This is a genomic window from Latilactobacillus sp. (assembly GCF_033176295.1).
Lineage (GTDB): Bacteria > Bacillota > Bacilli > Lactobacillales > Lactobacillaceae > Latilactobacillus > Latilactobacillus sakei.
Genome location: NZ_JAMQEX010000002.1, coordinates 1 through 115,343, shown reverse-complemented (window position 1 = coordinate 115,343; position 115,343 = coordinate 1). Strand labels below are relative to the sequence as shown.

Sequence of the window (115,343 nt, the reverse complement as noted above, 5' to 3'; positions counted from 1 at the left end):
TTTGCACCAAACTCGGTTATGCAGTTCTATCTACCGCTTAATGATCGGTTTAAACCAGGCCGTTACACGCTTGATTTAACAGTCCGTTCAGAAGGTCGTACCTGGCACTTCACACGTCACTTTACAATCAGCCGCCAAGCAGCGGCTAAGTGGAACCAACAAGATGTCAGCTTGACGCCTGAGACAGACTACTGGCCTTACATCTTGGCAGGTTTAACACTTATTCTACTGATTCTAGCTTACGTCTACTGGCGTTACCGAAAGAAACAAAAAGAAAATCAGGCGCTCAAAGACGAAATTGATCGCTTAAAATCTTAACCAAACAAAAAAAGAGTTACGCTTAAAGTAACTCTTTTTTTGTCGGTTTAAACCGTTAATTCAATTAAATTCTGTTCTGGATCTTGAACGACTGCCTCGTAATAACCATCACCTGTTACTCGTGGGCCATTTAGCAATGGTAAGCCTTGTGCTTGAAACTTAGTCACTAATTTGATCAACCGCAGTTTCACTGCCAACAGCCATCGCTAAGTGCGCAAATTGGCCCCTAGTTGCTAAGCCGGCTAGTTCACTATCTTGGTGCATAATTTCTAAACGCACACCATCTGCAAAAGTTAAAAAGTATGATTGGAATCCTTTTTTGTGATTCTCATACAACTCACCCGCAGTCGCTTGAAACATCGTTTGATAAAAAGCCTTCATTGCTTCTAAATCGTGAACCCATAAACCGACATGTTCAATATGCATTAAATTACTCCTCACTTATGTTTGATAATTCTATTATGACATTGATTTAAAACGGTTACAACGATAGTATAAAAAAAGGGCATCTCAGTAATGAGATGCCCTTTCTTAACATGCTTTTTTCGCCATATTTATAACGGGCTTTTCGAACCAGTCTTTTCCGGTTAACTACAAAACAGGCGTCACGGTGAAAACCACCGTAACGCCTGTTTTTAGGTTAATCCTCAAAGCCTAAACGGCTCGAACGCACCTATTATTTTTTGATATTGTAGAATGAGTTGATACCTTTGTATGAAGCTGTATCACCTAATTGTTCTTCAATACGCATTAATTGGTTGTACTTAGCTAAACGATCAGTACGGCTCATTGAACCTGTCTTGATTTGGCCAGCGTTTGTAGCAACAACTAAGTCAGCGATTGTTGTATCTTCAGTTTCACCTGAACGATGTGAAACAACAGCTGTGTAGCCAGCTTCTTTAGCCATTTCGATTGCTTCTAATGATTCTGTTAATGTACCGATTTGGTTAACTTTAACAAGAATTGAGTTAGCAGCGCCCATCTTGATACCTTTACGTAGGTAATCAGTGTTTGTTACGAAGAAGTCATCACCAACAAGTTGAACTTTTTCGCCAAGTTCTTTAGTGATTGATGCCCAGTCTTCCCAGTTGTTTTCATCGATAGGATCTTCGATTGAAATGATTGGGTATTTAGCAACTAAGCCTTCAAGGTATTTAACGAATTCAGGTGTTGTGAATTCTTCACCAGTTGACCAACGTAATTTGTATGTCTTATCTTCGTTGTTCCATAATTCTGATGAAGCAACATCGATAGCGATTGAGATATCTTCGCCAGCTTTGTAACCAGCTTTTTCGATAGCTTTGATCAAGTATTGTAAAGGTTCTTCGTTGTTTGCGAAGTCAGGTGCGAAACCACCTTCATCACCAACAGAAGTAACTTTACCGTCAGCTGATAAAAGACTCTTCAATGCTTGGAAAGTTTCTGAACCCATACGGATAGCTTCGCGTACAGATTTAGCACCAACAGGCATGATCATGAATTCTTGGAAATCAACTTTGTTATCTGAGTGAGCACCACCATTGATAACGTTCATCATTGGCGTTGGTAATACGTGAGCGTTAGGGCCGCCTAAGTATTCGTACAATGGTAAGCCTAATTCGTCAGCAGCAGCACGTGCAGCAGCCAATGAAACGCCTAAGATTGCGTTAGCGCCTAATTTACCTTTGTTTTCAGTACCGTCTAACTTGATCATTGCAGCATCGATACCGCGTTGGTCAGTTGTGTCGAAACCTACGATTTCTTTAGCAAGAGGGCCATTTACGTTTTCAACAGCCTTTAATACACCCTTGCCACCAAAACGTGATTTGTCGCCGTCACGTAATTCAACAGCTTCATGTTCACCAGTTGAAGCACCTGAAGGAACGATTGCGCGACCAAAGCCGCCATCTTCAGTATAAACTTCAACTTCGACAGTAGGATTACCACGTGAGTCTAAGACTTCGCGGCCTAAAATATCAGTAATAATTGACATGTAATTTTCTCCTTTTTTGGCTGATGATATTCATCAGCACTTTTTTGGATGTCAGGCAAAGCCCACATCTTATTTTAGCTAATTTTTAGTGATTCGTAAATACATACGAGCGAAAAATTAGTCGTTAAAGTGAACAAGATCTAAGAATGAAGCAGGTTCCATGCTTGCGCCACCAACTAAACCACCATCGATGTCTTCTTTGCCCATGATTTCTTTAACGTTTGCAGGTTTAACTGAACCACCATATTGGATACGAACTTTGTCAGCAACTGTTTGGTCGTATAACTTAGCAACTGTTTGACGAACAACAGCACAGATTTCTTGTGCTTGGTCAGCAGAAGCGGTTTTACCAGTACCGATTGCCCAGATTGGTTCGTAAGCAATAACCATTGAGCTAACTTGGTCAGCTGAAAGGCCTTTAAGACCTTCTGTTACTTGGTTTGAAACCCATTCTTCAGCTTTGCCAGCTTCACGAGTTTCTAATGATTCACCACAACAGAAGATAGGTGTCATGTTGTTTTTGAAGATTGCGTGTGCTTTTTTGTTGATATCTTCATCAGTTTCGTGGAAGTAATCACGACGTTCTGAATGACCGATGATGACGTAATCAACACCCATTTCATTCAAAGTTTTTGGTGAAGTTTCGCCAGTGAATGCACCAGCTTCTTCGAAGTAACAGTTTTCAGCAGCAACTTTTAAGTCTGTGCCTTTAGCTGCTTCTAATAAAGCAGGTAAGTCAACAGCAGGTGCACCGATAACTGATTCTGTTTGATCAAACTTAGGTAAGTTGGCTTTGATAGCATTAACGAACTCAGTTGTTTGAGTTGGGTTCATGTTCATTTTCCAGTTACCAGCAATGATTGGTTTACGCATGAGAAAATCTCCTCTTAATTTAAAATTATTTGTCTGAAATAGCAGCGATACCAGGTAATGTCTTACCTTCTAGGTATTCAAGTGATGCGCCACCACCAGTAGAAATATGTGTTAACTTGTCGCCAACGCCTAATTTCTTAACTGCGGCTGTTGAATCGCCACCACCGACGATTGTTGTAGCGCCTGATAAGTTACCTAAGAATTCGCCAATTGCCAATGTACCTTTAGCAAAGTTGTCCATTTCGAACACACCCATAGGGCCGTTCCAAACAACAGTCTTAGCATCTTTAAGAACATTTTCGAAGTCAGCGATTGCTTTAGGTCCGATATCTAATGCCATGTAGCCATCAGGAATGTTACCTTCAACAGTTTCTGTCTTAGCATCGTTTGAGAATGCGTCTGCAACAACGTTATCAACAGGCAATACTAATTTGTCGCCAGCTTTTTCGATTAATTCTTTAGCTAATTCGATCTTATCTTCTTCAACTAATGAGTTACCAATTGATAAACCTTTAGCAGCGTAGAAAGTATAAGTCATACCACCACCAACAATCACTTTGTCAGCTTTAGCTAATAAATGTTCGATAACACCGATCTTGTCAGAAACCTTTGCGCCACCTAAGATAGCAACAAATGGACGTTCTGGTGCGTCAACTGCTTCGCCCAAGAATTTGATTTCTTTTTCTAATAAGTAACCAGCAACTGCAGGTTTGTTATTAGCTTTCATAGCGGTTGCAATCCCAACGTTTGATGCGTGAGCACGGTGAGCTGTACCAAAAGCGTCGTTGACGAACATGTCGCCTAATGATGCCCAGTATTCGCCCAACTTAGGATCGTTTTTACTTTCGCGTTTGCCAAAGTCGTTGTCGATGTCTTGGAAACGAGTGTTTTCCATAACCAATACTTGACCATCAGTCATTGCATTGATTGCATCTTCTAATTCTTGACCTTCGTTTGAAGCAACGAAAGCAACGTCTTTGTTTAATAATTCGCCAAGACGTGCAGCAACTGGTTTCAATGTCAATTCTTTCTTGTCTTCGTCACTCTTGATACGGCCCAAGTGAGAAAGTAAGATAGCCTTGCCACCATTGTCGATGATGTATTGGATTGTTGGTAAAGCAGCTACGATACGGTTATCGTCACCGATAACGCCGCCTTTGATTGGTACATTAAAGTCAACACGTACTAAGACTTTTTTGCCTTTAATATCTTTTAAATCTGCAACTGTTTGTTTTGCCATGTGGACAAACCTCCTAGATTTTCATAAAAAAAGACGGAAGGAGTTTACCTCCTCCCGCCTTATAAAATGCTATTGCATTTCTAAAGTCACAAAAGTGAAATTAGATTAAGCTAGCAAATTTTTCTAATGTACGGATCATTTGAGCTGTAAAGCCTGATTCGTTGTCATACCAAGCAACAACTTTGACAACTTGGCCTGCGCCACCGCCAACGATTTGTGTTTGAGTAGGATCGAATACTGAACCGAATTCTGTACCGATGATATCTGATGAAACGATTTGGTCAGCATTGTAACCAAATGATTCGTTACCTTCAGTAACTTTCTTAACAGCAGCGTTGATTTCGTCAGCTGTAACTTCTTTGTCAAGAGTTGCAACTAATTCTGTCAATGAACCAGTGATAACTGGGACACGTTGTGCGTGGCCGTCAAGTTTACCCTTCAATGCAGGAACAACTAAGCCAAGAGCTTTAGCAGCACCAGTTGAATGAGGGATGATGTTAGCAGCAGCAGCACGTGCAGCACGTACGTTTCCACCACGATCAGGACCATCTTGTAATTTTTGTGTAGCTGTGTAAGCATGGATTGTTGTCATTGTACCAGCTTTGATACCGAAAGCGTCGTTAACTGCTTTAGCTAAAGGTGCTAAACAGTTTGTAGTACATGAAGCAGCTGAGATGATGTTGTCATCAGCTGTGATAGTGTCATCATTAACACCGTAAACAACTGTCTTAACAGCACCAGCAGGAGCTGAGATAAGAACTTTTTTAGCACCGGCATCAAGATGAGCTTGTGCTTTTTCTTCTGATGTGTAGAAACCAGTACTTTCAAGTACTAAGTCAACGCCATCATTCTTAACCCAAGGAATATTACGTGCATCTGATTCAGCATAAACTGGAATGTTCTTGCCATCGATAACGATGCTGTTTTCTGTAGCTGATACTTCGTGATCGAATTGACCATGAGCTGTATCATACTTTAATAAGTGTGCTAACATGTCTGGTGATGTTAAATCATTGATAGCAACAACTTCCAAAACGTCACTGCTTGTTGCGTAAATACGACGTAAAGCTAACCGACCAATACGTCCGAAACCATTAATCCCTACTTTTGTAGTCATAATAGAATTTCCTCCTTTAGGAAATGAAAATTTTTATTTTAAAGGGTTGCCCCTTGTAAAATCGAGTTTGCGGCACCCTCATCCGTGATTAACCACGTCTGTTGAGGTGCGAGGTGCATGTACGCTTCAATTGCTTGGGCCTTAGAAGTCCCACCTGCAACCGCGAGTACACACGGAATATTTAATAAGTCACGAATCTGTAATCCAATTCGCGGAATCTTGTACACCACTTCGCCTTGCGCGTTAAAGAAGTAACCGAAGGCCTCACCCACCGCATGCTTTTCTTTCAGCATTTTGATGGTTTCAATCGGCATATCCCGCCGTTCTGCCATCGTAATGGCTTCGCCAATACTATGCAACACGCCGCGACTGCGTTCAATCAGCTTTAACACTTCTTGAACACTTGGTTCTTCTAATAGTGGGGCATAAGTCTTCTCACTCACCTGTTCAGGAACGTATAATGCCCGATGTTTACCACCAGTTTGGCTGGCCATCTCGGCACAAACCGCATTCGCCTGAATATCAACACTCTCACCAATCCCACCTCTAGCCGGCACAAAGATTAAATTGCGCTTTTTAGAAAGATCAGTTGACAGTTCATGAGCTGCCTTAGCCATCGTCGTGCCACCCATTACCGCCACAACACTTTGGCCTTGTGGTAATAATAGCTGTAACGTACTATTGACTAATTTGCCCATTTCGGTGAGGACTTTTGGTTGTTCATCACTATTGCCAGATACAATTAAGCAATGCTCAATTCCAAGATAGCGACTCAACTCTCGTTCGGTCTGCCGTAATCCTAAGAATTGGTCCATTACTTGTTTCAACTGATCAAGAACTTCTTGTCCTTTGACAGTTAAAACCATACCTGATTTTGACGAATTAAGCAAACCTTGTGCCTTTAAAAAATCCGTCTCCGTCCGAATGACTCTTTCACTTAATTTGAGCTGCTCAGCAAGTGTGCGTCGCCCAACTGGTGCAAGCCAATCAATATGCTGTAGGACTTGGTAACGTTTCTTAACGACACCGACAAAATCAGGCGCAACCGCTTCTATTGCAGATAACTCATCGCGCATTGATCTCGCCTACTTTCCGGTGGGACATTAAATGTCCATCTGTGTCATCAATCGACCCATGTCTGGCAAAAAATAAAAGGCAACTTACTAAAACTAGTAACTTATCCTTTGAACAAGACCATTATATCAAGTGAGTAAAATACATGCAATGCTTTGCGCTTAATGAATACGTTTTCTTTCCGAATAATTTTAAAACGTTGATTTATCGCGATTTATTAAAATTTGGGCTTGAAATTTTTCTAGAAATCCGCTAAAATAATATATTGTACTGTTGAGTACATATATTAGGTTGCGCCGCTAGTGTAATGGATAGCACCCAAGATTCCGGTTCTTGAGATCCGGGTTCGACTCCCGGGTGGCGCATATAGACATATCATAATAAAAAGCCCCGTCGATTTGATCAAATCGACGGGGCTTTTTTGTTGTCTTATTTATCAAAGAAACTGTTTCCTACTTCAAAGAAAAGGTATTGGTTGTTAACTTTAACTTGGCCCAAAATGGCTTTTTGGGCTTTTGTTGCCCAGAAATATGAGTGACGTGGATGGCCATAGGCGTCATTTAAAGCAGGTAAGCTCGTGCCTGGATCTCTGACCACAACTTTTTTCATATCCACTTTTTGTTTCTTTTGTGCTGCTTGGCCGGTTTCTTTGAAGAATTCACTTTCCGTCAATAAACGGTAGCCATTTCCTTGTAACCAGCGCAATCCACTATTGTTCATCGCAATAAAGTTCATATAATCGGTTGTCAGTGCCCCTTTAACGTATTTATCTGGGTAGACACCCTCCCAACCGTCTTGGTTGTTGGCTTCGGCGGCAGCACTGCTGGCCGATGCTTTAAAATCTTTTTCATTAATGACCACTTCGTCACTAGCCGCTTTCGTTCGCTCAGAGGATGGTTGATAAAAAACGCCTGATTGCGTTGACCCTTTTTGGGCAACACTTTGGCTAGCATTGTTATTTCTGATAAACCAGGTTAACCCACCAGCGACGATCAACACTAAAACCACTCCCTGGATGATCAGCGTCTTCTTACGTTTAGCACGCGCTTTTGAAAAATCAGACTCCCATTGCGTCATAATTGGCCCCTTTTTGTACTTCGCCATCTTGTTCCCCCCCAAAAGTATCCCATTCGTAAACCCCTTTAACTTTATACTGACACTATACCAAAGTAATCGCTATTTTTAAATAGTTACTCACTTTTTATTATGTCTCATAGGGATTGAGTGGTAACTTGGCTTATAATAAATAATAAACCCTGAAGGAGTCCTTCTTTTGAATAAACGAATCAGTTCTTGTACAACCATTTTAGTGGGGAAAAAAGCCACGCTTGATGGTTCAACCCTTATCGCTAGAAACGAGGATGGCTACAATAAGCCTAATCCGCAAAAATTCCGCGTTATTCAACCAGCCGATCAACCCATTGATTACACCTCAGCCATTAATGGGCTCAAAATCAAATTACCTACAAATCCGTTACGTTACACTTCGACACCCGATGCCGATGATCAATATGGCATTTGGGCTGGTGCCGGCATTAATAGCGCCAACGTCGCGATGACCGCATGCGAAACAATTACCAACAATCCTCATATCTTAGCAATTGATCCGCTAACTGATGACGGAATTGGTGAAGCGGATTTCGTAACACTTGTTCTGCCTTATAGCCAATCAGCTCGCCAAGCCGTTTTACGGCTGGGTCAACTCCTTGAAACCTATGGGACTTATGAAACCAACGGCATTGCTTTTTCTGATCACGATGAAGTTTGGTACTTGGAAACGATTGGCGGACATCACTGGGCAGCAATTCGTATCCCAGATAACGCCTTTGTCGTTGCGCCTAATCGTCTCAACATTGCTGAATTCGATTTTACCTCACCAAATACGCTATTCTCAGAAGATCTACCAAGTCTAATTGTGCAATACCATCTCAATCCTGATGAAGACCAAGTAAACCTCCGCCACATCTTTGGTACAGCAACCATCAAGGATTCTCATTATAATAATCCCCGCGCTTATGCCATTTTAAAAGCATTTGGTGGTCTTGATGAGGGTGACTATGAAGATCAAGAACTGCCCTTCATGATGGTCCCCACTAAAAAACTAACGATTGAAGCCGTTAAATGGGCCCTCAGTTCTCATTTCGAGAACACGCCTTTTGATCCTTATGGCACAGGTTCAAAAGATGATCGTCAACGCTACCGGACAATCGGTTTAAATCGAAATGAAGAAACGCATATTCTGCAAATTCGCAACGATGTCCCCGAAGCGATTGCCGGGATTCATTGGTTAGCATTTGGCCCCAACACCTTTAACGGTTTAGTGCCATTTTATGCCAATACAAATACGACGCCGGCCGTTTATCGTGAGACACAAACCAGCTTTGATCCTAACAACATTTACTGGTTAAATCGTCTAACAGCCCTACTCGGAGATACTGACTTCAATCGTTATCAAGGACTTCGGGATGCTTTTGAAGCCCAAGCATTAATTGATTGTCGCAAGATTCAACTCAAAACGGACGCCGCAATTTTAGCTAATCCGGAAAATAGCACCGCGCAACTCACTGTCGCTAACCAAGCGCTCGCTGATACTTACTTCATGAACCTCAACCAACTCCTTGGAAAAATGGTAACCACCGGCGCCAACCATATGAAACTACGCTATTCATTAAATGATTAATAAAGAGGGGTTAAGTAGCGATTGTTACTCAACCCTTCTTTTGTTGTACAATAGTCCTTATAAACGTTTTTATTGAGGAGCCTCTATTTAATGCAATATTTTAAACAGTTATTTTCAAACACCTTTGCGTTTTTAAAACAAAGCCAAGCTTATTTCCGCAGTGTTTTATTGATGCATGGTTTTCTACTTTTAATTTGCCTGCCGCTTTTAAGTAAAGCCAGCTACTTCATTTTAGTGCATTACCAAATTCAATTTCTAGCATTGAGCAATCTGCCCGTGCTCATTCATCAGCACCCCTTGGTGCTGCTGGCGCTCGTCGGGATTGCGCTGCTGATTTTATTACTGGCCTTCTTCGAATTCACATTTCTACTATTAAGTGTGTATTTTATTCAGATTAAACGACCACTGGCCCTGCAAGCATTACTTAAGATGACAGTCGCCCAAATCACGCATCTGCGCATCGGTACCATTTTTTTCTTCCTATATTATTACATCTTAATTATCCCATTGGGCGGTTTGGGTTATCACTCCGATTTATTGACGAAATTTAAATTGCCGGCCTTTATTTTAGATTACATCGTCACCAATCGACGGCTGATTGCTGTTTTGGGGCTATTAATTTATTTGAGTTTGCTATATATTGGTTTGCGCCTCATCTTCACCCTCCCCAATATCATTCTTCAACAAATGTCATTAAAAAAGGCGTTACACACAAGCTGGCGCTTTACGCATCACCAATTAGTAACCCTAGTTGGTCGGTTGTTACTCATCGTTGGGGGCCTCGTGGGTTTTACAACCGTTAGTTTCTTCTTATTAATCCAGCTTCAGGCGTTCATTGAAACGCACACCAGCGTCGGCTTCCAGAGCGTCGTTATCCTCATGACATTTTTACAAGTGGTCGTCCTCATTAACCTGGTCCTCTCCACTGTCACCATCTTTTTCGTACTGGTTGATGCGCTACTATCCGATTCGCAATTCAATCAGCCTGCGATTAACTATTCTAGTCTTAAACTGAGCGTCCCCCTCAATGGCGGCTTATTATTGCTAGTGGCCATGGTTACTTTAATGGGTACCGGCTTTTACAATTGGAATTACCTTCGCGCTGTCTCAATTCAACAACCCATCAGTATCTCTCACCGCGGTGTCTCTCAAAAAAATGGTGTTCAAAATTCACTCACTGCACTCAACCAAACGCACCACTTAAAACCCAACTACGTGGAAATGGATGTCCAACTGACCAAAGATCATCAATTCGTTGTTTTTCATGACTTTCAGCTGGCCCCATTAACTGGTCAGTCCGGAACACCCCAATCAAAAACACTGGCGCAACTCACCGAAATGACCGTGCGTGAACATAAGCGCACCGCACCAATCGCGTCTTTTGATGACTATCTCGCACTCGCCAATCAACTACACCAAAAACTCTTAATTGAAATCAAGACGCCAACTACCGATAATCCGGGTTTGGTGCAAAAATTCCTAGCCAAATACCAAACTAGCATTGAAGCCCACGATCACATGGTGCAGTCCTTGAACTGGCAAGTGGTGGAAGATGTCAAAAAAGCGGCACCGCAAATACAAACCGGTTATATTCTCCCTTTTAATTTCATCGGACCACCCATTTCACGCGCCGATTTCTACGCGGTTGAAATGACGACAGTCAATCGGCACTTCATTCAAGCGGCGCATCAAGAAAAGAAAGCCGTCTTTGTTTGGACACCCAATGATCAACAGGCAGTCCAGCGAATGATGTATTTTGGTGCGGATGGCGTGATCACCGATAATCTCAAAGCAGTTGAACAAGCCCAAAATCAACACATAAAACCGCATTACGCCGATAAATTAGCCTTTTATGTGATGGGTATTGGGTAGCAAAAAACGACCAGCTAACTGGTCGTTTTTTTATATCCTATTTTTTAAATAATTGTTTTACCTGTAGATAAGCGAAAACAAGCAAGGTTAATAATAATAATAGCCCTAGGTAAACACCTAGAAAAATCATGCTAATACTTATCCAGCCTAATTCCATACTACCGCCTGCATAGAGTTCACGAAAAGCTGTCCACTTAAAAATAATTTTTGCAATGACCATTGTGCTTAAAAAGAAAAAGGCAGTTTTAAAAGCACGCCATAAATTAAGTTGCATCATGTACCTCCCTACTTCTTCTTAAACAGATCTTTCCCCAAATAACAAAAGAACGACAGTGCCATCGGATAAACCGCCTTGTATAAACCAGCAATACTTTGTTCATGGCCAATTGTGTCAAAAATAATATTAACGATAATCAGGACTTGCAACGTTATTAGAACACTAATCAGTTCCTGATTATCCCATCACTTTTCTTCTATTATACGCTATCATTTAGCAAAATAAAAAAGGTATCGCGGCAAAAATTCATTTCACCGCAACACCTTTTTGATAGTCTAATATTAATCCTCAGGAGATGCCCAACTTATGACACACGCACTTTACTTTTATTAGTGCATCAAGCGTTGTGCCTTTTGAGCGGCAACGTTCATGATGTTCCAAGGCCGGTCGAAACCAGGTTGGAAGAAGAAGTCAGCGTAAGCTAAATCGTCAACCGTCATCTTGCCTTGGATGGCTAAGGAAATGGCGTTGATATTAGCTGTGACGTCTGCTTTAGACATGATTTGTGCGCCTAAAATCCGACCCGTTTCGGGATCGAACGTTAATTTGAATTTAACTTCTGGATTTTCGTCAGCTGGAACGAAATGCGGACGATAAGTTTCCGTTACAACGACGGATTGAGTCTTGACGCCTGACTTATCAGCAGTTCCTTCTTTAATCCCCGTTGAAGCAAAGTGATAATCGAAGACACTTAAGGCTGATGAACCAGAAACAGCTGGTACGGGTTGGTCAGCTGTGACCAAGTTTTTAGCAGCGTAGCGACCTTGACGGCGGGCATTCGTTGCTAAAGCGATTGGGATTTCTTCACCAGTAGGTGCATATTTAACAACCGTTGCATCCCCCACCGCAAAGATATCAGGTTGACTCGTTTGTAGATATTCATTGATCTTAATCCGACCACTGCGGTCTAAATCAAGCACATCTTTCAACCAAGCTGTATTGGGACGAATACCAGCAGCTTCGATGACTAAATCGGCATCATATTCGGCTTGATCCGTCACAACCTTAGTAACTTTACCGTCAGCACCGCGGTATTCCTTAACAGATTGTCCGACTGCTGGATAAATATTATGAGCTTGCATTTCAGTTGTTAATTCATCTGTAAATTCTTGATCGAGGTATAAACTCAATAGACGTGGTAAGACATCAACAACTGTCACGTTTTTACCAGCTTTGGCAAAGACTTCAGCAGCTTCGATACCGATATAACCTGAGCCAATAACAACGACGTTTTTTACAGTTGGATCAACTGTTTTGGCCTTGAGCTTAATCGCCCAATCACGACCACGCATTGCATAAACGTTAGCTAAATCGCGACCAGCAACGGGGAGTTCAAATGGCACGGCCCCGACACTTAAGACGAGCTTATCGTAACTTTCTTCACGAGTTGTATTATTTTTTAAATCCTTAACCTGAACCGTATGTTGGTCAGCGTTAATGGCTGTAATAGCTTGTTGTAAACGAACATCGACACCTTTAGCACGCATGCCTTCTGGCGTTGCATAGCTAACATCGTCAACATTCTTGACTGTTCCTTCTAAATAGAGTTGCATCCCACAGGATAAGAACGATAGAAAATCGCCCTGTTCGTACCATTGGATTGTTGCATCCGGATAATCTAGTAAACTTTCTTGAACTGTTTCGAACCCACCATGGGATGAACCGACAACAATAATTTTCACGCTGATCACTCCTTATCTATTTCGTACAATCTAATTATAACGCAGATAATAATTATTACAAATGAATTCGGTTACGCCGCCATTCTTTTTATAGTGTTTACCGTTATTCACATGCTAAACTAACAGTACCAAAAACTTCGATTGGAGACTAAGTAATTGCTCAAACAAAAATTAAAGCGCAATATTCCAACATTGATCTACCTCGTAACCCTCTATGTCGCCTACCAAATTCTCACCACGATTATCACCGTTTTTACAGACCAAACGATTCTCAAAATGGCCAAGGAATCGCCTAGTGGCTTCATTGTTTTATTTGGGGGCTTTTACTTCTTATATATTATTCTTGCTGTTGGCGTTTTATACTCAGGCCACATTCTCTCTAAACAAGATGGTCATTATGAACTTTCATTATTAATCCTGAATATTCTATCGACTTTCACGACGCTCACCACGATTATCCTGAAATTTTCGGGCGCTCAAATGCCAGCGCCATTATTACCAATGACCTTCTTCATTATCCTTACCACAATTTCGTTGGCAACCACCTCGAAATTGTGGCAGATGCGAGCCAACCGATTAGCTAAAACAAATTAATCAAGGCATGCAGAATCATTGAACATTTCAAATCCTTCGTCCAGTAATAAGTGGCACCTAGAATCCAGCCCATCGCGCAATAAATCAACCAATTATAATTAATTGCTAATTCATGCATGCTGCCAAATATCAGCCCTGATACAATGATCTTCAAGAAACCATTAAACCTTGTTTTCTTCAGGAAAAAGAAATTAAAAAAGAGCCCTCTAAATAATAGCTCTTCAATTGTTGGTGCGATTAAGCCATTGCCGATTGTTGTTAAATAAGGCGCTGCTTGCATTCGCTGATCAATCACCACCTGATTTTGTGGTAACGCTAGTGGATTCCACTGTTGATCAAACCAGTTTAACAAGTAACTCGCTGCTAGCATAAGCAATATAATCCCAACCTTCTTAATCACTGGGACCGCTACTTCTGGCCCGTTAGCTTTTGACAAGCGACGATAAATAACCAGTAACAAGGCCAATAAAAGCCCCCACATGATTAAATCAAACACGATAAACCGCATTTCATGCTGGGCTAGATAATGATTGCTAACCCCTAATAATTCTTCAACATAGATCACACTGGTTAATAAAACTAAAAAAATGAAATAACAGACGCGCTTCATAGTAACCATTTCAAACCACCTAATTTTTTGATTTAAGATTAGTATCCCATAATCTGTTTCAACTGTTGGTCAATTCTAATGAACGTCAATAATTGCTCGATAAACGTCAAAAAAAGGTATCGCGAAAATTCGCGATACCTTTTTTGAATGAACTAACCAACAACACCCTTGCTTGTGTCTGCTGGTTTGAAGAGGTGTTCAATAATACCTGAAACCCGTGTTAAATCAACATTACCGCCTGAAACCATCGCAACAATGTTCTTATCTTCAAGCCACTTAGGATCAATCTTGCCACTTAATAAGGCAGCCGTTGGTAATGCACCAGCACCTTCTGTGACAATCTTAGTCCGTTGCATCAAGTCGGTCATTGCCATTGCGATTTCGTCTTCAGTGACTAAGATGAATTCGTCTACTAGGTTTTGAACAACTGGGTAAGTTAAGTCTCCTGGAATAGCCACATCGGTACCATCTGCTAATGTGAAGTCATCATGGTGACTTGTAATTTTGCCAGCATCGATTGAAGCCGCCATCCCGTGTACATTTTCAGATTGAACCCCAATAATGTGAATTGATGGGTTAAAAGATTTCAAAGCTGTTGCCACACCTGAAATTAAGCCGCCCCCACCAACAGGGATAATTACTGTGTCGACATTCCAAATTTCATCTAAGATTTCAAGCCCGATTGTGCCTTGGCCAGCCATGACTTCACGATCATCGTAAGGATGAACGATTGTCATGCCTTTTTCTTCTGCTAATTGTTCCATGTATAAACGTGCATCGTTAAACGTTGCACCGTGTAAGACAACGTTAGCACCGTAGCCAGCCGTTGCTTCTTGTTTAGCAATTGGGGCTTCTTCTGGCATAACAACTGTTGCATCAATTCCCAATAACTTAGCGGTTAATGCGACACCTTGTGCATGGTTACCAGCTGATGCTGTTACAATCCCACGTTGACGTTGTTCTTCAGTTAAATGATTAATTTTGTTATTGGCACCTCTAAATTTGAACGAGCCTGTTAATTGCATGTTTTCTAATTTCAGATAAACATTGCCCTTAGCGACATTCCGGCTTAAAAACATCGATTGAATTAATGGTGTTTCCCGGATGTAAGGTTTGATTGTTGCCCGCGCCTCTTCAATATCACGAATATCACAAATGTCAGCTGTCTTCAAAACTAAATTATTTGTTGCCATAATGGCCACCTCTTCCATATTGATTAATCCTGAACATGAATATTAGTGCCTTTTGTACTATCATTCACAATTTAAATGTAGTCCTCTTTGGCCCACTTGTCAAAGGGAATCCCGAGTTTATTAGAACGTTTTCATATGGTAATTAGCAGCTTCTCATTATTATCGACATTTAACGTCCAATCGCATTAAACTGCGAAAGACTGACTAATTGGAAGTCTTGCTCAACTTTTAAATTTAAAGATTGTTCAATTAGTTCAATCACCTTTGCTTGTCCCAAACTGCTTCGAATACTATAACCTTCACCATATAAACGAATTTGGTCGAACTGCCCTTGAAGCCGTTCAATGACTGATGCTGCTTCTAACGGCGTCTTCAACGCCAATAAATACCAACTGGTGGTGCCATCACCTGTTAAACTCATATGCTTAAAGAAATCAAAATACGTTTTATCAAACATTATCAAAACCTCCTTTTATATATAAAGCGCTATCAATAGTTGTATAATAGCATATGATAGCTATAAAACAAGGAGATGTCCCAATGAAAGAAGCCATTTTAGTCTATACAACCCTTCCCTTAATTATTGGGAGCAACTTTAGCAGTCACCACGAGCAGGAATTTGTGATGCACTTAAACACCGCGCTTGCCGCCAAACAATTGGATTGGCATGTTTCATTAGATGAAAGTTTTGGAGACAGCCAGGCCATTAAGGCCAAAAAGCCCGCCGCCTTAATTCTAAAAAATGGCTTACAGCACCAATTTGAGCGGCACGATTTTGATCAAAACCAAATCTACCAACTTGGCGCACTAGAACTATCAACACTCAGTACACGCTCAGTCGTCGCATTTTTAGCGAATCATTAAAGGGGTTGGGACAAAAGTTATTTTTGTCCCAACCCCTTATTAACTTTCAAATATTTATCGTTGTACCGTATTTTATAACGACATTAACTGGATCAGGGCCGGTGAAACCTTAAAGCCGTTAACCATCAAGAAATAATTGATTGCTTGTTGATAGTCATTGCGGCATTGACTATCCAAGTACCCGCTTTTAACAGCCGCTGCGCCCTTGTTTAAATGAGTCGCTAATTGGTAATCTGCCGCTACTTGCGGATCACTCAAGGCGACTTCAATTAACCGCAAAATGTTCAGCAATCCTTGATCACTCGCCAACTTTTTTCCTCCAATTCGACAAGCATCATCAGCCCTTCTTAGTGAGTAAGTTTTCAATAATTAACCACAAACCCAACACAATACAGAAGAAGTCAAACCACCATGAAATGGTGCTGATACTTGCATTAATAATCGACCAGCTTGAAAATAAAAGATAGAGCCCGAAATAAAAATCAATTGCTTTATAAAAAAAGTGATTAAATGTCATTCTAATTCCCCTTAAAAAATGCCGTTAGTAACCATATCGAATGTTAGAGAGTGCCGTTAGTGCTTTGACCTGTTCAGATTGCGCAGCCGATAAAGTCAAACCGTCTTCTTGAAGCGCATTGGCAATTGCCAAATTTAAGCGACTCAAGATCAAGGGCACACTTGCTTTTTTACTTTCAAGTTCTGCCTGATAAGTCGTTAAAACAGTTTGTAAAGCAGGTCCTTTCGAAGCATCTTGTAAGTCCGTTAATAATGCCTTAATTGTTATAATCGCCTGTTCACTACGTTCTGAACCACCTGAATACCATTTCATATTATCCAACTCCTATTCTTAATGCATACCGCCAAACATCATTGAAGAGGCAATTAAACCGTAACCTAAATTCAAATCGCGTAATCGTTTTTGATCTAATTTTTCTAATTTATGATGAATGTAACCATATAAATTGCGATTAGCACGCGGTAAGCTTATCGATACGATGTAATTTTCATGATAAGCATTGTAGATATCGACACAGACACTAAGTGAATCTGCACCTTCGATTAATTGTTTGGCACCTGCCAATAAGGCTGCCTTGTATTCATATTTTTGTGGTTGATTTAATAAATCTTCATTGTAAGCTGCATCGATTAAATCGAATAGTTCTTGATCATTAATTGCCAATATAACCAACTCCCTTATGACACTATTATGCTGCCAATTACCATTTTCGAGTAAAAAAAATATTAACGTTCAACTTTATCGGTTAAACGTTAATATTTGGTATTAGTATGTATTCTTATTACTATTTCGAAGGCGCAAAAACTAAGCTTTATCGCCTAAAAATAAGCCTGATACGATTAATGAAATCCCTATTATGACACCAACAATATCCAACCACCAAGAAACACTAAACATCGTTTCATTGAATACTGCAAAACTAGCTATTAAGGCCCAAATACCAATATAGAGATCTAATGATTTATAGAAATTCTTTTTTAAACGCATTATTAATTCACTCCTCCATTTAATTTATTATGCTAATGACGGTCCTTGAACTTAATATCAATAAACAAGGTCATCCCAATAATAAGCATTATATCCGCTAGTCTAAAACGATCTTCATTGCCGAAGATGATTAATAGACCAATCCCACCTATTATTAATAAAATTGAAATAATAATTAACACGTTACTTTTCTTAAGAAACACTATTTTTATATTCTCCTTTAACACGCTTAGTAAACTACTGCAATAAAAGCAAGTAAATTAATACCGATATGAACCACTATTGGGTACATTAGTTTGAATATCGTTAAATCATAAATAATTGCAAAAAAATAAGACCGCTATTGCTCAAATCCAATAACCAACCAATATCAGACTCTCCCCAGATACGAAAAAGTATAAATAACATGGTAGCACCTAGTATAGCGATATATCGGCATATCAAATTATTAAAGGATTGATATCGCTTCAATTCTACATATAAGTTATACTGAACTACTCGTTGAAAGATAATTTCTTCAGAAATTGGTCCTGCAATTACTACTAGTAGAAAAAAGCCAGAATAAGCCAACGTTATGACGAATAGTGTTCACTAAATCATTTTGATTTACTGTACTACCTAAATTTGGAATAATATTTTGATAAATAAATTGATAGAAAATATTAAGCATTATAAATATTGGTACTAATAAAATTGTTTTTTTCTCCAATTTAATATGCCCAGACCTAGTATCATTATTTCGATAGACCAAAAAAATAATTGAATTTTTCCTTGGTCATCTTATTTGTCACCCTTTTCTCGATGCAACTAAAACTAATCCCCCATGGCTTATTCTCTTAAGCGTGTCATACATTCCTTACCAGCTGGCTCGTTATCTACTAACATTATTTTATTGAGATTAACGTTAACAGTACGTTTGAATTTAAGCTAATATGCTACGCTATTTCTTACTAAATAAAAAGATTAATGTCCAAATTTATGAAGTGAACCCCAAAAAATTGGAGTAGTTTTGGGGGTTCACTTCATTATCGATTAGACGCTAATCTTTTTTATAATAGTATATTCACAGCTAACAATAAGGAGTCATATAATAGATGCGCATATATCCCACCTCTTAATGTATCATTCGATTTCCAAGCCATCGAAAATCCATACCTAGAAAATCCTACAATTAGACATATTGCAATATTGAACTTATAAATCTCTAAATGGATTAATGCAAAAATTAAACAGCCAATTAAATTAGCCAATAGCCAATTAAATTTATATTCTGTTAGCCAAGTGGCTATTGGTAAAACAATCCCAGCGACCCATAATTCTTCACCTATTATGTTTAAAAAGATAATTAGCAAGCTCACTAATTGCCACTTTACAGTAATTGACTTCAGGAATGGAATATTGCCATTCTGAGTGACCGCCACTTCTCCAAAAAACATCATTAACACAATACTTATTCCAAAGACAATTAGAAAACTTAATCCAACTGCTGATAATATTTTTCTCACAAACGGTCGTTTTAGCGGTTTTAATAAATCTTTTGTTGATTGATAACCAAATAATACAATCAGTGCACTATACGAAAATAAGATTAAAAATAAGCAAGATATATTAAAAAAAGAAATTTCTAGACTAATACGACTACTCAATAAATAACCTATTATTAATAATACAAACCCACCAACAGCCCTTCTCTGGCTAATCACTTCTAACGTATTCAATTATCTTACCTATGATTTCATTAATTTAGTGTCTTGGTTTGTAGCGACCTTTGCTCCCAATCGCTATTCCTATATCAACACCGGCACGAACTAACTTACCAAGACCATATGCTAGATTATTTCGTCCCCCAATAACTAGTCCTAATTTATCATCTTCAATACTGCTGAAACTATCCAATTTTTTATTCATAAGAATACTCCTTAATTTTATTTAATATCCAATAAATCCTTTACCAAAACTAACAATAGGATCTCCAAAATAATGCCAAAAGAAGCCACCCTTTTTCTTTTTACCACCTTGTACTCCAGCTAAAACATTATTATTCAATACTTTGTATTCACTTATTCTCTCCATTTTTACACCCTTAATAAAAAATTTATTTTATCATTAAAATTACCATAAGATGTCTTTACATCGGCCGATATCTTATTATCTTACAAAATAATTGTAACGTAATTTTTGAATCATCTTACAAAAAAATATTAACGTTCAACTTTATCTGTCAAACGTTAATATGCGCTACATCATTTGTTTTAATTTAGCTACTAGTTCTCGTGATTTACGAAACGAGACCTTTGCTTCACTGCCATCGATAAAACTTAAGCTACGCGTTTTACTGTCATAATTGGCAATATTAGATAGGTTAACTAAGTAACTTTTATCACACCGAAAGAGCATTGGATATTGGGCTTCCAGCGCATTTAAATTTCCTGGAAAGGTAACCTTTCTAGTAACGGCTAACAAATTAATATGCCCCGGATTTTCTTTTTCAGTATATAAATAAACAACTTCCTTTAATGGTAATGAGAAAAAGCGAGGACCGATTTTATAACTAAATAAATTTTCTCGGTGATACGCTGCTGCTTCATTTTGCTTCTCAGCCAACAACAGATCATCAATCAGTTGCCTTTTGATTTCAGCCATTGATTGGTCCTTGAGAATGTAATCTAAAGGCGCTATTTTTCGTTCTAACGTTAATAATGTCAGTTCCTCGTGGGTTGTAATGAAGACAATTTGCGCAAACGGCATCATCTGCCGAATCTTAGTTGCCACTTCTAAACCGGCTTGGCGGTTATCTTCAATTTCCATATCCAAAAAGAATAACCCTCGTTGTTGGTCCTTAATTGCTGCCAACAATGTCTCAGTGTCACTGGCAGCGCATTTTAAAGTCATTCCAAATTCGTTAATCATAATCGTATTCGCGATAATTTGCTGATAAATCGCTTGTTGCTGTAAATCATCCTCTAATAAATAAACAGGATACAAATTAAATTTCCTCCGTAATCATCAATGTCTGTCGTAACTTTCTATTTTCAATCTGTGTTTCTAAGAATAAATTGGTTTGTTTGGCAATCAAATCCTGCACATTAGCTAAACCAGTCCCCCGACCAGCGCCTTTCGTTGAATAGCCTAACTCTGAAAATGCTTGGATATCCTTAACTTGACTGGCCGTATTTTCAATCGTAATTTCGATTAAACCATCAGATTGTAAGAAAGCACAACTCACCAATTTATCGGTTTCTTGAACGGCTTGTTCAATCGCATTGTCTAATAAAATACCGATAATCCGAATAACCGTTAATGAATTAGCGGTTGCTAATTCGATTGGTTCGGTCATTTCGAATTTTAAAGTAACACCAGCCTGTTTGGCCGCCAAAAACTTTTGAATGACTAATCCTCGAATAGGATCATTTTTCAAGTAATCGAGTTGCGCAATGACTGCCCCTTGGATTTCACTTTGAGTTGGCCGTTGTGCTAATAATTCTTGATAATACGCCTTAAATTGTTGCTGATCGCCCTTTTCGGCAAAACTCTCCAACGACAACAAGATATTTTGATAATCGTGCTTAAATCGCCGTAATTCGGTGTACTGCTGTTCGATATTGACTAGGTAATCTTGAAGTTGTTGATTCCGCGCAATTTTATCTTCTGTTTCCTGTCGTATCGCATATGTTTTAATAGATAGCATAATCTGAGAGCCCATTAAAAATGTAAAAATAATAAAAACCAATACTATAACCACTTGCAAGGTAGCAGTTACGGATTGTATATTACTAATTATTAAGACTAATTCCATTGCTAAAAATAAAGTTAATAACATATAAAAAACTGGTTTTTCCAAAGATAACATTTTTATTTCGCTAGTAATTATTAAAATCTGTTTATTTTTCCAATGCTTTAATCCAGATAATGCTAATAGCAAAATAATTGATAAAACGATAGTGCTTACTACTAGTAGTTCAGAATACCTATCATCTGAATTCATCTTCATCATCAATAAAAATAACTGACAGATATACCCACTTAACATAAATAAAATAATTTCAATTAAAGTAGCTAGAAGAATGTAACTAGCATGGACCAAATCAATATATATACTTTTTTTCTTTAGTACTCCAAATAGGATGCACCCAATTATAAAAACAATGAGATATGCATCCTCTATTATTAGACCAACTATTCCCAAAAAAAATGCGATTACTAAATCACTAAACAAGTAGTAATACTTATACCGTTTCTCTAAATAATGATTTATATTCAATATGGAAAAAATCACAACAGAATTTTGTAACAAGCCCAAAATTAGATTGATTTTAATCACGTTACCGCGCCCTTTTAATGATGCTTAATCCATTTAGTAATTTTATTTAAATACTCTCGTGAACTAAATCCCAGACTACATTTTTGTATTCCGACACCACCGCTTATTTTTTGCAATTCTTTTTCTGAAAGTTTTTTAAATATCATCATACTTTCTCCTATTCTTTAGTCTAATCAAATTATACATAATTCACAAGCGGATCTTATTTTTTAATATTAACGTTAGTTTTTTTCGGATTAACGTTAAGAACTCTATTGAAGTTGACAAAATTTACTAAGAAGACTAGAACAGATGTTGATAATACTTTTTGTGGAGGCTTTTCATTATGACTAATCAAGAAATTGCTAAGGAAAACATTCATACACTTTACAACAGCCTAATGGCTCATCCAGATAAATCAAACGCGCTTCTCGACATTACCGATGTTTTGAGTCAGGTCTATCTCACACTTGAAACTACCAAGAATCCTGAAGCGTTAGTCAACCGCCTCGCAAATTATATTTATAGTGTTGGCTTTGGTAAAATTCATCTCAATAAATCTGAAGAACAATTATTAATCGACCTAGGTGCATATGGTCAAAGAGCCGGCTGGAATAGTGTTTATCGTGGCGACTATACCGCTAAAGCTGAATTTTTCAACTATTCCGATGCCCGTAAATACGCTAGAGTTTAAACTAAAAACGCGACTAAACAATGAATCACAAGATTCGTTATTTTAGTCGCGTTTCTTTTTTTATTTTTTCATTTGTCGGCGTTTAGCCAGTTTTTCATTCATTCGGCGCACATCAATCCAGTTACTAATTTGCAATCCTAGCCAAACGAGAGCGTAAATCAGTGTTACGAACAATACATGACGCACTGGATGGGCTATAAAAATGGGCCACAAGCCGTTATAAATGCCAGTTAAGCCAACCAGTAATAAAACACCACAATAATGGCTAAAGAGCGCCCATGCGAACGGTATTTTTTCGCTATCAAAAATCATTGATATAATCCCAATTAAGGCACTCATGACCCAATTACTTAGAATATTAGCACGCGTTATTGTAACCGTTGAATTGAGGCTCATGATGACCACTAAAAAAGTAAATGAACCAATCAATAACCCAATCCCCGCACTTTTTAAACTTTCTTTCAGCATCTTTTTCACATCCCTAATTGTTGTCGCAACTCTGGTAAGTATTTACGACTTACACTCATCTTCAACTGATTCGTTAAAAAGGCCGTCATACTACCAGAAAAAGCAGCCTCTAACGATTGGAGATGGTTCAAATTAATCGCGGCCCCTTTTGCAACTTGAATGAAATCTTGTTGGTTTAATTTGCTGAGTATCTTCTTCAAAACACCCCGAATTTGATAGGTCGCCTTAACCGTGTAGAGCGTCACATCATTACCGTAGACCTCTAGTGCGATAATCTCAGCAGTTGGCACTAACACGACCCGTTCATCAACTGTAATCGGATAAACATCAACCGATTGCTGGCGGGCTTCCAGCGCTTGAATCAATTCGATGACCGTCGGCGAAAGGTGGGCAGCTTGAACCGTCACTTGAATATCATCATCTGCCAAGTCTTTATTTTGTTCAAAATTAACCTTCAAATCACCCACCACCTTTTATCTGCTTATTATACCTTATTGATTGCTTTGCGACGACTGCTCTTAGCAAATACCAGTGTGAGCGCGCCAAAGACGACACTAAAGCCCGCTAAGATTAAGGCATTTGCTTGCCAACTGGTTAAATGCTGCAACTGAATGCCGATGCCTAACGTCTGTTCAAACTGATGACGTAATTGAGGCACCTGTTTGAAAGTCATTTTTAGTTGATCAGCCATCAATATTTGGCGATAGATAGCCGCATTATATGGAAACGGCGTGATTTTCATTAAATTTTGAGCGGCGACCGGAACAGCTCCAATTGGTAAGTAAACCCCTGCAAAAAAGCCGGCGGACGTCCCTAAAATGGTGCCGATTTTCCCTAAAGAATCCAGATTCGTGACAAACGATAAAATTAGTACGTTAAACGTCGTCCAGACAATGCTACTCAATAACATTATACCCATAACGGGGAAGATTGCTGCTAGCGACAACACAAATTGATCCGTGAGGTTAAAATAACCAACCATTGCTGCAAACATGACCAACTGCATCAAGATGCCAATGATCACGGCACTTACTAAGTAGCTGAACTGAATGCCGATGAAGGACATATCAGTTAATGCTAAATCGGCCAGTGTTCCCGATTCGCGATCGACAATCATCTGATTCAAGCCATTGGCAGTTGTGGTGACCGCTGTCACAGCTAACGTCCCACCGATTAACCAGGGATCAAGTAACTTCTGTGGAGCCGCTAATTGTGACCAACTGGCTAGCATATTATGCTTCAAAAAAACGAGGTACAATACAAACGCAATTAACGCGCCCAATAATGAAAAGAACACCCCACTTTTGTTACCGAAATAAAGCGCTAAGTGCCGTTTAACTAAAGCCATCATTGGCGAATCTCCTTTCCTGTTAGTACCATAAAAATATCATCCATATTACCCTGACGAAATTCAAAATGGGTAACCACCGACTGCACTTTTGTTAATAGTGTGATTGCCTGTTGATCATCAGGTAGCGCAATCTGTAATTGATGATTTGTTTGCAAGACACGCCATTCTGGTGCTAATTGGGCTAAGACAGCTTCGGGATAATCGGTTTCAATCATCAACTGACTTTGTGCATAGGTTGCTTGCAGTTGCTCAACCGTATCGGCCGCAATAATTTGACCATGATCGATAACATAGACAAAATCAGCTTCAGCTGCCTCTTCTAAATAATGCGTCGTCAAAATAATCGTTAAGCCCTGTTGCTGACGTAATTTGTTTAGCGTCTGCCAGATAACGGTTCTCGTCTGAATGTCCAAGCCAGTAGACGGTTCATCCAAAAAAAGTAGTTTAGGTTGATGAATCAATGCCCGAGCAATATCAACTCGCCGGCGCTGACCGCCCGATAGTGTCCCGTAAGTTTGCTTAAGAATCGACGTTAAACCAAAAGCGGTAATCAATTCACTTTCAGGTGTTAAAGTGACGCCTTGGTACATATCAGCACGACTTTTGAGATTTTGCCAAACCGTCAACTGATTATCCAAAACGCTTTTTTGGAAAACAACACCAATCTGCTTTTGATATTGGCGACTATCCGGCCTGAGACCTGCCATCTCAATTGTCCCGGCAGTCGGTGCAATCGTACCGGTTAATAAATTAATCGTGGTTGATTTACCCGCGCCATTGGGGCCTAAGAAAGCCACTAGCTGGCCGGTTTGAACCGTTAAATCAATCTGCTTAACGGCAGTTTTAGTGCCAAATTTTTTTGTAATCCCTGTTGCTGTCAGTAATGTCATCGCTACAGCCTCCTTATCAATTACCTCAGTTTACTGGCAAAGTGGCTGGCTTGTCCCCTACTTCTAGATAAGTGGTCTGAATACTGCGACAAGTTGTTCTTTTAAGCGCATCAAAAAAAGAAACGTCACTAGTGACGTTTCTTTACTTTATTAAGCCGCTTATTATGTTGTTTGGTTGCGCGTTTCTTATATTTCTTCTCCTGATTTTCCAGTAAACTGAAGCATAAGTATACGCCACCTAAGACCGTTAAAATGGCTAAGATTAACCCTACCTCATCGAAATCATTGGCCATATATTGTTCCTCATAGTGGTGCCGCTCATGATGCATATGATGGTAATAGCTATAAGGCACACCCAGTCTCTGGGCAATTGCGGTCAGCCCTTTTGAATAAGCTAGATTCAACATAATCATCACCGCAAAGCCACCACCAATTATTCCGATCCACATCACGACTTTGAGCCATACCGGCCATTTCCTTTTCTGAGTCATCTTAGTTACCCCACATAACGATTTTTATTTAGTATACCTGAAGCAATCTAGTAAAAAAAGGCGCCTGATTTGTTTATAAAATAGTAAAGTTCTGTCCACTCAATTGAAAGAATCGCTTGTACCATGTGATACTTAAATCACTATTGATATAAGGTAGGTTTTTATTCATGCACAAATTCATTATTGTTATTCACTAGCAGGCCTCGTGGGTACTTATAGCTTACTCGGTGCACTTCTCAGTTTATGGGAACCCCACTGGCAAGCGATTCTATTAATTGCCGCCCTCACGATTGGTATTGCAGCGCTTTGTTCAGTGGCGTATCACAAAGCCACCACCTCAATCGGTCAGAACGCTCTACTACTCGCGGGCCTCATTATGCTGATACTGACAATCATCGCCAGTCAACAAATTGGTTATAGTGCAATCATCATTGGCTTAGTGCTTTGCATTGTTGGCGTTAATTTGAAGAGTTGGTTACAGATGAACACTAGGGCTCATTAATTTAAAAAATAAAAAAGCGCCGCAACAATCAAATTTCTGCTTGTTGCGGCGCTTTTATATTTAACTTACATGACATCAATTTTAACGTCGATATTACCACGTGTTGCTTTAGAATATGGGCAAACTTCGTGGGCTTTTTCGAGGTAGCGCTTCGTATCTTCTGGTGAGAGGCCTTCAATATGACCAACAAGTTCAACCCCGATATAGAAATCTGCAGGACCATCATTATAAAGTGAGACTGTTGCTTTAACCGTCGTTTCAGCTTTAATCTGATCCTGACTTAAAACGAGTTCCAAGGCACTGTTAAAACATGAACTGTAGCCAGCGGCGAAAAGTTGTTCCGGGTTGGTACTCTTACCAGTTTTATCTGTCCCCGGCGCTTTAATCACATACTTCGTTGATTTTTCTGGGTCGTAAACGAACCCGTTTCGGCCACCTTCATTAATCATCGTTGTTTCATATTGCTTTGCCATTTAAAATACCCTCTTTCTGAATTGGATACCCTTACTTTAGCATAGCGCCACTTGAAACAATAATAATCTGTTTGGTGGCTTATTGCCCCTTAATATAGGCGGTCTTATAACTCCACTGGGTCCCAGCGGTATTATGGATAATCCCTTTGACCTTCGGATTTTGGAGATAACCCGTTTCGTTTTGGTATAACGGTGTCAAGCTTTGTGTGCGGTTCAAGACTTGTGCCGCCTCGACCATATCAGCCCAACGTTGACTTGGGTCATTGGCATCTTGATTCGTGGCTAAATCAACAGCTTTTTGGTAAGCCGCATTCTTGAAGCCACCAGTATTATTGGCCGCTCCTGGTAGCATGATTTCTAAGAATGAAATTGGATCTTTGAAATCGGCCCCCCAAGCGGATAATAAGATATCATAGTCGCCCTCGTGATCGCGACTGCTTGCAACTTGGCTAGGCACTGTTCTTAAGTTGAGCTGGAAGCCTGGTAAGATTTCTTCCAACTGTCCTTTTAAATACTGGCTGACATAAGATGTATTCGGATCATCACTATCAACTGTTAATGAGAGTGTCACCTTCTTCATCCCGGTGGCTTTTAGCGCCTTTTGCCAATATTCTTTGGCCAGTTTCGGTTCGTAATCGACCGTATGTGGCACGGCTTGTGATTTGGCAAAGTCGACCTTTTTAACGGGTGAGTTGGCTAAACCAGAGGCGACAAAGCCCGTGACCGGATTTGTTTTAAAGCCATAGAGGCGGTTGTTCATTGTCTTCCGATTAATCGCCAAGGATAGTGCCAGACGCGCATCTTGATTATTCAAAATATGCTTGACCGGTTGATTGTCACTGTTGAAATTATATTTTAAGAAGTAAGTTTGCGCATATGGATAACGCTTGAAATCGCGATTACGACTATAATTTTCAACTTGTTGATTATCGAGTTGGGTTAAATCCAAGCGCCCGTCTTGATAGAGATATAACGCCGTGCTGGTATTTTCCAACACCGTAAATTTAACCGCACTTAATTTCACTTTCTGATGATCCCAATAGCGCGGATTTTTCTTGAACTGCCATTCTTCACTGGTCCCAGACCAACCTTTAAGCGTAAATGGTCCCGAGTAAACCATGTATTTTGATTTTGTCGCGTATTTCTTGCCGTACTTTTCAATTACCTTTTGATCTTGTGGCGCAAATAATGGATAAGCCATCAAGGTCTTCATGTAGGCAACCGGTTTGGTTAACGTCACTTGTAGCGTGTGTTTATCTAAAGCCTTGACCCCTAATTGCTTCGGATCTAATTTGCCATCCGCAATCGCTGGGGCGTTTTTGATATTACTAAATAGGTTCGTGTAAGGCGATTTAGTCGTTGGTTTAATCGTCCGTTGCCAAGCATAAACAAAATCTTGCGCCCGAATTGGATCCCCATTACTAAATTGTGCTTTTCTAATTTTAAAAGTCCACGTTAACCCATCTTCTGAAACTTGGCTACGCTTTGCTAAGCCCGCTTCAATTTTACCTTTTTGGCCGAGTCGGTATAAACCTTCGTAAATATTACCAGTTTGACCGTAGCCCGTTGAAGTCGAGATATCGATCGTATCAAGCGGCGCCTGTGCGCCTAACTGTAAAACTTGTTTGGCCTGCACATTAGCAACATTGAGGATTAAGAACAGACTACATAATAGTGCAGCCCCCAATCCGATGATGAATGTTCGTCGCTTCTTTAACATCGTATCCCTCCTTCTTACAATTTATAAGTGAATTATACCGAACAGCACCCAGAAAGTTAATTAAAAAGACTCAAAAAAGAGACTTATCTGCGATTTTCAGGTAAGTCTCCGCTTGGAACCGTTTTATTGCATAATTTCAAATAATGGTTGGCGGAATTCAGGGCCATACATAACCGCGCCCACCGGTATTTCATAGTTCAGGGCCTCATTAATTTTAGTCGTCCAAGTTGGCCCAAAACCACCACAAAGTTCGATAAACTGAACCCCTTCTGCCTTCAATTGTAGGGCTAATTCAATCACCGAGCCATCCGTTTTAGCACTTGGATCAAAACCGACCGTAATCATTTCACAGGTCCCAGCCTGATTGCGATTAATAACGGTATTTTGTTCCGGGGAAAATGCGGGTGAAAAATAGAAAAATGCCCATTTATGCAGGTTTTCTAAACTCATATTAACGCCTCCTTTATGCTTGCAAGCATAGTCAATTAACGACTGCGATGCAATTTTAAAGTCTGACCATTATAACCAGCCATTATGGCGCGCAATTTGGATTGCTTCAATCCGATTGCTGGCGGCTAATTTGCTGAGAATCGTCGACATATAATTACGGACGGTCCCATCTGATAAGAAGAGTTGGCGCGCGACTTCTTTATTGCTCAAACCGTTGGCCACCGCCTGCAAAACATCGGTTTCCCGTTGTGAAAGTGGATTTTGCGGTTGATTGGTTAAGCCGACCACTAATTCTGGTGCGTAGACTGTTTTGCCCACCATCACCGAGTGAATCGCGACGATTAAATCATCACTAGGACCGTCTTTTAAGAGATAAGTGGCAACTTCAGCGCTAATCGCCTGTTTAAAATAACTGGTCTGGGCAAAGGTCGTCAAAATGATGACCTTAACCTGTGGCTGTTGTTCATGTAATTGTCGAGCGATTTCAAGTCCCGTTAACCCCGGCATCTCGATATCCAGTAAAGCGACATCCGGTTGTAAGGTTGCAATCTGTTCCAAGGCGATTTGGCCATTAGTGGCGGTTCCAATCATTGTTAGGTCATCTTCTAGCTCTAAAATACCAGCTAGTGCGGTATTTAAAAGTTGTTGATCTTCTGCTAAATAAAGTTTAATCATTTTTTGCCTCCGTAACGATTGGCATTGTCAGCGTTAACGTGGTTCCGTGGCGACCATCAACGGTCAGTTCACCCTGAATCACTTCCAAGCGTTCACGCATCCCTGCCATTCCATGACTTTTAAACTGGTCAGCCTTTTTCAAGCCTCGGCCGTTATCTTGAATCGTCATCTGAAAAGTCGTTGCCGATTGCGCAAACGTCACGTAACACTCCGTGGCGTGACTGTAACGAATAATATTAGTCACTGCTTCGTGCAAACATTGTGCTAATACTTGTTGGTTTGATTGTGGTAAACCTTCAATTTGATTTTCATCCTTGGTTAATAAGATGATGCCCGCTACGCTGAGATTACGTTCTTGATTAATCAATTCTTCGGCAATTGTCGTTTGCCGTAAGCCGGCCACAATGTCACGCACCATTTTTAAATTCTGGCGGTACGCTTGTTCAATCGCCAATAGTTGTTCAGGCACCGCATCCGGTTTTTTAGCCAATAATTTACGCGCATATCCCGCTTTTAAAGTAATCATCGAAAACGATTGTCCTAAGTTATCATGCAAATCACGAGCAATTCGCTGGCGCTCATTTTATTTAATGATTTCCGTCAATCGTTGATTGGTCTGCATTAACTGCCGATTTTTGCGATTATAACGTTGAATTGAACCGGCTGCAAATGGGGATAAAATGCAGAATAACCCATAGACGGCTAAGCCAACCCAATCATCACGCCCCATCTGACCACCATAATAATAGTAAAGAAAAAGCGTGGGTACCAAGATTGACAGCATATAGGCCCCGTAATAACCCCAGAAACTACGTCGGCGCATCGGAATCGAGCCAAACACCCAGGCCGTATAAATACTGAGATAGAGCGCTTGAACAATCACCGCAAGAATCGCACTCACCACCATTTGGAGCAACAACCAGAACGGTCGATAGGTAGTGGCGACATAACTATTGCGGTACGCGATCACAAAAATAAGCACCAACCCTATAATGACCTGTTGCCGCAATGTTTTAAACGGAAACGAATAGGCGATTGGGAAAAGTAAAAAGAGTAACCAAACATACGGGAAAAGACCGTATTGTTGGGGCATTGCAATGTAACGTTTAAAAAAAGACATTAATGACGTGCTCCCTTTTGATGATGATTTAAGTATACGACAAGCCCAACTAATATCACAGTCCAACCAAGCGTTACGCCATAATCTGCGAAGTGAACCGTCTTTTTTAAGACGATTGATTGCGCGATTTGATTAATTGGATAAACCGGTAAGTGCTGACCGATGACTTGTACCTGTTTAGGCATCAGCGCTAACGGCCACCAAAGACCACTTAAAATTGCCAGTGGAAATGCGAGTAAATTCGCTGCCAACTGAATTTGATTATCATCATTTAAAAACGAAATGCTAATGCCCAGCAAACAAAGTGGTAAACTTGCTAGCCACAACCATCCCGCTGTTAATAGCCATGTTGTCCATGCCAATTGGAGCTGATTGCTAAGTGCTGCGACCACAAAAATAACGATAATAGTTAAGCCGTTGATAACGCCTAGATTAAGCAACTTTGCCGTGTAATAGGTCGATTTGCTAGTTGGTGACAGATCAATCAACGCTAACAAGCCTTCCCTCATATCATTATAAAGCAGCGTCGATAACGTAAAAACATTGCTGAGAATTAAACTATACGTCGTCATGCTAACCATGTACTGTAGATTGAAACTTGCACTCACTAGACCTTGATTCATCACTTTTGTAAACAAGAGATAAAAACCAATTGGTATTAATAAAGAGAAAAAGGCAAATCTGGGATTTCTTAAATAGGCCCGCTTAAAATCCATTTTTGTTTGTGTCATCACTGTCTTCATCTATTATTCCCCCATTATTTCGCGATAGATATCGGCTAATGAACTCGCTTGAATTCGAATATCGTGGACCTTTGTGAGCAATAACGGTGCCAACTGTGCTAATACCTGATCACTATCACTAACTTGTAATGTCACTTTTGCGCCATCTTGACTGGCACTGGTAACCGCTGACCACTGTGTAAAACTATCCAGAGGTTCGGTCGTCGTAAAACTAACTTGCGCATCCTTGAATTGGCGTTGTAACGTGGCAAAGTCCCCATCATATTGAAATTGGCCCGCCTTAAGAATTAAAATCCGGGTCGCAATGTGCTCAATTTCCTCTAAATAATGGGACGTTAAAATAGTCGTCTTCCCTTGTTTTTTCAAACAATCAATCTGATACCAAAATTTCTGCCGACTACCAACATCCATGCCAACCGTCGGCTCATCTAAAAAGAGAAGTTGTGGATTGCCCGCCATAGCGAGGGCAAACGATAAACGTCGTAATTGACCACCTGACAACTGGGACACTAATTTTTGGGCGTGTTCCGTTAAGTCCGCAAGTGTTAACAACGTTTCAATCGGTAGCGGTGTTTGATAATAACTGCGCACTAATGCCAGTTCTTCGATCACTTTTAAACGTGCTAGCGGCACATCCCCTTGGGTCATGGCGCCGACTTGATTAAAGTGGTGTTTTTCATTTGGTTGTTCGCCCAAAATACGGATCTGACCTTGCGTCGGTGTTAATCGCCCCAACATTAGGTTAATTAACGTTGATTTGCCGGCCCCATTAGCACCGACCAAGCCGATAATTTCACCCGGTTGAACAGTTAAATCAAGTCCTGCTAAAACAACTTGGGAATCGAATTGCATTTTTAATTGTTGAATATCAATCATCTTAGTCACCTCGTTTGAATAAACTCAGTATAGCGAAGTCTCTCCCGCACGCTTAGACCCATTTGTCATGATTTTGATATGACAAATGTCACATCTTCGCAGCACCGTGTTAAAATGAATTTGTTTGGAGGTTTTAAGATGACAACCATACAACCAGCACCAATGGCTTTTTTCACCAATCGGCCCACAACTGAGATTGCTCGTGATTTACTGGGGACTCACCTGTTATACACGAGCCACCAAGGGACCCTCGGTGGCTTAATCGTTGAAACCGAAGCCTACATGGGTGCTCAAGATACTGCCGCACACGCTTATAACGGGCGACGCACGCCGTTTAGTGAACCCCTTTATCACGAACCGGGCACAATTTATATCTACCAATTACGCAGTTTCTTCCTATTTGATATCGTGACGCAAGCTGTGGATCAGCCCCAGGGCGTGTTGATCCGAGCTATTGAACCTACACATGGTTTGGCACAGATGCAGCGCAATCGACCGAACAAGCCTAGTGTTAACCTCACTAACGGCCCCGGCAAATTAATGGGCGCCTTAGGGATTCATGATAAACAACTAACTTTTAAAAATGTGGCTACCGCACCATTAACAATTGATCTCGCAAATCGGCGCCAACCACGTCACATTACAACGGCGCCACGCATCGGGGTTAACGCTAAAGCGGCCAGTGGCCAACTCCCTTACCGTTATTTTATTACCGGTAATCCCTATGTCAGCGGCACTTTGAAAAAAGATTGGGACCGTGAACAACACGGATGGCTTTAGGGTCCGGTTATTCAACCTTTTTACTTGATAGCCTTAATTTAATATTGTAAACGATTCTAAAAACGTTATAATTATTTGTGAATTAAATATTTAAATAAGAGGGTATTCTCATGAAAATTAAAGCAGCCGTTGTTGAACAACAAGGTGCACCATTTGTCATTAAAGATAATATCGAATTGGCCCCACTTCATCCAGACGATGTGCAAGTCCACATGGTCGCTAGCGGGATTTGTCATTCTGATGAAGCGCTGCGTAAAGGCGACGCAATTATTGGCTATCCAATCATACTTGGTCATGAAGGTTCCGGGATTGTTGAAAAAGTTGGCTCAAACGTCCAAAGTTTAAAAGTTGGCGATCATGTTGTCCTGTCATTTTATGCTTGTGGCATTTGTGAAAACTGTCTTAAAGGGATGCCAACCCAATGCTTAAACTATGCTGAAAATAACCTTTCTGGCGTACGTCCAGATGGTAGTTCACACTTTACTGAAAACGAACACCATGTTGCTGATATGTTTGATCAATCATCATTCACCACAACGACTGTCGTTCGTGAACGAAATGCCGTTAAAGTGCCTGATGATTTAGATTTACGTGAACTCGGACCGCTTGGTTGTGGCTACGTCACTGGTAGTGGTACTGTTTTAAATACTTTAAAACCAAAACTTGGTGATACAATCGCCGTCTTCGGCACAGGGGCCGTTGGTTTAGCCGCAATGATGGCTGGTAAAATTTCAGGCTGTACCAAAGTCATCGCAGTTGACATTATCGACGAACGCTTAGCACTCGCTAAAGAACTTGGCGCCACTGATACGATTAATAGTCGTCAAACAGACGATGTGGTGGCCGCTATTCAAGCACTCACTAACGGCCGTGGTGTGAACTTCTGTGTCGATACCACTGGGATTACACCAGTCATGGAAGACTCAATCAAAGCACTTTGCCAAGGTGGTGTTTCAGCAACGATCGCTGTTACCCCTAACCATATCGATCTCGATACTTGGAACGACTTGTGTGTTAACGATAAATCAGTTGTCGGAGTTAATATGGGCGATTCAATCCCCCAAATCGATATTCCACGTTTAATCGAATTCTACCGTCAAGGGATGTTCCCATTTGATAAAACTGAAAAATTCTATCGCTTCGAAGATATCAATCTTGCAAATGAAGCATCAATTAAGGGCGAAACAATCAAACCCGTCTTAATTATCGACCCAGATTACCAACTCTAATCCAAAATAAAAGCGAGATGCTTAGGCATCTCGCTTTTTTGAATTTTTATCTGCTTTCCGATGTGATCTTCGCCGGATTGCCTGCCGAAAATCTGATGATCGATAAGCCAACATCCCAGTATAAGCTAAACTACTACTTCCCGACAAGGCCCATAGAATCCACCAGTCAAAGGCGTAAATTCTTCTAAATGGTAATAATTCTTCTAGCGCACTGTGCAAAACTTCTTGGGAGAGCTCTGCTGTATCCATTTGGTGGTGCGCTAAAAAAATACTTAACAAAATTTGAATTCCCAAGATTAATCCCCAGCCTAATAGAAACGGCCAACCACCTCTAATGCTAACTTTCGTTTGGCCTTGAACATTTTCTAAAGACAGTTGCGCAAACCGACCTTGAAAAGTGCCAATCGCAATTCCCAATAAGATAATAACGGCAGCCAACAACAGATTCGTAGCGTTCAGCTTAAAAGTCGTGACAAACATCAATAACGCGTAGAGTGGTAGTAAAAGATAGCGGAAACGTCTTGGCCGTTCTGCTTTAAACTGGCTATAGCAAAAATAAAAAACAATTAAAATTCCAATCAATGACATTTTGTAACCTCTTCTAACAGAATAGGCTTCATTATAGATATCTTCGATTTAGAATACAATCTTTTTTAATCAGGAAGCATCCCTAATCTTGTGGCCCAAACCGCTTTGCTAACATGCGAACTAACGCATTATCTGGAATCTGATGATAGATTTCAACAAAGTCGCCCGACCGGTGTTTTTTATTTAAAATCGTTTGAATAATTTTTTTGCCAACCACTTCGGCAGAATGCACGAAAGGTCCCGTGACGTTATTGTTTAAGTCCGTCGACATAATACCTGGATGAACGGCGTAAATTAATATGTTTTGCGCTTGTTGTTCAAACGAAATCCCCAGCGAAGTCGTCATCACATTTTGAGCGCCCTTACTTGTTTTATAGGCGAGTGGGTTCCAAAGATGATTGGCGTTAGTTGGCACTGTAATGTTGACGATTGTGCCTTGATTTTGATGCAGCAATCCCGTTAATTGGTTAATCAGTAGATAGGTGCCAAAGAAGTTGACTTGCATCGTGGCTTTTAGATCCTCAAGCGGCGTTTCATAACCCACGTATTCCTTGCCGGGAATACCCGCATTGTTAATTAGTAATGATAGTTGTGTATGGTTTTGCTCAATTTCAACGGCAGCTGCTTTAATACTAACCTCGTCCATTAAATCGAGTTGCACAAGGCTCAGATTAGTTAGTCCTAATGATGTTAACTGACTAATTGCCTGGTTGCCACGCTCTAAATTGCGGACGCCTAAAATCACTTGCCAACCGTTTTGGCTTAAATTCTTGACCAATTCAAATCCTAATCCTTTATCTGAACCTGTTACTAATGCAGTTTTCATAATTGACTATCTCCTTTGATTTCTTTACAGTATAAACAATAGACCATACTCTAGTGCAAGAAAGAATTGAAAAAATATTATGACATACTCAATTAAACAAGTTTCTCAAATAACCGGCCTCTCAATCTATACGATTCGCTATTATGATAAACAAGGTCTATTACCTTTTGTCAAAAGAGATAGTAGCGGCTACCGAGCCTTTACCGATGCCGACATGTCTCTCATTCATACAATCTGTTGCTTAAAAAATACGCAGATGAAAATTGCTGACATCAAGCAATATATTGACTACTGCATGATTGGACCAGAATCAATTGAAGCCCGCAAGACACTTCTGCTGAATCATAGAGCCGCGGTCGTTAAAAAGCAACAAGCATTACTTGAAGGCTTGGACGAAATTGACCTTAAACTATCAGTTTACACAGATTCTAATGCTAAAGAAATTATCGGTACCATGTTTACCTATCTTAAAGAACAGTAAAAAAGCCGTGCATTAGCACGGCTTTTTTTGACTAATAATCTCTTTGATCAATCGATCGTAAGATAACTTCATTGATTCCCACGTTATCTGGTGTATCAATTGCATAAACCACGGCGTTAGCCACATCATTGGCACTTAAGCCAGTTTCTGATTCACTCTTGAGAACCGCTTCTCTTAATTTCGGATCACTAATTTTAGCGGCCAATTCAGTTTGCGCATGCCCTGGTGAAATCAGCGTTGATTTGATACCTTTACCAACTTCTTCAACTCGTAAGCCTTCCATAACAGCCCGCATCGCATATTTAGTGGCTGAATAAACAGACGAACCTTCACCTGTAAAATGGCCCGCAACCGAATCAGTTGTGATAATATGGCCACTCTTTTGTTGTTCCATGATTGGTAGTGCGTATTTAATACCGTATAAGGCACCCTTCAGATTAATATCAATCATTGCTTCCCACTCATCGACTTTACCGTCACGCAACATTGAAACAGGCATTAACCCGGCATTGTTAAACAACACATCGATGCGCCCAAATTTAGTGATTGTAAAATCAATCAAGGCTTTTACATCCGCTAACTGCGTCACATCTGTTTTTTGATAGATAATCTCCGTATCATATTTAGCAGTCAACGATGCAGCCAATGGTGCTAACATACTTTCACGACGGGCCGCTAAGACCAACTTGGCCCCCTTAGCTGCTAATAACGTAGCTGTTTCTTTACCAATCCCACTTGATGCGCCGGTAATCACGACGACTTTATTTTGAATTGTCATTTTTATCCCTCACTTTTAGTTGATAAGGTTAGTATAGGCGGCTTATCAGAATAAACAATTACGCACTTTCGACTAACTAAGGCACTTTAAAGTAAGTTTTGTAACATAGCTGGTACTTTTTTAACTTAATGTATTATTTAATTTTTGAATAATACATTTTTTGAATGTTTCCTATTCAAATTTGCAATTGTACTTCCAAAATTTTGCACCGTATACTTCAAGGTGCTTAGGAACTTAACACACAACTTGGAGGTAAGACAAATGACAGTCAAAATTACTGAAGAAATGATTTTTAGCCCCTCTTTTAACTATCTCGATAATGGTATCGAACACGGTGTCCTTAGCCCGTTTGAAACAAAAGAGGTGATTCTTAAAAAAGGACAACAAATTGCTGAAGGCTTCAAACCCCTTTCATGCGATATTAAAATGTTAAAAGACACGCCTGTTACATTGCGCGATGGCGTTACTATCTACGCTGATATTTATCTGCCCGTTACTGAAGAAAAAGTACCTACACTAATTGCCTGGAGTCCTTATGGTAAAAGTGCTGGTACTGCACCCCGTTACAAGAACTTGTTCAATATGTTAGGAATGGGCAATACTTGGAATTCAGGCCTCACTAAGTTTGAAGCGCCTGATCCTGCTTATTGGGTACAACATGGTTATGCCGTCTGTAATCCTGATATGCGAGGGATTGCCCACAGCGAAGGCAATACAACAATGCTTGGCTCACAAGAAGCCCAAGATGGTTACGATTTAATCGAATGGTTAGCGGCTCAATCATGGTCAAATGGCAAAACCGCGCTAACCGGGACGTCATACCTTGCTTTTTCACAATGGTACATTGCTGCTGAAATGCCACCACATCTAACTTGCATTAATCCCACTGAAGGCTTGTCTGATGGTTATCGTGATTTAGCCTTCATTGGTGGTATTCCTGACACCAACTTTATTGAACGACTCGCTGTGAATCACGTCAGTGCCAAGCACGCACAACGAGAAGATCTCGCTAAAGAAATGCAATCGGCGCCTTTAGCTGACGCACCAATTTGGCAAGATAAAGTGGCAGATCCAAGTCAAATTACCATCCCCCGCTTTTGTCATCGCTAGTTATTCAAACACACTTCACACGATGGGCACGTTCCGTTCATGGCGAACATTGGGCTCAAAAGAAAAATGGTTACGAATCCATGATCGCCAGGAATGGCCCTATTATTACGATCAAGAAAACACAGAAGAATTACGGCGCTTCTTTGACTTTTATTTACTGGGAAAAGACAATGATTGGTTAACAACTCCCAAAGTACGCTATAGCATTATTGATTTTAAAGGGACAAACCAAACTGACATTCCAGCAACAGCTTTCCCGCCTACCGAAAGCGTTACTACTAAATACTATCTAAACGGTCAATCTAGAACTTTACAACTAACACCCGAACAAAATGATTTACCAGTTAGTTATTTAGCTGGCGGCCTCCCTGGCAGAACATCATTCCAAATGACCTTCGATCAAGACACACAATTTGTTGGTTATCCTAAAGCAAAACTCTTCATGAGTGTTACGGATTACAATGATCTGGACGTCTTCGTTTGGATTCAAAAACTAGACCGTCGTGGCAACGTACTCAGTGAATTCGTCGTGCCTAATCATGGCGCGGCTTTGCAGGATTTCACACAAGAAGGCGCTTCGGCTTTACGGTATAAAGGTGCCTGGGGCCGATTACGAGCTTCCATGCGAAACCTTGATACTAAACTAACAACTCCTGAAATTCCCGCTTATACTTTTGACCAAGTCAATAAACTCACCGAAAACGAAATCGTTGCGTTAGATATCGTACTGAGTCCACTTGGTCTTGCCTACAAAGCTGGCGAGACTTTGAGAGTTGTTATCAGTTCAAAAGACGAATTAGGATCCGTTATGCCGGGTACACCTGGCTGTACGCCAGATAATCATGGTACACATACCGTCCATACCGGCGGTCAATATGCTTCCTATATCCAACTTCCCCTTCTTAACAAATAATAAAACTTGTTGATCCAATATGTTTGTAGTAACTTTATTACAGTTACTACAAACATATTTTTTTGAATCGAGGCCCCCATTGAAGATCTCTACATTACAATACTTTGTTGAAGTTGCCACCGAAAAAAGTTTTACGCGGGCGGCTAATAATTTATATATTTCCCAACCCACACTCAGCCGGCATATTCAAGAATTAGAGGCTGAGTTAGGTGTCACGCTCCTGATTCGACATAAGTATAGTGTTCAACTCTCCGATGCTGGTGAAAAATTTTTCACCGAAACAATCGACGTTCTCGAGAAATTGGATCATTTAACCCACCTTTTTGATGACCAAAAAGATGTCTCACAATCTTCGGTGGTTATTAGAATTGGCGTTTTACCCAATTTTAATCTGTCGCCTTTAGAGGAACGCTTAGCGACATTTAAAGCGACTCACCCAAATGTTAAAATTTTGCTAACTGATGATACCCCTATGAATTTAGCCGATGGCCTAAATAACGGCCGTTATGACTTAGTTTTTTGCTTAGCATCTTACTTCGCAGGAAATCAAAACATTGAAAAGCACTTTTTTATGGCCAATCATCTACAAATTGCGCTCCCCCAAAAACATCATCTGGCACAACAACCCTCGTTAAAATTCTCAGAACTTGAATCGGAAACGTTTATATTATTGGAACGCAAACAATCCCCAATTATCGTCGACTATGTCGTTAATCAGGGACTTATAAACGGCTTTAACTTACGTGCGGATTATTACGTCAACAACCTTGACGAAGGTTTGACCGCTGTTTCTGCTGGCAAAGGTTTGGCCTTTTTATATTCCGGTATGAATAACGGTAATTTGGCACAGCAATATCATATAAAAATCATTGATTTAGAAGATGTTAACCAGGATCAAAATATTGTAACAGTCACGCGCAAAACCAATCGAAATGCACTATTGGCGCAACTGACCGCATCACTTAAACTCGATAATTCTGGTGAGTCTTAAAGCTCATATTTTTCATGATCTGTGTAAGTCAAATCGACTGCTACACCGCTTTGCTTTAGAAAATCAATTCGGGCTTCACCCCAGTTGGCCATCACGCCTAGAATGGGCACTAATGATTGCCCATATTCAGAAATGGCATACTCGACATGTGGCGGTACTTCATTAAAAATGGTCCGCGTAATAATCCCATCGCGCTCTAGTTCTCGTAGTTGATCCGTCAGCACTTTTGATGAAATTCCTTGAACCGCTCTTTTTAAGTCAGCCGGTCTCTGGGGACCATCCACTAAATGACATAAAATTAATGGTTTCCATTTTGTGCCCATCACCGCTAAGGTCATCAGTACGCCATTTGTATAATGATTTTGTGGTTCGTTCATTAAAGCCACCTCAATTTGATTATGATTGGTCTATCATACCTTAACCGCAGTCAAAAGAAAATCGAACACAAAAAAGAAGGTCGCTATGACCTTCTTTTTTTAGCGGTACCATTCTGGTTTGTCACCATCCGTATTGGGTTTATTTAAGCCCAATGAATCACCAACTGCTTCAGTTGGGTTTTGAATCAAACGGACAACTTCTGCAGCGACGCTTTTTCTGGAAACTTCGGTACCCTTGAAAGTATCCGTGCGGTGTGTGATTTCATAATCGATTTCGTCCTTATCAGATAACCAAGCTGGGCGAATAATTGTAAAGGCTAACCCTGACGTTTCAATTACTTTGGCGGCGGCTGCGTATGTTGGCAAATAACCATCATCTAACATTTGATGGTTCCACTGACCGTATGCCCCGGGAACTTCGTCATAGATGCCGAGTGTTGAGATCCAAATTAAGCGTTTAACCCCCGCTGCTTTCATAGCAGATACAACGGCTTTAGCCTGTGCTTCAATATTAGCGCCCGCTAAATTTGCGTAGACGACTGTGACACCCTTCATTGCTTGGACTAAATCAGCTTGCTGGCTAGCATCGCCTTCAACCAACTGTTCGCGTTGTTGATCTTGGATTGTTAGTCGGTTCGCTTTTCTTAGAAATAACAATAATTGCGCATCCGTTTTAGCTAGCAATTGTGCTCGTGTCAATTGTGCAATCTTGCCATGCGCCCCTAATATTAATACCTTTTCCATTTAAAACGCCTCCTAAATTTATCACTATCTAAAGTGTAGCGACTGCTAACCTTTTTTACAAATAAAAGCACTTACAAAAAGATAGTCATATTTATCTAACAATCGCAATTAAATATTCATACTTTGTTCATATTTAATTGTTATTCTATTTATATCAGATGAACGCCTCCCAAGAATCATCTGATTAACCCGAATCGACATACCTCCCTATGTCGGTTTTCTCCCAGAACCATCCTAATAATAAGCAATCAATTGAAATTCCTCCCAAGAACTTCAATTGCAAGGTCGCTATCTCCCAATAGCTGGCCAACCAAAGATGCGAGGTAAAGGGCCGCTACTCAGCGACTTTTTACCTCGCATTTTTGCTTTCGCATAAAAGCCGTCAATTCGTCTTAATTTCATCTGTGAATCTTCATATTTCGTTCACATTCAATTGGTATTCTTTATACATCAGATAAATTCCTCCCAAGAATCATCTGACGAACATGTATTTCATTAGACATTCCTCCCTAAAGTAATCGTCTAATTCGCTCCACCAATGAGTTATAGTTTAATCGGTAGAACTGATCATCACTTGAAATTCCTCCCAAGAAAAATCAAGTTAGAGACACTAAATGATGATCAATGCGGGTTCAATCCCCGCTAGCTCGATTTTCCTTCCAAGAAAATGCAAAAAGGGTGATCATTATGGTCACCCTTTTTTTGTGGCGTTATTCAGATAACTTATTATTTATCACGTTTGATTGGTAATAAGCTCTTAAATAGTGCCACCATTGCGATTAAGAAGGCCCCAACCGCTGCCCAGACACCAGTCTTATTGGCGTCTGTTTGTGGTAAATCGCCAGCTTTACTGTTAGCATTTTGACTACCAGTTGTGTCACTAACACCCACATTTAACATATGATGGTTATTTTGACCACTATTCGATCCGTTATTCGTCAAATTATTGACGTTGTTTGAATTCCCTAGTTGCCCATTACCACCATTATTCGTTTGGCCACCATTACCGGCATTATTGTTGCCCGGATTATGACTACCGTTTGAATTACCATTCGTGGTCACCATTATGCGCAATAATCGTGACGATCAATCTTTGACCGGCTTTTAATTGCCCTGTTTTAACGATGAAATTGCCGTTGATATCAACCATACCGTATTTAACGGAACCATCAGGCATTGTCACGCTTGCTTCAAACGTTGTACCTTCAGGGAATGGCTTATTGATAGTGACTTTACCAGTCACTTGCGTATCGCCAGCTTTAACTGGATCAACACTTGGTTTGGCCACGACGTAGTTTTCTAGTGGGTTCGTCTCACCTGGATTACCGGTTTCAACGGTCACATTGACTTTATCGCTACCCTTTTCGTGATCGCCGTTATGTGCGATTATTTCGACCGTTAATTTGTCACCTGCTTTAACTGCGTCGATTGGTAATGTGAAGTTGCCGTTTGAATCAACTGTTACTTTCACTTGTTTACCGCTTGGCAATGTCACAACAGCTTCAAAAGTTGTCCCGTCTGGAATTGGCGTTACTAATTCGACTTTACCTGTCACTTTTGTGTCGCCAGCTTTAACTGGATCAACACTTGGGGTTGCCACGTCATAGGTTTCTAATGGGTCAGTGATTGGGGCTGCTTTAACAATCATTTCAGCGTTTGCACTGTTTTTCGTGAAAGTGCCATTTTTAGCAACAATTTTAACCAAGACTTTTTGATCAGCCGTTAGCGCCGTTGTATTAATTGTAAATTTGCCATCCGGTGCCACTGCGCCAGAATCAAGTCTCACAGCGCGTGTCCGACCGTTTGGTAAAACAATTACTGCTTCAAAGGTTGTGCCTTCTGGCCAATCTGGATCCAGTTGAACTTGTCCACTAACTTGTGTTTCACCCGCAACACCTTGCTTAATCGTCGGCGTTGCCACGTTGTAATCAACTAATGGATCTGTTTCTTCTTTTTCAGAGACAGTGACCGAAGCAGATTGACTTTCTTTCATATTCGCACCATTTGTTGCGACTACTTTAGCGGTATAGGTTTGACCCGCCACTAATGCATCGGTCGTTAATTCGAACTGACCACTACTATTGATGGTTGTCTCTTTCGTCGTTCCATCTGGTAATGTAATCATTGCTTTAAAACTAGTCCCATTTGGAATTGGTTGGACTAATGTAACTTGCCCCTTGATTGCCTTATCGCCCTCAACTGCCAGTTGCATCATCGGTGTTGCCACGTCGTAATTTTCAATCGGATTAGTTGGTAAACCTGCATCAACCGTCAAACTGACTGTCTGACTGTCTTTCTTGAAGTTCCCGTTAATCGCAGTTACTTTAGCTGATAGTATTTCACCGGCTGTCAACGGTTTTGTACCAACTGTAAATTCACCAGATGGCAAGATTGTCGCTGTCGTCGTTGTGCCATCTTGTAATGTCACGCTCGCTTCAAATGTTGTGCCTGCTGGTGCTGGTTGTTTCAACGTCACAGAGCCACTGACATGTGTTTCGCCCGCTTTAGCCGGATTCAATACTGGCATATTGACATCGTAATCAGCGAGTGGATTTTGTTCAACTGCCGGACCAACGTTGACCGTTACTAGCGCACTATCTTTAGTATAAATACTATTCTTAGCGGTTACCTTAACCGTTAGTTAATCACCCTCAGTTAAGTTGCCGGTCACGATTGTAAAGTGCCCGTTTTCATCAACTGTGGCTGTTTTTTGCGTGCCGTCAGCTAAGGTAACTGTTGCTTCAAAACTTGTGCCTTCTGGAATCGGTTCTGCAAGCACAACTTGACCAGTGACACTCGTTTGATCAGCCGTTACCGGGTCAACTGTTGGTGTCCCAACTTCGTAATCCGCAATGGGATCCGTTGGTAATTTTTGACTCACTTTTTGGTAAACGACACTACTATCCTTGGTAAATGTACCGTTAGTTGCGACCACCTTTACAGCAACCGTCTCATCGGCAACTAAGGCCTCCGTTGGTACGGTAAATTGACCATCTGCACCAATTGCAACGGATTTAGTGGTCCCGTCTGCAAGTGTCACAATCGCTTCAAAAGTCGTCCCATTTGGAATCGGAATCCCTAGGTTAACCTGGCCTTTAACTGCCGTATCGCCTTCAGTTAATAGTGCTACGACTGGTGCATTAACCGTATAGTTTTCAAGCGGATTCGTTTCGACTGCTGCATCAACGGTTAATTGAACTGGATTACTGTCTTTTTGATAGCCGCTATTATAGGCAGTGATATGAATTTCTAATATATCATCAGCCTTTAATTCACCCGTTGTGACCGTAAAAGTACCGTCAGCTGCTACTTCAGCAGTTTTAAGTGTTCTGTCTGGCAACATAACCGTCGCTTCAAAAGTCGTGCCTGCTGGTGCTGGGTTCGTTGTCAGATCAACCTTCCCAGTAACTGTCGTATCACCTGCAGAAGCAGCGTCTACAACGGGTTGAGCAACCGTATAATTAGCTAATGGATTCGTATCCGTTGCTTGGGTAACCGTTACGTCGACTGAAGCACTATCCTTGGTATAACCACTATTTTTAGCAGTGATTTTAACCGCTAGAACATCATCAGCCGCTAATTGACCAGTTTCAATTGTAAATTGACCATCGGGACTAACATTGGCGCGTTTGGTGCTACCATCCGCCATTGTCACAACAGCTTCAAAAGTGGTCCCAGCTGGTATATCGGTTAGCGTTACTTTCCCTGTTAATTGTGTATCATCAGTCGTCATCGGATTAACATCCGGTGTGGCCACCGTATAATTTTCAAGTGGATTGGTTGGTACAGCTTCGCTAACCAATAATGAGGCTGGTGCACTTTCTTTTTGATAGATCCCATTTTGTGCGATTACTTTCACGGATAAACTTTCACCCGCAACTAACGCCCGCGTTGGAATTTCAAAATCACCGTTAGCCTGTACATCAGCCGCAACAGTTGCCCCATCAGGTAATTGCACTTCAGCTTTGAACGTTGTACCGTCTGGAATTGGGACCTGTAAGTTTACATGCCCGCTCACCTTAGTTTGCCCATCGGTTGCTGAATCCAAGGTTGGGGTTGTCACTTGATAATTAACTAATGGATCAGTTGGTAGCGCGTCGGCCACTGTTGAGTTGACCGCGGCCCCTTCTTTGGTAAATTGACCATTAATGTCTGTAATATGTATGGCTAATTGACTACCCGCAACTAGCGGATCCTCTGTATTAACTGTAAAATCGCCGTTTGCTTGCACATCTGCCTTAACTTGACGACCACCAGGAAGTGTCACCGTTGCCTCAAAAGTGGTATTATCTGGAATTGGCGTCTTCAAGTCAACGTGACCCTTAACGCTCGTATCACCAGCAAAAGATTTTTCAACTGTTGGTGTTGCCACATCATAGTTTTCGATTGGATTCTCGATTGGTGCATCAGCAACCGTCACCGTTACATTCGCACTTGGTTTTGTGAACTGACCGTTTGTTGCCACGACTTTTACTGCCACATCTCCGGCGACTAATGGATCAGTATCGATACTAAATTTACCGGTCGTTGTGTCTACATCAGCACTGACTTCAGTGCCGTTCGCTAAAGTTGCGACGGCTTTAAACGTCGTACCAGCTGGGATTGGTTGATTTAATGTCACTTGGCCATCTAATTTCGTATCCCCAGCTGTTGCGGGATCAACTGTCGGGGTTGCCACATCATAGTTTTCGATTGGATTTTCAGTTGATGAATCGGCGACTGTGACCGTCACGTTGGCACTTGGTTTCGTGAACTGACCGTTTGTTGCCACGACTTTTACTGTCACATCGCCGACAATTAATGGATCGGTGCCGATACTAAATTTACCGGTCGTCGTATCCACGTCAGCGCTGACTTCTGTCCCATTCGCTAAAGTTGCGACGGCCTTAAAGGTTGTGCCAGCTGGAATGGGTTGTGCCAATGTCACTTGGCCGTCTAATGACGTATCGCCTGCTGTCGCAGGATCAACTGTCGGGGTTGCCATATCATAGTTTTCGATTGGATTTTCAGTTGATGAATCGGCGACTGTGACCGTCACGTTGGCACTTGGTTTCGTGAACTGACCGTTTGTTGCCACGACTTTTACTGTCACATCGCCGACAATTAATGGATCGGTGCCGATACTAAATTTACCGGTCGTCGTGTCCACATCACCACTGACTTCCGTTCCGTCCGCCAAGATTGCAACAGCCTTAAAGGTGGTGCCAGCTGGAATTGGTTGTTTTAATGTGCCTTGGCCGTCTAATTTCGTATCGCCCGCTGTCGCAGGATCAACTGTCGGGGTTGCCACATCATAGTTTTCGATTGGATTTTCAGTTGAAACATCACTAACCGTTGATTCAACCGCTGTACTTTCTTTTGTATATTGGCCGTTAGTTGCCACCACTTTTGTCGATAAAATTTGACCAGCTGTTAAAGCCCCCGTATCCACGACAAACGTTCCGTCAGCCTGCACTGCCGCAGTCTTAGTTGTGCCATCATCCAGGGTTACAACTGCTTCAAAAGTGGTGCCAGCTGGAATCGGTTCTTTTAAAATCACATTACCAGCGACTGTTGTTTGCCCCGCCACTGGTCGGGTTACCGTTGGCGTTGCCACATCATAATTTTCAATCGGGTTAGTCGCAGTCGTTGGGAAATTCAATGTTACTGCTTCCCCTTCTTGCTCAATCGCGGTCAAAATGTCTGCTGAAATTAAGGCATTATTAATGGCTGCTGCTTTCACCGTAGCAGTTGGCACACCCGGATCACTAACCGTCGTATGCAAGGTCCCACTAGCTGAGCCTAATAAATTACCACTCAAAGCACTATCTAAAATTGTTGACGTACCACCGGCAATCGCATCGATCACTTCAAAAAGTTCGGCGCTCGCTTTTTGAAGCGCTTTCACTAAAGTCTCAATTAGGATATTGTCCGAATGAACGGCTGCAATCGCATCCCGGAGACTATGGAATAAGGCTGCGTAAGCTTGGTGGACATAACGCCCAAATCCTTGCGTAAAGTCGACCGAAATTGTTTTGCCATCCGGGGAGACATTAGCAGTTACCGTTTCTTGATAACTACCTAAACTTTGAACTTGCTTCAAATCATCAAAGGCTGCAACTACTGCTGGAATTTTTAAAGCCTTATCCAATGCAGTAATCGCTAAGCCTAACGCATCAAATAACGGCTTAACACCTGGGATATCCCCGGGTGTAATTGGTAAAAGATCAGCTTGAATATCAACTGTACTACCACCAACAACCTTCCCCTGAAGTGAAGCGGGTAAAGCATAAACTAACACCTTTTTATCCGCAACACCGACTGTGGCGACACCTTGTCCTGTGTAGTTTAACGATAAATCAAAGTTCCCCTCTGCATTAGGGGTCATTTGTGTCCCCGTTGTCGAGGTTAAACTCGCATTTTGTAAAATCGAGACATCAGCTAAGCCGGCCCGTGGATTCACCTGGCTCGCTTGCGCCCGATTTTGATTAATGACAAAGACACTTGCCACCCCAACACCACTATTTAGTAATAATAACGTACCACTACAGACATACAATGTCCGCCTGAGCATTTTCTTACGACTAACCTTTTTCATATGGCAACACTCCTTTCGTATAATCTCAAATTAACATTCACAAAACACAAAAGGCAATTATGTGCTTATGGTAATTATTAGTTATAAAAAAATAACACAAAAAAGCCCCCATGACTAAATTAGCCACAGGCGCTTATTTTAATGCTAATATACGACCTCCAATTTAATAATCCTATTTTTCTGCTTGTTAATTATTTTACTGCTTTTAAGAGTTGGCCAATCCGTGTTTTAAACGCGTTCAAAAAGCGAGGGGTATCGACTTGAACGCAGACAGCCGTTCTCGTTTTCGGATCGTCCAAGCGAGCATTGTCGCCGATTGTCCGACCGCGCGAAGGCCCTTCGACCTCTGTTTTCAGATTCAATGGGAAGGTTGTCACGAGACTGGGATCAATTGCTACCGCAACTGCTAATGGATCATGTAAGGCACAACCATGTAAATGAGGTGATGTTACTTCATACGCCTTAATATAATAATCAACCATATCAGCATAGGCTTTGGCCGCATCCGTTGCAAGTTCCCGCCATTCCTGGGTATCCGTCTTAGTGAAGAGTGTTCTGAGTGTCACATCTAAGCCGACCATCGTGACTGGTAACCCACTCTTGAAAAGTAAATCAGCTGCTTCTGGATCTTGACTAATATTAGCTTCCGCATATGGCGAAACATTCCCACAAACTGTGAGCGCGCCACCCATGATGACAATTTGTCCCACTTTTTGAAGCGTTGGTAAATCCTTTTGAATTGCTAATGCTAAATTCGTCATTGGTCCAGTCGCGACAATGCTGAGATCAGCCCCATACTGTTGACAAGCAGCTAGTATAAAATCAACGGCTGATTGACTAGCGGCATCCGCATGCGGTTGTGTTAAATGTATTTCGCCGACCCCATCTTGCCCGTGGATTTCCGCACTAATTGGTAACACACTAAAGTCGTTAGTCGTCGTAGAATGACCAGCCCCTAAATAAACAGGGATTTCTGGATGGCCCAATAAATGTAAGATTTGTTGACTATTGACGACACTTCTTTCCGTCAAAACATTGCCATATTCTGAGGTAATGCCAATTAATTCAACTTCTGGTGAACCCAATGCATAGGCAACCGCCAAAGCATCATCAATCCCAGTATCTAAATCTAAAATCATTTTGTGTGTCATTTTACAACTCCTCCTAAACTTTGTGAACGCTTTTTTGGTACTAACTTTAGTGTACCGCATTGCGCGAACAACGTAAATTCTAAACTGTAATCCAACCGATTATTCTTAAATTTGTTTAAATTTAACTAAATCACACTAAAATTCGGAGGTATTTTGATTCTTTTACCGTATTATTTGTTAAGCTGAACTTTACTATCAATTGGGAGGCAATTCATTGGCAACAATCACGTCTAAAATACGGATCGGACTAGTTTTCAGTGGCCTGTTAGTGCTACTGACCGGCTGTGGCCTACATCAAAGCAGTCAAGCACCCGCTCGCACCTGGGAAACTAACCAAGAAGAACAACAACGGCAAAGTCGCTTCATTAAAAAAATCGGTCAAAATGCTAAATTGGTCTATCAAAAAAAGCATCAGGTTTTACCTAGTATTATTATCGCGCAAGCCATTATCGAATCTGACTGGGGGCGCAGCGATTTAGCAACCAAGGCCAATAACCTCTTTGGTGTTAAGGGCCAATATGCGGGCCAGCAAATCCTAATGAACACCGATGAATACGAGAATAATCAACGGACAACCATTAAAGATTACTTCAAAGTTTACCCTTCTCTTGAAATCGCGATTCAAGATCACAGTGATTTTCTGAGTGTTGGCACTTACGCGACACTCACCAACCTCACTAATTATACGGAACAAGCCGACCTCTTACAAAAAGCTGGTTATGCCACTGATCCTAACTACGCAACTAAAATTAAAAAGGCAATCCAAGACTATGACTTGGCGGAATATGATGCTTAAATTAGAAAACGCCTGATATCGGTTAATTGATATCAGGCGTTTTCTAATAGAATTGACGAAGGCCACCTATTTCTAGGTGGCCTTCTAATTAATTTCGCATATTAAATTCTGACATAATGTCGGGGCGCCAGTCACTAATTGGCGCCGCTCGCTAGTACTAAATCGCTAACGGTTAAGGCATGTTCATATGCCGGTTTTATTTTTGGGTTAATGCAATTATGTCTCAATTCTTGTGTTTCTAAATATTTTCTCGTTTAAACAGCGTAAGCCGCCTCTTTACACTACTTGTAACTCCAGGGTTACTCCAGTTGATTAAAGTCTTCAAACAATACTTGATACTACAGTGATACGTGCTGATTAACTAATAAACAGTATATCATATTTGGCATGGGATTGCACCCTACATAATTAATCAGTATTTAGGGCTTACCATTTGACCATAGTTGACCTTTGCTGTAAAATTTGGTTTATAGATTATTGGGAGGATTAACCAATTACTTTGGTTAAACATACCTTCCCAGCTTTATATAAGGAGGCAATTCAATGTTAGTACCGACAGTTATCGAACAAACATCTCGTGGCGAACGCGCCTACGATATTTATTCTCGTCTATTAAAAGACCGGATCATCATGTTATCTGGTGAAGTAAACGACCAAATGGCTAACACAATCATTGCGCAATTACTATTCTTAGATGCGCAAGATTCAGATAAGGATATTTCAATCTACATCAACTCACCTGGTGGTTCTGTGACAGCCGGTTTGGCTATCATGGACACAATGAACTTCATCAAATCTGACGTTCAAACCATCGCTATGGGGATGGCTGCTTCAATGGCCAGCGTTTTACTTTCAGCTGGGACAAAAGGCAAACGTTTTGCATTGCCTAACTCAACAGTCTTGATTCACCAACCTTTAGGTGGTGCACAAGGCCAGCAAACTGAAATTGAAATCGCTGCTCGCGAAATCTTGAAGACCCGGAAACGCTTGAACCAAATCTTGGCAGACAATTCCGGCCAAACATTCGAAAAATTACAAGCAGACACTGATCGTGATAACTACATGACAGCCCAAGAAGCAAAAGATTACGGTTTGATTGACGACATTATGGTTAACCAACCAAAATAGCTGCTGACTCAAACGCTTTGACTTTGAGGATTAACAAAAATGGCAATTATGGTGTTTTTCAACCATGATTGCCATTTTTAGTTTAACCGGAAAAGGTAGTTTGAGGAAGCACGTTTTCATTCTGGACATTAATTCAAACAGGACACCTCAAGTTTAATCCTTGTGGTGTCCTTTTTTGCCGCGTATTTGCTATACTTAGTTTAATACAGAGGAGGTTTTATGATGGATATTAGTATTATTAAAAGTGATCAAGTGACAACTGAAGGTGGGATTGTCATTGGCCACCCTGAAGCACCCGTCACATTTGTTGAATTTTTGAATTTAGCTTGTCCCTATTGTCGCAAATGGTTCCTCAAATCCGAGGAACAGCTCACTAAGGCCGTTGAAGCCGGTCAAGTACGACGAATCATCAAACCTTATAACAAGGATAAAGATGATCTATTAATCGGTAACCTCGCCCATACTTACCTACCCTTCGATCAACCCGCTATTGCTTTAAACGCTATCCATTTTCTCTACACGCATCAAAAAACGTGGCGCCCTGATTTATCGGATTCTGAATTCGATAAATACATGCAGGCTAACCTTAAACTAAGTCCACTTGATAATACCGTACAGTTAGCGGCCATTGTTGACGAAGCTCAAGCTGCCAATATCAAATTCGTCCCAGCAATCATCGCTGGTGAACACATCTTTGATGAATCAATAACACCAGAAGAACTCGATATGATTTTACAAGCTCAATAAATAAAGTGCGCCCCTGATTTACTCAAGGACGCGCTTTTTAATATAAAAAGCGGTCAAGGTCCTTTACAACAAGGATTTTGACCGCTTAATTTTTGCACTCATCGTTATTTGCTTTAAGCAAATCGATCAGTATCAGCTTGAATAGCATTTAAATGTTTTTCGACTTCGTTCATGCTTTGACGTAAGTCATGATATTTGTCGCTTGTGAAATCTAGGTAGTTGACACAGTTACCAACACGTTCGTAAATTTCAAGTTTTTGCGATTCTGCTTGCTCTGTTAATGAAACATCAACGCGACGTTCATCGTCAGATGCGCGCTTACGATCAACCCAACCATCCGCTTCTAGGCGTTTCAATAATGGTGTTAATGTCCCACTATCTAATTCTAAATGGTGGCCTAATTCCTTAACTGACATTGTCCCATGTTCCCACAATGCTAACATTGCGATGAATTGTGGATAAGTTAAGCCATAAGGTTTTAAGACCTTTCCGTAAAAATGGTTGTAAGCTTTCTGTGCGCGATAAATCGAAAAGCATAATTGCTCATCTAATAATACTGGTTTAATCATATGTTTTCCTCCCCGGAAACCCGTTAGTTTATAGTGTACACAATTTAATTGCGAAAGTCAATGCTTGTGCACTTATTAACGATCATTTCTTCTAAATGACTTTTTGTTGGTAACCTTCAGCCAATTGATTTAATTTTCTTAAACGATGGTTAATCCCTGATTTTGAGATTGCCCCACTCGGCATCTTTTCACCAAGTTCTTTCAAAGTAATGTCCGGAAATTCCAACCGTAATAATGCAATTTCCCGCAGCTTCGCGGGTAAATTATCTAGTCCTACTGAATCCCTTAAATACTCGATATTTTCAATCTGTTTAGCAGCCGCATCAATCGTTTTATTTAAATTGGCTGTTTCACAGTTAACTAACCGGTTCACTGAATTACGCATGTCGCGTACAATTCGAATGTCTTCAAACTTCAACATCGCATTCGTGGCACCAATCACCTGTAAGAAATCAGCAATTTTTTCCGCTTCCTTCAAATAAGTAATATAACCACTGCGGCGAACCGTTGTTTTAGCGTTTAGCCCAAATCTATTCATCATCCGCACAATATCTTGATTGTGTTCTTCGTAGAGTGAATAAATCTCTAAGTGATACCGACTGGTTTCCGGATTATTAACCGAACCACCAGCTAAAAAGGCGCCTCTTAGATATGAGCGCACGCGCTGATCTTCATCAATGATATCCTCTGACACTCGTGTATGAATGGTAAACCCATCTTCAGCAACGATGTTTAAGTCGTTTAAAACGGTATTCGTATCATACTTGAGTCGCACAATATATTGATTGTTTTTCTTTAATTTCATTTTACGGCGAACCAATAACTCTGATTCAACCTGGTAATTTTGCTTTAATAAACTATAAATCCGGCGAGCGATCGCCGGATTTTCTGTCTGCACGTTCAAAACAAATTGATGGTTCATCAAGCTTAATGAACCATTCATTCTGATTAAAGCGGCCAATTCAGCACGTGCATGTTCTGGATGTACTTCGAGTTGCGTTAGCTCTTTTTTTACTTCACTTGCGTATGAAGCCATCCTTATTCACCTCGCTTAGTTGTATTAACCTGAAAGGCAAGATTCATAATTTCACTTGCGACCTTTTGACCATTATGGAAGACGCCATGATTATCGAGCTTTAAGAAATTATCCGAAATCACTCGGCAACCTAGTTGTCTCAGCCCATCAAAGTCATGTTCGACTGGCCATAAAATTTCATCATATTTTTGGTGATCCAAATAATTAGCTGGCACCTGACCAGTATTGACAAGAACTGTGTCCACCACATGTTGCCCTAGATGTTCATTCAAAACCCGGACATGGTCAGCATCTGTGAAGCGCTCGGTCTCGCCTTTTTGAGTCATGATATTACAAATGTAAATAACCTCGGCTTTGGTTTGCTTAACTGCCTCACCAAGATTTTTAATCATTAAATTAGGTAAAATGCTGGTAAATAGGCTTCCTGGACCGAGGACCACCACATCAGCGGCCATGATCGCTGCGACAACTTCTTGAACTGCGGTTGGTTCCTCTTGATCCTCAGGATCTGTCTTGGTCACCCAGACACGCTTAATTTGTTTGCGTGCTGCGGTAATTTCAGATTCACCGGCCAATTCTGTGCCATCTTGGAAAGCTGCATTTAGCGTTAAGGCCACATTAGCGGCTGGGTAAACATGCCCATCGACAGCCATCATTTCTGAAAGTCGTTGGACCGCGTCAAAGATGCCGGATTCCATTTCAGAAAGCGCCGCAATGATTAAATTACCAATTGCATGCCCTGAAAAGAAGGCATCATGTGATTTAAATCTATATTGAAAAATATCGAGCGTTAACTGTGGTAAATCTGATAAAGCCACCAAAACGTTGCGAATATCGCCAGGTGGCACAACGTTAATATAATCTCGAATCACACCAGATGAACCACCATCGTCTGCAACCGTTACAATGGCAGTCGCATCCGCATTTTGTTCACGTAAACTTTTTAGAATAACGGGTAAGCCTGTCCCACCACCAATCACAACCACCTTGGGACGACGACCTTTAATCACCCGGATTATGCGATTAGTAGCTGTCATGAGCGGTTCACCGATTCCTTTCGTTTCTTCATATCACGATGCGTCACATCAACTGGATAGTCAACGGCTAAATCATCCGCTAAACGTTGTGCTAATGCGACTGAGCGATGTTGTCCACCAGTACAGCCGATTGCAATCGTAACACTTGTTTTACCTTCTTTAAGATAACCTGGCATGATACTTTTCAATAGTGCTGTCAATTGTTGATAAAATTTTTCTGTTGCAGGTTGTTCCATAACGTAATCTCGGACTGGTTTATCTAACCCATTTAACGCTTTGAACTCCGCAACATAGTATGGATTAGGCAAGAAGCGCACATCCATCACAATATCAGCATCGATTGGCAACCCATATTTAAATCCAAATGACATCACTTCGATATGAAATGACGGATTATCAGAGGTCTTAAAGACCCGGAAAATCTGTTCCCGTAATTCGCGAGGTGATAACATTGACGTATTAACCACCATCTGAGATTGGTTTCTGATTTCAGTTAGTAATTCACGTTCCTTATGAATCCCATCCATTAAACGACCATTACGCGCAAGTGGGTGCGAACGACGCGTTTCTTTATAGCGAGAAACAAGTTCTTCATCAGAAGCATCTAAGAATAGAATCTTAGTTGTGACAAATTGGGTATTATCAAGCCCGGAAAGCATTTCGATAATCCCATCATAAAAGGCGCGCGAACGTAAATCGATCACTAACGCGATCTTTGTAACCTTACCGGATTCCTTCACTAATTCCCAAAATTTGGGTAATAATGAAGGTGGCATATTATCAACACAGAAATAGCCTAAATCTTCAAAACTCTGCATTGCAACGGTTTTACCCGCACCACTCATCCCAGTAATTACTACTAAATTCAATGTATCTGTCATTAGTCCCCACTCCTCGAATTATCGGTTATTCTATTGTAGCATTCCTGGCGTGTCATTGAAAGCAAACACGGCTATAAACATAAAAAAGTCTAAAACAACTGAATGTTGTTCTAGACTTTTCGCATTTATAAGCGGCGCGCAATTGCAATCACAATCGCATTGACACCAACAATCACAAAGTAAAAACCCAATAAAGTTGTCATTGTTACGGCTGCAACTACTGGATGCATTAATAATAACGAACCAACAATCAACCCTAAAACGTTTAATATGATTGATAGCATATATAAGCCCATGTTAAATTGCTTCAAATGGCTCACATTTAATAGACCAACAACCGCATCTAACAAGAACCAGATTGCAAACATATAACTCATTGTGAAGATACCCGCTGGAATATTAAAGATGAATAATAACCCAATCACAATATCTAAAATAGCATTAATCAACATCACGGTCGCCCGGATACCCGTATCTTGTCTTAACTGGCCGTAAACACTAATTTTAGCCACTCCCCGGATAATTGCAGCCACCGCCACAATGATGACTAAGCCGGATAATGTTGCTTGGGGCTTATTCAATAAGAAATACGCTCCAATTAGGAAAATAATGCCGGTCATTAGTTCTGACCAATCAAAGCGCCAATCATTTCTTCTAAACATCTTACCACCTCTTCCTATCTAATAAATCTATCATACTTTTTTTGGAAGCAATGCTCAATAACTTTAGTAAAAAGAAACCCATCAAAAAAGCTGAGCCTAAAATAGGACTCAGCTTCATGACTATTCTTGTGCCGCTAATGTGCGGGCGGTATCCCGTTCTAAAATTGGTTTCAAGTAGCGCCCCGTATAGCTTTCTGCAACGTTCACTAACGTTTCAGGTGTGCCAGTCGCAACGATGGTGCCACCTTTGTCACCGCCTTCTGGTCCTAAATCAATGATATAATCAGCTGTTTTAATCACATCTAGATTATGTTCGATGACTAAAACCGTGTTGCCTTCATCAACCAACCGTTCTAGTACGCCTAACAACCGTTTGATATCATCCGTATGCAAACCAGTTGTTGGTTCGTCCAAGATATACAAGTTCTTACCTGTTGATTGCTTTTGTAATTCAGAAGCCAATTTCATCCGTTGGGCTTCTCCACCAGATAAGGTTGTTGCCGATTGGCCCAATGTTACATAACCTAAACCAACATCGACGATTGTTTGTAGTTTACGGGCAATCTTAGGAATATTTTCGAAGAATTCAGTTGCTTCAGAAACGGTCATATCCAAAATTTCAGCAATATTCTTGCCTTTGTAAACCACTTCTAAAGTTTCTGAATTATAACGGCTACCATGACAAATTTCACAAGGGACATAGACATCCGGTAAGAAATTCATTTCAATCTTGATAATCCCGTCACCCTTGCAGGCTTCACAGCGACCGCCCTTCACATTAAAACTAAAACGGCCCTTCTTGTAGCCTCGTAACTTCGCTTCATTGGTTTGGGCGAATAAATCACGGACATTATCGAAGACTCCAGTATAAGTGGCTGGATTACTCCGCGGTGTCCGGCCAATTGGACTTTGGTCGATATTAATCAACTTCTCAAGATTTTGATAACCCGTGATAGTCTTATACTGCCCCGGTTTAGCTGAATTACGATTCATCTTTTGCGCAAGGGCCTTCTTCAAAATCGTATTCACTAATGTTGATTTACCCGATCCAGAAACTCCGGTCACGGCGACAAATTCACCTAATGGAAAATCAACCGTTAAATCTTTTAAATTATTTTCAGCAGCGCCAGTTACCCGCACCTTTTTACCATTTCCTTGACGCCGTTTTAATGGTACCGGAATATAATCCTGCCCCGCTAAATAACGGCCTGTTAAGGAATTAGGGTTTTGTTCGACTTCCGTGGGTGTCCCAGCGGCCATCACTTCTCCGCCAAGGTCCCCAGCACCTGGGCCAATATCAATTAGGTAATCGGCTGCTCGCATCGTATCTTCATCATGTTCAACCACGATTAAGGTGTTCCCTAAATCGCGCATCTTCTTCAAAGAACCGATTAACCGGTCATTATCACGTTGATGCAACCCAATTGAAGGTTCGTCTAAGATGTAAAGCACGCCAGATAAGTTCGACCCAATTTGCGTGGCCAAACGAATCCGTTGCGCTTCCCCACCGGAAAGCGTGCCAGCAGAACGACTCAACGTCAAATAGTCTAAGCCGACATTAATCAAGAAAGTTAGGCGGTCATGAACTTCTTTCAAAATGGGTTTCGCAATCACTTGATCTTTTTCAGAAAGTTCAAGGTTATCGAAGAATGGAAGGCCATCTTTGATCGCATTGTCTGAGACTTCAGCGATATCTTGGCCACCGACTTTAACCGCCAAAGCTTGGCGATTTAGTCGCTTCCCGTGACACGTTTGACACGTTAATTCCGTCATATAAGTGCGCATCTGCGTCCGTGTGAAATCACTATTCGTTTCACGATAACGCCGATCAATATTGCTGAGGACCCCTTCAAAAGGCACTTCAACATCGCGAACGCCCCCAAAATCATTTTCATAATGGAAGTGGAATTCTTTGCCTTGTGAGCCGTTTAAGATGATATCTTTTTGACGAGGTGTCAACTTACTGAAAGGACGGTCCATATCAATTTTAAAGGCCGTGCAAGCTTGTTCTAACATTTGTGGGTAGTATTGCGAACTGATTGGGTTCCAAGGTGCAATCGCCCCTTCACGCAATGTTTTACTTGTATCCGGCACAACGAGGTCTGTATCAACTTCTAGTTTTAAGCCCAAACCATCACATTCAGGACAAGCCCCAAATGGCGCGTTAAATGAGAATAGCCGTGGTTCTAATGCCCCAACTGTAAACCCACAGATTGGGCACGCATAATGTTCAGAGAACAAGAGTTGTTCGCCGCCAATTACATCGGCTGTCGCATACCCATCAGATAGTCTCAAGGCTGCTTCAAATGAATCAAATAACCGTGAGCGCACCCCGTCTTTAACGACAATTCGATCAACGACAATATTGATATCATGTTTCTTATTCTTATCTAATTCTAGGTCGGTGCTAACATCCATCACTTCGCCATCCACTTGAACACGCACATAGCCTTCACGTTGAATCTTCTCAAAGATTTTTTTATGTTGCCCTTTTTTGCCACGAACGATTGGTGACATAATTTGGAGTTTAGTCCGCTCCGGTAAAGCCAATACCCGGTCAACCATTTGTTCTACTGATTGGCTACTGATTTCAGTCCCATCGTTGGGACAGATGGGTTGACCAACTCGGGCCCACAATAAGCGGAGATAGTCATTGATTTCAGTGACTGTTCCGACTGTTGAACGTGGATTCTTAGAGGTCGTCTTTTGGTCAATCGAAATCGCTGGACTTAACCCGTCAATTGAATCAACATCCGGTTTATCCATTTGCCCCAAGAACTGACGGGCATATGCTGATAAACTCTCAACATACCGCCGTTGTCCTTCTGCATATAACGTATCAAACGCTAACGAACTCTTCCCAGAACCAGATAATCCAGTGATAACCACCAACTTATCTCTTGGAATCGTAACGTCGATATCCTTTAAATTATGGGCGCGTGCGCCGTGAATTACTATCTTATCATTTGCCATACTTGACCTCTAATCTATTTCACTTTTTAATTCTAGAATGGTATCGCGCAATGTCGCCGCTTGTTCAAAATCAAGTTTCTTAGCTGCTAAGCGCATCTGTTCGGATAGTCGTTCAACCATTTCTAGTTTTTCAGCCTTCGACATGTTCTCTAAATCAATCTCATTGGTCATCTTAATTTCTTCTGGATGTTCAACCGATTGTACCATTGAAATTGCATCCCGAATTGGTTTAATAATCGTCTTCGGTGTGATATTGTGGGCGGCATTATATTCTTCTTGAATTGTCCGTCGACGTTTAGTCTCATCAATTGCGTGGCGCATTGAGTCTGTAATCTTATCGGCATACAACAAGACTTGTCCATTTTCATTACGAGATGCCCGGCCAATGGTTTGGATTAAGGACCGTTCACTACGTAAGAAGCCTTCCTTATCCGCATCTAAAATTGCCACTAAGGACACTTCAGGCACATCAATTCCTTCCCGTAATAAGTTAATCCCAATTAAGACATCGAATTTACCCAGTCGTAAATCACGGATAATTTCCGTTCGTTCCAACGTCTTGACATCACTATGCAAGTACCGGACTTTGATGCCCAGTTCCTTGAGATAATCGGTTAAATCTTCCGACATTTTCTTGGTTAAAGTTGTAATGAAGACCCGTTCGTTCTTTTCAATGCGATCATTGATTTCACCGACTAAATCATCAATCTGACCCATGATTGGTCGCACTTCAATATTAGGATCCAACAGGCCGGTTGGCCGAATAATCTGATCCACTTGAATATCGGTTTGTTCCGCTTCATAAGGCCCTGGTGTGGCCGACACATACATAATTTCATTCACGTGCTCTTCGAATTCTGGCAACGTTAAGGGGCGGTTATCTAACGCACTTGGTAACCGGAAACCATAGTCAATCAACATTTGTTTCCGCGCACGATCACCGTTGTACATCCCCCGAATTTGGGGCATAGTGACATGGGATTCATCAATCATCATGATGGAATCCTTTGGGAAGAAATCTAGCAACGTGTAAGGCGGTTCGCCGGCTTGGCGGTCTTCCATATGGCGTGAGTAATTTTCAATCCCAGAACAATAACCCATCTCTTGCATCATTTCAAGGTCATAGTTTGTCCGTTGTTCAAGACGTTGTGCTTCTAGTAACTTACCCTCGCCTTTTAAAACAGCTAGCCGTTCGGCCAATTCAGCTTTAATACTTTCAATGGCTTTTTCCATTTTTTCATCATTCGTCATAAAATGCGTTGCGGGGAAAATGGCAACGTGTGACCGTTCACCAATCACTTCACCCGTTAAAGCATCCACTTCGACAATTCGATCAATTTCATCGCCAAAAAATTCAACGCGCAGCGCATGATCATCACGAGAAGCTGGGAAAATTTCAACCACATCACCGCGCACTCTAAAGCGCCCCCGTTGAAAATCTATATCGTTACGTTCAAATTGAATATCAACTAACTGACGTAATAGGTCGTTACGTTCAACTTCCATTCCTGGACGCAGTGACAAGACGTGATTTTGGTATTCACGTGGATCCCCTAACCCAAAGATACAAGAAACAGAGGCCACAACAATCACATCGTTGCGTTCTAATAACGAACTCGTCGCTGAATGCCGTAGTTTATCGATTTCATCATTAATACTCGAATCTTTTTCGATATACGTATCACTGGAAGGCACATAGGCTTCTGGTTGGTAGTAATCATAATAACTCACGAAATATTCAACCGCATTGTTAGGAAAAAACTGCTTAAATTCCGCGTACAGTTGACCGGCCAATGTCTTATTATGCGAAATAATCAACGTTGGTTTGTTGAGATTCTTAATCACGTTGGACATTGTAAAAGTTTTCCCGGTCCCAGTAGCGCCCATCAAGACCTGTGCCTTAGCACCTGCCTCAAAATTCTTCGTTAAGGTTTCAATTGCAGCAGGTTGATCGCCAGCAGGTTCATATGGTGCGACTAAGTCAAATAGGTTATCGTTCTGTCTATCAATCATGAATTGCCTCCAGTGCCGTTTTATTGCGATAAAAGAAGCGCCTGATACAAAACGGGGTTTTGTACCAGACACCTTCTTAAATGACGCATTTGTAAGTTGTCAGTGATCATCTGCGCGTGGTGATTAAGCCACTGAACAGATGCCCTCTTTTTTATCAATTACCATTCTAACATACCGAACGTATTTTCGCCACACTAGTGAACTAGCCTAGTTTGACAACGTTTGACGGACCAATTGCGTCAGCTTACCACGATCGGCAAAATCCTCACTCAACAGGTCTGGCAGCATTTTTCGGATGAAATATTGCGCACTAGCTAGATTTTGATATTGCATAATGGTTTTTAAACTTTCCGCGAAAATTTCCAAAAAGGCATTCTCTGGATTCCCCTTTTCAATCTCACCAAATGATTCATAAAGCAAGTCAATCTTATCAGCGACTGCCAACAATTGGCCTTCCAAGGTTTCGTCTTTCCCTTCACTCAAACGCCGTTTATAGCGTTCTTGTAAAAAGCCGGGAATTTCATTATTAATGAAATTATCCGTTAAAGAACTTTCGACATTGGCTAACATTGCCCGTAACTCATGGGTCGCATATTTAACGGGCGTTTTGATGTCCCCAATAAAACGCTCCGTATAATCGTGATTCAACGCTCGCTCGTACAAAACTTGCCAATTAATGGTTTGACCATTTTCTTCTTCGATATCCCCTAGTAACTGCGCAATCTCGCAAACCTTAAAAGAATGTGCTGCGACGGAATGTTCCTGGTACTTAAATAAGCCTGGTGCCCGGTTTAGTGTCTCCAAATTATTTAACCCTTGCAAATACTGATGCATACCCATTCGAAAAAAGCCTCCATTCTTACAAAAATAGACCGACTAACGATATAGTCCGCCTATTTGTTGCACTTATTATAGATAAATTCCGCGTCAATGTAAAATAGTAACCCTTTTTATGAGGATTTTGTTATTTAACAAGGGCTTGGATTGCTTTTTCAAAGTTAGCTAATTTCAAATCAGCCGTTGCTTCATCGTCAGCACAAGTCCCAACGTAGAATTTAACCTTAGGTTCTGTGCCACTTGGCCGAATTGCGATCCATGTGCCATCTTCTAAGTGATATTTCAAAACGTTTGATGTTGGTAAATTGATTGGTTCAGTGTGACCATCAGCAAATGTTTGCGTTTGTGTTTGGAAGTCTTCTGCTGAAGCGACTTTGATGCCGGCAAAATCAACAGGACTTTCTTCACGACATTTAACCATTAAGTCAGCCATTTGTTGTGGGCCGTTGACGCCTTCAAAATCAATCGCTGTCGTTTGTTCAGCATAGTAGCCATATTCAGCGTATAGTTCTTGAATACCGTCGTACAACGTCTTACCGTTTGATTTGTAATAAGCTGCAACTTCAGCTAATAGGACCAGCGTTTGGATGGCATCCTTATCACGGACAAATGGTTTAACTAAGTAACCGTAACTTTCTTCAAAACCAAACATGAAGGTATTTTCGTTTGTATCTTCAAAATGTTGGATTTGTTCTGCAATAAACTTGAAGCCTGTTAAGACGTCAATCATTTTAACATTATAACTAGCAGCAATCTTTGTTGCTAATTCTGTTGAAACGATTGATTTAACCGCAGCAGCGTTTGCTGGCAATGTGCCTGCATCTTTACTTGCTTGTAAAATATAGCGAAGTAAAACAGATGCGATTTGGTTCCCTGTCATTAATTGGTAGCTACCATCTGGTTGGCGTACGGCGGCCCCAAGACGATCGGCATCTGGATCAGTCGCAATTAAAAGGTCTGCTTTTTGCGATTTTCCAAGTTCGATAGCCATATCAAAAGTTTGCGGAAATTCTGGGTTAGGGAATGGTGTTGTTGCAAATTCTGGATCAGCAACGGCTTGTTCAGCCACCATTGTGAATTGTTCGAAGCCAGCTTGACGTAAAGCGCGTTCGCCAAGGACTTTCCCAGTACCATGAAGTGGTGTGTAAATTAATGACATTGTTTTACCAACAGTATCCACTAATTCTTGGTTGATCGTTACTTTTTTAACTTCTGCTAAATAAGCTTGATCGACATTTTCGCCAATTAAAGCCATGATGCCGGCTTCGCGTAAGGCCATTTCATCAGCAACTTCAATTGCAAATAGGTCTGATACCTGACGGATGTAGCTTGTAATCATATCAGATTCCTTAGGTGGCATTTGAGCGCCATCTTCGCCGTAAATCTTGTAGCCGTTGTATTGCTTAGGATTGTGGCTAGCGGTAATCATGATTCCTGCATAAGTATGTAGGTGACGGACCGTAAATGATAATTCAGGTGTTGGACGCAAAGCATCAAAAACGAATGTTGGAATTTGATGTTGGCCTAAAACGCGTGCTGCTTCGTGTGCAAAAGTTTCTGATTGGTAACGTGAATCAAAACTAATCGCAACCCCACGTTTTTTAGTTGCTTCTGGTAAAGTTTCCATGAATTGGGCAAGGCCTTCTGTTGCTTGACGAACTGTATAAATATTCATGCAGTTAATCCCAGGGCCTAAGAGACCACGCATACCAGCTGTCCCGAATTCCATTGGCACACTGAAGGCTTTTTCAAGCGCTTCTTCATCGTTTGCCATATTGTCTAAAGCTTCTCTTAAAGGTAAGTCCATTTTTGTTTGATTATTCCAAATTGCATAATTATCTTGCCAGCTCATTTTGTAACCCCCACATTTGTTATAAAATCTCACTGTAATTATAGCATATATCAAACGCTTTCCCTAGGGCATCAAGTGTTAAGAAACTTAAAAAAAGCACCGATCCATTTTTTATGGACCGGCGCTTTCATTGGTATAGCTCATTTAAACGTTCTTTAAATACTTTGAATATATTTGAAGACTTCTTGGCCAGCTATGCCGCCGTCACCGACTGCTGTTGTGATTTGACGTAAGTCTTTTTCACGAACATCGCCGATTGCAAAGATTCCAGGGACACTGGTTGCCATGTGGTCGTCTGTTTTAACCCAACCGGCTTCCGTTAAAATACCTAGGTCTTTGAAAGCACTTGTCATTGGGTCAATACCAACGTAGATGAAGACACCACTTGCTGGTACTCCTTTAGTTTCGCCACTTTCCTTATCAACATAAGTAACAGCAGCTACTTTTTTATCATCGCCTTCAATCGTTTTAACTTGTGCATTCCAGACAAAAGCCATCTTATCGTTAACAAATGCGCGATCTTGTAAAATCTTTTGCGCACGTAGTTGATCACGACGGTGAATGACCGTTACTTTGCTAGCTAATTGTGTTAAATAAAGGCCTTCTTCAATCGCTGAGTCACCGCCACCGATGACAACGACTTCCTTGTTCTTGAAGAACGCACCATCACAGACGGCACAGTATGAGACCCCGCGGCCACCATATTCGTCTTCGCCAGGAATGCCAACCTTCTTATGTTCAGAACCCGTTGCGATAATCACTGCCCGTGCTTGGAAGTCACCTTCATCCGTGTGGACTAACTTAAACTCACCTTTATCTTCGATACTATTAACGGTGCCATAACCGTATTCAGCACCAAATTGTGTGGCACTCGCATACATTTTTTCGCCCAATTCGGGGCCCAAAATTGACTTAAAGCCAGGATAGTTTTCGACCTCTGCCGTATTATTCATTTGACCACCATAAATCCCCCGGTCCAACATTAAAACAGATAGGTTCGAACGTGATGCATAAAGCGCCGCGGTCATCCCGCCGGGGCCAGCACCGATTACAATTACATCATAACTTTTAGCCATTTTGCATAATCTCCTTACTTTTATCAAGTTACTTCTAATAGAGTGTATCTTACCCGTTATTAAAAAAAAAGTCCACCAAACTGTTTGCCCAGTTAGTGAACTTTCTACATTTATAGTTAACCTTTAATTTGCTTTAATTCTTGCAATAATTCAGTGGCTTCAGCTTCAAAATCTGCGTCGTCACTTTGTAAGTAAGCTTTCGCTAATTGATAGCTCTCTTGCATCTGCCCTAAAAAAGCGTACGCCGTTGCTAAAAAATACTGTAATTCCGGATGTGTCTGGTAATTGACGCTTGGAATTTCTTCCAATGCAATCACAGCACCGCGGTAATTACCGACCGATTCTAAACAAATTGCTAATTGGCAGACCACAAAGATATAATCGTCTTTTGTTTTTGCCAGTGACTTAGAGCGTTGTAGACAAGTAAGGGCTTTTTCATAATGAAATCGCTCAAATGCCTGCATGCCTCTATCAAAATAAAATTCACAAGTTGGTCTTACAGATACCAAATCGCCCATAAAGTAATCGGTTCTCCTTTAGTCAATTTATCAGCCTATGTCATCATAACATATTCGTTTTGCAGATGCGATACCTGTTTAAAATGATGGCGTTTTTATCAATTGAATTAATTAGTCTCTATTTAAAATCAATTTCTGGTTTACCAGAACGTTGCATCAAATTGCCAATTTCGGTGCGAATATCACAACCGCGATAAAGGACGTTGTAAATTGCGTTTGTAATTGGCATATCAACTGAGCGTTGTTGTGCTAATTCATAAGCGGCCTTACATGTTGCGACCCCTTCAACAACCATGCCCATATTTTCTAGAACATCATCTAACTTTTGACCTTCGCCTAAAGCATTCCCTGTTCGCCAGTTACGTGAATGCACACTGGTCCCAGTGACGATGAGATCGCCGACACCAGATAAACCGATGAACGTTAATGGGTTAGCACCCATGGCAACCCCTAAACGAGAAATTTCGGCTAGGCCTCGTGTCATTAAAGCAGCCTTCGTGTTATCGCCATAACCCAAGCCATGTAATGCACCTGCGCCTAAAGCAATTACGTTTTTCAAAGCCGCCCCCATTTCAACACCAATGACATCCGTATTCGTGTAAAGGCGGAAGTAATCATTCATGAAGATTTCTTGAATCCATTGGACTTGCACTAAATCAGTTGAAGCAGCCGTTAAAGTGGTAATATCCTTCATCGCAACATCTTCAGCGTGACTAGGACCTGATAAGACGACGATTCCATTGCGGACATCGGCTGGAATAGTTTCAGTTAAAGCTTCTGAAATTCGTTTATGACTCCCTTGTTCCAACCCCTTTGAGGCAGTGACAATCACGGGTTTCACCCCTTTGGCTTCTAGCACTGGCACGATTTGTGCTGCCACTTGGCGAATGACTTGCGTTGGAATAACGAATAAAACAACGTCCACCGCTTCAAACGCTTCGTTTAAATCTAAAGTTGCGTGTAAGCGTGGGTCAATCTTGAATTCGGGTAAATAATGCTTGTTAGTGTGTTGTTCGTTAATCTCTGCTACTTTCTCAGGATCATTCCCCCATAATTCAACGTGGTGGCCATTTTCTACTAATAGGTTGGCTAAAATTGTGCCCCATGAACCGGCACCTAAAACTGCAACATTAACTGTCATTAATCCTAATTCTCCTTTTATTTAACTGCTGAACGCAGTGTATTACCTTCTAAGTAGTCGGGTAACGGCTGTTGTTTACGCCGCCAGATCCACAGCCCAATCGCGCCAAAGAATAACACAAGTGATAGAATCTGTGACACACGTAATGGCCCGATAAATAAACTATCGGTCCGCATCCCTTCCACGAAAAAGCGGCCAAAGGCGTACCAAGCAACATAGCTCAATAAAATCTCACCTTGTTTAAACCAGCCTTGACGATGACGGACACTCATAATGATTATAAACCCTAAAACATTCCAAGTCGATTCATATAAGAAAGTTGGTTGGCGATAAGCCCCATCAATCAACATCTGTTCGGTTACCCAATTGGGCAAATGAAGCGTCTGTAGGAAGTGCAACGTCGTCTTAGCCCCGAAGGCCTCTTGGTTCATAAAATTCCCCCAGCGGCCGATTGCTTGGGCAATCATGACCGTTGGGGCCGCGATATCCAAAACCAACCATGGCGACAAGAAATGCTTATGACAATAGATAATGAACACGATTGTTGCGGCAATTAAACCACCATATATCGCAATCCCACCGTGCCAGATTTTAATAATCTCACTTGGATTGGCTTGGTAATAGGACCATTCAAAAATGACGTAATACAGCCGCGCCCCGATCAAGGCAAACGGTAAGGCCCATAAAATTAAATTCAAAATATCATCTTCACTGACATTGCGGCGCTTAGCTTCGCGCAAGGCCAACACGACGGCCAATACGACACCACTAGCAATGATCACGCCGTACCAATGAATTGCCAACGGCCCTAATTGTAGGGCAATCGGATTTAAAACACTTAATATTAGGTTCACGATAATCGCTCCTCATATTCAATTAAAAAAACTAGACTGAGTACTATCCTGTCTTTATAACAGTATAGCTCAATCTAGTCAGATGACCTACTATATTAAGGTACTTTTAACGTTTAAATTAGTTTTCGTCGTCAGAATTAGATTCGATTAACTTACCTAAGTTCGCTTCGAAAGTCTTCGTTGCATCATAGCCCATTGATTTGGCTCTAAAGTTCATCGCTGCAACTTCAATGATGATGGCCAAGTTACGCCCAACCTTAACGGGCACCGTGATCTTAGGTACCGGCACATCGAAAATCATTTGTTCTTCTGTATCGGAACCAAGACGATCGTACTTCTTATCTTGTGACCAGTTTTGTAAATGAACAATCAATGAAATTGATGTATCAGCCCTTACAGCACCGGCCCCAAAGAGGTTCATAACATCGATAATGCCAATTCCCCGAATTTCAAGTAAGTGCCGTAAAATCATTGGTGCTTCACCAACAACCGTCCGTTCATCTTGTTGGTACACATCAACCCGATCATCGGCGATTAAACGGTGGCCCCGTTTAACCAATTCAAGTGCAGTTTCACTCTTCCCGACACCAGAATCACCTGTGATGAGCACCCCTAAGCCATAGATATCGACAAGCACGCCATGCATTGAGCGCCGTTCAGCCAATTGGCCGTCTAAATAATCCGTCACTAAACTTGAAAGACGCGTTGTTGATAGATTTGACCCTAACACTGGAATACCGGATTCTTCAGCTGCTTGTAACATTTCCTTAGGTGGTTCTAAACTACGCGAAATTAAGAAACAAGGCGTATTTTCAGAAGCCATTCGCCGCATAATCATTAAGCGTTCTTCCGCCGTCATATTTTGCGTAAAAGAAACTTCCGTCATCCCAAATAATTGAATTCGTTCGTATGGGTAATAATTAAAATAACCAGTTAATTCGAGTCCCGGACGAGAGATATCACTCAACGTCACTGTTTTCTCTTTTAAATGAGCTTCCCCTGAGTACACTTGTAACTTAAGGTCCGTCACTAATCTTTCCATTGAAACACTATCCGCCATGATATACCGTCCTTCTTCTACTCTTATACGTACTATCATATTGCTTTTAGATACATTTTTCAACATTAATGTAGGCGTTTTCTTAAATTAATCTAAAAATAAAGCCTGTCATCAAATTTCTGATGCAGGCTTTATCATTAATAACGCTCTCTGCTAAATTGATTGCCAATGATCGTATTGGCAATTGATAGGATGAACGCCACGATAATCGCCGCGCCTAATCCAGAAAAGCCAAACGTCACGTTCGGGAAGGTGCTCCCTGAACTGACGAAGATTGACGTTAATTCCAACATAATCCCGTTAATCACTAAGCTGAAAAGGCCGAGTGTTAAAAACGTAATTGGAAATGAGAGAATATGCAAAATCGGTTTTACTAACACGTTTAAAATTGATAAGACAATACTTGCCACTAAGGCAACCAAAATCCCGTCAACATGAAATAGGCTTGGTAGTAAGCCCGAAATTGCGATAAATAAAATTGTATTCACTAAAACACGGGTCCAATAGCGCATTAAAAATCACTCCAGTTGTCATCATCGACTTTCACATCACGTGCTTCCTTACGGCCCCGAGCATCGCTCGGTTGGCTGTAATAAGCTTGATGTTGTTGTGCATGGTAATGGTGACGTGGTTTATTATGACCGACAATTAAGCGGTAAATGAGCCAGATCACTAGTAACGGAATCGCGAACTTGAAGAGAATCATCACTGAACCAATCAAGACGCCCATTACCGTAATGGCGAGAATAATCGCCAAGATTGGGACTAGGATTAATAGAAAAGGCACTAATATTCACTCCATTCATCGTGAGAATCGCGACGCGTTTGACTTGGCCGTTCCGGAATAACGAGGGCCAAGATAATATAGACGACAATCCCTGGGAAAGCTGCTGAGAAGATTGAGAACAAACAGTAGAGCACTCGAACCAATGTCGCGTCAACATTGAAGTATTCTGCTATCCCACCCATTACACCGGAAATCATCCGGTTATCTCTTGATTTATATAATCTCTTTTGTGCCATTATTCAGAAACCACCATTCATTATTTTTTAGTTTTCTTTGTCTTTTAATAAGATATTACCAGTTGTCGTGCCTAATGTTAATTGGGCTGCTTGCATATCTTCGTTGCGGGCTAATTGTAACATTTGGCTCCCTGTACTTTGGTGTTGATCAACCGTTTGCGTATTGGCTAAACGATTTTTGATCATCCCAAAACGTGTCCGCGCTTCAAGTGTGAAGCCAATTGTTTGTGGTAAGGCTAACTTAACCGTACCATTAACCGACTTAGCTTTCAAATGCTGTAACTGATTATCGTTGAAAGAAGCTTTGATATCACCGTTAACCGTTGAAACACTACTATTTAGCACTTGGGCTTTCATCACGATATTACCGTTGACAGTTGTCCCTAGAATATCTTCATAATGGCCATCAGTAACCGTAATGCCACCGTTGACGTTTTCTGCTTCTAACATTGCGACATTCGTACTGTTCAATGTTAATTGACCATTTGTCGTTTTAAGGTATAAATCACGACCTGTAAACCCATCTAATGCAATATCGCCATTTAATAACTTAACGTTAGTTTGTAAGTAATTATTAGCAGGTAGATAGAATGTTAAGTCCGCCTGAATGCGTTTGTTAGGCACTTGGAAGACCAAATCAGCATCGGTGACATTGATATTGCTGCGGGCTTCAAAAGCTTCGCGAGCTGTTGGTTCACCCATCTTACCGTAAAGTTTGACTTGGGCCACGACTTTAATTTCGGGTTGATCCCAAATCTTGAAATCGACATTCCCATTGGCTACTTTGACGTTAATCATCTCTGGTGTCACGTCTGAGTAAATAAATTCATGCGTGAATTTCTCGGTTGCCAAACCTGGTACCTTGAAGTTAACTTCTTTCCAGTCAACGTTATCCATCACGTTTTTAGCAGTTTCCTTCATGAATTTACCAAGATGTAGGCTTGCTTCGCCTAAACGACCGCTGATTTCATCGAATGTTTCACTAGCATTTTCTTTCCAATCATCTGAAAGGCCTAGCTTTTCAGACCATTGATTTTTCGCCATCTGCCGACGTTGCTTTTCAATTTGATTTAATTCTTCCGTTAATGTTTGCCGTTGTTCTTCCAAGTCATCAATTTGAGCTTGGTTTTGTAAAACAGCTGCTTTGAGTGTATGACGTTCAGCCGCCTTTTCACTTGTCAGACTATCTAAATCTTCCATCGTATCCAGCACAGTCACTTGTTCTTGATCAGCTTGAATTTTTTGCTTCAAGTCTTGTAATTGACGGTTAACACCCGATAGCGCAATGGTTAATTCCCTGGCGCGTTCTTCAACAAGCGCGCGTTGGTCAGTTTCTGGTGCCGATTCTTGTTTGTTATCATCAACATCCGGGACTTCTGGTTCTGCTGACATTTTAGTTGCATTTGTATTTTGATCGTTTTTAGCTAAATTTTCTAATAAGATTAAGGCTTCTGAAGATGTTAATACACCTTGGTTCACTAAGTCTAAAATTCTTTGACGTTCATTCATTGTTATGACCTCCATTGGTTTAAATGATGACCTCTATATCTGTCACACTTGACTATGGTTCTATTATGCCCATTTTAATTGGAAATGTCATAGGTCCAAAGGTTGATTTTTATTTAGGTACTCCGAGCGATAACTAATTGCGGCACATAAAAAGGACCGGGTAACTAGCCCCGGTCCTTTACTGCATTAGATTCTAGCTTTTAATTGTGCCAACATATCCTTGGTCATTGCTTCTAAATCATATTACGGTTTAAAATCCCATTCCGCTTGAGCACAGCTGGCGTCAATGCTATTAGGCCATGAATCGGCAATCGCTTGACGCACTGGATCAACGGCGTAAGTCATTTCAAAATCTGGCATTTCTTTTTGAATCGCGGCTTTAATTTGTTCTGGTTCAAAAGACATCGCCGTAATATTAAAGGCGTTGCGATGAACCAGGCGCTCTGGATCGGCATTCATCAGTTTAATGATGGCCCCGATAGCATCTGGCATATACATCATATCCATATAAGTGCATTCTTTAATGAATGATTCATAATGGCCATTGCGTAAAGCCTCATAGTAGATATCAACCGCATAATCGGTCGTGCCACCGCCTGGCAACGTCTTATAAGAAATCAAACCCGGGAAACGAACGCCCCGTGTATCAACGCCATATTTAGTATGGTAGTAATCACAGAGTAATTCACCAGAGACTTTCGTTACGCCATACATCGTTGTTGGTCGTTGGATCGTATCTTGTGGTGTATTATCTTTAGGTGTACTAGGGCCAAATGCGCCAATTGAACTTGGTGTAAAGAATTTCAAATCTAATTCCCGGGCCACTTCCAATGCATTAACGAGACCGGTCATATTTAACTGCCAAGCAAATTGTGGCCGTTCTTCAGCCACTGCTGACAGTAATGCCGCTAAGTGAATAAGTGTATCGACTTGATAATCGGTCGCAATTTTAAGCATTCGATCATAATCCGTTACATCTAATACTTCAAACGGACCACTTTCAACCGTTTCGTTATGGTCTGGTCGCCGAATATCCGTTGCAATCACACTATCGACACCGTTTTGGGCTCTCAATTGGGCCACTAATTCTGATCCGATTTGTCCTAAACAACCCGTTACCATCACTTTATGCATGTTAGTTCCTCCTTTGAATTTAGATAATCCCTAGTTCACGACCTACTTTTTCATACACCGTCACTGCTTCATCCAGCATTGCTTTGGTATGAGTAGCACTTGGCATGTTACGAATCCGCCCAGTTCCCAGCGGGACGGTTGGGAATACGATTGGTTTGGCATAGACACCATTTGCAACCAAGGCTTGCGAGAATTTTTGAGTTAATTGTTCATCGCCTAAAATTACCGGTGTAATTGGCGTTTCCGATTTTGCGACTTTAAAGCCCACCGCTTTTAATTTAGCCTTGAAGTAATCGGCATTCTCCCACAACTGATCCACATATTCGGGGTGCGCCATGATTAAATCTAACGCCGTAATACAAGCAGCCGCTGCACCAGGTGTTAATGACGTTGAAAAAAGAAATGGCCGGCCACGAACCTTCAACCAATCGATTAATGCTTGAGTCCCCACAACATAACCACCGACAACGCCGATTGCTTTTGAGAGGGTCCCCATTTGGAAATCAATCTTGTCTTGTAAGCCAAAATGTTTAACGGTGCCCTTTCCATGCCCCATCACACCAGAGCCATGCGCATCATCAACGTAAGTAATCAGTTGATACTTCTCAGCGATTTTAACCGCTTCGGGTAAATTAGCCACATCACCATCCATTGAAAAGACACCATCGGTAACGTACATCACTTTTTCATAAAGACCACTTTCGGTTGCAGCCTTTGCTTTTTCTTCTAAATCTGCCATATCTTGATGCTTGATACGAATGATTTTCGCCCCTGATAGCCGGCACCCATCGATAATTGACGCGTGATTTAATTCATCTGAAAGAATCGCATCATTCTTAGTCATGACTACTGAAATCGCGCCCATATTACAATTGAAACCAGATCGTTCTTTTTATCTAAATTAACAAAGCGCTATTTAACGGGGTCAATTATAAGAAGGTCATTAAAAAAGCCCGTCCGAATTATGATAATTCGGACGGGCTTTTTTAATTTGAAAACAATTGCTTAAACGATCTTACCGGGGTAAGGTTCGCCCGCTACAAATTGGAAATCTAAGGTTTCTAATTCATTAATATCTGTTACACACTTGCTAATCCCTTTAGCTAACATTAAGTTAATCGGATTTTCTTGCAAATCATCTTCACAAACAAATACGATTGGTGTATGGCTTGCATTAAGGTAACCGACTTCAAAAGCGGTCCCCGTATCTTCATCAGCCATATCCCATAAGACAACCGCCAAATCCGCTAAGTCCATTGCGGTAATGTCATTTTGATAAGTTTGATTGGCCCATTCGTAACCACCGAATAAACCATGAGGATCATTATCTTCAGTGACATCTTTGTATTGATGTTCTTGCGGACTATGGATATAGCCAACGGTCGGATTAGCAGCCAACGCTTTATGGGCGCGCGCCACCATATCTGCTTGTTTAGGGGTGAACCAGCCACCTGCTAAGTAAATTTGTTTTTGCATTATTACGACTCCTCTTTATTAAACATTAAAAAGGGGTGGGACAAAATTGCTTTTGTCTACCGCCCCTTTTTTCGATTGGCGAATATGATTTTTTTAACGTGCTTTTTTAGTCTAGTTTCCGCCGCTTAACCCTACTGAGCAGACTTAAACGCACTCTCTTCTTAAACGTGTTTTATCAGCCATATTCTATGCTAATCCTCAGAATATATCCGGCTGGTACAACACTCTTTTAAAATTCGTCTTCTTTGTCGTTTGAATTTAATTCGACGACTTTACCGGTTCTTAAGTAAACAATCCATTCACAGATGTTTGTGACGTAATCACCAATTCGTTCCAAGTAACTGGCAACAAGCATGTAATCCATGCTGCCAACAACTGTTTCTGAATCACGTTGCATTTCTTTAACACAGTCATCGTAAATGTTTTCCGAATAAGCGTTAATTGCTGTATCTTCTTCAGCAATGGCAATTGCTCGGCGCCGGTCCTCTTTAACGTAGGCATCCAAGACTTCTTCTACCATTTGTTTTACTTTGTCGGCCATATCTGCAATATCTTTTTCAATATCTGGTACACGGGTATTGCCCTTCACACGAATCGTTGATTTAGCGATTGATACCGCGTGATCGCCCATTCGTTCCAAATCAGAACTAGCCTTCATGATGGTTACGATAATTCGTAAATCAGTCGATACGGGTTGTTGAAGTGCAATTAATTCGAAACTCTTACGTTCCAAATCCGTTTCCCGTTCATTAATCTTGTGATCATCGGCAATCACTTCTCTTGCTAATTGCTTATCGTGATTAATGAAGGCTTTAACAGATTTATAGATGGCTTCATTGACCATCATGCCCATTTCGGAAAAACGAACGTGCAGTTCATTCAATTCATCTTCAAAAAGTCTACGCATGCTATTCCCTTCTTTCTTAGCCAAAACGGCCACTGATATAATCTTCCGTTTCTTTTTCGGTTGGGTTTAAGAAGATTTTCTTCGTTGGTGCATATTCAATTAATTCACCTTGTAAAAAGAATGCTGTCTTATCCGAAATACGAGAAGCCTGATGCATATTATGCGTCACCATTATAATGGTATACTGTTGGCGCAATTCTAGCAACATATTTTCGATTTTTGTACTCGAAATTGGGTCCAGTGCGGATGTTGGTTCGTCCATTAAGATCACTTTAGGCTTAACAGCAAGTACCCGGGCGATGCAGACCCGTTGTTGTTGCCCACCTGAAAGTGACAAAGCACTTTCGTGGAGCTTATCTTTCACGTCATCCCAAACGGCAGCTTGTTTCAAACTGGTTTCAACTGCTTCGTCCAAAACGCGGTGATCCTTCACGCCTGATAAACGTAACCCGTAAACAACATTATCGTAAATTGAAAATGGGAATGGATTAGGTTGTTGGAAAACCATCCCAACTTCCTTCCGTAATTTAACGGTATCCATCTCAGGCGCATAAATATCCTGACCATTAAGCAAAAACTTGCCCGTCACCGTTGCGGAATCAATCAAATCGTTCATCCGGTTTAAACACCGCAGATACGTTGACTTACCACAACCAGAAGGCCCAATTAACGCCGTAATTTCATTTTCTGCAAAATCCATATTAATGCCTTTTAAGGCCTCATTTTTACCATAGAACAAATGAACATCTGAGGATTCAATAATTTTATTCGCCAACTGGCAAACCTCCTTGTATGCTAGCCGAAATGACCAGACACATAATCTTCTGCCGCTTTAATCTTAGGCCGGGTAAACATCTTCCGGGTTTCATCAAATTCAAGCGCGTGCCCTGAATGGAAAAAGGCTGTGTAATCACTAATCCGCGCTGCTTGTTGCATGTTATGCGTCACAATGACAATTGTATATTGTTCTTTCAAGCGAATTAACGTTTCTTCAACGGTGTTTGTTGAGATGGGATCCAAAGCCGAAGCCGGTTCATCCATCAATAGAATATCAGGTTTCATCGCGATTGCGCGTGCGATACAAAGCCGTTGTTGTTGCCCGCCTGATAAAGCCAAGGCACTCTTATTTAATGAATCTTTCACTTGATCCCAAAGTGCAGCTTGTTTCAGCGTTGTTTCGACGATTTCATCAAGGTACTTTTTATCTTTTTGACCATGTTGTTTCAAGGCAAACGTAATGTTATCGTAAATGGATTTAGCAAACGGATTAGGGCGTTGGAAAACCATCCCAATATGTTCGCGCATCTTATAAACGTCAACTTCATCACTATTGATATCAACATCCCGATACATAATCTTCCCGGTCACACGAGTATTAGCGATATTATCGTTCATCCGGTTTAAACTCCGGAGATACGTTGATTTACCTGAGCCAGAAGCCCCAATTAACGCCGTAATCCGATAACGTTCAAATTGTAATGACGCATCGTGCATCGCGCGTTTGTCACCATAGTAGACGTTTAAGTCTTCAGTTGACAACGCAATTTCATGTTTAGGTCCTGCTAATTTTTTGATATGTGTTTTTGTTAAATCATAATCTGCCATAAACTTCTCCTATGCTGCTGTCATTTTGCGGTAAACGCGCTTGCCGATTACCCGTGCTAACCAGTTGAATAATAGGACAGCGATAATCAAGACGGCCGATGCACCAGCTGAAACAGCTGTCGCATCCGGCATAATGCCTTCAGAATTAATCTTCCAAATATGCACAGCCAATGTTTCAGCTGGACGCATTGGATTCAAAGGACTTGCGATATACGTTGGATTCCAGTTCGTGAAATCTAATGAAGGCGCACTTTGACCTGCTGTGTAAATTAAAGCAGCGGCTTCACCGAAAATCCGGCCGGCTCCTAAAATCATCCCAGTAATAATATTGGGTAACGCTTCAGGAATAATGACGTGTTTAACTGTTTCATAACGTGATAAACCAAGCGCAAGGCCCGCTTCACGTTGGGTAAAGTGAATTGATTTCAAAGCATCTTCAACGTTCCGTGTTAACAATGGTAAGTTAAAGACGGTTAAGGCCAAGGCCCCAGCTAAAATTGAAAAGCCTAATTTAAATTGAATAACGAAGACTAAGAAACCAAACAAACCAACCACGACTGATGGTAAAGAGCTTAAAACTTCAATTGCCGTCCGGACGACATTTGTCACCCAGTTTTTAGGCGCGTATTCAGCGAGGTAAATCCCAGCACCAATTGAAAGTGGTACGGAAATCACCATCGCAATTACCAATAGGTAGAATGAATTAAAGAGTTGAACGCCAATCCCGCCGCCTTTTGTAAAGGTTGACGCTGGGTTCGTCAAGAATTGCCAAGTCACATGCGGTAACCCACGAATTAAGATATAACCTAGTAAACTTGCCAATAATAAAACAATTAAGCCAGCGATTAGTGTTAAAACGCCGGTTGCAACTTTATCCCATTTTTTTGCATCCATTAGCGACCCATTGCTCCCTTCCGACCAATTAAACGAACTAATAAGTTAAATAATAGTGACATTAATAATAAGAGCAGTGCCAATGACCATAAGGCGTTATTGGCAAGTGAGCCCATAACGGTGTTCCCAATTCCCATTGTCAAGACACTGGTTAATGTTGAGGCTGGTGAAATCAAGTTATGTGGCATTAAGGCCGCATTCCCGATCACCATTTGAACGGCAAGTGCTTCACCAAACGCCCGTGCCATCCCGAAGACAACCCCGGTTAAAATCCCTGGTGTCGCTGCTTTTAAAACAACCTTCCAAGTTGTTTGCCAACGCGTTGCCCCTAGCGCCAATGATGCTTCCCGATAGTGCCGTGGCACACTCTTCAAAGCGTCGACGGTCATTGAAGTCACCGTTGGTAAAATCATGATGAACAACACACAGGTTCCGGCTAAAATCCCAAAACCACTGCCGCCAAAGATATGGCGCATTGTTGGGACAACTACTGATAACCCGATAAAACCATAAACAACAGATGGAATCCCAACCAGTAATTCCATAACAGGTTGTAAAATCTTTTCCCCCCGTTTAGGTGAAATTTCTGTCATGAAAATCCCGGCGCCAATGGCAAATGGTGTTGCCAATAAGGCTGCCAAGAACGTCACGCCAAACGAGCCCATAATCATTGGGAGCGCCCCAACTTCTGGCCGACCATGACTATCCTTAAGACTTGGATTCCAATCGCTTTGCGTTAAAAAGCGCCATAGGCTGACCTTATCCTTAAAGAAGGTTGCGAGTCCTTTAGAAGCCACAAAGTAAAAAATAGCCAGAACGATAAAAACGATTAAACTGATACACAATAAACTGATTAATTTTCCACGGCTTTCGGTTTTCGCCGCCCGTGATTTTTTCAGTAAACTTGCCTTAATTGGATCCATTTTTGCCACCTACTTAACCTTCGTAATTGTGCCGTCTAACGACCGTTCAACTTGCATTTGTGCGACTGGGATGTAACCCATTTTGCTAACTTGTTTATTTTGAATCTTATCCGATAAAACATAGGCCAAGAATTCCTTGGTTAATCCCGTTGGTTGACCTTTAGTGTAAACATGTTCGTATGACCAGATTGGCCAAGTGTTATTCATAACGTTTTGATCATCTGGTGCAACACCATCCAGTTTAAGCGTTGCAACCGTGTTATCCACATAAGAAAAGGCTAGATAACTAATCGCCCCGGGTGTATTGGCCACAATTGAACGGACCATCCCAGTTGAATCTTGTTCTTGCGCTGGTTTTGTCTTGCGATTACCCATCACCCATTGTTCAAAGGTTGAACGAGTACCGCTACCTTGTGCTCGGTTAACCAAGACTACTTCTTGATCAGGACCACCAACTTGCTGCCAGTTCGTAATTTCGCCGCTAAAGATTCTAGCTAACTGCGTCAGCGATAAATTCTTAACGCCAATTTTTTTATTAATGACTGGTGTAATACCAACAACAGCCACTTTATGATCGACTAATTTGCCCGCTTTAATGCCAGCTTTTTCTTCTGCGAATAAATCAGAATTACCCATTTGAACGGCGCCTTCTTGAATCTGGCTTAAACCAGTCCCAGAACCGCCACCTTGAACGTTAATAAACTGACCTGAATGTTGGGCACTGTATTGTTCGGCTAACGCTTCAATCAGTGGCTGTAAGGCCGATGACCCAACTGCCGTGACTGATTGCCCATTTTGTTTAGATTGACAACCAGTTAATAGTAATACAACGAATGTGACTAATAAGCCAATAACACTACGTTTACGCATGCTAATCCTCCACGAATTCCATTTAAACCCTTTGATTAATTATAGAAAAGAATTGTAAAATCTAACACTATTGAATGTAAATATTTTGTAAATCACGTTAAGGGGAAGGTTAAAATAAACTGACTACCGACCCCTAATTGGCTTTCAACCGTCAATTGCCCACCAATACTTTCGGTAATTTCCTTGGCAATCGCTAAGCCTAACCCAGTCCCACTCTTATGTGTCGCCCGAGCCTGATCAACGCGATAGAACCGTTCAAAAATCCGTTCTTGTAAATCACTTGGAATACCTAATCCTGAATCAACAACTCGGATTATCAATTGTTGATGATCGACTTGAGCCGCAATCACAAGAGACCCCGCTTGTTTATTATAGGTGATACCGTTGGCAATCAAATTCTTCAAGACTTGGTTTAACTTCATTTTTTGCGTCTTAAACGTCAACGTCTCTGGTATATTGACGGAAACGTGAATTTCTTTTTGTTGAATCTTTTGTTGCATCAATTCTAGGTTAGCTTCAACTATCGCTTTTAACCCAATATCTTGCGCTTGCGTTTGATCTTGGCGATCCAAGTGTGATAACGCCAAAATATCCTGAATTAAGGCTGTCAGGCGCGTGCTTTCTTCGTAAATAATCTTCAAGAACTGCTGTAAAGTTTCCGGATCATCCTTGGCCCCTGCCAACAGCGTTTCAGCAAAGCCTGTAATTGCCGTCACCGGTGTCTTCAATTCATGACTGACGTTGCTAACAAAGTCGAGTTGCATCTGTTCAACTCGGCGAATATCAGTTAAATCATACAAGATCACTAACGCCTGAAATTTAGACTTCACGGTATTTAACTGAACTACATTGGCATCGACAAATCGTTCCCGATTCTGAATGAGTTGAATCTCTTGATGGTGACTGCGCCGATAACGGAAAGTATGTTCAATCATCCGCGTTAATTCATAAGTCTTAATATCATCGATATACGGGTGCTTCTGAGGCTCGATTGCGGTTTCTAATAACTGCCCCATCGCCTCGTTATGCAAAACAACTTGGCGATTTTCATTAATCACCATTACTCCGACCGGTAAATGATCAATCAACCGATCAAAGCTGCCTTGTTGGATGGCAATCTTTTGACGCATGTGACGCATATCCTTGTTTAATTGGTTCACTTCGTGTGCGAGGACGTATAATGACGCGTCCTTTTGGAAAATAATTGGTTCTGGCGTTTCTTCGTAGCGAATATGATGAATATTGGCCACCAAAATCTTCAAGTGCTCGTAAAAATGGCTGCGTTGCCGTTTAAATTGCCAGAGAACAATCAAACTAAACAGTAGATACAAAACAGTCACTGTCAGGGCGATTTCCGGCCAGGTATGCCAGAAGCGTTGTTGTGGCATCAATAAGACAAACGTTGGCTGACTCGATTGATGAACCGCAACTAAATACCAACGGCCATCAATCTTTTGCCTAACACTAAAATTGCGCGTGGTATGATCACGATTTAAAACATCGGCCACTGACCGTTCCAACTTGGTGTGCTGTGGCGACTGTGAAGTCACAACTTGTAATTTATTTTGTTGTAGCCATTTTTGACGCTTAAAGTCGGCGTCTTTCACAATTAAGGCGTAATCGGCACGCCGTTCTTTGAGTGTCGCACTTTGCTGGCGATAAATGACTAAATTAATGAGCAAAATAAAGGCTATGTAAATAGCCACTAAAATAGTGGCTAGCTTATAAAATCTCACTTGATCATGCTTGGTCATGTGCGGGATCCTCCAATTGATAACCAAAACCACGAACCGTTTTTAGATAAACAGGATGGCGCGGATTATCTTCAATCTTTTCACGCAAATGACTCACTTGAATGTCAACCATTCGGGTTTCAGCTGGGTAATCGAATCCCCAAACGGCATTTAATAATTTTTCACGACTTTGCACCTTATTGAGTCGATGCATAAAATACACTAATAATTCGAATTCTTTCGGCGTTAAGTGCAACTTATGATCGCCTTTTTTTGCGATTACTTCGGTTTCGTCCACACTTAAATCACCGACCACAATCGTTTCAGACGCCTGTTCAACGGGTTGTTCAATAGGCTGAGTGGTCCGGCGTTCAATGGCTCGAATTCGAGCGATGATTTCGCGGGGGCTAAAAGGTTTCGTCACGTAATCGTCGGCCCCAACTTCAAGCCCAACAATCTTATCCGTTTCGTTGTCCTTAGCCGTTAAAATCATAATTGGCGTTTTTAATTTAGCTTCCCGAATTTTTTTCGTTACCGCAATCCCATCTAGTTTGGGTAACATCAAATCCAAAATGATAAAATCAAATTTTTGCTGTAAGGCCATCGTTAGCGCTTGGGCGCCATCCGTTGCCGTCATTACCTTGAAATGTTCTTGCTCCAGATTATATCTCAACAGTGTCAAGATTGCTGGTTCATCGTCTACCACTAGAATCGTTTTCATCAATGTCATCCTTCTCTAATTAATTCTCTGGAAATAAAATAACACCTAATTCGTGGGGTGCATCGGCAAAAACTGCACTTTCCGTAATGCGATATTCACCCTGAAGATCTTGAACTTTCAAATGACAATAAGTCGAATGGCTTTGAATCGCTTGATAGAAATTTTCATTGTTTGAAATTGCTTGACCATTACATTCCACAATCACGTCCCCAGCTTCTAACCCCATTTTAGCAGCTGGTGTTTGTTCGAGAACCCCCAAAATACGAATACCCGCATACGGTTTTGTAAAATGTTGCTTATTTGCCCGGCTTTGTCGTCTCAATCGCCATTGTAAGATAAAACAGATAATCAACGCAACACTTAATGTGCTCAATATGATTCTTGGGAATATAAAGCTAACGATACCGGCAACCACAATTACACCACCAAATGTGATTTGCGTTCGCAAATCACGCGTCACTAACGCTGACATCAATTCTTTAATCGCTTTAACTGAAAAGCCGAGAATCAACGGTAAGATGACGATGTTAAATGATTGCTGACCAATATGTAGGACTGGCCAAAAGCCCCAATCAGGTAACTGATTAGTGCCTGGTACTAAAAAGAAAACGGGTGCTAAGTAGATTTGACGGCTCGTAAACATCGCTGTCATCCGCCCCCGACTGCTAGTGATGACGTGTGGTGTCACCACCTTAGTGGCATCCCACTTTTGTAAAAAGCCAGTTAGGATTGTAATTAAGCCTGCTACAATTAACAGTTCTGCTAGCAAACTATTACCCGCTAGAATTTGATATTGTGGCCAAATCATTGCACTGATTAAATACAATAAAGCACTTAATAGTATTAAGACGTTACCCGCAAAACCAATTGGCATCAAAAATAAGGCTACTACCGCGACAATTTGGTAGACTAACCACCAATTTAAATTAATTGTGACGCCTAACAACAAGGTACAACAACTGAGCGCTAAACCCGCTAATAACCCGTGCCACCAAAATAGTTTCAACTCTGGCCACTTAGGATTAACGGCAATTCTAAACGTCTGTCGTTCATGTTTGATACGATGTAGCGCTAACCAAAAAGCAAACACAATCGCCACCCATAACAATGGTGTCGTGAAAAAGGTAAGCAACATATTAACGAACATCTCCATTAAATAAACCCTCCAACCTATTCAATCCCGCCAACCTGAAACCGATGCCAATCGCATCTGTCGAACAGACCGCCGAACTTTCCCCATAAGTATAGCATTTTGTCCCGTTAACTGCCTAGCCCTTAAAAACGCTAAAAAAGGAACCCCAGCTAAAAAGCTGAGATTCCTTTTTGTAAATCAGTATGATTACTTGTTAGATTTTTAAGAAACGACGCATTGAAACGACTGATCCCAAGGCCCCGATAACAATCCCTAAAATAGCCATTGTTAAATCGAGTTGGAATAAGAACATGCCTGGTCGTAAGAGTGAGTAACCGGCAGAAGCCATGCTGAGGGCCATATGATTATAAACCCAGACATAACCAAAATCGATTACGATAACCGGAACAATTACCCCTAATAACCCGGTCCAAGCCCCTTCAAAGAGGAATGGCCAGCGAATATAGGCATTAGTTGCCCCAACTAAACGCATAATCCCGATTTCGTCACGCCGTGATAAAATCGTAATCCGAATCGTATTTGAGATTAAGAAGACAGCTACGAATAAGAGTAACGCTGCAAAGCCTAAGCCCCATTTGCGGATATTCTTCATCACGCTAAAGAGTTTCTTAGCATTATTACCACCATAAGTAGCGTCGTAAACGTGCGCTAATTTCTTAGCCTTTTTAGCGACCCCAATCGTTTTATTGGGATTCGTTGTGCTGACCATATAAACATCATAAAGTGGATTATCGTCGCCGGTAAACACCTTGAATGATTGGCCGTAACTACCAACCACCTTATTCAATTCTTTTTTCCGACTTGAATAAGTGACTTTTTTGACGGACGCCATTTTTTTAAGTTTCTTTTCTAACTGGTTTTTCTGGTCGTTGGTTGTACCACGTTCAACCATTACCCGGACGTGCACGTCATTTTCGATGTCATTTGAAATTTTATTAAAATTAAAAATCATCGCAAAAACAACGCCGACCAATAGTAATGTGACTGTAACAGCACTGACAGCAGCGACTGACATCCAGCCATTACGCTTTAAACTCTTAAAACTATCATTTAAATGGCGCTTCAACGTTCTAATCTTCATAGCCGTACTCACCTTCTTTTTCATCCCGGACTAAACGACCATCTTCAATCGCTAAGACACGATGCGTCCGTTCGTTAACCATTTGTCTGTTATGAGTCGCCATTAAAACAATTGTTTCTTTATTGTTGATGGCTTCTAAAATATCCATAATGCCTTCTGACGTTTCTGGATCTAAGTTCCCAGTTGGTTCATCAGCAATTAAGACTTCTGGATAGTTGACAATTGCCCGTGCAACAGCAACTCGTTGTTGTTCCCCACCAGATAATTCGTTAGGGAAGCGATCATTTTTGGCTTTTAGACCCACCAATTCAAGCACTTCAAGTACTCGTTTTTGGATGACTTCGGGTTCAGCTTCAATGACTTCCATTGCGTAAGCGACATTTTCAAAAACTGTCAATCGTGGCAATAATTTGAAATCTTGGAAAACCACACCGACTTTACGGCGTAAATAAGGGACTTCCCGATCTTTCATGTTCACTAAATCAAAACCAGCCACTTCAATTTCACCACTGGTGGCCTTTAATTGATGATATAACATCTTAATAAATGTTGATTTACCAGCACCACTTGGCCCAACAATATAGGCAAATTCGCCAGCATCAATCGTTACGGATAAATCCTTGATTGCTGTGACACCATTTGGATATTCTTTGGACACATTCGTCATTCGAATCACTGAGGTAACACTCCTTTTTAATTGTTCATCATGTAATCTACAAAAAACACTAGTCGTATCTTATTATAGCATGCCGTCTTACTTATTCGGCATCAAAATTAGTAAACTCTAACGAATCCCTCTGCCAAGCTTAATTCGGATTTTTTTGGCTCAATTGCCATTGTAAGTACGCATACATAAAGGGATCTAAATCACCGTCCATGACGGCTTGACCGTTACCTGTTTCGTAATTAGTCCGGTGATCTTTAACCATCGTATAGGGGTGGAAAACATACGATCTAATTTGTGAACCCCAGCCAATTTCGAGTTGTTCACCCTTGATAGCGGCTGCTTTTTTGGCCTGTTCTTCTTGTTCTTTTTGATATAACTTGGCTTTCAACATGTTCATCGCAGTTTCTCTATTTTGCAACTGTGATCGTTGTGCTTGTGAACTAACGACAATCCCCGTTGGTAAATGGGTTAAGCGGACGGCTGAAGAGGTTTTATTGATATGTTGGCCACCAGCCCCACTGGAACGGAAAACGTCAACCCGCAAGTCCTCTGTGCGAACTTCGATATCAATTGACCCGTCTAATTCAGGCATCACATCGACAGAACAAAATGATGTATGGCGCCGACCGGCTGAATCAAATGGTGAAATACGAACTAAGCGATGGACCCCTTTTTCAGAGCGCAATAATCCGTAGGCATTATGGCCCTTGATCATCAAAGTGACACTCTTAATCCCGGCTTCTTCACCGGCTTGATAGTCCTCTGTTTCTACGGTAAAACCGTGCTCATCTGCCCAACGTAGATACATTCGTAATAACATCGCACCCCAGTCTTGGGATTCTGTTCCGCCAGCACCAGGATGTAATTCAACGATTGCGTTATTGCTGTCGTATTCACCTGATAATAATTGCCCCAATTCATATTGGCGCATCTGACTTTGAATCTGCTCTAAGTCGGCTTCAAAGCTCGCCTGTAGCTCGTCATCAGGTTCTTCTTGTAATAACTCTAAAGTGACACTCAATTCTTCAAACTGCGCCTGTAATTGGTTAAAAGAATCATACTTTTCCTTTAACACATTATTTTGATCAATTAATTGTTGCGCTGATTGTTGGTCATTCCAAAAATCAGGATCGCCCATCTGTGCTTCATTTTGTGCGATGCTTTCTTGCAGGCCTTCTAAGTCAAAGAGACCCCCTGAACTGCGTTATTTTACTCTCAATTTCGTTTAATAAATGTCTTGCTTCACTTAATTCCATTTGATTAACCTCTTTTTGATTTCATGCCATTAAAAAATGGCTAAGTCAATTGCCTCAGCCATTCGTTAATTAGCGTCGAATATTTTGACGAATTTCCGCCTTCATGAAGAGTCGAGTTGTATCGTAATCGATATCACTAATCATTTCTTCAAACATTCTGTAGCCTTCTTCTTGATATTCAACCAATGGATTCATTTGACCGTAGCCCCGTAATCCGATTGAATTTCTAAGTTGATCCATTGCGTCGATGTGGTCTGTCCAACGTTCATCAACAACACGGAGAATAACAACTTTTTCAAATTCAAGCATTTGATTTTCATCAGATAATTGTTTTTGTTTTGTCGCGTAATTCTTTTCTGCAAAAGTCATCAATAATGCTTCGATTTCTTCAGCTGACTTGCCTTGTAACTTCTCAAGTGTTAATTGTTCTTCACTAACCATTGAAGTCGTTGCAAAATCATGAATTGCTTCAAGGTTCCAATCTGCTGTATCACCTTGTGTGTGCAATTGAACGATTCGTTTAACCGTTCTTGAAATCATTGGCATAATCACTTCTTTTAAGTTGTCTTCTGCCATAATGACTTGCATCCGTTGTTTATAAATGACTTCACGTTGTTCACGCATGACATCATCGTATTGAAGGGTTTGTTTACGTGTATCGTAGTTATTCCCTTCAACCCGTTTTTGTGCGGCTTCAACTTGGCGCGTAATCATCTTACTTTGGATGACAGCATCGTCGTCTGAAATCTTCATCCGATCTAGGAATGCTTTGATTCGTTCTGAACCAAAACGTTTCATCAAGTCGTCTTCCAATGACATATAGAATTGTGTTTCACCAGGATCACCTTGACGACCAGCACGGCCTCGAAGTTGGTTATCAATCCGTCGTGATTCATGACGTTCAGTACCGATAACGGCTAAACCACCTAAATCTGTGACACCAGGTCCTAATTTAATATCAGTCCCACGACCAGCCATATTAGTAGCGATTGTAACAGCGCCCCGTTGACCAGCATTCATGATGATTTCAGCTTCTTTGAAATGGTTTTTCGCATTCAAGACAGCATGCGGCACATTATTTTCGTCTAATAAACGTGATAGTAATTCTGATGATTCAACCGCAACCGTCCCAACTAATGTTGGTTGGCCTTTTTCGTAACGTGATTTGATGTCTTTCACAACGGCGTGGAATTTACTTTCAAGCGTTGGGTATAACACATCTGATTTATCGTTACGTGCGATTGGGCGGTTAGTTGGAATTGAGATAACTTCCATATTGTAAATTTCACGGAATTCTTCTTCTTCGGTTTTAGCCGTCCCAGTCATCCCTGAAAGTTTGTTATACATTCTGAAATAATTTTGATACGTAATGTTGGCCATTGTTTTGGTTTCATCTTGGATTTCAACGCCTTCTTTGGCTTCAATCGCTTGATGTAAGCCATCTGAATAACGACGACCATCCATCACACGGCCAGTGAATTGATCAACGATCAAGACTTCACCATCTTGAACCACATAATCGATATCCTTCAACATGATGAAATTAGCACGCAATGATTCATCCAAATGATGCGTCAAAGCTGTATTTTCAATGTCATATAAGTTATCTAGACCAAAATTAGCTTCAGCTTTGCCAATACCGGCTTCTGTTAAACTAATTGTTTTTGTAGGCCAATCGATTTTATAATCTGCATCTTCTTTTAACGTCTTCACAAAACGATCTGCACGAATATAAAGTGCCGTTGATTTTTCTGCTTGTCCAGAAATAATCAATGGTGTCCGAGCTTCATCAATTAAGATTGAATCCACTTCATCGACAATCGCAAAGTTCAATGGGCGTTGTACCATTTCTTCTTTGTAAACAACCATGTTATCACGTAAGTAATCAAAGCCAAGTTCACTATTAGTTGAGTACGTAATATCAGAGTTGTAAGCATCGCGTTTTTCTTCAGGAGTCTTCGCGTTTAAGTTCAAACCAACTGAAAGCCCTAACCAGTTATACAATTCACCCATTTCAGTCGCATCACGACTTGAAAGGTATTCATTGACGGTAACAACATGAACCCCTTGACCCGCAAGCGCGTTCAAATAAACGGGCATTGTGGCGGTTAACGTTTTACCTTCACCAGTTTTCATTTCAGCGATATTACCTTCGTGTAATGTAATCCCACCAATAATTTGAACCCGGAATGGAAATAAACCAAGCACACGTTTAGCGCCTTCTCGAGCGACCGCGAATGCTTCAGGTAAAATATCGTCTAATGTTTCACCATTTGCTAATCTTGTTTTAAATTCAGGTGTCTTAGCTTGTAACGCTTCGTCAGATAAATTACTGTATTCATCTTCATAAGATTGTACTTTATCGGCAATTTTGCCCATTCGTCCAACTTCACGTTTATCGCTTTCTACCCATGATTTTAGAAAATTTGCCATGTATTATAATTCTCCTCTGGAAATTCTGATCACTATGATTTTAATTAAATTTTAGAATTACTGGACCACTAACACCTTATTCTAACATTTATTACAGTCAATTAAAACCTGATGCTTAAACAAATACATGCGATTAGGCATAAAATTAACCCTATTACCTATAGTCTTATTCTGAAAATAAATAAAGGGCTCGAAACAAACACTATTTTGTTTGTCTCGAGCCCTTCACGATGTTTATTTAAAATTTTTTATTCATCTGTTTCGATCAAACCATAACGACCATCTTGGCGTTTGTAAACAATGCTTGTGCCATTTGTTTCTGAATCTTCAAAGATAAAGAATTCATGGCCTAACATGTTCATTTGTAAGATAGCTTCTTCGCTATCCATTGGTTTTAATGAAACACGTTTAGTTCTAACAACTTGCATTGGTTCTTCTGGTAAAGTTTCTTCAGAAGAAACCACTAATTCAACACTCTTGATACCACGTTCACGTGATTTACGATTAATTTTTGTTTTATATTTACGAATTTGACGTTCTAGTTTATCAGTTACCAGATCAACACTGCCGTACATGTCTGGTGATGTTTCTTCAGCTCTAAGAACCAAGTAAGGGAGCGGAATAGTCACTTCGACCTTCGCTGTTTTATCAGGATAGACTTTCAAGTTAACGTGTGCAGTTGCTGTAGCTGATTCATCAAAATATTTTTCGAGTTTGCTGATTTTCTTCTCAACATAACTCCGAATTGCTTCTGTGACTTCAATATTTTCTCCACGGACATTAAAACTTAGCATATGATTTCTCCCCTTTCACAAATAACCCCATTGGTTATTTGTCACCCAATAATTGATAGATTATTGGGGCTTTGTTACTAAGTTCATTATATATAAATTGCGGCCAATAGACAAATAAAACGATTACTATCTGGCCAAAGTAATTGCATTAATTGTAATTTGCGGATAACGAGCACGCAGACATTGCTGAGCATGCCACAACGTTCGACCGGTCGTGTAAATATCATCTAGAATCGTTATCGACTGTAGCTTATCAGGTAACTTTTGTGGTATTAATTCAAAAAATTGCGGACTTGCGAGTCGTTCTGCACGATTTTTTTGCGCTTGCCCCTTTTCCGTTGGTCGCTTTTTCAAGAGTGACATTAGCGGAAAACAATTTTCGAATAAGCCTTGGACTGGATTAAAACCGCGTGCTTGTTGATGTTGCTCATCGGATGGGATCGGCACGTAAGCTACATTGGGCTTTACTGGAAACCGCGTTTGAATGTCCCGTTCAAATAGTAACCGTAATTGATAATCTCCTTGGCCCTTATAACGTTGAAAATATAACTGCATCGCCCGATTATAAGTAAACAATGCTTGATTTTTAAAATGCTGTTGGGGGTAAAGTTGTCGCCAATGCTGACAATCAGAACATAAAATGCCCGTCAATAGTGGCCGACTACAATCCGAACACTGGTTGCCACTGATAGGTTCAAACTGCTGTAAACAAATTTGACAGATATGCGGTTTAAGTAGTGGTTTTAGTTGTAGCAGTTGTTTAATACTTGGCTTTTCAATAATGACATTTTGACACATTAAACAGTTGATTGTAATCGCCATCCCCTCTGATTTTGGGCCTTAATTTGCCGACAAGCTCCTTTAATAGCGCGGGTATAATCCTGATAATAAAAATGAACTGGATTTTGGGTATAGTCTTTATGCCGTCCTGCTCGCCCGGCAATCTGGACCAAAACGGCTTCATTAAACACCATGTGTTCCGCGCCTAAGACCAAAACCGCAACATTTTTAAATGTGACCCCCCGCTCCAAAATAGTGGTCGTCACCATTAATTGAATTTGTTGAGCCCTAAACGCCGCGATCTTTTCAATTTGTTCAGGATCGTTTGCGTGCACCGTCTCAATTCTGACCGCCGGTAATAAAATTGATAGTCGATTGGCAACTGGTTTTAATAATCTGACTTGCGGTACAAATAGCAAAATCTGCTGGTTTTTTAAACAAATCTGGCAATCATGCTCAAGTCGTTTAGGTAACCGGCCCTTCTTTAATCGCGGCCGCCAATTGAAAGCGACATGCCGTTGCGGTTCTGGCAATATTCCCCCATGAAAGCGAAGCGGTAATTCACTAACTGTCATTTGTTTAGCAGCAATCGCCCGCTTGATGGCTGGTGTCGGCGTAGCCGTTAAATATAATAACGCACACTGAGGCTTACAGGCTTGTTCAACTGCCGTGGCTAAAACTGGATTATCAACAAAAGGAAAAGCATCCACTTCATCAACGATGACCGTATCAAAAGCGTGATAAAACTTCAGTAATTGATGTGTCGTGCAAATCACTAACTGGGTATAGCGATAGGGCTCGGTTTGCTCGCCATGCATCAACATGATACTAGTCGTCGCAAAGGCGGCTTGAAGCCGCGGATACAGTTCTAGACAAACTGCGACTCTAGGTGCTGCCAAACACACTCGCTGTCCCTTTTGTAGTGCGACTAGAATCCCTTGAAAAAGCATCTCGGTCTTCCCGGCACCGGTCACGGCTGTTAATACGTGCCATTTATGGGCTTGAATAACCGCTACCACTGCTTGGGCGGCTTGTTCCTGATACACTGTTAATTGGCCTGCCCACGTCAACTTCGGTGTAGCGGTTTTAAATAAATGATCCTCAGGGATTGTATATAACCAATCCCCTTCTACTAAACGACCAAATAACAAACACTGCGCGCAATAATGACGGCCGTCTGGTAAGCAAGTTTGCGACGGTACCACTTGCTGACAACGTTGGCAGATTAAACGTTGCTTGACCCGTAAAAACGCGGGTCGGCGCTCAATCTGTGGTAAACTATAATTATTATTTTGCGTATCGGCTAACTGGGCCGCAGTAAACTGGCGGCCACAGGCAATCACTGGTTGTCCCATTTTATTTGCTCCTTTGGGATTAATATACGCAATCGGAATCTATTTTTTTGAGGTGTCTTCTATGGAAAGTTATTTAACCGTTCAAGCAGACGGGCAGTTTGAACTCGAAATTAAAAAGTCTCGCTTCATTTGTCAAATCGCTCGGGTTAGTGATGAAGCTGCTGTACAAGCCTTCATCGATCAGGTCCGTAAAACACATACTAAGGCCAATCATAATTGCTTTGCCTACCAATTGGGACAACCCGCTAACATTCAAAAACAAAGCGATGATGGTGAGCCCAGTGGCACTGCCGGTGTTCCCATACTGGAAGTTTTACGTCAAATGCAACTTACGAATCTCTGCGTCGTTGTCACGCGATATTTTGGAGGCACTAAATTAGGCACTGGCGGCCTGATTCGTGCTTATAGCCACGCGACTTCCGCCGCCCTCGAACATCTTGGCATTGTCCAAGGCATTGAACAAACTGCTTGTCATTTAACCATCGACTACGCACAGTTCGATTCTCTTCAAAACCGCTTAGCGCAACTGAATTTAGCTGCCCAAGATATTCAATATACAACTGATATTCAACTAACGGTTTGGTTGCCCACCGAAGAAGTCCCCGCCTTTGAAACCCAGATGACCGAGTTGCTCAATGGGCAGCTCACATTAACACTTGGCCAACACCAATTTAACGAAGTCCCCATCAGTACCCAAGCCATTCACGACTTACGTTATCAAAAATAACTATCAAAAAAGGATTAGCCAATGGCTAATCCTTTTCTTCATCTCTCGGTTTTAATAATCGTTTTAGTAAGTGTAATAATGGTTGACGATTTTCACCAACTAACCCAATTGATTCAACAAATAATTCTAAGCCAAACAAAACGGCAATCGTTAACGCTAAACTCCCCCACAGTGTTGACAACGGGTATAATAGCGAAATCAGTGAGAAAACTAATGCCAAACCGTAGATAACCAGTACCGTTTGCCGGTGTGACAAGCCTAATTGCATTAAGCGATGGTGTAAATGGTGTTTGTCCGCTTGTGAAATTGGCTTACGATTTAAAATTCGTCGTAACATTGCATAAACCGTATCTGTAATTGGCACCCCTAAAATAATAACTGGAATCAATAACGTAATAAAGGTGACATTTTTCAAACCCTTCAAGGATAGGACCGCAATCATGAAACCTATAAACAAGGCCCCCGTATCCCCTAAGAAAATCTTGGCGGGATGGAAATTATGCGGCAAGAAGCCGATTAGCGCAGCGACTAAACAGAAAATCATAATGGAAACACTGACATTAGTAATGGCTAAGAAGAAGTAGGCAATCACACCCATCGTGAATAAGGCAATGATTGAGACCCCGGTCGCTAAACCGTCTAAGCCATCAATTAAGTTTACTGCGTTGGTTATTGCTAAGATCCAGAAAATCGTAATTGGAAAACTTAACCAACCTAATTTAAAGGTTCCCACCAACGGAATGGTTAAGATATTCATCCGTACACCCGCTAGGAAGTAAATCACTAACCCAGCGATTAAAATTCCCAACATTTTTTCTTTAGGACTTAATTCTTTGATATCATCAATCATCCCGGTGATGATGATAATACATTCTGCTAAAAAGATACTAAATAGTTCATGCGTCGGAAACTGTCCGCGCAATAGAATAAAAGTGCCTACATTAAAGGCAATAAAAATCGCCAGACCACCCATTGAGGGCATCGCTTTCTTGTTCACTCGGCGAGCGTTGGGTTTATCAACCGCGCCTAAGACAAAAGCTAAGCGTCTAACGAGCGGTGTAATTGCGGCCGAAACGAGCATGGTCGCAAACAACCCAACGATGATTCTAAACATGGGCATCATTTGATTCGCCTACTTTCTCTAACATTCACTTTATTATACAAATCCCAGCCCATAAACACAACCAGGACTTAATTTCTTAATGAAATCCAAAAAAAGGGGGTGACAAATTTAATTGTCCCCCCAAAAAATATATCAACTGATAACTACTTAGCGTATTCGACTGTTCTGGTTTCTCGGATAACGGTCACCTTAATATGACCAGGATATTCAAGTTGATCTTCAATTTGATTCTTAACATCACGCGCTAAGACGGTTGCTTGATCATCTGTGACTTGTTCTGGTTTAACAATCACGCGGACTTCTCGGCCGGCTTGGATTGCAAAACTATGATCAACACCTTTGAAACTATTCGTAATACTTTCAAGTTTCTCAAGCCGGTGAATATAGTTTTCAAGTGATTCAGAACGCGCTCCTGGACGAGCAGCTGAAATTGCATCAGACGCAGCCACTAAGACTGAAATAATTGACGTTGCTTCAATATCACCATGATGCGAACCAATTGCGTTAATCACCGTTGCCGGTTCCTTGTAACGCGTTGCAAGTTCAACACCAATTTCAACGTGGGAGCCATCAACTTCATGATCCAGTGCTTTACCGATATCATGTAATAACCCAGCACGTTTGGCAAGTGTCACATCTTCACCTAATTCAGCAGCCAAAATCCCTGTTAATTTAGCAACTTCAATTGAGTGATTCAAGACATTTTGACCATAACTTGTTCTAAAGTGTAGCCGTCCTAAAACTTTGATTAAATCTGGATGCATGGTATGAATCCCAACATCAAAAATGGCTTGTTCACCAATTTGACGAATTTGTTCATCCATTTCTTTACGTGACTTATCGACCATCTCTTCAATACGAGCTGGATGAATCCGGCCATCTTGAATTAACTTCTCTAAAGTCATCCGGGCAATTTCACGTCTAATTGGATCAAACCCACTTAAAACTACTGCTTCTGGTGTATCATCGATAATTAAATCAATCCCAGTTAATGTTTCAAGTGTTCGAATGTTCCGACCTTCACGGCCAATAATCCGGCCCTTCATATCGTCATTAGGCAGTGTTACAACCGTCACAGTTGTTTCAGCTACCATATCTGCTGCACTACGTTGAATTGCTTCAGCAACTAATGTTTTAGCTGTCCGATCCGCATGCTCTTTAGCAGACTCTTCACTTTCTTTAATTAAAACAGCCCGTTCATGATCCAAGTTCTGTTTCGTTTCATCCAAAATGATCTTTTGCGCTTCATCATGTGAAAGCTCAGCAATCTCTTGTAACTTCGTTCGTTGTTGTTCAACCAACGCTTCGACTTCTGCTTGCTTTTTCGTTAATTGTTGCGCTTGCTCAGCTAAAAGATTTTCATGTTCCTCTAATGCCCGCTCTTTTTTGTCAAGCGTTGCATCTTTACGATCCATGGTTTCTTCACGCTGTATCAATCGATTCTCTTGTTTTTGAACTTCACCACGTCGATCCTTCAATTCATTTTCAATTTCAGAGCGATATTGATGATTTTCGTCCTTTGCTTCCAAAAGAATTTCTTTTTTTCGCGTTGCCGCTTCTTTTTCGGCTAACTCAATTATTCCTTTAGCAGTCTTATTTGCACCATCAATTTCACGTTCGTGAGCCTTCTTTTGCAAAAGCGTTCCAACAGCTAAACCAACGATTAACATGATGACTGCGGTAAGGATTAATAGCAAATCTAAGTTCATTTTTTCACCTCCGCATCATCAAAAATTTTAAATTGCAAGCACGTTGCAAATTTTTAAAGATGTAATTATGTTTAATTTTTCAACACATAGTTATTTTATAGTTTACTAAACCGCCTGTCAACTTAAAGTGTCAGCATTGCAACCGTTTACCGGACTGATTGCCACTCGTTTATTCGGTTAATCCAGCGCTTATTGTGTTAGGCCCTTAGACATTGTCAAACCGCCTTCGGTCCAATTGCGAATATGACTTAACTTATTAGTAATCCCATTCGGTAGTAGACGCTATAAGTCTTAATTTACCAATCCTTAACCTTAATCATTCGGTTATACCTAAAACAAGAGCCAGTACAAAACTAAGTTTTGGCCTGGCTCTTGTTGGTCATGCTTTATTCTTCTGTTGAATCATCTGGCAAAATATTTATTTGTTCATCCTCATTTGTGGGAAGACCTTCTTCTGGTACATCTGAAATACCATAAGCTGCTCTAACCTTCAAACGAACTTCATCTTCGACATCTTCATGATCAGCCAAATAGTTTTTAGCATTTTCACGCCCTTGACCAATTCGTTCTGAGCCATAAGAGTACCAAGAACCACTCTTATTGATAATGTCTTTTTCAACCGCCATATCAACCAATTCACCGGTCCTGGAAATCCCTTGACCGTACATGATATCAACTTCAGCGACCTTAAATGGTGGTGCTACCTTATTCTTAACAACTTTAATGCGGGCGCGGTTCCCAATCATGTCGGTCCCATTCTTGATGGTTTCAGCACGCCGGACTTCAAGCCGAACAGTTGAATAGAATTTCAAAGCACGCCCACCTGGTGTGACTTCGGGATTACCAAACATCACGCCGACTTTTTCACGGATTTGGTTAATGAATAACGCAATCGTCTTCGTCTTATTAATTGTTCCTGATAATTTACGTAAGGCTTGTGACATCAAACGGGCTTGTAAGCCAACGTGGGCGTCACCCATTTCACCTTCGATTTCAGCACGTGGTACCAAAGCAGCAACTGAATCGACTACTAAAATATCAACGGCCCCACTTGATACCAAGGCATCAGCGATTTCTAAGCCTTGTTCCCCAGTATCAGGTTGTGACAAGAGTAAGTCATCGATATTAACACCAAGTGCTGTTGCGTACTTAGGATCCATCGCATTTTCAGCATCGATATAAGCAGCCGTGCCACCTTGCTTTTGCACTTCGGCAACAGCGTGTAATGCAACAGTTGTTTTACCTGAACTTTCAGGGCCGTAAATTTCAACGATCCGGCCACGAGGATAGCCACCTACTCCGAGCGCTTCGTCCAATGCCAATGAGCCAGATGAAACTGTTGAGACTTGTGTATCAACCTTTTCACCCATGCGCATAATTGAACCTTTACCAAAATTCTTTTCAATCTTCTTTAGGGCAGCATCAAGTGCTGCTTGTCTTTCATCTTTAGCCAATTAAGTGACCCTCCTTAAAAGAGTACATTTCATTACTCTCTTAGTTTACAGATTTCGTTAAATAAAAGCAAGTTAAAATCGAACAAACGTTCTTAATTTTTGTTCGGTCATTATATAATACGTAATTCGCCGGGATTTTACCAATAAAAAAACTGGCCTGCTTTAGCGGGCCAGTTTTGGTGATTATTTAGAAAATGAATCTTGAAAGATACCCCGGTTTTTAATGAAATATTCGGTCCCTGAGTAAATTGTGAAGAATAGACAAACATATAACATGATATCAGCCATTGGTAAGCCAATATTAGCAAAGAAGACGTTATGCAAGAATAATAAGATGATTGCCAACATCTGAGTTGTGGTTTTAATCTTACCAGGCATGGCAGCGGCCATGACCTCGCCACCTTGGCTCAAGAGCAATCGAAGACCGGTCACTGCTAATTCACGCCAAATAATGATGGCAACTACCCAAGCGGGCGCAGCACCTAATTCAACAAGGAAGATGAAGGCTGTCATTACCAATAACTTGTCCGCTAGTGGATCAGCAAACTTGCCAAAGTTAGTCACCAAATGTTGTGAACGTGCAATTTTCCCATCCAACAAATCCGTCAATGATGCAACAATAAAGATAATTGTGGCGATCAATTCACTGACCGGAATGGCCGTCCCAGCAACAATTACGTCACCAGCCGGTACGTCAAACGCTAATAGGATTGTAAAAATAGGAATTAAAATAATTCTAAACATCGTCAATTTATTTGGTAAATTCATCGGATAGACCTCTCACATCTCTTTATTATTTTGCAAGTGTTGCTGTAAAGTTTACTGTTCGGACCTGAACTGTTTCATTATTAGGATTTAAATTAACAGCTGTGTCGTTAATCTTCATCTTCGTTGCAGGACCGTTCCCCGTTTTAACTGAGAATTGGGTTACGCCAGCTGGTAATTGCGTTGTTTGCTCAGTTCCTGGTGTAACAGAACCTTGCCAAATGGTTGAACCATTAACAATTAACCCCACCCAAGCCGTTGCGTTTTCAGCTGAGAACGTCAACGTATTAGCTTTGTTAGGCAAGTTTTTAATCGTGAAGGCTTGTTGTGAACCACTCATACTTGTCATTGAAGCTGATAACTTAGTTTCTTTTGCCTTTTTGTCAGCTTCTTTTTTAGATTGTTCACTTGCTTTAGACGCTTCTTTGGCCTTACTTTCTTGGGCTTTTTGTTGATTATCGTCTGAACTTGCTTTCTTAGCTGTTGATTGGTCACCTGAAACGGTTACCGATGAACTAGTTTCAGTTAATGTTTCCCGGTTTTTGCCTCGGTTACTGAGCGTAATCCCGTAGACAATTCCAACAATCACAATCACAACCGCAACAACGGCGATTTGTGGTGCTAAGCCCCGCCATTTTGCCCATTTAGAGTCGGTTGTTTCGCGTGTTAAACGGGTTTGATTTTCAACTGACTTTTCAACATATTCTTCTGGTTTTGCGTTGGGCAATTTATCTTGATATTCAGCTAATAGCGCCTCACTATCAACGCCCACCGTTTGTGCATATTGCTTAATAAACGCCCGCACATAAAAAGTCCCTGGGAGTGCATCAAAATCGCCCTCTTCAATTGAACTTAAATAACGCTTTTGAATTTTCGTAATTTGTTGTAAATCATCTAATGTATAACCTTTTTCAATACGTGCTTCACGTAATTTTTGACCAATTTCATTCATTTGAATTCCACCCACTATTATCCCATTATCATTACTCGTCATTATAGCATATTGCCACAATGATATTGTATTAAGATTTCTTTATTTTAGCCAACCGCCGTCAACATAAATTGTCTGTCCCGTTAAATAATTGGCTTCTGGTGCTAACAAAGTCTGGACCCAATAAGCAATCTGTGCTGGCGTCGCAAAACGACCAGTTGGAATCTCAGCGGCAATCGCCGCTTGTTCGTCTGCTGTAAACTGTTGGTTCATTTTCGTGGCTACCGCACCAGGGGCAATCACGTTGACCGTGATGCCTAATGAGCCAACCTCTTGCGCGTAAGCATTCGCAAAGGCTGACTGGGCACCCTTGACCGTACTGTAAGGGACTTCCATTGCACTGCCACGACCACCATAAATGGAGCCAATAAAAACAATTCGGCCCAAATCGCTCTGGGCTAATTTCGACTGCAAAGCTTGTAAAATTAACATCGGGGTCTTCACGTGCACTTGCCACAACGCATCAATTTGCTCGGCAGAGACCGCTGGCAATAAGCCATAAGTCGTCATGCCAGCGGCAAAAATAACCGCATCTACTTGAAACAACTGACTTTTCAACTGGTCAACCGCAGCGGTACCCATCGTTAAATCCAACTGAAGTGCAAAAAAGTCTTGGCGCGCATACTGCTGATTAAGCTGCTGTTGTAGTTTTTGAATACGTTCTTGATTTTGGTTATAGTGCAAATAAAGCGACCAACCGTCCGCTGCTAAGCGTTGGGCAATGGTAGCCCCGATACCACCTGAGGCGCCGATAATTAAAGCTGAGCGTCTCATTTTTGCGTCACCTCTGGTAAGATATGGCAAACTGTCATAATTTCAATTTTGAAGAATTCGGCCGCAACTTGTGCCAATTCTGCTAACGTTACCTGTTCAATCAACCCTAGCACATCAAACGGACTCACTTCGTCGAAAAAGGCATCGCTGTATTGATTGGCGATTGCTTCTAAGGAATTAAAAGCTTGTAAGTATTCGCCAATTGCCGCTCTTTTGACCAAGGCTAAATTGGCTTCTGAAAAATCAGGACTCTCCTGATAGTGTTCCAAAATATTGATCAACGCATCCGATAAGCCCTGTGCATCATCAGTGTCACCACCAAGGGTAATGAAGTTAAATGAGCGTTGAATAGCGTATTCATAGCCAAAACTATCATCTAAAATCCCTTGTTCATATAATTTTTGAACTTGCGTTGATGAATCGCCAAAAAGTAATTCTAATAACAGGTTCATCTTAATTTTCATTTCTAGTGCTTCTTGACCAGTCCCAAAATCAGTTAGTCCTTTGATACCGACCATGCTCTTACTGCGAGTCACCGGCATTTCTAAAGAGCGGTACGGAATAATGTCACTACCATCAGCTTCTTCTTCCGGTAATGAGCGATTAATGTCGCTTGGTTGTGCAAAATCTTTAGCGTCTTGATTAGCGCTGACCCACGACAATACTTCTTCAGGATCATTAATCTGACCCACGATGAATAAATTCATATTGCTGGGTTGATAGAAAGTTTGATGCGCTTGGTACAATTCTTCAGGCGTAATTTGTGCAATACTTTCGATAGTACCGGCAATATCCGTTCGAACTGGGTGTTGTGGATAAAGGTTGCCCAGCACCGTATAAAATAAACGCCAATCTGGTTCATCGTTGTACATCTGAATTTCTTGCCCAATAATGCCTTTTTCTTTATCGACTGTGGCAGCCGTAAAATAGGGTTCCTGTACAAAATCAAGCAAAATATCCAAGTTTTCCTTCAAATGACTGGTTGTTGAAAAGAGGTAGCTTGTTCGCGTGAAACTCGTGAAAGCATTTGAACTGGCACCAAATTGCCCAAATTTTTCAAAGGCATCATAATCCGCCTTTTCAAATAGCTTATGTTCTAAGAAATGCGCGATTCCATCAGGAACCGTCACATAGTCCGTTTGGCCTGCAGGTACAAAAGTCGTATCAATTGCACCGTAGTCAGTCGTTAAAATAGCATAGGTCTTATGATAACCACTCTTAGGATAGAGTTTGACCGTTAGCCCATTTTCGAGGGTGTCTTCATAGAGCGTTTCACCTAAGCGGGGATTTTGTCTAAGCTTCATTTGTGTCGACCCCTTTCAAGAAGTAGATTGCTTGGAGCTGCATCTTAGCGGCTTGTTCTTGGACTGCTTGTTTAGAAACGGCCAAAATGGCGGTCGTAAATCGATCCGCGTCTAATTCCGTTTCAGGGACAAAGATTTGATTAAATTGCTGTTGGCCCAAATAACCAGGGCTATCAAGACTGGATTTAAATTGATTGATTAAAGCTAATTTGGTTTGTTCAAACATAGCTTGCGTAAAATCGCCCGCGATAATACTTTGCCGTTGCGCTTCGATAATGGCTAGTACCCGTTCTTTTTGATGGCTTTCAATTCCGGTTTGAACCATGACAGCCCCTCGGAACGCATCGATATTGCTAGACGCATAATAGGCCAAACTCGCCTTTTCACGGACATTTGTAAAGAGTAACGATAGCGGTGTCCCACCGAATAATGCGTTCATCACTAAGGCCGCGTAATAATCTTTTTGGTAAAAATAAGCCGATAGTTGATAAGCCATGTTCAACTTCCCTTGTTGAACCGTCTGTTCTTCCGTCAATTCACGGACCGCATCACTAGCGGCTTGTTGATAAAAAATACCCGGTAGCGTTACAATCCGTGGTGCTAGTGATAGTTGCGCTAAATCAAGCGCTAGTTTTTCCTCATCTACATTACCCACAACCGTCATTTGAATCCGATCATTTGCAATCATCTGTTGATAATAAGCATATAAATCAGTCGCCGTAATCGTCTTTAAGACGTCAGCATCCCCATAATTAGGGGTTTGTTGCGTTTGGTCCGTAAAGTAAAGTTCCCGTAATTTAAGTGCAGCATAAGTTTGTTTGTCATCAGCAACACTGTCAATGTAGCGTTGCAAGTTTTCTTTTTCCCGATCAAAAGTAACCGCGTTAAAGGCTTGATCAATGACATCTGGTTTTAAAAGTAGTTCGCCAATAAAGGCAATTGCTTGTTGTTGTAAGTCGATTGTATCGCGTAAATATTGAGGGCTGACAATCCGCATTGAAATACTAAAAATCGCTAATTGTCCTTGCCGGTATGCATTCATATTGAAGCCAGCCCCATACATTGCTTGGAGTTGATTGGCAATTGCAACCTGATCACGATAAGCTTGACTACTAGCAGATAAGACACTGGCTAGTAATGACCGTTTTGTCAGGGTTTCTTTAGTCGCTGGTGCCACTAATTGCACAGAAAAGCGAATTGTTTTGAATTGTTGTGTTTGTAAGATATTTAAATAAACGCCATCCATTACTTTTTGATTCATACTTGCTGCTCCTCACTGTTTTAACAGTTAAAATGGCTTGCTTTCAACTTAAGTCTTTTTAAGAATAATGTAACAGACACTATCATACCAAAAAAGTGGGTTAAACTCAAAAGCGCCACCGTTTTAACAACTCTGGTTTTTCTTTGAAAAAACGGTATTAGAATCCTGCTACTGATTCTAATACCGTTTTTTGTTCATTATTCAGTTGGTGGTTGTTCGCTTGGAACCTCTTGCAAAAGGACCTTGCGCGGTTTGCTGCCTTCAGAAGGCCCGATAATCCCGCGACTTTCCATTTCATCAATCAAACGAGCTGCCCGATTATAACCGACTCTAAAGCGGCGTTGGACCATCGAGACACTCGCTGTTTGTTGCTTAATCACTAATTCAACGGCTTCTTGATAATATTCATCTTCGGGATCCGCCGTTTCTTGGTGCTCGTCGGCGGCCGTTGGAATCATCTCTTCATCGTATTCAGCCGTCTTTTGCGCTTTGATAAAGGAAACGATGCTTTCCACATCTTGACTCGAGATAAAAGCACCTTGAACTCGCAGTGGTTTACTCACCCCGATTGGTAGGTACAACATGTCCCCACGACCAAGTAGTTTTTCAGCCCCACTGCCATCCAAGATGGTTCGTGAGTCAATCCCACTAGAAACTGCAAAAGCAATTCGTGACGGAATATTAGCCTTAATCAACCCGGTAATAACATCAACAGATGGTCGTTGTGTCGCAACAATCATGTGAATCCCAGCTGCCCGGGCCATTTGTGCTAACCGGATAATCGCACTTTCAACTTCATTACTAGCAACCATCATCAAATCAGATAATTCATCAACGATCACGACAATATATGGTAAGGCCGCACCTTTGATTTCGCCATCTTCATTATGACCTTGAATATACTGATTATATTCGGTCATGTTCCGCTGACCAGTATCCGCAAAAAGTTGATAGCGTCGTTCCATTTCTTTAACGACTTTATTCAACGCGTTGGCCGCTTTCTTAGCGTTGGTCACCACCGGAATCAAGAGATGGGGAATCCCATTATAGACGTTTAATTCAACCATCTTCGGATCAATCAACATCAACTTAACTTCATGGGGTTGTGCGCTCATCAAAATACTAGTGATAATCCCGTTAATCGCCACTGATTTCCCACTACCGGTTGAACCGGCAATCAAAAGATGCGGCATCTTGACCAAATCTGACATAATTACCTTACCAGAAATATCTTTCCCTAATGGCACTGCCAACGGTTTGCCTGGATGTGGTGGCTCTTGTTCGATCATCTCTCTGAAGGAAACTGTTGAGACAGTTGTATTAGGGACTTCAATCCCGACGTATGGTTTGCCTGGAATCGGTGCTTCAATCCGAATGTCTTTGGCGGCCAGTGCTAACGCTAAATCATCGGCCAAATTAACAATCTTCGACACCTTAACACCAACAGCCGGTTGGATTTCATACTTCGTAACGGCCGGGCCCAAACTAGCACTCTTAACCGTGACATCCACGCCAAACGAATCGAAGGTTTGTTTCAAGACCTGTTGATTTTTTTCAATCGCTTCGTATTCCGCACTCTGATCAGATGGCGGAATCTGCGTCAATAATTCAGGCGTTGGCATTTCATAATCTTCATCAATTGCTACAGCATGCGTTAATTCAGCAACATCTGGCACTTGTTCTGCCGGTGCTTCTTCAGCCGCTGCTGGCGCATTAGTTGTTTGGTGCGTTGCAATTGGTTTTGGTAAATCCTTAGGCCCGTTAATCTTAAAGGTTGCTGGTTCGTTGACCACAACCCCTGTTTTCTCAGGCTCGCCGGTCGGTTCTGGGACCGCCTTTTTAGCGGGTTTGGTTGGTGGTGTTTTTTCATCAACTGCAGACAACGCATTTTGCATCTGTTCTTTAAGCGCGCTGACTTGATCGCGGCCCTTTTCAGTGGCCTTCACCAAACCTGATTTAGTGTAGCGCCCGACTTGAAATATGCCGTGGACAAAGCGTTGACTGCTTTTAACAACCACACTAAAAGGAATGTCCATAAAAATAAAGAGCCCCATAATTGTCACTAACACAGCAATGATATAAGTCCCCATCTGTGCAAATAGAAAATGCGAACCACTATAAATTACAGCCCCAATCAGGCCCCCGCCGACCTCCGTCGTGACTGCCATCTTTTGGAAATCTTCAAATAATAAGCGCCAAGTTGCTGCGATAAAATGGTTATTAATCGCTTGTTGGTGCAAGATGAAAGCCGATAGCCAGATTAAAATACCGATGTAGGCTAAACTAAAACCCGCCGTTTTTTGTTGCCACAATGGTGGTTGTTTGCCATAAATTAAGAGGTAAATACCGAGCATTGCAAATAGGATTGCGCCCAGGACGAATGTATCACCAACGAATAAGCGGAAAACATTCGCAAATAGTGCGCCGATAAAGCCTAATTTCAGCCCAGAGAAAAGACTAATTAAAATAAACAAAAAGCCGACAAAATTAACCGTGTAATCCGGCTGTTGTGTTTTTTTCTTCTTAGTCGTCGTTTTTTTCTGACGCTTCTTCGTTTGAGTTGCCATAAAATCTCCTTACCTTACATATCTAATCCTTATTATACACGAACTTCTGTTCAGGTTAACCCATCTTTTAGGCTTTATTCAAACAAAAAAAGAAGCCTGGGTCAACCGAAGTTCCCCTTAGCTTCTCTTATTTAATCATTATGCTTCTTCTGGTGTTTCATGCGCTGTAAATTGAAGTTGAATCCCTTCGTTTAAAGCAACCGCTGTTACTTGATATGTCAAGGTTTCAATGTATTCGATTAATGGGCGTGATAATTTCATCATTTCTTTTTGTTCGATTTCATCTGGTGTGCCAAAGAAATCTAACAACTGAACAACCCGTGAAATTTGACCAGAAACGGCAAAGCCACTTCCTTGCGGAATAACTTGGAATGGTGTAACGATTTGATAGATGTTACCGGCTTTTAAATCAGCTTCTTGTAAATATTCATCGTCAGCATCAATTTTCACTAAGCTGACTTGGATATTTTGTTGTGGTTCGGCGTCCGGTGACACACGGTCAAAATGAAAAGCATCAACGCTAATGGGATCTTTTTTAGTTTGCATTAGAAACACTCCTATTTTAATTTATCGTGATCGTACAAATGACTCTTTTCTAATCCTGGAAAATCTTGTTGCCGTAATGCTTCAAAAATGACCAATGCTGCACAGTTGGATAAATTCAAAGCCCGAATGTGATCTGATATTGGAATGCGGAGACACTGATCTTCATTTTCACGCATAAACGTTTCTGGAAGGCCGGTTGTTTCCTTACCAAACATAAAGTAATGATCGACGCTTGTATCCGTCACATCTTGATCAGAATAAGCTTGCTTGGCAAACTTCGTGATCAAATAGAGATGTTTACGATCTGGAACCGTTTCTAAAAAGGCGTCCAAGTTCTTGTGGTAATTAATCTTCACTTGGTCCCAATAATCTAGACCCGCCCGTTTTAAATGTTTGTCGTCAGTTTCAAAGCCCAATGGTTCGATTAAATCTAAAACAGTATCCGTCCCGGCACATGTCCGAGCAATGTTACCAGTATTAGCTGGAATAAGTGGTTCGTATAAAACAATATGATTAGTCACAATCTAACTTCCTTCAATAAAGATTCAGCAGCTTAATTATACACGATTTAATGGTAAAGCTCTACTGGTGCTTTACATATAAAAAAACGTAGTCCCTCGGTTATTCACGGCGAGAAACTACGTTAGTGTCATTTCATCACTAGCTTTTATCAAAAAGAATTCTGATAAAAGTTAGGGAAAAAATTCCTTGTGGTTATTATAACGCCCTTATTTCTGATTTGCAATCAGATTTTTTAAAATTACTTTAATTTCTCATTGTTTTCCCACCAAAACCGTGACATCCAATGATATCTCTGGTAACGCGTCCAACGTAATCGCTTGTAGTTGTTCCTCTGTAGCCGTCCAGGTTAGCGGTGTCATCTCAACTAAATCTGCCAAGGTTGCGGGCGTTAAAGTCAATTTTTGTTGGACTTGAATTTCTTGGTACCCAGGGAAATGCTGCTCAAACAAAGCCAACACTGGACCATGATCGTAGCTTTCCTTTTCTTGACCCTGATATAATAATTCTCGTAGCTCGTGTAAGTAACCAGCATTAGGAATCACCTTAATCAACTGCCCGTCAGGTTTGAGCACTCGCTTGAATTCTTGGTATTGCGATGGCGAAAAGATATTCAAGACCGTATCCAAACTCTGATCAGCAAACGGCATCCGCGCTAAATCAGCGACACAAAACCAACCTTCTTGATTGTAATCACTGGCCAGTTGGATCGCTGGTTTAGAAATATCAAACCCGATGTATTGGACTGGCACTTGTTGCGCGAGCTGGTAAACCGGTGTCCCTTCCCCACAACCGACATCGAGAATCCGACTATTAGCCGTCAATTGCTTAGCAATTTCATCTAGGAACGGTTTAAAGAAACCAGCTTGTAAAAAGGCCCGGCGATGACTTAACATTTCTTTTGTATATTCAGACTTCATTTGTTTAGGTAAAAAATACAATGTCCCATTTTTAGCCAGGTCAAAACTATGCCCGACTTCACAGACCAATTGATGATCACTAATAGTAGCAAATGCCTCTTGGCAAATTGGACACTGCAAGGCACTTAAGTTGGCTTGCAAGAATTGTTGCGCTAAATCAATTTTTTTCAATTCAAATTCTCCTTATTTCAATCCTTTACATTCTAAAAATATCAAGTAAACTTAGTCATATCAAGTGACCAACGAAGGAAGTGAACTCATGCTCGATACTTACCGCTTCGATGAAGCTAAAAAGAAGCTAACCAAGCATGCCAAAATCCAACCCAATAGTTGGATTAACATTACCGATCCCACGCAAGCAGAAATTGATTTACTGACTAAAAAACTGCACGTCCCTTCCGATTTCATCTATTATAGTTTAGATGCCGACGAAAGTGCGCGTGCTGAACACGACCCAGATTATAATGCGACGTTAATCATTTTTAACATGCCGATTCTTGAAAAAGATGAACGGCAAGCCGATAAGTTCCACTACAAAACAAGTCCTCTAGGAATTATTGTAACAGATTCTGTCATCTTAACCATCAATAAAACGCCAGTTGATTTCTTACAGAGTTTCATTGATAATCAAATCAAAAACTTTAATCCACAGGAACAACGCCGGAGTGTCCTTCAAATTCTCTATCGAATTTCCACAATATACCTTCAATATCTGCGGGATATCAACCGTTCCCGCGAACGTATTGAAACCCGATTACAAAAGTCACTACGTAACGAAGAGCTCTATGATTTAATGGGCATTCAACGCGGGTTAGTTTATTTCATGATGTCGTTAAAAACCGATAAGATGGTATTAGCTAGTCTGGTGCGCTCTAATATGTTGATGCTCAACGAATCTGAGCTTGATTTATTAGACGATATTCAAATTGAAAATCAACAAGCAATTGAAATGGCCGAGATTTCCAATTCGATTATCAATGAAACCGCTGATACGTATTCGTCAATTATTAATAATAACATGAATAACGTCATGAAGTTTTTGGCATCTTATTCGATTATGCTGACCATCCCTGGATTAGTTTTTAGTTTTTACGGGATGAACGTGGCCTTACCACTGGCCAATTTCAAAATCAGTTGGATCGTCACCATTGCAATTTCCTTAGTCATTGCAGCCCTTTTAGGCTTTCGTTTCTGGCGGAAACGCTATTTCTAAATCCTTTCAAACACCGAACAACCCATTATCGGGATTGTTCGGTGTTTTTTGATTGACTTTCCATTATCAACTCGTTAGAATACGTTATGTACGAATTAATAGGCGTACATAAAAATAAATGTTCGTATTTAAGGAGAATTATTCATGGACGTATTTGATTACGAAGATGTTCAACTTATTCCCAATAAATGTATCGTCAAAAGTCGGAGTGAAATTGATACCACTGTTCGCTTTGGTTCAGAGACTTTTAAAATCCCGGTGGTCCCTGCTAATATGCAAACCATTATTGATGAACCGCTGGCCATTTGGCTTGCCGAAAATCACTACTTTTATGTCATGCATCGTTTTCAACCGGAAAAACGCCCTGCCTTCATCAAGAAGATGCACGAACGCAACCTATTCGCTTCCATTAGTGTTGGCGTTAAAGACGATGAATTTGACTTCATCAATCAACTCGCACAAGATAACCTCATCCCAGAATACATTACAATCGATATCGCTCACGGTCATTCACAAGTCGTGATTGATATGATTCAACACATCAAAAAAGTTTTACCTAAAAGTTTCGTAATCGCCGGTAACGTCGGCACCCCTGAAGCGGTTCGAGACTTAGAACGCGCCGGCGCTGATGCAACCAAAGTCGGCATTGGTCCTGGTAAAGTCTGCATCACTAAAATCAAAACTGGTTTCGGGACTGGCGGTTGGCAACTTGGGGCCCTTCGCTGGTGTGCCAAAGCGGCAACTAAACCAATCATTGCTGATGGTGGTATTCGTACTAACGGTGATATTGCTAAATCAATTCGCTTTGGCGCTAACATGGTCATGATTGGTTCTCTCTTTGCTGGTCATACTGAATCTCCTGGTGAACTCGTCGAAGAAGACGGCCAACAATTTAAGGAATATTTTGGTTCAGCTTCTGAATTTCAAAAAGGCACGCACCAAAATGTTGAAGGCAAACGGATTTTAGTCCCTTATAAAGTCGCCATTAGTGATACCTTGACCGAGATGCGTCAAGATTTACAATCTTCAATTTCTTATGCTGGTGGCAAGCGCTTATCAGCGCTACGCAAAGTAGATTACGTACTTGTCCGGCATTCTATTTTTAATGGTGATATGTTGTAGACCAATTATCAAAAAAAGAACCACTCCTTTTAGAGTGGTTCTTTTTTAGTTAGGTACCTAAAAACTTTACGCTTATCTATTGAATCAGCCCCTGAACAACTGTATAATGACCTTTGTCGCTTTCACAGCGTCGACATTGAGCAGAAAAGGGTGTGAAACAAATGGATATTAAACATACACTTGGTGATAACAGTGTTATCTTTCGTGATGCAACTTACATTAGAAGAACGGTGTTTGTTCGAGAACAAAATATGCCGGAAACACAAGAAATAGATGCACATGAAGATCATACTGTTCACTACGTCGGTTACATTGAGCAAGACCCAGCCGTAACCGCACGTGTCCATGTACTAAAAGATGGCGGTTTTAGAATTCAACGTGTCGCCACAATTAAGTCATTTAGAGGTCAGGGCCTTGGATTTAAACTAATCGAAGCCATTATCGAAGATGCCAAGCGCACAAAAACGCCCTACATCATCTTATTTGCACAAGATCACGCCATTGGTTTCTATGAGAAACTAGGCTTTGAAGTGATTAGCGAAGGTGAAATGGAAGCTAACATCCCGCATCACTATATGAAACTAACAATCAATCATTAAAAAGAGCATGCGTTTGAAACAAGTTGGCTTTGATCCTTAGCACAGAAGCCAGTTTCAAAAAGGCGTGGACAAAAATTAATTTGTCCACGCCTTTTTAATTACCATTAATATGCTTTCTCGCGCACTTTTTTATTCGTATAAGCCTGATACCTTTTTAAACCATTCAAATAAGTGTGTCACCAGGATTTTAATAATTGCGTAAACTGGAATCCCGACAATGACACCAACCAATCCGAATAACTTACCGGAGGCCAATAAGACAATAATCGTCGTGACTGGATACATCGACATCTTGCTGCCAAGCACCAACGGCGAGACTACTCGTCCTTCCAGTGTTTGCTCAACAGCAAACACCAACAAGACCTTGATCAGTAAAATCGGTGAGATAAAAGCTGCAATGACGACCGATGGCACCAATGCTAGAAATGATCCCAAATATGGAATCAAGTTCAATAGCCCTGCCATAATCCCTAGCGTTAGCCCGTATTTCATCCCAACAATCCAATAACCAACTGTAAACATCACTGCTACCCAAAAAGCAACGGTCAATTGACCCCGAATATATTGACTGACTTGACCATTAATTTCTTCTAAAACCTGACTGGTAGTTTCCCGAATTCGGACGGGGAAGAATTTAACAAGGTAGCCTTTCAACCGATGACCGTCTTTTAGCATAAAAAAGAGAATAAACGGCATCGTCACAATTGCGATTACAATGTTTGTCACGACACCGACGGCTGTCCCGATATGGGTCACAGTTGATGTTAACATCTTATTCACTTTACCAGAGACGTTACTTAACATATCCGTATTGATATCATCTAATTGTTTTTGTAAGGACTTAAAACTAGGATCATTAAACCAACTCATCGTCTGCTTTTGAATATTCGCCCAATACGATGGCCATTGCTTAATTAAACTCGTCGTTTGTGATTGAATAATGGGAATAATCGTTGCCACCCCCCAAGCCAATAACGCCACAATCACGATAAAAATCAAAGTAATCGATAAAACACGATTAAGTTGCCAACGGTGTTCCAACCAATCAATTAGCGGGTTAATTAAATAATAAAGAACTGCCGCAATAATAATCGGTAACCCAACAATCAACATCAATTGCTGAATGGGTTCTAATAGCCATGCTAATTTAGTTGCCAACAGGATAATCAGCAAGATTAGAAAAACATTCAATAAGATGACCGGTAATTTTTGATTTAAAAACCACTTAAAAAACCAAGATTGTTCCTTCGTTTGTTTATGCTCAGCCACATGCCCACCTATTTCCTACATAGTTTCTTGATACTGGATTAGCGTCCCCACTTTAAAATCAGGTTTGCCTTGCAAACTAGCATCTTTAGGTGTCAAATAAAGGCCACTTTGCAGTTGATCTTCCTCTGGTGCTGAATCAAAGATCAACGCGACATGCCCAATATTATTGAGATTTTCATTAACCAGTGCCCCAACATAAGTGACTTGATATGGTCGGCCATCAATCACAACGATTGACTGAGTTGTCATCGTAAGTCGTTCAGATTGATTAGCCGTCGTAAAACGTTGAATGAGGGCGACTGCCTTAATCGCTGGTGTTGCTTGTTCGTTGAATAAAATAACCAGTGGTTCGGCGGCATCAATTGCTTGGGCCCCGATTGCCACGATCTCTGCTTGCATTATCATCACTGAATCTCCTCGTATTTAAGATACTCTCATTGTAGCATATTCTACTTAAACTTAACGTTTTCAAACGCCTTTTAGGCGATTAATTAAACCGTTTTCGCATGAATATGCTATACTCAAATAGTATTTGATGAAGGGAGTCTATTTTATGACTGAAGAAGTTTTAATTGGGGGTTATACCCGTCGAATTGGTAAGGGCATTTATCGTGGTACGCTCTCACCTGAAACCGCAACAATCACTGATATTAAACCTTATATCACTTTAGATAATGCCTCATATTTGGCTATTTCCAAACAACAAATTTTATATACTGTGGTTAAAGAAGGCGAACAAGGCGGCATTGCTGCTTACGATATTTCTGGCGCCACACCGGTTTATTTAAACGCGGTCTTAGCCGCTGGTGCCCCACCAGCATACGTGGCTGTCGATGAGGCGCGTCAATTGGTCTACGCTGCTAATTACCATAAAGGCGAAATTCTGGTTTATGCCATTCAAAATGATGGCCACCTCGTATTAGCCAACACGGTCCAACACACTGGTCATGGCCCTCGTCCAGAACAAGCAAGCGCCCACGTTCATTATACCGATCTCACACCAGATAATCGGTTAGCTGTCTGTGATTTAGGCACCGATGAACTAACAACCTATACAATCGCAGCCAATGGCGACTTAACTAAGACCGCAACTTACCATAGTGAACCTGGTTTTGGAACTCGGCATCTTGTTTTTCATCCCAACCACCAAGTGGCTTATCTTTTAGGTGAACTTTCAAGTGAAGTGACGGTTCTTAACTACGACTCAAGCACTGGTGAATTTACAGCCGTTGAAACTTATTCAATGTTGCCAGATGATTGGCATGAGGCTAATGGTGGTGCGGCGATCCGTATTTCACAAGACGGCCAATTCCTCTACGCCTCAAATCGTGGCTATAACTCAATTGTGGTCTACCGTATTAGTGACGACGGGCAACAACTCACAGCCATTCAACAAATGTCAACAGATGGCGAGTTTCCTCGTGACTTCAACCTCTCTGCTAATGATCAATTTCTCTTTGCCGTTAATCAAAATAGCGATAATGGCACACTTTATCATCGCGATGCCCAAACTGGTTTATTAACCCCTTGTCAAAAAGATTTAGAGACCCCGGAAGGCGTTTGTGTCCTATTCCGATAAAAAAAGATTGGCCAACTGCCAATCTTTTTTTATTGCTTTTGACGACGATCTGATAAATTAATCCACATTGCAACTAAGATTAAGACGATTGAAGCAAAGTAGATATAATGTAAGCCATTATACAGAATATGCCGTAAATCTGGTAATAAGTTTTGCGGTAATTTAGCAGCTGTTTCCGGATTAATTAATTCGTTAAGCATGTTTTGATTCAACCGTGAATCGCCACTAATCCCCTTAGCCAATTGACGGTTTAAAATAATCCCGTAGACTGACACCATTAATGTTTGCCCCAATGTTCGGCTCAGTGTATTAAATGAAGTTGCAACCCCCACTTTATCCGAACCAGCAACACTCTGTGACGTAACAGTAGTCGTTGTAATGATCATCCCAAAGCCAATCCCTAAACAAGCGGCGACCATTAAGAAAAACCAAAACGGTGTTGTTTGTGGCACGAGTGATAAAACAATACTGCCACCGAGTAGAATAGCTAAACTCCCCATTAAAATACGTTGTGGTGCATGTTTCACTAATAACTGGCCGGCCCACAACGAAGCGAAGATCCACATAATTGAACTTGGTGTCACCACAAAGCCCCCCATTGAAGCCTTCAAACCAAGAATACCTTGCATCCACATTGGCATGTAAACTTCAAAACCAATCAAGAAGCCACTCACTAAAGCAGCCACTGCATTTTGAACAACGAATGTCCGGTTTTTAAATAATGATAATGAAATAATGGGATCTTGTGCTTTCTTTTCAACGCGGACAAATAAAATGAAAGCAACAACGGCAATCACAAGCGCTGGTACTAATAAGCCCCATGATAAGTGGGTCTCACCCATTAATTGGAAGCCATACAAGAGGCCTAAGAGGGCCATCATTAACCAGAAGCTCCCCCAATAATCAATTGGTTGATCACTTGTCCGTTTTTCTTCTTGTAAGAAATACCAAATTAAACCAATCGTAATTAAACCGATGGGAACATTGATGAAGAAAATCCAATGCCACGTTAATTTATCAACGATAAACCCACCTAAAAGTGGCGCAATAATTGAGGCAATCCCCCACGCAGAACCGTTAAAGCCTAGGACTTTGGCCCGTTTTTCAATTGGATAAATATCAGCAATGATGGTGAAAGAAACCGGCATAATTGCCCCAGCACCTAACCCTTGTATTGCCCGGGAAATGATTAAGGTCTCCATATGGTTGGATAACCCACACAATGATGAACCAATCACGAAAAGCACTAACCCCAAAATAAAAATTGGTTTGCGGCCAATCCGATCCGCCATCTTCCCATAAATCGGCGTCATCATCGCATTCGTTAATAAATAAATTGAGAATACCCAATTCATCAAGCGCATCCCATGTAAGTTACTAATAATCGTTGGCATTGCCGTTGAGACGATTGTCCCTTCAATTGCCGTCATAAATGTCGCGACAAACAACGCAATTGTCACTAATAATACATTTGTTTTTCTCTTCTCCATTACACCGTTCTCCTCTTAATTCTAAGCATAAAAAGAGACCTTTCTTAGCTTAAATAAGTTAAGGAAAGGCCGCCTCTTTTACTCGATTGACTTCTTAGTGATTTAGTTTAGCAATACTTGCTTTTAAAGCAGCAACTTTATCTAATCGTTCCCAAGAAAGGTCAACATCTGTACGCCCAAAGTGCCCATAAGCAGCTGTCTGCTTATAAATAGGTCTTTGTAGATCTAACATTTTAATAATCCCAGCAGGCCGTAAGTCAAAGTTCTCACGAATTGCAGTTTGAATGGCTTCTTCACTCACTGTGCCAGTTTCAAAAGTATTCACTGAAACAGATACCGGTTGGGCCACCCCAATTGCGTAGGCTAGTTGCACTTCACATTTACGGGCTAAGCCAGCCGCCACAATATTCTTAGCAATATAACGGGCTGCATAACTAGCAGAACGATCAACCTTAGTTGCATCCTTACCAGAGAATGCACCGCCACCATGGCGGGCATAACCACCATAAGTATCCACAATAATCTTCCGGCCAGTTAATCCGGAATCCCCTTGCGGTCCACCAATGACGAAGCGACCAGTTGGATTAATGAAGTATTTTGTCTTATCATCCAAATATTCAGCTGGAATGACCGTTTTAATAACTTGTTCTAGCATATCCTTTTGAATGGTTTCTAAAGTAACATCCTCATCGTGTTGTGTACTAATGACGACGGTATCAACACGTTTTGGTTGTTCGTTTTCATCATATTCAACAGTAACTTGTGCTTTTGCGTCTGGTCGTAAATAGGCTAACTGACCACTCTTACGTAGTTCAGCGACCTTACGCATCAAGCGATGTGATAAGGCGATTGGTAATGGCATTAATTCAGGTGTTTGATCGACAGCAAAGCCAAACATTAACCCCTGATCCCCTGCACCAATCTTATCAAGTGGATCTTCATCCTTCTCACGTGATTCAAGTGAATCATCGACCCCTTGTGCAATATCTGGTGATTGTTCATCAAGTGCTACAATCACCGCACAGTTGTCGCCATCAAAACCGTATTGGCCATCACGATAACCAATCTTCTTGATTGTTTCTCTGACAACCTTTTGGATATCAACGTAAGCCGTCGTTGAAATTTCACCCACGACCAATACTAATCCAGTTGTAACAGTTGTCTCACAAGCAACACGGGCTTGTGGATCTTGTGCTAACATCGCATCTAAGATAGCATCACTAATTTGATCCGCAATCTTATCTGGATGGCCTTCACAAACGGATTCCGAAGTAAATAAATGTCTTTCTTGCATTTCTATGTTTCCCCCTATATATGTGTCGGTTACAAGGCCTCTTCACGGTATGTGAATCCTATCGGGAACTTCTTATAACTCTACTACCTTAGCATAAATCACGACATATTTCAAAAGCCATTGACCTTCTTTTCAAAAAAAGTTAAGATGAAAGTCATATTATATGAAAAAGGTGTTGCTATGTTCTATCTTAGACAAAAAAAACTACCTGCTAATAATCCGCCTGCTCGGTTAATCTTATTTAACTACTTAAACCTAGGCTTAATTGTGGGATTAGCGATTCACCCTTTTCCCAAGCATCTCGATTTATACTTCATGCTAACTGCGCTTTTAGGCGCATTATTAACGATTCCCTTAGTCCTTTCTACAACTAGTAAGTTAAAGCGCTCATTAGCCGCTATTGGCCTACTAATTGCGCTGGTTATTAGCCTAATTATTGGTCGCCATTCGCTCGTTTGGGCCGGTACTTTACTAGCGATTACCAGTTTATTGGTACTTGTGCCGTTTATCTTTCCAAAACAGTTTAACAATCATTGGCTGCGATTAGTCTGTCAATTCTTATTGGCGCCCTATTTCTTCCTGGCAACATTGATTTTCAATGGGCTTCATTTTTTACCCGAAGCATTGCTGGTTAAGATTGGACTTTTTTTAGGATTAATCTTCCTTTTTGAACTGATTCCAACTAATAAGATGCTCACCGTGGTTGGTGACTGCCTCTGGTTAATCACCGTTCTTTTGATCATCGCGACTAAAATCATCGTAGGCTGGCAATTATTGCCGTTTATGATTGCTCAATTACTATTACTAGCGACACAACTGGGCTTCATTAAAAATAATACTTATCTACACGAACTTTATTACCTCATTTTCATTACTGGTTTGTTCCTATAAGTCCTTAAAAGCAGCCTAGACTGGCTGTTTTTTTATAGCCTAATTTATCTTTTTAAACGCACAAAAAAAGCACCAATCGTTATAAACGACCAATGCTTTTAACCGTCTCTTCGACGGTCACAACGGGACTCGAACCCGTGATCTCCTGCGTGACAGGCAGGCGTCCTAACCAGCTAGACCATGCGACCTTAAAATAAAAATGGAGGTTACAGGGCTCGAACCTGTGACCCTCTGCTTGTAAGGCAGACGCTCTCCCAACTGAGCTAAACCTCCAAAAATGACCCGTACGGGATTTGAACCCATGATACCGCCGTGAAAGGGCGGTGTCTTAACCACTTGACCAACGGGCCATACTATCATTATATAACGGAGAGTGAGGGATTCGAACCCTCGAAACAGGTCATACCCATTTACATGATTTCCAATCATGCTCCTTCGGCCGCTCGGACAACTCTCCAAAATGATTTACTCCGGTTGTCAGGCTCGAACTGACGACATCATGATTAACAGTCATGCGCTCTACCAACTGAGCTAAACCGGAATCAAGCGTGGCAACGTCCTATC

Annotated in this window: 118 protein-coding genes, 7 tRNA genes, 3 pseudogenes and 1 riboswitch (1 of these 129 running past the window's edge); of the genes and pseudogenes, 24 read left to right on the top strand and 104 right to left on the bottom strand. The window is 41.1% G+C overall.

Annotated elements, in window-relative coordinates:
- Nucleotides 1-318, top strand: partial view of a DUF3324 domain-containing protein gene (locus tag NDN60_RS02060; protein ID WP_011374319.1) — the 3' end only. It extends 738 nt beyond the left edge of the window; 318 of the gene's 1,056 nt are visible here — the last part of the coding sequence; the start codon falls outside the window, past its left edge; its stop codon occupies nucleotides 316-318.
- A 47-nt stretch (nucleotides 319-365) separates the two neighbouring features.
- Here the strand turns inward: NDN60_RS02060 and NDN60_RS02055 are convergent.
- The 6 genes and pseudogenes from NDN60_RS02055 to NDN60_RS02030 all read right to left on the bottom strand — a co-directional run bounded on the left by NDN60_RS02055 (nucleotide 366) and on the right by NDN60_RS02030 (nucleotide 6,596).
- Nucleotides 366-744 (bottom strand): annotated as a pseudogene (locus NDN60_RS02055) (VOC family protein).
- A 250-nt stretch (nucleotides 745-994) separates the two neighbouring features.
- Complete coding sequence (gene eno / locus NDN60_RS02050) at nucleotides 995-2,290, bottom strand: phosphopyruvate hydratase (protein WP_011374316.1); 1,296 nt, start codon at nucleotides 2,288-2,290, stop codon at nucleotides 995-997.
- Between the two features lie 117 nt (nucleotides 2,291-2,407).
- Nucleotides 2,408-3,163, bottom strand: coding sequence for a triose-phosphate isomerase (tpiA, locus tag NDN60_RS02045; RefSeq protein WP_011374315.1), 756 nt, complete (start codon nucleotides 3,161-3,163; stop codon nucleotides 2,408-2,410).
- A 25-nt stretch (nucleotides 3,164-3,188) separates the two neighbouring features.
- Nucleotides 3,189-4,403, bottom strand: coding sequence for a phosphoglycerate kinase (locus tag NDN60_RS02040; protein ID WP_011374314.1), 1,215 nt, complete (start codon nucleotides 4,401-4,403; stop codon nucleotides 3,189-3,191).
- Between the two features lie 100 nt (nucleotides 4,404-4,503).
- The gene (gap, locus tag NDN60_RS02035) at nucleotides 4,504-5,520 is read right to left on the bottom strand and encodes a type I glyceraldehyde-3-phosphate dehydrogenase (RefSeq protein WP_011374313.1); all 1,017 of its coding nucleotides are present in this window, start codon (nucleotides 5,518-5,520) and stop codon (nucleotides 4,504-4,506) included.
- A 38-nt stretch (nucleotides 5,521-5,558) separates the two neighbouring features.
- Nucleotides 5,559-6,596, bottom strand: coding sequence for a sugar-binding transcriptional regulator (locus NDN60_RS02030; protein ID WP_011374312.1), 1,038 nt, complete (start codon nucleotides 6,594-6,596; stop codon nucleotides 5,559-5,561).
- A 291-nt stretch (nucleotides 6,597-6,887) separates the two neighbouring features.
- Between NDN60_RS02030 and NDN60_RS02025 the strand changes: the two genes are divergently transcribed.
- Nucleotides 6,888-6,959: transfer RNA gene (locus tag NDN60_RS02025), tRNA-Arg, on the top strand.
- Nucleotides 6,960-7,023: 64 nt separating this feature from the next.
- Here the strand turns inward: NDN60_RS02025 and NDN60_RS02020 are convergent.
- On the bottom strand, nucleotides 7,024-7,698 hold the full coding sequence (locus tag NDN60_RS02020) for a hypothetical protein (RefSeq protein WP_056947467.1): 675 nt from the start codon (nucleotides 7,696-7,698) through the stop codon (nucleotides 7,024-7,026).
- A gap of 169 nt (nucleotides 7,699-7,867) precedes the next feature.
- On the opposite strand from NDN60_RS02020, the gene NDN60_RS02015 reads away from it, so the two are divergent.
- Nucleotides 7,868-9,274: a C69 family dipeptidase gene (locus NDN60_RS02015; RefSeq protein WP_056947469.1), complete on the top strand. Its 1,407-nt coding sequence runs from the start codon at nucleotides 7,868-7,870 to the stop codon at nucleotides 9,272-9,274.
- Between the two features lie 90 nt (nucleotides 9,275-9,364).
- On the top strand, nucleotides 9,365-11,146 hold the full coding sequence (locus tag NDN60_RS02010; RefSeq protein WP_056947471.1) for a glycerophosphodiester phosphodiesterase: 1,782 nt from the start codon (nucleotides 9,365-9,367) through the stop codon (nucleotides 11,144-11,146).
- A gap of 37 nt (nucleotides 11,147-11,183) precedes the next feature.
- Here NDN60_RS02010 and NDN60_RS02005 read toward each other — a convergent pair whose 3' ends face one another.
- Complete coding sequence (locus tag NDN60_RS02005; protein ID WP_056947474.1) at nucleotides 11,184-11,420, bottom strand: hypothetical protein; 237 nt, start codon at nucleotides 11,418-11,420, stop codon at nucleotides 11,184-11,186.
- 332 nt (nucleotides 11,421-11,752) lie between these two features.
- Complete coding sequence (locus NDN60_RS02000) at nucleotides 11,753-13,105, bottom strand: FAD-dependent oxidoreductase (protein WP_011374284.1); 1,353 nt, start codon at nucleotides 13,103-13,105, stop codon at nucleotides 11,753-11,755.
- A 156-nt stretch (nucleotides 13,106-13,261) separates the two neighbouring features.
- Between NDN60_RS02000 and NDN60_RS01995 the strand changes: the two genes are divergently transcribed.
- Nucleotides 13,262-13,699: a hypothetical protein gene (locus NDN60_RS01995; RefSeq protein ID WP_056947476.1), complete on the top strand. Its 438-nt coding sequence runs from the start codon at nucleotides 13,262-13,264 to the stop codon at nucleotides 13,697-13,699.
- Here NDN60_RS01995 and NDN60_RS01990 read toward each other — a convergent pair.
- The 3 genes from NDN60_RS01990 to NDN60_RS01980 all read right to left on the bottom strand — a co-directional run bounded on the left by NDN60_RS01990 (nucleotide 13,686) and on the right by NDN60_RS01980 (nucleotide 15,959).
- On the bottom strand, nucleotides 13,686-14,318 hold the full coding sequence (locus NDN60_RS01990; RefSeq protein ID WP_076632463.1) for a CPBP family intramembrane glutamic endopeptidase: 633 nt from the start codon (nucleotides 14,316-14,318) through the stop codon (nucleotides 13,686-13,688). The genes NDN60_RS01995 and NDN60_RS01990 overlap by 14 nt on opposite strands.
- A gap of 143 nt (nucleotides 14,319-14,461) precedes the next feature.
- Nucleotides 14,462-15,502: a bifunctional threonine ammonia-lyase/L-serine ammonia-lyase TdcB gene (gene tdcB, locus NDN60_RS01985; RefSeq protein WP_011374281.1), complete on the bottom strand. Its 1,041-nt coding sequence runs from the start codon at nucleotides 15,500-15,502 to the stop codon at nucleotides 14,462-14,464.
- 169 nt (nucleotides 15,503-15,671) lie between these two features.
- Nucleotides 15,672-15,959: a hypothetical protein gene (locus NDN60_RS01980; RefSeq protein ID WP_056947914.1), complete on the bottom strand. Its 288-nt coding sequence runs from the start codon at nucleotides 15,957-15,959 to the stop codon at nucleotides 15,672-15,674.
- Nucleotides 15,960-16,042: 83 nt separating this feature from the next.
- On the opposite strand from NDN60_RS01980, the gene NDN60_RS01975 reads away from it, so the two are divergent.
- Nucleotides 16,043-16,366 carry a hypothetical protein gene (locus NDN60_RS01975; RefSeq protein ID WP_035146515.1) on the top strand — a complete coding sequence of 108 codons (324 nt, stop codon included), beginning with the start codon at nucleotides 16,043-16,045 and terminating at the stop codon, nucleotides 16,364-16,366.
- Between the two features lie 72 nt (nucleotides 16,367-16,438).
- Here NDN60_RS01975 and NDN60_RS01970 read toward each other — a convergent pair whose 3' ends face one another.
- From NDN60_RS01970 to NDN60_RS09345, 12 genes are all read right to left on the bottom strand, one after another.
- The gene (locus NDN60_RS01970; RefSeq protein WP_056947916.1) at nucleotides 16,439-16,675 is read right to left on the bottom strand and encodes a hypothetical protein; all 237 of its coding nucleotides are present in this window, start codon (nucleotides 16,673-16,675) and stop codon (nucleotides 16,439-16,441) included.
- 28 nt (nucleotides 16,676-16,703) lie between these two features.
- Nucleotides 16,704-16,883, bottom strand: coding sequence for a hypothetical protein (locus NDN60_RS01965; protein ID WP_056947918.1), 180 nt, complete (start codon nucleotides 16,881-16,883; stop codon nucleotides 16,704-16,706).
- Nucleotides 16,884-16,907: 24 nt separating this feature from the next.
- Nucleotides 16,908-17,195 (bottom strand): bacteriocin immunity protein, encoded by a 288-nt coding sequence (locus NDN60_RS01960; RefSeq protein WP_056947920.1) that lies wholly within the window; start codon nucleotides 17,193-17,195, stop codon nucleotides 16,908-16,910.
- A gap of 18 nt (nucleotides 17,196-17,213) precedes the next feature.
- The gene (locus NDN60_RS01955; RefSeq protein WP_056947921.1) at nucleotides 17,214-17,546 is read right to left on the bottom strand and encodes a bacteriocin immunity protein; all 333 of its coding nucleotides are present in this window, start codon (nucleotides 17,544-17,546) and stop codon (nucleotides 17,214-17,216) included.
- Nucleotides 17,547-17,687: 141 nt separating this feature from the next.
- Complete coding sequence (locus tag NDN60_RS01950; protein ID WP_011374274.1) at nucleotides 17,688-17,870, bottom strand: hypothetical protein; 183 nt, start codon at nucleotides 17,868-17,870, stop codon at nucleotides 17,688-17,690.
- A gap of 32 nt (nucleotides 17,871-17,902) precedes the next feature.
- Nucleotides 17,903-18,073 (bottom strand): hypothetical protein, encoded by a 171-nt coding sequence (locus NDN60_RS01945; protein WP_011374273.1) that lies wholly within the window; start codon nucleotides 18,071-18,073, stop codon nucleotides 17,903-17,905.
- A gap of 846 nt (nucleotides 18,074-18,919) precedes the next feature.
- Nucleotides 18,920-19,588 carry a CPBP family glutamic-type intramembrane protease gene (locus tag NDN60_RS01940; protein ID WP_011374272.1) on the bottom strand — a complete coding sequence of 223 codons (669 nt, stop codon included), beginning with the start codon at nucleotides 19,586-19,588 and terminating at the stop codon, nucleotides 18,920-18,922.
- 25 nt (nucleotides 19,589-19,613) lie between these two features.
- A complete protein-coding gene (locus NDN60_RS01935) occupies nucleotides 19,614-19,778 on the bottom strand; it encodes a hypothetical protein (RefSeq protein ID WP_011374271.1) in 165 nt (54 codons plus the stop codon).
- 21 nt (nucleotides 19,779-19,799) lie between these two features.
- Nucleotides 19,800-19,943 (bottom strand): hypothetical protein, encoded by a 144-nt coding sequence (locus NDN60_RS01930; protein ID WP_011374270.1) that lies wholly within the window; start codon nucleotides 19,941-19,943, stop codon nucleotides 19,800-19,802.
- 165 nt (nucleotides 19,944-20,108) lie between these two features.
- Entirely contained in the window at nucleotides 20,109-20,855 is a 747-nt protein-coding gene (locus NDN60_RS01925; protein WP_085391658.1) for a LytTR family transcriptional regulator DNA-binding domain-containing protein, read from the bottom strand.
- A 1-nt stretch (nucleotide 20,856) separates the two neighbouring features.
- Complete coding sequence (locus NDN60_RS01920) at nucleotides 20,857-21,558, bottom strand: sensor histidine kinase (RefSeq protein WP_157771044.1); 702 nt, start codon at nucleotides 21,556-21,558, stop codon at nucleotides 20,857-20,859.
- Nucleotides 21,559-22,205: 647 nt separating this feature from the next.
- On the bottom strand, nucleotides 22,206-22,337 hold the full coding sequence (locus tag NDN60_RS09345; RefSeq protein ID WP_157779290.1) for a bacteriocin: 132 nt from the start codon (nucleotides 22,335-22,337) through the stop codon (nucleotides 22,206-22,208).
- 179 nt (nucleotides 22,338-22,516) lie between these two features.
- On the opposite strand from NDN60_RS09345, the gene NDN60_RS01915 reads away from it, so the two are divergent.
- Nucleotides 22,517-22,864 (top strand): bacteriocin immunity protein, encoded by a 348-nt coding sequence (locus NDN60_RS01915; protein WP_099947630.1) that lies wholly within the window; start codon nucleotides 22,517-22,519, stop codon nucleotides 22,862-22,864.
- A gap of 60 nt (nucleotides 22,865-22,924) precedes the next feature.
- On the opposite strand, the gene NDN60_RS01910 is transcribed toward NDN60_RS01915, so the two are convergent.
- From NDN60_RS01910 to NDN60_RS01890, 5 genes are all read right to left on the bottom strand, one after another.
- Nucleotides 22,925-23,332 (bottom strand): DUF3021 domain-containing protein, encoded by a 408-nt coding sequence (locus NDN60_RS01910; RefSeq protein ID WP_011374264.1) that lies wholly within the window; start codon nucleotides 23,330-23,332, stop codon nucleotides 22,925-22,927.
- 5 nt (nucleotides 23,333-23,337) lie between these two features.
- On the bottom strand, nucleotides 23,338-23,799 hold the full coding sequence (locus NDN60_RS01905; protein ID WP_372743921.1) for a LytTR family DNA-binding domain-containing protein: 462 nt from the start codon (nucleotides 23,797-23,799) through the stop codon (nucleotides 23,338-23,340).
- A 17-nt stretch (nucleotides 23,800-23,816) separates the two neighbouring features.
- Nucleotides 23,817-24,683: an ABC transporter permease gene (locus NDN60_RS01900; protein WP_056948783.1), complete on the bottom strand. Its 867-nt coding sequence runs from the start codon at nucleotides 24,681-24,683 to the stop codon at nucleotides 23,817-23,819.
- Nucleotides 24,680-25,573 (bottom strand): ABC transporter ATP-binding protein, encoded by an 894-nt coding sequence (locus tag NDN60_RS01895; protein WP_056948785.1) that lies wholly within the window; start codon nucleotides 25,571-25,573, stop codon nucleotides 24,680-24,682. Before NDN60_RS01895 ends, NDN60_RS01900 begins: the two co-directional genes overlap by 4 nt.
- Nucleotides 25,574-25,701: 128 nt before the next feature.
- Complete coding sequence (locus NDN60_RS01890) at nucleotides 25,702-26,064, bottom strand: hypothetical protein (protein WP_011374260.1); 363 nt, start codon at nucleotides 26,062-26,064, stop codon at nucleotides 25,702-25,704.
- Between the two features lie 205 nt (nucleotides 26,065-26,269).
- Here NDN60_RS01890 and NDN60_RS01885 point away from each other — a divergent pair, with 205 nt between their 5' ends.
- Nucleotides 26,270-26,566 carry a hypothetical protein gene (locus NDN60_RS01885; protein ID WP_011374259.1) on the top strand — a complete coding sequence of 99 codons (297 nt, stop codon included), beginning with the start codon at nucleotides 26,270-26,272 and terminating at the stop codon, nucleotides 26,564-26,566.
- 65 nt (nucleotides 26,567-26,631) lie between these two features.
- On the opposite strand, the gene NDN60_RS01880 is transcribed toward NDN60_RS01885, so the two are convergent.
- The 8 genes from NDN60_RS01880 to NDN60_RS01845 form a co-directional block, all read right to left on the bottom strand.
- Nucleotides 26,632-27,039, bottom strand: coding sequence for an organic hydroperoxide resistance protein (locus NDN60_RS01880; RefSeq protein WP_011374258.1), 408 nt, complete (start codon nucleotides 27,037-27,039; stop codon nucleotides 26,632-26,634).
- Nucleotides 27,040-27,118: 79 nt separating this feature from the next.
- The gene (locus tag NDN60_RS01875) at nucleotides 27,119-28,759 is read right to left on the bottom strand and encodes a peptide ABC transporter substrate-binding protein (RefSeq protein WP_056948787.1); all 1,641 of its coding nucleotides are present in this window, start codon (nucleotides 28,757-28,759) and stop codon (nucleotides 27,119-27,121) included.
- A gap of 123 nt (nucleotides 28,760-28,882) precedes the next feature.
- A complete protein-coding gene (locus NDN60_RS01870) occupies nucleotides 28,883-29,209 on the bottom strand; it encodes a DUF6506 family protein (protein ID WP_025015936.1) in 327 nt (108 codons plus the stop codon).
- A gap of 69 nt (nucleotides 29,210-29,278) precedes the next feature.
- Nucleotides 29,279-29,884, bottom strand: a complete 606-nt coding sequence (locus NDN60_RS01865) for a response regulator transcription factor (RefSeq protein ID WP_056948789.1) — start codon at nucleotides 29,882-29,884, stop codon at nucleotides 29,279-29,281.
- A complete protein-coding gene (locus tag NDN60_RS01860) occupies nucleotides 29,877-30,452 on the bottom strand; it encodes a sensor histidine kinase (RefSeq protein ID WP_257875867.1) in 576 nt (191 codons plus the stop codon). Before NDN60_RS01860 ends, NDN60_RS01865 begins: the two co-directional genes overlap by 8 nt.
- Nucleotides 30,453-30,467: 15 nt before the next feature.
- Nucleotides 30,468-31,004 carry a hypothetical protein gene (locus NDN60_RS01855; RefSeq protein ID WP_016264768.1) on the bottom strand — a complete coding sequence of 179 codons (537 nt, stop codon included), beginning with the start codon at nucleotides 31,002-31,004 and terminating at the stop codon, nucleotides 30,468-30,470.
- A complete protein-coding gene (locus NDN60_RS01850; RefSeq protein WP_056948793.1) occupies nucleotides 31,004-31,747 on the bottom strand; it encodes an ABC transporter permease in 744 nt (247 codons plus the stop codon). The genes NDN60_RS01855 and NDN60_RS01850 overlap by 1 nt, the downstream gene beginning before the upstream one ends.
- Nucleotides 31,748-31,750: 3 nt before the next feature.
- Entirely contained in the window at nucleotides 31,751-32,623 is an 873-nt protein-coding gene (locus NDN60_RS01845; RefSeq protein ID WP_056948795.1) for an ABC transporter ATP-binding protein, read from the bottom strand.
- 138 nt (nucleotides 32,624-32,761) lie between these two features.
- On the opposite strand from NDN60_RS01845, the gene NDN60_RS01840 reads away from it, so the two are divergent.
- A complete protein-coding gene (locus NDN60_RS01840) occupies nucleotides 32,762-33,403 on the top strand; it encodes a DNA-3-methyladenine glycosylase (RefSeq protein WP_011374249.1) in 642 nt (213 codons plus the stop codon).
- 110 nt (nucleotides 33,404-33,513) lie between these two features.
- Nucleotides 33,514-34,632, top strand: coding sequence for an NAD(P)-dependent alcohol dehydrogenase (locus tag NDN60_RS01835; protein ID WP_056948797.1), 1,119 nt, complete (start codon nucleotides 33,514-33,516; stop codon nucleotides 34,630-34,632).
- A gap of 21 nt (nucleotides 34,633-34,653) precedes the next feature.
- Here the strand turns inward: NDN60_RS01835 and NDN60_RS01830 are convergent, their stop codons facing one another.
- Both NDN60_RS01830 and NDN60_RS01825 read right to left on the bottom strand, forming a co-directional pair.
- Nucleotides 34,654-35,220, bottom strand: coding sequence for a hypothetical protein (locus tag NDN60_RS01830; protein ID WP_016264763.1), 567 nt, complete (start codon nucleotides 35,218-35,220; stop codon nucleotides 34,654-34,656).
- Nucleotides 35,221-35,302: 82 nt separating this feature from the next.
- Nucleotides 35,303-36,046 carry an SDR family NAD(P)-dependent oxidoreductase gene (locus NDN60_RS01825; RefSeq protein ID WP_016264762.1) on the bottom strand — a complete coding sequence of 248 codons (744 nt, stop codon included), beginning with the start codon at nucleotides 36,044-36,046 and terminating at the stop codon, nucleotides 35,303-35,305.
- 79 nt (nucleotides 36,047-36,125) lie between these two features.
- On the opposite strand from NDN60_RS01825, the gene NDN60_RS01820 reads away from it, so the two are divergent.
- On the top strand, nucleotides 36,126-36,527 hold the full coding sequence (locus tag NDN60_RS01820; RefSeq protein WP_035144627.1) for a MerR family transcriptional regulator: 402 nt from the start codon (nucleotides 36,126-36,128) through the stop codon (nucleotides 36,525-36,527).
- 31 nt (nucleotides 36,528-36,558) lie between these two features.
- Here the strand turns inward: NDN60_RS01820 and NDN60_RS01815 are convergent, their stop codons facing one another.
- Nucleotides 36,559-37,305 carry an SDR family oxidoreductase gene (locus NDN60_RS01815; RefSeq protein ID WP_016264760.1) on the bottom strand — a complete coding sequence of 249 codons (747 nt, stop codon included), beginning with the start codon at nucleotides 37,303-37,305 and terminating at the stop codon, nucleotides 36,559-36,561.
- A gap of 261 nt (nucleotides 37,306-37,566) precedes the next feature.
- Here NDN60_RS01815 and NDN60_RS01810 point away from each other — a divergent pair, with 261 nt between their 5' ends.
- From NDN60_RS01810 to NDN60_RS01800, 3 genes are all read left to right on the top strand, one after another.
- Nucleotides 37,567-38,415, top strand: coding sequence for a CocE/NonD family hydrolase (locus NDN60_RS01810; RefSeq protein ID WP_231953067.1), 849 nt, complete (start codon nucleotides 37,567-37,569; stop codon nucleotides 38,413-38,415).
- Between the two features lie 49 nt (nucleotides 38,416-38,464).
- Entirely contained in the window at nucleotides 38,465-39,328 is an 864-nt protein-coding gene (locus NDN60_RS01805; protein WP_231953066.1) for a CocE/NonD family hydrolase C-terminal non-catalytic domain-containing protein, read from the top strand.
- Nucleotides 39,329-39,407: 79 nt separating this feature from the next.
- Nucleotides 39,408-40,319, top strand: coding sequence for a LysR family transcriptional regulator (locus NDN60_RS01800; RefSeq protein ID WP_016264758.1), 912 nt, complete (start codon nucleotides 39,408-39,410; stop codon nucleotides 40,317-40,319).
- On the opposite strand, the gene NDN60_RS01795 is transcribed toward NDN60_RS01800, so the two are convergent.
- Together NDN60_RS01795 and NDN60_RS01790 are read right to left on the bottom strand one after the other, a co-directional pair.
- A complete protein-coding gene (locus NDN60_RS01795; protein WP_025016307.1) occupies nucleotides 40,316-40,696 on the bottom strand; it encodes a winged helix-turn-helix transcriptional regulator in 381 nt (126 codons plus the stop codon). The two genes, NDN60_RS01800 and NDN60_RS01795, sit on opposite strands and share 4 nt — an antisense overlap.
- 99 nt (nucleotides 40,697-40,795) lie before the next feature.
- Nucleotides 40,796-41,440: an NAD(P)H-binding protein gene (locus NDN60_RS01790; protein WP_016264756.1), complete on the bottom strand. Its 645-nt coding sequence runs from the start codon at nucleotides 41,438-41,440 to the stop codon at nucleotides 40,796-40,798.
- 539 nt (nucleotides 41,441-41,979) lie between these two features.
- On the opposite strand from NDN60_RS01790, the gene NDN60_RS01785 reads away from it, so the two are divergent.
- Nucleotides 41,980-42,091 (top strand) — tRNA-OTHER (locus tag NDN60_RS01785).
- A gap of 75 nt (nucleotides 42,092-42,166) precedes the next feature.
- On the opposite strand, the gene NDN60_RS01780 is transcribed toward NDN60_RS01785, so the two are convergent.
- The 4 genes from NDN60_RS01780 to NDN60_RS01765 form a co-directional block, all read right to left on the bottom strand.
- Nucleotides 42,167-42,505: a hypothetical protein gene (locus NDN60_RS01780; protein ID WP_056948799.1), complete on the bottom strand. Its 339-nt coding sequence runs from the start codon at nucleotides 42,503-42,505 to the stop codon at nucleotides 42,167-42,169.
- Nucleotides 42,486-43,967, bottom strand: coding sequence for a hypothetical protein (locus NDN60_RS01775; protein ID WP_056948801.1), 1,482 nt, complete (start codon nucleotides 43,965-43,967; stop codon nucleotides 42,486-42,488). The genes NDN60_RS01780 and NDN60_RS01775 overlap by 20 nt, the downstream gene beginning before the upstream one ends.
- 114 nt (nucleotides 43,968-44,081) lie before the next feature.
- Entirely contained in the window at nucleotides 44,082-48,017 is a 3,936-nt protein-coding gene (locus tag NDN60_RS01770; protein WP_250790769.1) for an adhesive domain-containing protein, read from the bottom strand.
- 191 nt (nucleotides 48,018-48,208) lie between these two features.
- The gene (locus NDN60_RS01765; protein WP_099947628.1) at nucleotides 48,209-49,168 is read right to left on the bottom strand and encodes a nucleoside hydrolase; all 960 of its coding nucleotides are present in this window, start codon (nucleotides 49,166-49,168) and stop codon (nucleotides 48,209-48,211) included.
- A 214-nt stretch (nucleotides 49,169-49,382) separates the two neighbouring features.
- Between NDN60_RS01765 and NDN60_RS01760 the strand changes: the two genes are divergently transcribed.
- The 3 genes from NDN60_RS01760 (at nucleotide 49,383) to NDN60_RS01750 (ending at nucleotide 51,839) form a co-directional block, all read left to right on the top strand.
- Nucleotides 49,383-49,964: a glycoside hydrolase family 73 protein gene (locus NDN60_RS01760; RefSeq protein WP_016264752.1), complete on the top strand. Its 582-nt coding sequence runs from the start codon at nucleotides 49,383-49,385 to the stop codon at nucleotides 49,962-49,964.
- A 543-nt stretch (nucleotides 49,965-50,507) separates the two neighbouring features.
- Nucleotides 50,508-51,092 carry an ATP-dependent Clp endopeptidase proteolytic subunit ClpP gene (gene clpP / locus NDN60_RS01755; protein WP_004265909.1) on the top strand — a complete coding sequence of 195 codons (585 nt, stop codon included), beginning with the start codon at nucleotides 50,508-50,510 and terminating at the stop codon, nucleotides 51,090-51,092.
- Between the two features lie 222 nt (nucleotides 51,093-51,314).
- Nucleotides 51,315-51,839 (top strand): DsbA family protein, encoded by a 525-nt coding sequence (locus tag NDN60_RS01750; RefSeq protein WP_099947627.1) that lies wholly within the window; start codon nucleotides 51,315-51,317, stop codon nucleotides 51,837-51,839.
- A gap of 113 nt (nucleotides 51,840-51,952) precedes the next feature.
- On the opposite strand, the gene NDN60_RS01745 is transcribed toward NDN60_RS01750, so the two are convergent.
- The 37 genes and pseudogenes from NDN60_RS01745 to NDN60_RS01565 form a co-directional block, all read right to left on the bottom strand.
- A complete protein-coding gene (locus NDN60_RS01745) occupies nucleotides 51,953-52,408 on the bottom strand; it encodes a MarR family winged helix-turn-helix transcriptional regulator (RefSeq protein ID WP_099947267.1) in 456 nt (151 codons plus the stop codon).
- A 91-nt stretch (nucleotides 52,409-52,499) separates the two neighbouring features.
- Nucleotides 52,500-53,444 carry a DNA-binding protein WhiA gene (whiA, locus tag NDN60_RS01740; RefSeq protein ID WP_011374236.1) on the bottom strand — a complete coding sequence of 315 codons (945 nt, stop codon included), beginning with the start codon at nucleotides 53,442-53,444 and terminating at the stop codon, nucleotides 52,500-52,502.
- A gap of 2 nt (nucleotides 53,445-53,446) precedes the next feature.
- Nucleotides 53,447-54,481 (bottom strand): gluconeogenesis factor YvcK family protein, encoded by a 1,035-nt coding sequence (locus tag NDN60_RS01735; protein WP_099947265.1) that lies wholly within the window; start codon nucleotides 54,479-54,481, stop codon nucleotides 53,447-53,449.
- Nucleotides 54,478-55,362, bottom strand: a complete 885-nt coding sequence (rapZ, locus tag NDN60_RS01730; RefSeq protein WP_011374234.1) for an RNase adapter RapZ — start codon at nucleotides 55,360-55,362, stop codon at nucleotides 54,478-54,480. Before rapZ ends, NDN60_RS01735 begins: the two co-directional genes overlap by 4 nt.
- Before the next feature lie 125 nt (nucleotides 55,363-55,487).
- Entirely contained in the window at nucleotides 55,488-56,024 is a 537-nt protein-coding gene (locus NDN60_RS01725) for an HdeD family acid-resistance protein (protein WP_056948812.1), read from the bottom strand.
- A gap of 120 nt (nucleotides 56,025-56,144) precedes the next feature.
- Complete coding sequence (gene uvrA, locus NDN60_RS01720; RefSeq protein ID WP_056948814.1) at nucleotides 56,145-58,997, bottom strand: excinuclease ABC subunit UvrA; 2,853 nt, start codon at nucleotides 58,995-58,997, stop codon at nucleotides 56,145-56,147.
- 9 nt (nucleotides 58,998-59,006) lie between these two features.
- Nucleotides 59,007-61,010, bottom strand: coding sequence for an excinuclease ABC subunit UvrB (uvrB, locus tag NDN60_RS01715; protein ID WP_056948816.1), 2,004 nt, complete (start codon nucleotides 61,008-61,010; stop codon nucleotides 59,007-59,009).
- 207 nt (nucleotides 61,011-61,217) lie between these two features.
- On the bottom strand, nucleotides 61,218-61,850 hold the full coding sequence (locus NDN60_RS01710) for a YfbR-like 5'-deoxynucleotidase (protein WP_056948818.1): 633 nt from the start codon (nucleotides 61,848-61,850) through the stop codon (nucleotides 61,218-61,220).
- A 124-nt stretch (nucleotides 61,851-61,974) separates the two neighbouring features.
- Nucleotides 61,975-63,699 (bottom strand): phospho-sugar mutase, encoded by a 1,725-nt coding sequence (locus NDN60_RS01705; RefSeq protein WP_011374229.1) that lies wholly within the window; start codon nucleotides 63,697-63,699, stop codon nucleotides 61,975-61,977.
- Between the two features lie 155 nt (nucleotides 63,700-63,854).
- Entirely contained in the window at nucleotides 63,855-64,775 is a 921-nt protein-coding gene (trxB, locus tag NDN60_RS01700; RefSeq protein ID WP_011374228.1) for a thioredoxin-disulfide reductase, read from the bottom strand.
- A 116-nt stretch (nucleotides 64,776-64,891) separates the two neighbouring features.
- Nucleotides 64,892-65,239 (bottom strand): hypothetical protein, encoded by a 348-nt coding sequence (locus NDN60_RS01695; RefSeq protein WP_099712946.1) that lies wholly within the window; start codon nucleotides 65,237-65,239, stop codon nucleotides 64,892-64,894.
- 172 nt (nucleotides 65,240-65,411) lie between these two features.
- Nucleotides 65,412-66,434, bottom strand: coding sequence for an NAD(P)H-dependent glycerol-3-phosphate dehydrogenase (locus tag NDN60_RS01690; protein WP_056948819.1), 1,023 nt, complete (start codon nucleotides 66,432-66,434; stop codon nucleotides 65,412-65,414).
- 17 nt (nucleotides 66,435-66,451) lie between these two features.
- Entirely contained in the window at nucleotides 66,452-67,279 is an 828-nt protein-coding gene (gene lgt / locus NDN60_RS01685; RefSeq protein ID WP_056948877.1) for a prolipoprotein diacylglyceryl transferase, read from the bottom strand.
- A 127-nt stretch (nucleotides 67,280-67,406) separates the two neighbouring features.
- A complete protein-coding gene (gene hprK / locus NDN60_RS01680; RefSeq protein ID WP_016264738.1) occupies nucleotides 67,407-68,348 on the bottom strand; it encodes an HPr(Ser) kinase/phosphatase in 942 nt (313 codons plus the stop codon).
- Between the two features lie 137 nt (nucleotides 68,349-68,485).
- Nucleotides 68,486-68,860, bottom strand: coding sequence for a phage holin family protein (locus NDN60_RS01675; protein WP_056948822.1), 375 nt, complete (start codon nucleotides 68,858-68,860; stop codon nucleotides 68,486-68,488).
- The gene (locus NDN60_RS01670; protein WP_056948824.1) at nucleotides 68,860-69,135 is read right to left on the bottom strand and encodes a hypothetical protein; all 276 of its coding nucleotides are present in this window, start codon (nucleotides 69,133-69,135) and stop codon (nucleotides 68,860-68,862) included. The genes NDN60_RS01675 and NDN60_RS01670 overlap by 1 nt, the downstream gene beginning before the upstream one ends.
- Nucleotides 69,135-69,371 carry a PspC domain-containing protein gene (locus tag NDN60_RS01665; protein WP_016264736.1) on the bottom strand — a complete coding sequence of 79 codons (237 nt, stop codon included), beginning with the start codon at nucleotides 69,369-69,371 and terminating at the stop codon, nucleotides 69,135-69,137. Before NDN60_RS01665 ends, NDN60_RS01670 begins: the two co-directional genes overlap by 1 nt.
- Before the next feature lie 27 nt (nucleotides 69,372-69,398).
- Entirely contained in the window at nucleotides 69,399-70,880 is a 1,482-nt protein-coding gene (gene liaX, locus NDN60_RS01660; RefSeq protein ID WP_056948826.1) for a daptomycin-sensing surface protein LiaX, read from the bottom strand.
- Nucleotides 70,881-71,126: 246 nt separating this feature from the next.
- Nucleotides 71,127-72,014 (bottom strand): annotated as a pseudogene (locus NDN60_RS01655) (L-threonine 3-dehydrogenase); the annotation flags it as partial.
- 19 nt (nucleotides 72,015-72,033) lie between these two features.
- A pseudogene (locus NDN60_RS01650) lies at nucleotides 72,034-72,900 on the bottom strand (aminotransferase class I/II-fold pyridoxal phosphate-dependent enzyme); the annotation flags it as partial.
- 119 nt (nucleotides 72,901-73,019) lie between these two features.
- Entirely contained in the window at nucleotides 73,020-73,490 is a 471-nt protein-coding gene (locus NDN60_RS01645; protein ID WP_056948830.1) for a nucleoside 2-deoxyribosyltransferase, read from the bottom strand.
- 229 nt (nucleotides 73,491-73,719) lie between these two features.
- A complete protein-coding gene (gene phoU, locus NDN60_RS01640; protein ID WP_011374215.1) occupies nucleotides 73,720-74,397 on the bottom strand; it encodes a phosphate signaling complex protein PhoU in 678 nt (225 codons plus the stop codon).
- 16 nt (nucleotides 74,398-74,413) lie between these two features.
- Nucleotides 74,414-75,172, bottom strand: a complete 759-nt coding sequence (pstB, locus tag NDN60_RS01635; RefSeq protein ID WP_011374214.1) for a phosphate ABC transporter ATP-binding protein PstB — start codon at nucleotides 75,170-75,172, stop codon at nucleotides 74,414-74,416.
- A gap of 20 nt (nucleotides 75,173-75,192) precedes the next feature.
- Complete coding sequence (gene pstB / locus NDN60_RS01630) at nucleotides 75,193-76,002, bottom strand: phosphate ABC transporter ATP-binding protein PstB (RefSeq protein ID WP_099947625.1); 810 nt, start codon at nucleotides 76,000-76,002, stop codon at nucleotides 75,193-75,195.
- 9 nt (nucleotides 76,003-76,011) lie between these two features.
- A complete protein-coding gene (pstA, locus tag NDN60_RS01625) occupies nucleotides 76,012-76,896 on the bottom strand; it encodes a phosphate ABC transporter permease PstA (protein ID WP_016264731.1) in 885 nt (294 codons plus the stop codon).
- Complete coding sequence (pstC, locus tag NDN60_RS01620) at nucleotides 76,896-77,819, bottom strand: phosphate ABC transporter permease subunit PstC (protein WP_011374211.1); 924 nt, start codon at nucleotides 77,817-77,819, stop codon at nucleotides 76,896-76,898. Before pstC ends, pstA begins: the two co-directional genes overlap by 1 nt.
- Nucleotides 77,820-77,828: 9 nt before the next feature.
- Nucleotides 77,829-78,689, bottom strand: coding sequence for a phosphate ABC transporter substrate-binding protein PstS family protein (locus NDN60_RS01615; protein WP_056948832.1), 861 nt, complete (start codon nucleotides 78,687-78,689; stop codon nucleotides 77,829-77,831).
- 92 nt (nucleotides 78,690-78,781) lie between these two features.
- On the bottom strand, nucleotides 78,782-80,443 hold the full coding sequence (gene pnpS, locus NDN60_RS01610) for a two-component system histidine kinase PnpS (RefSeq protein WP_011374209.1): 1,662 nt from the start codon (nucleotides 80,441-80,443) through the stop codon (nucleotides 78,782-78,784).
- Entirely contained in the window at nucleotides 80,430-81,143 is a 714-nt protein-coding gene (locus NDN60_RS01605) for a response regulator transcription factor (protein WP_011374208.1), read from the bottom strand. Before NDN60_RS01605 ends, pnpS begins: the two co-directional genes overlap by 14 nt.
- A 19-nt stretch (nucleotides 81,144-81,162) precedes the next feature.
- A complete protein-coding gene (locus NDN60_RS01600; protein WP_011374207.1) occupies nucleotides 81,163-82,296 on the bottom strand; it encodes a PDZ domain-containing protein in 1,134 nt (377 codons plus the stop codon).
- Nucleotides 82,297-82,489: 193 nt separating this feature from the next.
- The gene (gene ftsX / locus NDN60_RS01595; protein ID WP_099947624.1) at nucleotides 82,490-83,377 is read right to left on the bottom strand and encodes a permease-like cell division protein FtsX; all 888 of its coding nucleotides are present in this window, start codon (nucleotides 83,375-83,377) and stop codon (nucleotides 82,490-82,492) included.
- On the bottom strand, nucleotides 83,367-84,053 hold the full coding sequence (ftsE, locus tag NDN60_RS01590) for a cell division ATP-binding protein FtsE (protein WP_011374205.1): 687 nt from the start codon (nucleotides 84,051-84,053) through the stop codon (nucleotides 83,367-83,369). Before ftsE ends, ftsX begins: the two co-directional genes overlap by 11 nt.
- A gap of 130 nt (nucleotides 84,054-84,183) precedes the next feature.
- A protein-coding gene (gene prfB / locus NDN60_RS01585; RefSeq protein ID WP_099947623.1) for a peptide chain release factor 2 occupies nucleotides 84,184-85,300 on the bottom strand; the annotation gives its coding sequence in 2 pieces (ribosomal slippage) (nucleotides 84,184-85,227 and nucleotides 85,229-85,300; 1,116 coding nt in all).
- Between the two features lie 69 nt (nucleotides 85,301-85,369).
- Nucleotides 85,370-87,733 (bottom strand): preprotein translocase subunit SecA, encoded by a 2,364-nt coding sequence (gene secA, locus NDN60_RS01580; RefSeq protein WP_011374203.1) that lies wholly within the window; start codon nucleotides 87,731-87,733, stop codon nucleotides 85,370-85,372.
- Between the two features lie 248 nt (nucleotides 87,734-87,981).
- Nucleotides 87,982-88,527 (bottom strand): ribosome hibernation-promoting factor, HPF/YfiA family, encoded by a 546-nt coding sequence (hpf, locus tag NDN60_RS01575; protein ID WP_056948836.1) that lies wholly within the window; start codon nucleotides 88,525-88,527, stop codon nucleotides 87,982-87,984.
- A 126-nt stretch (nucleotides 88,528-88,653) separates the two neighbouring features.
- Complete coding sequence (locus NDN60_RS01570; RefSeq protein WP_147658291.1) at nucleotides 88,654-89,349, bottom strand: ComF family protein; 696 nt, start codon at nucleotides 89,347-89,349, stop codon at nucleotides 88,654-88,656.
- Nucleotides 89,325-90,662: a DEAD/DEAH box helicase gene (locus NDN60_RS01565; protein WP_056948838.1), complete on the bottom strand. Its 1,338-nt coding sequence runs from the start codon at nucleotides 90,660-90,662 to the stop codon at nucleotides 89,325-89,327. Before NDN60_RS01565 ends, NDN60_RS01570 begins: the two co-directional genes overlap by 25 nt.
- A gap of 61 nt (nucleotides 90,663-90,723) precedes the next feature.
- Here NDN60_RS01565 and NDN60_RS01560 point away from each other — a divergent pair, with 61 nt between their 5' ends.
- Entirely contained in the window at nucleotides 90,724-91,389 is a 666-nt protein-coding gene (locus NDN60_RS01560) for a YigZ family protein (protein WP_056948841.1), read from the top strand.
- 25 nt (nucleotides 91,390-91,414) lie between these two features.
- Here the strand turns inward: NDN60_RS01560 and NDN60_RS01555 are convergent, their stop codons facing one another.
- The 12 genes from NDN60_RS01555 to NDN60_RS01500 all read right to left on the bottom strand — a co-directional run bounded on the left by NDN60_RS01555 (nucleotide 91,415) and on the right by NDN60_RS01500 (nucleotide 105,493).
- Nucleotides 91,415-92,503 (bottom strand): glycosyltransferase family 4 protein, encoded by a 1,089-nt coding sequence (locus NDN60_RS01555; RefSeq protein WP_056948881.1) that lies wholly within the window; start codon nucleotides 92,501-92,503, stop codon nucleotides 91,415-91,417.
- Nucleotides 92,504-92,655: 152 nt separating this feature from the next.
- Nucleotides 92,656-94,221 (bottom strand): ribonuclease Y, encoded by a 1,566-nt coding sequence (gene rny / locus NDN60_RS01550; RefSeq protein ID WP_056948843.1) that lies wholly within the window; start codon nucleotides 94,219-94,221, stop codon nucleotides 92,656-92,658.
- 386 nt (nucleotides 94,222-94,607) lie between these two features.
- On the bottom strand, nucleotides 94,608-95,675 hold the full coding sequence (gene recA, locus NDN60_RS01545) for a recombinase RecA (protein ID WP_056948845.1): 1,068 nt from the start codon (nucleotides 95,673-95,675) through the stop codon (nucleotides 94,608-94,610).
- Nucleotides 95,676-95,858: 183 nt separating this feature from the next.
- A complete protein-coding gene (gene pgsA / locus NDN60_RS01540) occupies nucleotides 95,859-96,443 on the bottom strand; it encodes a CDP-diacylglycerol--glycerol-3-phosphate 3-phosphatidyltransferase (protein ID WP_056948847.1) in 585 nt (194 codons plus the stop codon).
- A 25-nt stretch (nucleotides 96,444-96,468) separates the two neighbouring features.
- Complete coding sequence (locus NDN60_RS01535) at nucleotides 96,469-97,392, bottom strand: helix-turn-helix domain-containing protein (RefSeq protein ID WP_056948849.1); 924 nt, start codon at nucleotides 97,390-97,392, stop codon at nucleotides 96,469-96,471.
- An 81-nt stretch (nucleotides 97,393-97,473) separates the two neighbouring features.
- On the bottom strand, nucleotides 97,474-98,205 hold the full coding sequence (gene ymfI / locus NDN60_RS01530) for an elongation factor P 5-aminopentanone reductase (protein ID WP_056948851.1): 732 nt from the start codon (nucleotides 98,203-98,205) through the stop codon (nucleotides 97,474-97,476).
- The gene (gene yfmH / locus NDN60_RS01525) at nucleotides 98,202-99,509 is read right to left on the bottom strand and encodes an EF-P 5-aminopentanol modification-associated protein YfmH (protein WP_056948853.1); all 1,308 of its coding nucleotides are present in this window, start codon (nucleotides 99,507-99,509) and stop codon (nucleotides 98,202-98,204) included. Before yfmH ends, ymfI begins: the two co-directional genes overlap by 4 nt.
- A complete protein-coding gene (gene yfmF, locus NDN60_RS01520) occupies nucleotides 99,499-100,770 on the bottom strand; it encodes an EF-P 5-aminopentanol modification-associated protein YfmF (RefSeq protein WP_056948855.1) in 1,272 nt (423 codons plus the stop codon). The genes yfmH and yfmF overlap by 11 nt, the downstream gene beginning before the upstream one ends.
- Before the next feature lie 197 nt (nucleotides 100,771-100,967).
- The gene (locus tag NDN60_RS01515) at nucleotides 100,968-103,337 is read right to left on the bottom strand and encodes an FtsK/SpoIIIE family DNA translocase (RefSeq protein ID WP_056948857.1); all 2,370 of its coding nucleotides are present in this window, start codon (nucleotides 103,335-103,337) and stop codon (nucleotides 100,968-100,970) included.
- A gap of 138 nt (nucleotides 103,338-103,475) precedes the next feature.
- Nucleotides 103,476-103,883 carry a DUF1149 family protein gene (locus tag NDN60_RS01510; RefSeq protein WP_056948858.1) on the bottom strand — a complete coding sequence of 136 codons (408 nt, stop codon included), beginning with the start codon at nucleotides 103,881-103,883 and terminating at the stop codon, nucleotides 103,476-103,478.
- A gap of 11 nt (nucleotides 103,884-103,894) precedes the next feature.
- Nucleotides 103,895-104,404 (bottom strand): tRNA (uridine(34)/cytosine(34)/5-carboxymethylaminomethyluridine(34)-2'-O)-methyltransferase TrmL, encoded by a 510-nt coding sequence (gene trmL / locus NDN60_RS01505; protein WP_099947622.1) that lies wholly within the window; start codon nucleotides 104,402-104,404, stop codon nucleotides 103,895-103,897.
- Between the two features lie 252 nt (nucleotides 104,405-104,656).
- On the bottom strand, nucleotides 104,657-105,493 hold the full coding sequence (locus NDN60_RS01500) for a methyltransferase domain-containing protein (RefSeq protein ID WP_056948860.1): 837 nt from the start codon (nucleotides 105,491-105,493) through the stop codon (nucleotides 104,657-104,659).
- 88 nt (nucleotides 105,494-105,581) lie between these two features.
- Between NDN60_RS01500 and NDN60_RS01495 the strand changes: the two genes are divergently transcribed.
- From NDN60_RS01495 to NDN60_RS01485, 3 genes are all read left to right on the top strand, one after another.
- Nucleotides 105,582-106,535, top strand: coding sequence for a magnesium transporter CorA family protein (locus NDN60_RS01495; protein WP_056948863.1), 954 nt, complete (start codon nucleotides 105,582-105,584; stop codon nucleotides 106,533-106,535).
- 144 nt (nucleotides 106,536-106,679) lie between these two features.
- The gene (locus NDN60_RS01490; RefSeq protein ID WP_056948865.1) at nucleotides 106,680-107,657 is read left to right on the top strand and encodes a GMP reductase; all 978 of its coding nucleotides are present in this window, start codon (nucleotides 106,680-106,682) and stop codon (nucleotides 107,655-107,657) included.
- Nucleotides 107,658-107,818: 161 nt separating this feature from the next.
- A complete protein-coding gene (locus tag NDN60_RS01485) occupies nucleotides 107,819-108,256 on the top strand; it encodes a GNAT family N-acetyltransferase (protein ID WP_011374184.1) in 438 nt (145 codons plus the stop codon).
- Nucleotides 108,257-108,385: 129 nt separating this feature from the next.
- On the opposite strand, the gene NDN60_RS01480 is transcribed toward NDN60_RS01485, so the two are convergent.
- Complete coding sequence (locus NDN60_RS01480; protein WP_056948867.1) at nucleotides 108,386-109,525, bottom strand: AI-2E family transporter; 1,140 nt, start codon at nucleotides 109,523-109,525, stop codon at nucleotides 108,386-108,388.
- A 15-nt stretch (nucleotides 109,526-109,540) separates the two neighbouring features.
- A complete protein-coding gene (locus NDN60_RS01475) occupies nucleotides 109,541-109,930 on the bottom strand; it encodes a PTS glucitol/sorbitol transporter subunit IIA (protein WP_056948869.1) in 390 nt (129 codons plus the stop codon).
- Nucleotides 109,931-110,078: 148 nt separating this feature from the next.
- Between NDN60_RS01475 and NDN60_RS01470 the strand changes: the two genes are divergently transcribed.
- The gene (locus NDN60_RS01470; RefSeq protein WP_056948871.1) at nucleotides 110,079-111,104 is read left to right on the top strand and encodes a lactonase family protein; all 1,026 of its coding nucleotides are present in this window, start codon (nucleotides 110,079-110,081) and stop codon (nucleotides 111,102-111,104) included.
- A gap of 29 nt (nucleotides 111,105-111,133) precedes the next feature.
- Here NDN60_RS01470 and NDN60_RS01465 read toward each other — a convergent pair whose 3' ends face one another.
- On the bottom strand, nucleotides 111,134-112,594 hold the full coding sequence (locus NDN60_RS01465) for an MDR family MFS transporter (RefSeq protein WP_056948873.1): 1,461 nt from the start codon (nucleotides 112,592-112,594) through the stop codon (nucleotides 111,134-111,136).
- Between the two features lie 94 nt (nucleotides 112,595-112,688).
- Nucleotides 112,689-113,888, bottom strand: a complete 1,200-nt coding sequence (gene metK, locus NDN60_RS01460; RefSeq protein ID WP_099947257.1) for a methionine adenosyltransferase — start codon at nucleotides 113,886-113,888, stop codon at nucleotides 112,689-112,691.
- Nucleotides 113,886-113,971: riboswitch (SMK box riboswitch) on the bottom strand. It overlaps the preceding gene by 3 nt.
- A 97-nt stretch (nucleotides 113,972-114,068) precedes the next feature.
- Between metK and NDN60_RS01455 the strand changes: the two genes are divergently transcribed.
- On the top strand, nucleotides 114,069-114,779 hold the full coding sequence (locus NDN60_RS01455) for a hypothetical protein (protein WP_076639184.1): 711 nt from the start codon (nucleotides 114,069-114,071) through the stop codon (nucleotides 114,777-114,779).
- A 114-nt stretch (nucleotides 114,780-114,893) separates the two neighbouring features.
- Here NDN60_RS01455 and NDN60_RS01450 read toward each other — a convergent pair.
- The 5 genes from NDN60_RS01450 to NDN60_RS01430 form a co-directional block, all read right to left on the bottom strand.
- Nucleotides 114,894-114,967: transfer RNA gene (locus tag NDN60_RS01450), tRNA-Asp, on the bottom strand.
- Nucleotides 114,968-114,979: 12 nt separating this feature from the next.
- A tRNA-Val gene (locus NDN60_RS01445) sits at nucleotides 114,980-115,052 on the bottom strand.
- A 5-nt stretch (nucleotides 115,053-115,057) separates the two neighbouring features.
- Nucleotides 115,058-115,129, bottom strand: a tRNA-Glu gene (locus tag NDN60_RS01440).
- A gap of 17 nt (nucleotides 115,130-115,146) precedes the next feature.
- A tRNA-Ser gene (locus NDN60_RS01435) sits at nucleotides 115,147-115,236 on the bottom strand.
- Nucleotides 115,237-115,247: 11 nt separating this feature from the next.
- Nucleotides 115,248-115,320 (bottom strand) — tRNA-Asn (locus NDN60_RS01430).
- Between the last annotated feature and the right edge of the window lie 23 nt (nucleotides 115,321-115,343).

Bases quoted from the DNA above. Each gene is read 5' to 3' on its own strand.
- eno (WP_011374316.1), bottom strand. From the start codon at position 2,290: ATGTCAATTATTACTGATATTTTAGGCCGCGAAGTCTTAGACTCACGT.
- tpiA (WP_011374315.1), bottom strand. From the start codon at position 3,163: ATGCGTAAACCAATCATTGCTGGTAACTGGAAAATGAACATGAACCCA.
- NDN60_RS02040 (WP_011374314.1), bottom strand. From the start codon at position 4,403: ATGGCAAAACAAACAGTTGCAGATTTAAAAGATATTAAAGGCAAAAAA.
- gap (WP_011374313.1), bottom strand. From the start codon at position 5,520: ATGACTACAAAAGTAGGGATTAATGGTTTCGGACGTATTGGTCGGTTA.
- NDN60_RS02030 (WP_011374312.1), bottom strand. From the start codon at position 6,596: ATGCGCGATGAGTTATCTGCAATAGAAGCGGTTGCGCCTGATTTTGTC.
- NDN60_RS02020 (WP_056947467.1), bottom strand. From the start codon at position 7,698: ATGGCGAAGTACAAAAAGGGGCCAATTATGACGCAATGGGAGTCTGAT.
- NDN60_RS02010 (WP_056947471.1), top strand. From the start codon at position 9,365: ATGCAATATTTTAAACAGTTATTTTCAAACACCTTTGCGTTTTTAAAA.
- NDN60_RS02005 (WP_056947474.1), bottom strand. From the start codon at position 11,420: ATGCAACTTAATTTATGGCGTGCTTTTAAAACTGCCTTTTTCTTTTTA.
- NDN60_RS01990 (WP_076632463.1), bottom strand. From the start codon at position 14,318: ATGGTTACTATGAAGCGCGTCTGTTATTTCATTTTTTTAGTTTTATTA.
- tdcB (WP_011374281.1), bottom strand. From the start codon at position 15,502: ATGGCAACAAATAATTTAGTTTTGAAGACAGCTGACATTTGTGATATT.
- NDN60_RS01980 (WP_056947914.1), bottom strand. From the start codon at position 15,959: ATGTTTGATAAAACGTATTTTGATTTCTTTAAGCATATGAGTTTAACA.
- NDN60_RS01975 (WP_035146515.1), top strand. From the start codon at position 16,043: ATGAAAGAAGCCATTTTAGTCTATACAACCCTTCCCTTAATTATTGGG.
- NDN60_RS01965 (WP_056947918.1), bottom strand. From the start codon at position 16,883: ATGACATTTAATCACTTTTTTTATAAAGCAATTGATTTTTATTTCGGG.
- NDN60_RS01960 (WP_056947920.1), bottom strand. From the start codon at position 17,195: ATGAAATGGTATTCAGGTGGTTCAGAACGTAGTGAACAGGCGATTATA.
- NDN60_RS01950 (WP_011374274.1), bottom strand. From the start codon at position 17,870: ATGCGTTTAAAAAAGAATTTCTATAAATCATTAGATCTCTATATTGGT.
- NDN60_RS01935 (WP_011374271.1), bottom strand. From the start codon at position 19,778: ATGAATAAAAAATTGGATAGTTTCAGCAGTATTGAAGATGATAAATTA.
- NDN60_RS01930 (WP_011374270.1), bottom strand. From the start codon at position 19,943: ATGGAGAGAATAAGTGAATACAAAGTATTGAATAATAATGTTTTAGCT.
- NDN60_RS01920 (WP_157771044.1), bottom strand. From the start codon at position 21,558: ATGCTATCTATTAAAACATATGCGATACGACAGGAAACAGAAGATAAA.
- NDN60_RS09345 (WP_157779290.1), bottom strand. From the start codon at position 22,337: ATGATATTTAAAAAACTTTCAGAAAAAGAATTGCAAAAAATAAGCGGT.
- NDN60_RS01915 (WP_099947630.1), top strand. From the start codon at position 22,517: ATGACTAATCAAGAAATTGCTAAGGAAAACATTCATACACTTTACAAC.
- NDN60_RS01910 (WP_011374264.1), bottom strand. From the start codon at position 23,332: ATGCTGAAAGAAAGTTTAAAAAGTGCGGGGATTGGGTTATTGATTGGT.
- NDN60_RS01900 (WP_056948783.1), bottom strand. From the start codon at position 24,683: ATGATGGCTTTAGTTAAACGGCACTTAGCGCTTTATTTCGGTAACAAA.
- NDN60_RS01895 (WP_056948785.1), bottom strand. From the start codon at position 25,573: ATGACATTACTGACAGCAACAGGGATTACAAAAAAATTTGGCACTAAA.
- NDN60_RS01890 (WP_011374260.1), bottom strand. From the start codon at position 26,064: ATGACTCAGAAAAGGAAATGGCCGGTATGGCTCAAAGTCGTGATGTGG.
- NDN60_RS01880 (WP_011374258.1), bottom strand. From the start codon at position 27,039: ATGGCAAAGCAATATGAAACAACGATGATTAATGAAGGTGGCCGAAAC.
- NDN60_RS01875 (WP_056948787.1), bottom strand. From the start codon at position 28,759: ATGTTAAAGAAGCGACGAACATTCATCATCGGATTGGGGGCTGCACTA.
- NDN60_RS01870 (WP_025015936.1), bottom strand. From the start codon at position 29,209: ATGAGTTTAGAAAACCTGCATAAATGGGCATTTTTCTATTTTTCACCC.
- NDN60_RS01865 (WP_056948789.1), bottom strand. From the start codon at position 29,884: ATGATTAAACTTTATTTAGCAGAAGATCAACAACTTTTAAATACCGCA.
- NDN60_RS01855 (WP_016264768.1), bottom strand. From the start codon at position 31,004: ATGTCTTTTTTTAAACGTTACATTGCAATGCCCCAACAATACGGTCTT.
- NDN60_RS01850 (WP_056948793.1), bottom strand. From the start codon at position 31,747: ATGAAGACAGTGATGACACAAACAAAAATGGATTTTAAGCGGGCCTAT.
- NDN60_RS01845 (WP_056948795.1), bottom strand. From the start codon at position 32,623: ATGATTGATATTCAACAATTAAAAATGCAATTCGATTCCCAAGTTGTT.
- NDN60_RS01840 (WP_011374249.1), top strand. From the start codon at position 32,762: ATGACAACCATACAACCAGCACCAATGGCTTTTTTCACCAATCGGCCC.
- NDN60_RS01835 (WP_056948797.1), top strand. From the start codon at position 33,514: ATGAAAATTAAAGCAGCCGTTGTTGAACAACAAGGTGCACCATTTGTC.
- NDN60_RS01830 (WP_016264763.1), bottom strand. From the start codon at position 35,220: ATGTCATTGATTGGAATTTTAATTGTTTTTTATTTTTGCTATAGCCAG.
- NDN60_RS01825 (WP_016264762.1), bottom strand. From the start codon at position 36,046: ATGAAAACTGCATTAGTAACAGGTTCAGATAAAGGATTAGGATTTGAA.
- NDN60_RS01820 (WP_035144627.1), top strand. From the start codon at position 36,126: ATGACATACTCAATTAAACAAGTTTCTCAAATAACCGGCCTCTCAATC.
- NDN60_RS01815 (WP_016264760.1), bottom strand. From the start codon at position 37,305: ATGACAATTCAAAATAAAGTCGTCGTGATTACCGGCGCATCAAGTGGG.
- NDN60_RS01810 (WP_231953067.1), top strand. From the start codon at position 37,567: ATGACAGTCAAAATTACTGAAGAAATGATTTTTAGCCCCTCTTTTAAC.
- NDN60_RS01795 (WP_025016307.1), bottom strand. From the start codon at position 40,696: ATGAACGAACCACAAAATCATTATACAAATGGCGTACTGATGACCTTA.
- NDN60_RS01790 (WP_016264756.1), bottom strand. From the start codon at position 41,440: ATGGAAAAGGTATTAATATTAGGGGCGCATGGCAAGATTGCACAATTG.
- NDN60_RS01780 (WP_056948799.1), bottom strand. From the start codon at position 42,505: ATGGTGACCACGAATGGTAATTCAAACGGTAGTCATAATCCGGGCAAC.
- NDN60_RS01775 (WP_056948801.1), bottom strand. From the start codon at position 43,967: ATGCCAGTATTGAATCCGGCTAAAGCGGGCGAAACACATGTCAGTGGC.
- NDN60_RS01770 (WP_250790769.1), bottom strand. From the start codon at position 48,017: ATGAAAAAGGTTAGTCGTAAGAAAATGCTCAGGCGGACATTGTATGTC.
- NDN60_RS01765 (WP_099947628.1), bottom strand. From the start codon at position 49,168: ATGACACACAAAATGATTTTAGATTTAGATACTGGGATTGATGATGCT.
- clpP (WP_004265909.1), top strand. From the start codon at position 50,508: ATGTTAGTACCGACAGTTATCGAACAAACATCTCGTGGCGAACGCGCC.
- NDN60_RS01750 (WP_099947627.1), top strand. From the start codon at position 51,315: ATGGATATTAGTATTATTAAAAGTGATCAAGTGACAACTGAAGGTGGG.
- NDN60_RS01745 (WP_099947267.1), bottom strand. From the start codon at position 52,408: ATGATTAAACCAGTATTATTAGATGAGCAATTATGCTTTTCGATTTAT.
- whiA (WP_011374236.1), bottom strand. From the start codon at position 53,444: ATGGCTTCATACGCAAGTGAAGTAAAAAAAGAGCTAACGCAACTCGAA.
- NDN60_RS01735 (WP_099947265.1), bottom strand. From the start codon at position 54,481: ATGACAGCTACTAATCGCATAATCCGGGTGATTAAAGGTCGTCGTCCC.
- rapZ (WP_011374234.1), bottom strand. From the start codon at position 55,362: ATGACAGATACATTGAATTTAGTAGTAATTACTGGGATGAGTGGTGCG.
- NDN60_RS01725 (WP_056948812.1), bottom strand. From the start codon at position 56,024: ATGTTTAGAAGAAATGATTGGCGCTTTGATTGGTCAGAACTAATGACC.
- uvrA (WP_056948814.1), bottom strand. From the start codon at position 58,997: ATGGCAAATGATAAGATAGTAATTCACGGCGCACGCGCCCATAATTTA.
- uvrB (WP_056948816.1), bottom strand. From the start codon at position 61,010: ATGATTGATAGACAGAACGATAACCTATTTGACTTAGTCGCACCATAT.
- NDN60_RS01710 (WP_056948818.1), bottom strand. From the start codon at position 61,850: ATGGGTATGCATCAGTATTTGCAAGGGTTAAATAATTTGGAGACACTA.
- NDN60_RS01705 (WP_011374229.1), bottom strand. From the start codon at position 63,699: ATGAGCTGGCAAGATAATTATGCAATTTGGAATAATCAAACAAAAATG.
- trxB (WP_011374228.1), bottom strand. From the start codon at position 64,775: ATGGCTAAAAGTTATGATGTAATTGTAATCGGTGCTGGCCCCGGCGGG.
- NDN60_RS01695 (WP_099712946.1), bottom strand. From the start codon at position 65,239: ATGCAGGCATTTGAGCGATTTCATTATGAAAAAGCCCTTACTTGTCTA.
- NDN60_RS01690 (WP_056948819.1), bottom strand. From the start codon at position 66,434: ATGACAGTTAATGTTGCAGTTTTAGGTGCCGGTTCATGGGGCACAATT.
- hprK (WP_016264738.1), bottom strand. From the start codon at position 68,348: ATGGCGGATAGTGTTTCAATGGAAAGATTAGTGACGGACCTTAAGTTA.
- NDN60_RS01675 (WP_056948822.1), bottom strand. From the start codon at position 68,860: ATGCGCTATTGGACCCGTGTTTTAGTGAATACAATTTTATTTATCGCA.
- NDN60_RS01665 (WP_016264736.1), bottom strand. From the start codon at position 69,371: ATGGCACAAAAGAGATTATATAAATCAAGAGATAACCGGATGATTTCC.
- liaX (WP_056948826.1), bottom strand. From the start codon at position 70,880: ATGAATGAACGTCAAAGAATTTTAGACTTAGTGAACCAAGGTGTATTA.
- NDN60_RS01645 (WP_056948830.1), bottom strand. From the start codon at position 73,490: ATGCAAAAACAAATTTACTTAGCAGGTGGCTGGTTCACCCCTAAACAA.
- phoU (WP_011374215.1), bottom strand. From the start codon at position 74,397: ATGCGTAGACTTTTTGAAGATGAATTGAATGAACTGCACGTTCGTTTT.
- pstB (WP_099947625.1), bottom strand. From the start codon at position 76,002: ATGGCAGATTATGATTTAACAAAAACACATATCAAAAAATTAGCAGGA.
- pstA (WP_016264731.1), bottom strand. From the start codon at position 76,896: ATGGATGCAAAAAAATGGGATAAAGTTGCAACCGGCGTTTTAACACTA.
- pstC (WP_011374211.1), bottom strand. From the start codon at position 77,819: ATGGATCCAATTAAGGCAAGTTTACTGAAAAAATCACGGGCGGCGAAA.
- NDN60_RS01615 (WP_056948832.1), bottom strand. From the start codon at position 78,689: ATGCGTAAACGTAGTGTTATTGGCTTATTAGTCACATTCGTTGTATTA.
- pnpS (WP_011374209.1), bottom strand. From the start codon at position 80,443: ATGACCAAGCATGATCAAGTGAGATTTTATAAGCTAGCCACTATTTTA.
- NDN60_RS01605 (WP_011374208.1), bottom strand. From the start codon at position 81,143: ATGAAAACGATTCTAGTGGTAGACGATGAACCAGCAATCTTGACACTG.
- NDN60_RS01600 (WP_011374207.1), bottom strand. From the start codon at position 82,296: ATGGAGATGTTCGTTAATATGTTGCTTACCTTTTTCACGACACCATTG.
- ftsX (WP_099947624.1), bottom strand. From the start codon at position 83,377: ATGAAGATTAGAACGTTGAAGCGCCATTTAAATGATAGTTTTAAGAGT.
- secA (WP_011374203.1), bottom strand. From the start codon at position 87,733: ATGGCAAATTTTCTAAAATCATGGGTAGAAAGCGATAAACGTGAAGTT.
- hpf (WP_056948836.1), bottom strand. From the start codon at position 88,527: ATGCTAAGTTTTAATGTCCGTGGAGAAAATATTGAAGTCACAGAAGCA.
- NDN60_RS01570 (WP_147658291.1), bottom strand. From the start codon at position 89,349: ATGGCGATTACAATCAACTGTTTAATGTGTCAAAATGTCATTATTGAA.
- NDN60_RS01565 (WP_056948838.1), bottom strand. From the start codon at position 90,662: ATGGGACAACCAGTGATTGCCTGTGGCCGCCAGTTTACTGCGGCCCAG.
- NDN60_RS01560 (WP_056948841.1), top strand. From the start codon at position 90,724: ATGGAAAGTTATTTAACCGTTCAAGCAGACGGGCAGTTTGAACTCGAA.
- NDN60_RS01555 (WP_056948881.1), bottom strand. From the start codon at position 92,503: ATGTTTAGAATCATCGTTGGGTTGTTTGCGACCATGCTCGTTTCGGCC.
- rny (WP_056948843.1), bottom strand. From the start codon at position 94,221: ATGAACTTAGATTTGCTATTAATCCTTACCGCAGTCATCATGTTAATC.
- pgsA (WP_056948847.1), bottom strand. From the start codon at position 96,443: ATGAATTTACCAAATAAATTGACGATGTTTAGAATTATTTTAATTCCT.
- NDN60_RS01535 (WP_056948849.1), bottom strand. From the start codon at position 97,392: ATGAATGAAATTGGTCAAAAATTACGTGAAGCACGTATTGAAAAAGGT.
- ymfI (WP_056948851.1), bottom strand. From the start codon at position 98,205: ATGAGACGCTCAGCTTTAATTATCGGCGCCTCAGGTGGTATCGGGGCT.
- yfmH (WP_056948853.1), bottom strand. From the start codon at position 99,509: ATGAAGCTTAGACAAAATCCCCGCTTAGGTGAAACGCTCTATGAAGAC.
- yfmF (WP_056948855.1), bottom strand. From the start codon at position 100,770: ATGAATCAAAAAGTAATGGATGGCGTTTATTTAAATATCTTACAAACA.
- NDN60_RS01515 (WP_056948857.1), bottom strand. From the start codon at position 103,337: ATGGCAACTCAAACGAAGAAGCGTCAGAAAAAAACGACGACTAAGAAG.
- NDN60_RS01510 (WP_056948858.1), bottom strand. From the start codon at position 103,883: ATGCAAACTAAAAAAGATCCCATTAGCGTTGATGCTTTTCATTTTGAC.
- NDN60_RS01495 (WP_056948863.1), top strand. From the start codon at position 105,582: ATGCTCGATACTTACCGCTTCGATGAAGCTAAAAAGAAGCTAACCAAG.
- NDN60_RS01490 (WP_056948865.1), top strand. From the start codon at position 106,680: ATGGACGTATTTGATTACGAAGATGTTCAACTTATTCCCAATAAATGT.
- NDN60_RS01485 (WP_011374184.1), top strand. From the start codon at position 107,819: ATGGATATTAAACATACACTTGGTGATAACAGTGTTATCTTTCGTGAT.
- NDN60_RS01475 (WP_056948869.1), bottom strand. From the start codon at position 109,930: ATGATAATGCAAGCAGAGATCGTGGCAATCGGGGCCCAAGCAATTGAT.
- NDN60_RS01470 (WP_056948871.1), top strand. From the start codon at position 110,079: ATGACTGAAGAAGTTTTAATTGGGGGTTATACCCGTCGAATTGGTAAG.
- NDN60_RS01465 (WP_056948873.1), bottom strand. From the start codon at position 112,594: ATGGAGAAGAGAAAAACAAATGTATTATTAGTGACAATTGCGTTGTTT.
- metK (WP_099947257.1), bottom strand. From the start codon at position 113,888: ATGCAAGAAAGACATTTATTTACTTCGGAATCCGTTTGTGAAGGCCAT.
- NDN60_RS01455 (WP_076639184.1), top strand. From the start codon at position 114,069: ATGTTCTATCTTAGACAAAAAAAACTACCTGCTAATAATCCGCCTGCT.